General features: G+C 70.7%; 103 protein-coding genes, 1 tRNA gene and 3 pseudogenes (2 of these 107 cut by a window edge). 59 read left to right on the forward strand and 48 right to left on the reverse strand.

Annotated features, from left to right (window positions below; genetic code table 11):
• The 3 genes in view from NYF13_RS06445 to NYF13_RS06455 are tightly spaced (each overlapping or abutting the next) and all read right to left on the reverse strand, a layout consistent with a single transcriptional unit that may run on beyond the window.
• Positions 1 to 1283, reverse strand: the 5' portion of a protein-coding gene (locus tag NYF13_RS06445) for a hypothetical protein (RefSeq protein ID WP_315654828.1). The gene continues 658 nt to the left of window position 1, outside the view; only the first 1283 of its 1941 coding nucleotides appear in the window; it begins with the start codon at positions 1281 to 1283; its stop codon lies off the left edge, out of view.
• Positions 1280 to 2281, reverse strand: coding sequence for a PD-(D/E)XK motif protein (locus NYF13_RS06450; RefSeq protein ID WP_315654829.1), 1002 nt, complete (start codon positions 2279 to 2281; stop codon positions 1280 to 1282). The genes NYF13_RS06445 and NYF13_RS06450 overlap by 4 nt, the downstream gene beginning before the upstream one ends.
• Positions 2281 to 4851 carry a Z1 domain-containing protein gene (locus NYF13_RS06455; RefSeq protein WP_315654830.1) on the reverse strand — a complete coding sequence of 857 codons (2571 nt, stop codon included), beginning with the start codon at positions 4849 to 4851 and terminating at the stop codon, positions 2281 to 2283. The genes NYF13_RS06450 and NYF13_RS06455 overlap by 1 nt, the downstream gene beginning before the upstream one ends.
• 282 nt (positions 4852 to 5133) lie before the next feature.
• Between NYF13_RS06455 and NYF13_RS06460 the strand changes: the two genes are divergently transcribed.
• The gene (locus tag NYF13_RS06460; RefSeq protein WP_315654831.1) at positions 5134 to 6243 is read left to right on the forward strand and encodes a DNA cytosine methyltransferase; all 1110 of its coding nucleotides are present in this window, start codon (positions 5134 to 5136) and stop codon (positions 6241 to 6243) included.
• A 3-nt stretch (positions 6244 to 6246) separates the two neighbouring features.
• Here NYF13_RS06460 and NYF13_RS06465 read toward each other — a convergent pair whose 3' ends face one another.
• The 8 genes from NYF13_RS06465 to pdhA form a co-directional block, all read right to left on the reverse strand.
• A complete protein-coding gene (locus NYF13_RS06465) occupies positions 6247 to 6669 on the reverse strand; it encodes a very short patch repair endonuclease (RefSeq protein WP_315654832.1) in 423 nt (140 codons plus the stop codon).
• Between the two features lie 39 nt (positions 6670 to 6708).
• Complete coding sequence (locus NYF13_RS06470) at positions 6709 to 7179, reverse strand: FxsA family protein (protein WP_315654834.1); 471 nt, start codon at positions 7177 to 7179, stop codon at positions 6709 to 6711.
• A gap of 339 nt (positions 7180 to 7518) precedes the next feature.
• Entirely contained in the window at positions 7519 to 8019 is a 501-nt protein-coding gene (locus NYF13_RS06475) for a DNA topology modulation protein FlaR (RefSeq protein WP_315654836.1), read from the reverse strand.
• A 200-nt stretch (positions 8020 to 8219) separates the two neighbouring features.
• Positions 8220 to 10148, reverse strand: a complete 1929-nt coding sequence (locus tag NYF13_RS06480; protein WP_315657232.1) for an ABC transporter ATP-binding protein — start codon at positions 10146 to 10148, stop codon at positions 8220 to 8222.
• Between the two features lie 29 nt (positions 10149 to 10177).
• Positions 10178 to 10744, reverse strand: coding sequence for a TetR/AcrR family transcriptional regulator (locus NYF13_RS06485; protein WP_315657234.1), 567 nt, complete (start codon positions 10742 to 10744; stop codon positions 10178 to 10180).
• Positions 10745 to 10921: 177 nt separating this feature from the next.
• Positions 10922 to 12265, reverse strand: a complete 1344-nt coding sequence (locus tag NYF13_RS06490; protein WP_315654837.1) for a dihydrolipoamide acetyltransferase family protein — start codon at positions 12263 to 12265, stop codon at positions 10922 to 10924.
• A 16-nt stretch (positions 12266 to 12281) separates the two neighbouring features.
• Positions 12282 to 13274: an alpha-ketoacid dehydrogenase subunit beta gene (locus NYF13_RS06495; RefSeq protein WP_315654839.1), complete on the reverse strand. Its 993-nt coding sequence runs from the start codon at positions 13272 to 13274 to the stop codon at positions 12282 to 12284.
• Entirely contained in the window at positions 13274 to 14536 is a 1263-nt protein-coding gene (gene pdhA, locus NYF13_RS06500; RefSeq protein WP_315654841.1) for a pyruvate dehydrogenase (acetyl-transferring) E1 component subunit alpha, read from the reverse strand. The genes NYF13_RS06495 and pdhA overlap by 1 nt, the downstream gene beginning before the upstream one ends.
• A gap of 359 nt (positions 14537 to 14895) precedes the next feature.
• Between pdhA and NYF13_RS06505 the strand changes: the two genes are divergently transcribed.
• From NYF13_RS06505 to NYF13_RS06525, 5 genes are all read left to right on the forward strand, one after another.
• Positions 14896 to 16314, forward strand: coding sequence for a M20/M25/M40 family metallo-hydrolase (locus NYF13_RS06505; protein ID WP_315654843.1), 1419 nt, complete (start codon positions 14896 to 14898; stop codon positions 16312 to 16314).
• Positions 16315 to 16542: 228 nt separating this feature from the next.
• A complete protein-coding gene (locus tag NYF13_RS06510; RefSeq protein ID WP_396287247.1) occupies positions 16543 to 17463 on the forward strand; it encodes an ABC transporter substrate-binding protein in 921 nt (306 codons plus the stop codon).
• A 29-nt stretch (positions 17464 to 17492) separates the two neighbouring features.
• A complete protein-coding gene (locus NYF13_RS06515; protein ID WP_315654846.1) occupies positions 17493 to 18428 on the forward strand; it encodes an amino acid ABC transporter permease in 936 nt (311 codons plus the stop codon).
• Positions 18425 to 19201, forward strand: coding sequence for an amino acid ABC transporter ATP-binding protein (locus NYF13_RS06520; protein ID WP_315654848.1), 777 nt, complete (start codon positions 18425 to 18427; stop codon positions 19199 to 19201). Before NYF13_RS06515 ends, NYF13_RS06520 begins: the two co-directional genes overlap by 4 nt.
• Positions 19202 to 19409: 208 nt before the next feature.
• Complete coding sequence (locus NYF13_RS06525; RefSeq protein ID WP_315654851.1) at positions 19410 to 21713, forward strand: oxidoreductase; 2304 nt, start codon at positions 19410 to 19412, stop codon at positions 21711 to 21713.
• Between the two features lie 81 nt (positions 21714 to 21794).
• Here NYF13_RS06525 and NYF13_RS06530 read toward each other — a convergent pair whose 3' ends face one another.
• On the reverse strand, positions 21795 to 22370 hold the full coding sequence (locus tag NYF13_RS06530) for a hypothetical protein (RefSeq protein WP_315654853.1): 576 nt from the start codon (positions 22368 to 22370) through the stop codon (positions 21795 to 21797).
• A gap of 177 nt (positions 22371 to 22547) precedes the next feature.
• Between NYF13_RS06530 and NYF13_RS06535 the strand changes: the two genes are divergently transcribed.
• From NYF13_RS06535 to NYF13_RS06545, 3 genes are read left to right on the forward strand one after another with little or no spacing between them, the layout of a single operon-like run.
• Positions 22548 to 24362, forward strand: coding sequence for an NHL domain-containing thioredoxin family protein (locus NYF13_RS06535; RefSeq protein WP_315657236.1), 1815 nt, complete (start codon positions 22548 to 22550; stop codon positions 24360 to 24362).
• Position 24363: 1 nt separating this feature from the next.
• Positions 24364 to 24696 (forward strand): co-chaperone GroES, encoded by a 333-nt coding sequence (locus NYF13_RS06540; RefSeq protein WP_315654854.1) that lies wholly within the window; start codon positions 24364 to 24366, stop codon positions 24694 to 24696.
• A 23-nt stretch (positions 24697 to 24719) separates the two neighbouring features.
• Positions 24720 to 26567, forward strand: coding sequence for a VanW family protein (locus NYF13_RS06545; protein WP_315654856.1), 1848 nt, complete (start codon positions 24720 to 24722; stop codon positions 26565 to 26567).
• A 76-nt stretch (positions 26568 to 26643) separates the two neighbouring features.
• Here the strand turns inward: NYF13_RS06545 and NYF13_RS06550 are convergent, their stop codons facing one another.
• From NYF13_RS06550 to mug, 4 genes are all read right to left on the reverse strand, one after another.
• A complete protein-coding gene (locus NYF13_RS06550) occupies positions 26644 to 26919 on the reverse strand; it encodes a GlsB/YeaQ/YmgE family stress response membrane protein (protein ID WP_315654858.1) in 276 nt (91 codons plus the stop codon).
• Between the two features lie 216 nt (positions 26920 to 27135).
• Positions 27136 to 28980, reverse strand: a complete 1845-nt coding sequence (locus tag NYF13_RS06555; RefSeq protein ID WP_315654859.1) for an acyl-CoA dehydrogenase — start codon at positions 28978 to 28980, stop codon at positions 27136 to 27138.
• 158 nt (positions 28981 to 29138) lie between these two features.
• On the reverse strand, positions 29139 to 29933 hold the full coding sequence (locus tag NYF13_RS06560; protein ID WP_315654861.1) for a response regulator transcription factor: 795 nt from the start codon (positions 29931 to 29933) through the stop codon (positions 29139 to 29141).
• A gap of 266 nt (positions 29934 to 30199) precedes the next feature.
• On the reverse strand, positions 30200 to 30778 hold the full coding sequence (gene mug / locus NYF13_RS06565) for a G/U mismatch-specific DNA glycosylase (protein WP_315654863.1): 579 nt from the start codon (positions 30776 to 30778) through the stop codon (positions 30200 to 30202).
• A gap of 207 nt (positions 30779 to 30985) precedes the next feature.
• Here mug and NYF13_RS06570 point away from each other — a divergent pair, with 207 nt between their 5' ends.
• Complete coding sequence (locus NYF13_RS06570) at positions 30986 to 31162, forward strand: hypothetical protein (RefSeq protein WP_315654864.1); 177 nt, start codon at positions 30986 to 30988, stop codon at positions 31160 to 31162.
• On the opposite strand, the gene NYF13_RS06575 is transcribed toward NYF13_RS06570, so the two are convergent.
• Positions 31103 to 31744 carry a VanZ family protein gene (locus tag NYF13_RS06575; RefSeq protein ID WP_315654865.1) on the reverse strand — a complete coding sequence of 214 codons (642 nt, stop codon included), beginning with the start codon at positions 31742 to 31744 and terminating at the stop codon, positions 31103 to 31105. The two genes, NYF13_RS06570 and NYF13_RS06575, sit on opposite strands and share 60 nt — an antisense overlap.
• A gap of 256 nt (positions 31745 to 32000) precedes the next feature.
• Between NYF13_RS06575 and NYF13_RS06580 the strand changes: the two genes are divergently transcribed.
• Together NYF13_RS06580 and NYF13_RS06585 are read left to right on the forward strand one after the other, a co-directional pair.
• A complete protein-coding gene (locus NYF13_RS06580) occupies positions 32001 to 33689 on the forward strand; it encodes a bifunctional metallophosphatase/5'-nucleotidase (protein ID WP_315654866.1) in 1689 nt (562 codons plus the stop codon).
• Positions 33690 to 33775: 86 nt separating this feature from the next.
• Positions 33776 to 34102, forward strand: coding sequence for an MmcQ/YjbR family DNA-binding protein (locus NYF13_RS06585; protein ID WP_315654867.1), 327 nt, complete (start codon positions 33776 to 33778; stop codon positions 34100 to 34102).
• On the opposite strand, the gene NYF13_RS06590 is transcribed toward NYF13_RS06585, so the two are convergent.
• The gene (locus NYF13_RS06590) at positions 34095 to 34622 is read right to left on the reverse strand and encodes a GNAT family N-acetyltransferase (RefSeq protein ID WP_315654868.1); all 528 of its coding nucleotides are present in this window, start codon (positions 34620 to 34622) and stop codon (positions 34095 to 34097) included. The two genes, NYF13_RS06585 and NYF13_RS06590, sit on opposite strands and share 8 nt — an antisense overlap.
• A gap of 188 nt (positions 34623 to 34810) precedes the next feature.
• Here NYF13_RS06590 and NYF13_RS06595 point away from each other — a divergent pair, with 188 nt between their 5' ends.
• Positions 34811 to 35461 (forward strand): hypothetical protein, encoded by a 651-nt coding sequence (locus NYF13_RS06595; protein WP_315654870.1) that lies wholly within the window; start codon positions 34811 to 34813, stop codon positions 35459 to 35461.
• 92 nt (positions 35462 to 35553) lie between these two features.
• On the opposite strand, the gene NYF13_RS06600 is transcribed toward NYF13_RS06595, so the two are convergent.
• Positions 35554 to 35624 (reverse strand) — tRNA-Gly (locus tag NYF13_RS06600).
• A gap of 107 nt (positions 35625 to 35731) precedes the next feature.
• Between NYF13_RS06600 and NYF13_RS06605 the strand changes: the two genes are divergently transcribed.
• From NYF13_RS06605 to NYF13_RS06615, 3 genes and pseudogenes are all read left to right on the forward strand, one after another.
• Positions 35732 to 36946, forward strand: coding sequence for an oxygenase MpaB family protein (locus NYF13_RS06605; RefSeq protein WP_315654872.1), 1215 nt, complete (start codon positions 35732 to 35734; stop codon positions 36944 to 36946).
• 23 nt (positions 36947 to 36969) lie between these two features.
• A complete protein-coding gene (gene dcd / locus NYF13_RS06610) occupies positions 36970 to 37551 on the forward strand; it encodes a dCTP deaminase (protein ID WP_315654874.1) in 582 nt (193 codons plus the stop codon).
• A gap of 47 nt (positions 37552 to 37598) precedes the next feature.
• A pseudogene (locus tag NYF13_RS06615) lies at positions 37599 to 38478 on the forward strand (IS5 family transposase); the annotation flags it as partial.
• Between the two features lie 12 nt (positions 38479 to 38490).
• On the opposite strand, the gene NYF13_RS06620 reads toward NYF13_RS06615, so the two are convergent.
• The gene (locus tag NYF13_RS06620; RefSeq protein WP_315654875.1) at positions 38491 to 39681 is read right to left on the reverse strand and encodes an FAD-dependent monooxygenase; all 1191 of its coding nucleotides are present in this window, start codon (positions 39679 to 39681) and stop codon (positions 38491 to 38493) included.
• A 73-nt stretch (positions 39682 to 39754) separates the two neighbouring features.
• Here NYF13_RS06620 and NYF13_RS06625 point away from each other — a divergent pair, with 73 nt between their 5' ends.
• The 3 genes from NYF13_RS06625 (at position 39755) to NYF13_RS06635 (ending at position 42616) form a co-directional block, all read left to right on the forward strand.
• Positions 39755 to 40219, forward strand: coding sequence for a MarR family transcriptional regulator (locus NYF13_RS06625; RefSeq protein ID WP_315654876.1), 465 nt, complete (start codon positions 39755 to 39757; stop codon positions 40217 to 40219).
• A gap of 186 nt (positions 40220 to 40405) precedes the next feature.
• Entirely contained in the window at positions 40406 to 41830 is a 1425-nt protein-coding gene (locus NYF13_RS06630; RefSeq protein ID WP_315654878.1) for a sugar porter family MFS transporter, read from the forward strand.
• Positions 41831 to 41986: 156 nt separating this feature from the next.
• Positions 41987 to 42616: a CAP domain-containing protein gene (locus NYF13_RS06635; RefSeq protein WP_396286667.1), complete on the forward strand. Its 630-nt coding sequence runs from the start codon at positions 41987 to 41989 to the stop codon at positions 42614 to 42616.
• Here NYF13_RS06635 and NYF13_RS06640 read toward each other — a convergent pair.
• The 4 genes from NYF13_RS06640 to NYF13_RS06655 form a co-directional block, all read right to left on the reverse strand.
• Positions 42610 to 43614 (reverse strand): cation diffusion facilitator family transporter, encoded by a 1005-nt coding sequence (locus NYF13_RS06640; RefSeq protein ID WP_315654881.1) that lies wholly within the window; start codon positions 43612 to 43614, stop codon positions 42610 to 42612. The two genes, NYF13_RS06635 and NYF13_RS06640, sit on opposite strands and share 7 nt — an antisense overlap.
• 55 nt (positions 43615 to 43669) lie before the next feature.
• Positions 43670 to 44299 carry a DUF742 domain-containing protein gene (locus NYF13_RS06645; RefSeq protein WP_315654883.1) on the reverse strand — a complete coding sequence of 210 codons (630 nt, stop codon included), beginning with the start codon at positions 44297 to 44299 and terminating at the stop codon, positions 43670 to 43672.
• A 318-nt stretch (positions 44300 to 44617) separates the two neighbouring features.
• Positions 44618 to 45556, reverse strand: coding sequence for a hypothetical protein (locus tag NYF13_RS06650; protein ID WP_315654885.1), 939 nt, complete (start codon positions 45554 to 45556; stop codon positions 44618 to 44620).
• A gap of 130 nt (positions 45557 to 45686) precedes the next feature.
• Positions 45687 to 47981 carry a (Fe-S)-binding protein gene (locus NYF13_RS06655; protein WP_315654887.1) on the reverse strand — a complete coding sequence of 765 codons (2295 nt, stop codon included), beginning with the start codon at positions 47979 to 47981 and terminating at the stop codon, positions 45687 to 45689.
• Between the two features lie 165 nt (positions 47982 to 48146).
• Between NYF13_RS06655 and NYF13_RS06660 the strand changes: the two genes are divergently transcribed.
• The 3 genes and pseudogenes from NYF13_RS06660 to NYF13_RS06670 all read left to right on the forward strand — a co-directional run bounded on the left by NYF13_RS06660 (position 48147) and on the right by NYF13_RS06670 (position 49514).
• Positions 48147 to 48473, forward strand: a complete 327-nt coding sequence (locus NYF13_RS06660) for a multidrug efflux SMR transporter (RefSeq protein ID WP_315654888.1) — start codon at positions 48147 to 48149, stop codon at positions 48471 to 48473.
• Positions 48470 to 49030 carry a TetR family transcriptional regulator gene (locus NYF13_RS06665; protein ID WP_315654890.1) on the forward strand — a complete coding sequence of 187 codons (561 nt, stop codon included), beginning with the start codon at positions 48470 to 48472 and terminating at the stop codon, positions 49028 to 49030. Before NYF13_RS06660 ends, NYF13_RS06665 begins: the two co-directional genes overlap by 4 nt.
• A gap of 43 nt (positions 49031 to 49073) precedes the next feature.
• A pseudogene (locus tag NYF13_RS06670) lies at positions 49074 to 49514 on the forward strand (GNAT family N-acetyltransferase).
• Positions 49515 to 49641: 127 nt separating this feature from the next.
• On the opposite strand, the gene NYF13_RS06675 reads toward NYF13_RS06670, so the two are convergent.
• A complete protein-coding gene (locus tag NYF13_RS06675; RefSeq protein ID WP_315654892.1) occupies positions 49642 to 50181 on the reverse strand; it encodes a YbhB/YbcL family Raf kinase inhibitor-like protein in 540 nt (179 codons plus the stop codon).
• A 158-nt stretch (positions 50182 to 50339) separates the two neighbouring features.
• On the opposite strand from NYF13_RS06675, the gene NYF13_RS06680 reads away from it, so the two are divergent.
• The 5 genes from NYF13_RS06680 (at position 50340) to NYF13_RS06700 (ending at position 55583) form a co-directional block, all read left to right on the forward strand.
• On the forward strand, positions 50340 to 51107 hold the full coding sequence (locus NYF13_RS06680) for a DUF4097 family beta strand repeat-containing protein (RefSeq protein WP_315654895.1): 768 nt from the start codon (positions 50340 to 50342) through the stop codon (positions 51105 to 51107).
• A gap of 257 nt (positions 51108 to 51364) precedes the next feature.
• A complete protein-coding gene (dnaK, locus tag NYF13_RS06685) occupies positions 51365 to 53221 on the forward strand; it encodes a molecular chaperone DnaK (RefSeq protein ID WP_315654897.1) in 1857 nt (618 codons plus the stop codon).
• Positions 53218 to 53925 (forward strand): nucleotide exchange factor GrpE, encoded by a 708-nt coding sequence (grpE, locus tag NYF13_RS06690; RefSeq protein WP_315654899.1) that lies wholly within the window; start codon positions 53218 to 53220, stop codon positions 53923 to 53925. Before dnaK ends, grpE begins: the two co-directional genes overlap by 4 nt.
• 33 nt (positions 53926 to 53958) lie before the next feature.
• Positions 53959 to 55143 carry a molecular chaperone DnaJ gene (gene dnaJ / locus NYF13_RS06695; RefSeq protein ID WP_315654900.1) on the forward strand — a complete coding sequence of 395 codons (1185 nt, stop codon included), beginning with the start codon at positions 53959 to 53961 and terminating at the stop codon, positions 55141 to 55143.
• A 5-nt stretch (positions 55144 to 55148) separates the two neighbouring features.
• Positions 55149 to 55583 (forward strand): heat shock protein transcriptional repressor HspR, encoded by a 435-nt coding sequence (locus NYF13_RS06700; protein WP_315654901.1) that lies wholly within the window; start codon positions 55149 to 55151, stop codon positions 55581 to 55583.
• A 36-nt stretch (positions 55584 to 55619) separates the two neighbouring features.
• Here NYF13_RS06700 and NYF13_RS06705 read toward each other — a convergent pair whose 3' ends face one another.
• Both NYF13_RS06705 and NYF13_RS06710 read right to left on the reverse strand, forming a co-directional pair.
• The gene (locus tag NYF13_RS06705; protein ID WP_315654902.1) at positions 55620 to 56312 is read right to left on the reverse strand and encodes a dienelactone hydrolase family protein; all 693 of its coding nucleotides are present in this window, start codon (positions 56310 to 56312) and stop codon (positions 55620 to 55622) included.
• Positions 56313 to 56403: 91 nt separating this feature from the next.
• Positions 56404 to 57579: a globin domain-containing protein gene (locus NYF13_RS06710; protein ID WP_315654903.1), complete on the reverse strand. Its 1176-nt coding sequence runs from the start codon at positions 57577 to 57579 to the stop codon at positions 56404 to 56406.
• 373 nt (positions 57580 to 57952) lie between these two features.
• Here NYF13_RS06710 and NYF13_RS06715 point away from each other — a divergent pair, with 373 nt between their 5' ends.
• From NYF13_RS06715 to NYF13_RS06735, 5 genes and pseudogenes are all read left to right on the forward strand, one after another.
• Entirely contained in the window at positions 57953 to 58441 is a 489-nt protein-coding gene (locus NYF13_RS06715; protein WP_315654904.1) for a MarR family winged helix-turn-helix transcriptional regulator, read from the forward strand.
• A gap of 37 nt (positions 58442 to 58478) precedes the next feature.
• Positions 58479 to 60527 carry an MFS transporter gene (locus tag NYF13_RS06720; RefSeq protein WP_315654906.1) on the forward strand — a complete coding sequence of 683 codons (2049 nt, stop codon included), beginning with the start codon at positions 58479 to 58481 and terminating at the stop codon, positions 60525 to 60527.
• 232 nt (positions 60528 to 60759) lie between these two features.
• Positions 60760 to 61947 carry an MFS transporter gene (locus tag NYF13_RS06725; protein ID WP_315654909.1) on the forward strand — a complete coding sequence of 396 codons (1188 nt, stop codon included), beginning with the start codon at positions 60760 to 60762 and terminating at the stop codon, positions 61945 to 61947.
• A 93-nt stretch (positions 61948 to 62040) separates the two neighbouring features.
• Positions 62041 to 64638 carry an ATP-dependent chaperone ClpB gene (clpB, locus tag NYF13_RS06730; protein WP_315654910.1) on the forward strand — a complete coding sequence of 866 codons (2598 nt, stop codon included), beginning with the start codon at positions 62041 to 62043 and terminating at the stop codon, positions 64636 to 64638.
• A gap of 160 nt (positions 64639 to 64798) precedes the next feature.
• A pseudogene (locus tag NYF13_RS06735) lies at positions 64799 to 65443 on the forward strand (hypothetical protein); the annotation flags it as partial.
• 359 nt (positions 65444 to 65802) lie between these two features.
• Here NYF13_RS06735 and NYF13_RS06740 read toward each other — a convergent pair.
• Complete coding sequence (locus NYF13_RS06740; RefSeq protein WP_315654912.1) at positions 65803 to 66717, reverse strand: hypothetical protein; 915 nt, start codon at positions 66715 to 66717, stop codon at positions 65803 to 65805.
• Positions 66718 to 66786: 69 nt separating this feature from the next.
• Here NYF13_RS06740 and NYF13_RS06745 point away from each other — a divergent pair, with 69 nt between their 5' ends.
• The 12 genes from NYF13_RS06745 (at position 66787) to NYF13_RS06800 (ending at position 76518) form a co-directional block, all read left to right on the forward strand.
• Positions 66787 to 67554 carry an SDR family oxidoreductase gene (locus NYF13_RS06745; protein ID WP_315654915.1) on the forward strand — a complete coding sequence of 256 codons (768 nt, stop codon included), beginning with the start codon at positions 66787 to 66789 and terminating at the stop codon, positions 67552 to 67554.
• A gap of 75 nt (positions 67555 to 67629) precedes the next feature.
• The gene (locus NYF13_RS06750) at positions 67630 to 68388 is read left to right on the forward strand and encodes an ABC transporter ATP-binding protein (RefSeq protein WP_315654917.1); all 759 of its coding nucleotides are present in this window, start codon (positions 67630 to 67632) and stop codon (positions 68386 to 68388) included.
• A complete protein-coding gene (locus NYF13_RS06755) occupies positions 68388 to 70916 on the forward strand; it encodes an FtsX-like permease family protein (RefSeq protein WP_315654918.1) in 2529 nt (842 codons plus the stop codon). Before NYF13_RS06750 ends, NYF13_RS06755 begins: the two co-directional genes overlap by 1 nt.
• Before the next feature lie 37 nt (positions 70917 to 70953).
• Positions 70954 to 71517, forward strand: coding sequence for an orotate phosphoribosyltransferase (gene pyrE / locus NYF13_RS06760; protein WP_315654920.1), 564 nt, complete (start codon positions 70954 to 70956; stop codon positions 71515 to 71517).
• A 102-nt stretch (positions 71518 to 71619) separates the two neighbouring features.
• On the forward strand, positions 71620 to 72186 hold the full coding sequence (locus tag NYF13_RS06765) for an RNA polymerase sigma factor (RefSeq protein WP_315654922.1): 567 nt from the start codon (positions 71620 to 71622) through the stop codon (positions 72184 to 72186).
• On the forward strand, positions 72177 to 72749 hold the full coding sequence (locus tag NYF13_RS06770) for an Asp23/Gls24 family envelope stress response protein (RefSeq protein ID WP_315654924.1): 573 nt from the start codon (positions 72177 to 72179) through the stop codon (positions 72747 to 72749). The genes NYF13_RS06765 and NYF13_RS06770 overlap by 10 nt, the downstream gene beginning before the upstream one ends.
• Entirely contained in the window at positions 72746 to 73129 is a 384-nt protein-coding gene (locus NYF13_RS06775) for an Asp23/Gls24 family envelope stress response protein (RefSeq protein ID WP_315654926.1), read from the forward strand. The genes NYF13_RS06770 and NYF13_RS06775 overlap by 4 nt, the downstream gene beginning before the upstream one ends.
• Positions 73126 to 73428 carry a hypothetical protein gene (locus tag NYF13_RS06780; RefSeq protein WP_315654927.1) on the forward strand — a complete coding sequence of 101 codons (303 nt, stop codon included), beginning with the start codon at positions 73126 to 73128 and terminating at the stop codon, positions 73426 to 73428. The genes NYF13_RS06775 and NYF13_RS06780 overlap by 4 nt, the downstream gene beginning before the upstream one ends.
• A 116-nt stretch (positions 73429 to 73544) precedes the next feature.
• Positions 73545 to 74042, forward strand: a complete 498-nt coding sequence (locus NYF13_RS06785) for an Asp23/Gls24 family envelope stress response protein (protein WP_315654929.1) — start codon at positions 73545 to 73547, stop codon at positions 74040 to 74042.
• 324 nt (positions 74043 to 74366) lie between these two features.
• The gene (locus NYF13_RS06790) at positions 74367 to 74753 is read left to right on the forward strand and encodes a DUF2784 domain-containing protein (RefSeq protein WP_315657239.1); all 387 of its coding nucleotides are present in this window, start codon (positions 74367 to 74369) and stop codon (positions 74751 to 74753) included.
• Between the two features lie 16 nt (positions 74754 to 74769).
• Entirely contained in the window at positions 74770 to 75429 is a 660-nt protein-coding gene (locus NYF13_RS06795; protein ID WP_315654931.1) for an RNA methyltransferase, read from the forward strand.
• Between the two features lie 66 nt (positions 75430 to 75495).
• A complete protein-coding gene (locus tag NYF13_RS06800) occupies positions 75496 to 76518 on the forward strand; it encodes a glycoside hydrolase family 76 protein (protein WP_315654933.1) in 1023 nt (340 codons plus the stop codon).
• Between the two features lie 12 nt (positions 76519 to 76530).
• Here NYF13_RS06800 and NYF13_RS06805 read toward each other — a convergent pair whose 3' ends face one another.
• Both NYF13_RS06805 and NYF13_RS06810 read right to left on the reverse strand, forming a co-directional pair.
• Positions 76531 to 77397 carry a substrate-binding domain-containing protein gene (locus NYF13_RS06805; protein ID WP_315654935.1) on the reverse strand — a complete coding sequence of 289 codons (867 nt, stop codon included), beginning with the start codon at positions 77395 to 77397 and terminating at the stop codon, positions 76531 to 76533.
• 108 nt (positions 77398 to 77505) lie between these two features.
• Entirely contained in the window at positions 77506 to 78534 is a 1029-nt protein-coding gene (locus NYF13_RS06810; protein ID WP_315654938.1) for a LacI family DNA-binding transcriptional regulator, read from the reverse strand.
• Between the two features lie 118 nt (positions 78535 to 78652).
• Between NYF13_RS06810 and NYF13_RS06815 the strand changes: the two genes are divergently transcribed.
• The 7 genes from NYF13_RS06815 to NYF13_RS06845 all read left to right on the forward strand — a co-directional run bounded on the left by NYF13_RS06815 (position 78653) and on the right by NYF13_RS06845 (position 84331).
• A complete protein-coding gene (locus NYF13_RS06815) occupies positions 78653 to 79672 on the forward strand; it encodes a substrate-binding domain-containing protein (RefSeq protein ID WP_315654939.1) in 1020 nt (339 codons plus the stop codon).
• A complete protein-coding gene (locus NYF13_RS06820) occupies positions 79669 to 80664 on the forward strand; it encodes an ABC transporter permease (RefSeq protein ID WP_315654941.1) in 996 nt (331 codons plus the stop codon). The genes NYF13_RS06815 and NYF13_RS06820 overlap by 4 nt, the downstream gene beginning before the upstream one ends.
• A complete protein-coding gene (locus tag NYF13_RS06825; protein WP_315654942.1) occupies positions 80661 to 81479 on the forward strand; it encodes an ATP-binding cassette domain-containing protein in 819 nt (272 codons plus the stop codon). The genes NYF13_RS06820 and NYF13_RS06825 overlap by 4 nt, the downstream gene beginning before the upstream one ends.
• 7 nt (positions 81480 to 81486) lie before the next feature.
• Positions 81487 to 82335: a PfkB family carbohydrate kinase gene (locus tag NYF13_RS06830; protein ID WP_315657241.1), complete on the forward strand. Its 849-nt coding sequence runs from the start codon at positions 81487 to 81489 to the stop codon at positions 82333 to 82335.
• The gene (locus NYF13_RS06835; RefSeq protein ID WP_315654944.1) at positions 82332 to 82967 is read left to right on the forward strand and encodes a nucleoside/nucleotide kinase family protein; all 636 of its coding nucleotides are present in this window, start codon (positions 82332 to 82334) and stop codon (positions 82965 to 82967) included. Before NYF13_RS06830 ends, NYF13_RS06835 begins: the two co-directional genes overlap by 4 nt.
• Entirely contained in the window at positions 82964 to 83707 is a 744-nt protein-coding gene (locus tag NYF13_RS06840) for an SDR family oxidoreductase (RefSeq protein ID WP_315654946.1), read from the forward strand. Before NYF13_RS06835 ends, NYF13_RS06840 begins: the two co-directional genes overlap by 4 nt.
• 210 nt (positions 83708 to 83917) lie before the next feature.
• Positions 83918 to 84331 (forward strand): VOC family protein, encoded by a 414-nt coding sequence (locus NYF13_RS06845; RefSeq protein ID WP_315654948.1) that lies wholly within the window; start codon positions 83918 to 83920, stop codon positions 84329 to 84331.
• Here the strand turns inward: NYF13_RS06845 and NYF13_RS06850 are convergent.
• The 4 genes from NYF13_RS06850 to NYF13_RS06865 all read right to left on the reverse strand — a co-directional run bounded on the left by NYF13_RS06850 (position 84328) and on the right by NYF13_RS06865 (position 89181).
• A complete protein-coding gene (locus tag NYF13_RS06850; protein ID WP_315654949.1) occupies positions 84328 to 85002 on the reverse strand; it encodes a DedA family protein in 675 nt (224 codons plus the stop codon). The two genes, NYF13_RS06845 and NYF13_RS06850, sit on opposite strands and share 4 nt — an antisense overlap.
• A gap of 218 nt (positions 85003 to 85220) precedes the next feature.
• Positions 85221 to 86045 (reverse strand): YceI family protein, encoded by an 825-nt coding sequence (locus NYF13_RS06855; RefSeq protein WP_315654952.1) that lies wholly within the window; start codon positions 86043 to 86045, stop codon positions 85221 to 85223.
• Positions 86042 to 88657: an MFS transporter gene (locus tag NYF13_RS06860; protein ID WP_315654953.1), complete on the reverse strand. Its 2616-nt coding sequence runs from the start codon at positions 88655 to 88657 to the stop codon at positions 86042 to 86044. The genes NYF13_RS06855 and NYF13_RS06860 overlap by 4 nt, the downstream gene beginning before the upstream one ends.
• Positions 88654 to 89181: a MarR family transcriptional regulator gene (locus NYF13_RS06865; RefSeq protein ID WP_315654954.1), complete on the reverse strand. Its 528-nt coding sequence runs from the start codon at positions 89179 to 89181 to the stop codon at positions 88654 to 88656. The genes NYF13_RS06860 and NYF13_RS06865 overlap by 4 nt, the downstream gene beginning before the upstream one ends.
• A gap of 229 nt (positions 89182 to 89410) precedes the next feature.
• Here NYF13_RS06865 and NYF13_RS06870 point away from each other — a divergent pair, with 229 nt between their 5' ends.
• Positions 89411 to 89836 carry a PPOX class F420-dependent oxidoreductase gene (locus tag NYF13_RS06870; RefSeq protein WP_315654958.1) on the forward strand — a complete coding sequence of 142 codons (426 nt, stop codon included), beginning with the start codon at positions 89411 to 89413 and terminating at the stop codon, positions 89834 to 89836.
• 157 nt (positions 89837 to 89993) lie between these two features.
• Here the strand turns inward: NYF13_RS06870 and NYF13_RS06875 are convergent, their stop codons facing one another.
• On the reverse strand, positions 89994 to 90524 hold the full coding sequence (locus tag NYF13_RS06875; protein ID WP_315654960.1) for a TetR/AcrR family transcriptional regulator: 531 nt from the start codon (positions 90522 to 90524) through the stop codon (positions 89994 to 89996).
• A gap of 88 nt (positions 90525 to 90612) precedes the next feature.
• Between NYF13_RS06875 and NYF13_RS06880 the strand changes: the two genes are divergently transcribed.
• Positions 90613 to 92151 (forward strand): MFS transporter, encoded by a 1539-nt coding sequence (locus tag NYF13_RS06880; protein ID WP_315654962.1) that lies wholly within the window; start codon positions 90613 to 90615, stop codon positions 92149 to 92151.
• Positions 92152 to 93527: 1376 nt separating this feature from the next.
• Positions 93528 to 94922, forward strand: a complete 1395-nt coding sequence (locus tag NYF13_RS06885) for an FAD-linked oxidase C-terminal domain-containing protein (protein WP_315654965.1) — start codon at positions 93528 to 93530, stop codon at positions 94920 to 94922.
• Between the two features lie 61 nt (positions 94923 to 94983).
• Here the strand turns inward: NYF13_RS06885 and NYF13_RS06890 are convergent, their stop codons facing one another.
• From NYF13_RS06890 to NYF13_RS06905, 4 genes are all read right to left on the reverse strand, one after another.
• Positions 94984 to 95697 carry a VTT domain-containing protein gene (locus NYF13_RS06890; RefSeq protein WP_315654967.1) on the reverse strand — a complete coding sequence of 238 codons (714 nt, stop codon included), beginning with the start codon at positions 95695 to 95697 and terminating at the stop codon, positions 94984 to 94986.
• A gap of 237 nt (positions 95698 to 95934) precedes the next feature.
• Positions 95935 to 96555, reverse strand: a complete 621-nt coding sequence (locus NYF13_RS06895) for a hypothetical protein (protein ID WP_315654970.1) — start codon at positions 96553 to 96555, stop codon at positions 95935 to 95937.
• A 466-nt stretch (positions 96556 to 97021) separates the two neighbouring features.
• Positions 97022 to 98215, reverse strand: a complete 1194-nt coding sequence (nagA, locus tag NYF13_RS06900) for an N-acetylglucosamine-6-phosphate deacetylase (protein ID WP_315654972.1) — start codon at positions 98213 to 98215, stop codon at positions 97022 to 97024.
• 58 nt (positions 98216 to 98273) lie between these two features.
• Positions 98274 to 98849, reverse strand: coding sequence for a SigE family RNA polymerase sigma factor (locus tag NYF13_RS06905; RefSeq protein WP_315654975.1), 576 nt, complete (start codon positions 98847 to 98849; stop codon positions 98274 to 98276).
• A gap of 234 nt (positions 98850 to 99083) precedes the next feature.
• On the opposite strand from NYF13_RS06905, the gene NYF13_RS06910 reads away from it, so the two are divergent.
• On the forward strand, positions 99084 to 99365 hold the full coding sequence (locus tag NYF13_RS06910) for a YciI family protein (protein WP_315657242.1): 282 nt from the start codon (positions 99084 to 99086) through the stop codon (positions 99363 to 99365).
• A gap of 11 nt (positions 99366 to 99376) precedes the next feature.
• Here NYF13_RS06910 and NYF13_RS06915 read toward each other — a convergent pair whose 3' ends face one another.
• The 6 genes from NYF13_RS06915 to NYF13_RS06940 form a co-directional block, all read right to left on the reverse strand.
• Positions 99377 to 100384, reverse strand: a complete 1008-nt coding sequence (locus NYF13_RS06915; protein ID WP_315654978.1) for a PDR/VanB family oxidoreductase — start codon at positions 100382 to 100384, stop codon at positions 99377 to 99379.
• On the reverse strand, positions 100381 to 101286 hold the full coding sequence (locus tag NYF13_RS06920) for a metal-dependent hydrolase (RefSeq protein ID WP_315654979.1): 906 nt from the start codon (positions 101284 to 101286) through the stop codon (positions 100381 to 100383). The genes NYF13_RS06915 and NYF13_RS06920 overlap by 4 nt, the downstream gene beginning before the upstream one ends.
• Positions 101283 to 102755: an NAD(P)/FAD-dependent oxidoreductase gene (locus NYF13_RS06925; protein ID WP_315654981.1), complete on the reverse strand. Its 1473-nt coding sequence runs from the start codon at positions 102753 to 102755 to the stop codon at positions 101283 to 101285. Before NYF13_RS06925 ends, NYF13_RS06920 begins: the two co-directional genes overlap by 4 nt.
• Positions 102756 to 102837: 82 nt before the next feature.
• Positions 102838 to 103311, reverse strand: coding sequence for a pyridoxamine 5'-phosphate oxidase family protein (locus NYF13_RS06930; RefSeq protein ID WP_315654983.1), 474 nt, complete (start codon positions 103309 to 103311; stop codon positions 102838 to 102840).
• Between the two features lie 9 nt (positions 103312 to 103320).
• Entirely contained in the window at positions 103321 to 104217 is an 897-nt protein-coding gene (locus tag NYF13_RS06935; protein ID WP_315654985.1) for an SDR family oxidoreductase, read from the reverse strand.
• Between the two features lie 109 nt (positions 104218 to 104326).
• The gene (locus NYF13_RS06940; RefSeq protein WP_315654986.1) at positions 104327 to 105244 is read right to left on the reverse strand and encodes an aldo/keto reductase; all 918 of its coding nucleotides are present in this window, start codon (positions 105242 to 105244) and stop codon (positions 104327 to 104329) included.
• Between the two features lie 83 nt (positions 105245 to 105327).
• Here NYF13_RS06940 and NYF13_RS06945 point away from each other — a divergent pair, with 83 nt between their 5' ends.
• Both NYF13_RS06945 and fbaA read left to right on the forward strand, forming a co-directional pair.
• Positions 105328 to 106149: an LLM class F420-dependent oxidoreductase gene (locus tag NYF13_RS06945; RefSeq protein WP_315654988.1), complete on the forward strand. Its 822-nt coding sequence runs from the start codon at positions 105328 to 105330 to the stop codon at positions 106147 to 106149.
• Positions 106150 to 106251: 102 nt separating this feature from the next.
• The gene (gene fbaA, locus NYF13_RS06950; protein WP_315654990.1) at positions 106252 to 107283 is read left to right on the forward strand and encodes a class II fructose-bisphosphate aldolase; all 1032 of its coding nucleotides are present in this window, start codon (positions 106252 to 106254) and stop codon (positions 107281 to 107283) included.
• An 88-nt stretch (positions 107284 to 107371) separates the two neighbouring features.
• On the opposite strand, the gene NYF13_RS06955 is transcribed toward fbaA, so the two are convergent.
• Complete coding sequence (locus NYF13_RS06955) at positions 107372 to 108550, reverse strand: hypothetical protein (protein WP_396286689.1); 1179 nt, start codon at positions 108548 to 108550, stop codon at positions 107372 to 107374.
• 171 nt (positions 108551 to 108721) lie between these two features.
• On the opposite strand from NYF13_RS06955, the gene NYF13_RS06960 reads away from it, so the two are divergent.
• On the forward strand, positions 108722 to 109132 hold the full coding sequence (locus NYF13_RS06960; RefSeq protein WP_315654994.1) for a DUF3151 domain-containing protein: 411 nt from the start codon (positions 108722 to 108724) through the stop codon (positions 109130 to 109132).
• A gap of 96 nt (positions 109133 to 109228) precedes the next feature.
• Here the strand turns inward: NYF13_RS06960 and NYF13_RS06965 are convergent, their stop codons facing one another.
• Both NYF13_RS06965 and NYF13_RS06970 read right to left on the reverse strand, forming a co-directional pair.
• Positions 109229 to 110410, reverse strand: a complete 1182-nt coding sequence (locus NYF13_RS06965) for a GGDEF domain-containing protein (RefSeq protein WP_315654997.1) — start codon at positions 110408 to 110410, stop codon at positions 109229 to 109231.
• Positions 110411 to 110723: 313 nt separating this feature from the next.
• A complete protein-coding gene (locus NYF13_RS06970; RefSeq protein ID WP_315654998.1) occupies positions 110724 to 111983 on the reverse strand; it encodes an MFS transporter in 1260 nt (419 codons plus the stop codon).
• Positions 111984 to 112300: 317 nt separating this feature from the next.
• Here NYF13_RS06970 and NYF13_RS06975 point away from each other — a divergent pair, with 317 nt between their 5' ends.
• Positions 112301 to 112912, forward strand: partial view of an FAD/NAD(P)-binding protein gene (locus tag NYF13_RS06975; RefSeq protein ID WP_315655000.1) — the 5' portion only. 1287 nt of this gene lie beyond the right edge of the window; 612 of the gene's 1899 nt are visible here — the first part of the coding sequence; it begins with the start codon at positions 112301 to 112303; its stop codon lies off the right edge, out of view.

The following is a 112912-nucleotide window of genomic DNA, read 5'->3' on the forward strand; positions in this document are numbered from 1 at the left end:
ACGAAGGTTTTGTCCCTTCCGTCCAGAGATTGCCAATGCCAGGCGTCGTGTGTCGGTGGTTCGGACGCAGCGAAGGTGCTGTCGAGCTGCGCGTCCGCCCGAAACACGCCCGCGTAGGAAACGTACTCGGCTGACGGCTTTGGCCCGGAATAATAGGTGACCACCAGCTCGGCAGTTCGCATCAGGCACACGTGGTGCACGGTGGTTCCGATTCCTGCGGCCGAGCCCGCCGAGGTTTCGGCGAACGGCGGTATGAAGCGTTTCTCGAAACCCAGCAGACCCAGCGTGGCCTTGGGCTTCATGCACTTGAGCTCTCTACCGTCGTGCTCCGAGCGCATCGCCTCGTGAGCGGCGACGAACATGTCCAACGGACTCGTCTCCCGTGGATCCGGAACCGGAACGGTGATTCCGTCGCACTCGACCGAGAAGCGCATCGGTGGCGAATCTCCGTCGGAACTGCCCAGCATCTTCGGCCAGAGGTTCCAAGCGATCGTTTCCGCAAGATAGCTCCCGGCCTCCTCGGCCGTACGTTCGCCGAGATCGGGGTCGATGACGACCACCGTCGTGCCGGTTTCCTCCTGGGCGAAGGCGCGAAGCCCCAGCCGCTCGGCGACGGCTTCCGCTCCGGCGCCGACCAGCGGTTCGACGACGTCGTCCCAAGACATTGTGCCCCACCAATGGCGGCCGGTGAAGCGTTGTCCCGACAGCCCTTCACCCACTGCGTAGCTCTTCCAAAGGGCGCAGCCCATCAGACGGGTCTCGAAGCCGCCGTCCACTCGACACCGCGTGTGGACGAGCACGGTGCCTGGCCGGCTGAGGAGGTAGAAAATCCCTTTGCCGAAACCGTAGGTACCGCCGCCGAGTTCGGTATCCCTCGGCTCCCCGATGTTCCTGATGAACGAGACGAAGTCGTGATTCTCGACCACCGCGTTGTCCGCACGGGTGGGGCCGCCCAGACCGGTCGTCCCGCGGTCCGAAATCGACAGGATCCTGAGGGAGGACGCCGAAACCGACTGCCGCAGCGGCAGGTTTCCGTGTCCGGGGATGCGGCGGCTGAGCAATTCCCGCCACGCTGGTGCGTGAGCCGGGCTCACAGCCCGCAGATCGAGATGGTAGTCGACGGTGGTATCACCGCGCCTTGCATCCCAGCTGTTCTGTGCCGATTCGCGCACGAGGATGGTCAGCAGGTCCAGCGCCGGGCGGCCCAGTTGGTTACGGATCCCTTCCGCAGCGCTCGCCCCTTCGGGCGGGAACTTCTGTGAATGCCAGGCTGGTTCGGTCACTTGTTCTCCTGGGTGATTCGGACTATCCGATCACGGATGCCGTGCGTCTCGGTGGTCTGCGGCCGCTGCCGATCGAGATCGATCGTGTAGTCGAGGTCGGTGACACCCGGCGGCGCCGACGAGGGTTCGACGCGAGGGAAACCGGCATCCACCTCGTACCAACGTTCTTCACGGATCACAAAGTGCTTGTCGCGGTACAGATCGGCGTCGACCGGTCGGTAGCCCGCTTCCGCGAGTTTGAACAACAGCCCGGTTTCGTCGTCGCCGGCTTTGCGCGCGGCCTCCACGAGGTCACCGATCGTCCTCCCGCGTTCGACGACCGGCTCCAACCGGATCCACACCAGGTCGAGATCCCCGTGTGGAGGAGGTTGGAGCTGTTCCACACCGTGGATGCGGACCTTGCGGTCCTTCGGCGCGGTCGAGGTCTTCACCTCGATGCCTCGGGCGCCGACGGTGAAATCGTGGCGATGTCCAGATGGGCCGGTCCAGAAGTCGATCGCGGTGCTCTCGCCCTCCAACAGGTGGTTCAGCACCACCAATTCACCGAAGAGACCGGCCAGCCCATCGGCGCTCAGCGGAGCAGGCGAGGGCTGAAACAGCGCACGCCAGCGGTTCAGGACGTTGTAGAGCGCTTTGAGAGGGCGTTCCGATGCTTCTGCGACGGCGGCCAGCACGTCGGCGACCAGGCCGGTGAACACCTCGTCGAGGTCCCTGCGGACGCAGCCCAGATCTGCGTAACGTTCGTAGACTTCACCGTTCTCCAAGGGACGTTCGCGGAGGGTAAGCGCGGCACCGTCATAGTTGCGACGGATGCCCTGATCCGCGCTCAACGGTACGAGCAAATGGCGAAGCCCCTCGTGATCCATCGCTGCGAGTACCGGTCCGAGCGGCGTCGTCACCGGCAGTTCCGAAGTGCGCACGTGCCGCGGTCCGGAGGTCGGCTCCTCCTCCAGCATCGTCCAGTGGTCATCCACCACTTTCCGCAGCGTGGCGGCCATCAGTCGTCCACCGTGTGCAGGGCGCTCAGGTCCTCGTCCTCGATGTGCACATTGGCCAGGTTCGTGCTGACGGAATTCCACTCGACTGCCGAATCGTCGGAAGTGGGCTCCGGCAGGACGAGACCGACGCCGATCACGTCTTCGGCCGCGTTCAGCGGTCGACGGTGGTCGGCTCGCCGGTCGAGAGGCGTCGAATCCTTGTCGATCGCATAGAGCGCCAGCAACGCGGTGCCCGGGCTCTGATGGGCTCGCAATTCCTTGATCATCTTCTCGGTGAGCTCGCCCTTGACGGAGGAGACGTCGAGGTCGATGGCCGCATCCCGTCGGCTCATCAGGGTCTTGATGTCGACCCGGCCGGCATCCTCGGCATCGAGCGCCGATCGGGTGACCATGCGGACGGTGAACTCGTTAGCGAAAGAGAACAGTTTCGGTGCTTCGTCTCCAGCGGAACCGCCGATGATCGCCACGTTCCAGCTACGCAGGGCTCCGGACCTGGCGATCCGCCGGGCGATGTACTCGGTCAGCAGCTTGGAGTCGCATTCCTGTGACCTCTCGTCGAAGGAGTAGTCACGTAGGAATTCGGTGACAATGTCGTGGGGGACGTTGCGGATCAGCTTGTTGCCGTCCTTGACCGACTTGTCCGTCCGGCCCTCCAGGGCTGCCTTGTCGATCAAGGTGCGGGCCGCCGCTTGGTTGCCGGTAAGCCATTCCCGGTCGGTGCGGAAGTAACGGGTCTGGACTCGCTGGCCCCCGTACGCAGAGGCTGAGGGCACAGCATTGGTCATTTTGGCGGCCGCGGTGACGCGAAGGGCCGGGTGCGTGCGCAGCCGGACGGCGAACGTCATCGGTGTCTTGTCTTCCACCATGTAGACGTCGATATCCCGGCGCATCTCGGTCTCGACCGTTGCGATGTGGCGGAACCAGTCGCGGAGCTCGTTGGTCATCCAGATCCGCGGCAGGTCGGCGTAGCCATTGCGAAAGCCGAACCATCGACCCATCTGCAGCAGTGTGTCGTAGGCGGACACTGAACGGACGAAGAAACTCACAGCCAAACCCTCGAGGGTCAGCCCTCGGGACAAGGTGTTCCCGCCGACCGCGATCGCGACCACCGGACCGTTCTCGTAGTCCAAGCGGTCCTTGCTGCCGGAGTTGTCCATGACGATGCGGCAGTCGTGCAGAACGCCCGGCAGCAGAGACTCCAATTCGTCGAACGTCACCTTTTTTTCATGGAAATCCTCGGCGCGCACTCGTGCGCTTTCGTGCTCCCAGATTTTGCGCAACTCGGCCGAGAGTTCGCCGTCTCCCGAACGCACCAGCGTTTCGGTGGCATCGCGGAACTTCTCCAACGGTTGTTCGAAGCTGTTGTGCACGGACGTGTTGACGCTGGTGTGCACCAGCATGGTCGAGTGGGGGTTGCCTTTGTTCCGCACTCGACGTGCGGCCGTGCAGACCCAGAAGTAGAGGATTGCGGTGCGCAAGCTTCCGGTGATCTCGGGTCGGAACCCGTCCATCTCCGCTCGTGAGCCGGGCCGGACCAGCTCGACCTCGGACCGAGGTACCTCCCTGATCATGTCGTACCCGTCGAACACGTCCTCTGGGTCTTCGCCGTCGATCACGTCCCGACCGAACAGCACCTCGGTCCCGAAGTGACCTTGGGGCTTGGGGAGATTGACGATGAAGTGCTTCGGGTACAGATCCTTGGCCGAGGGGTCGATCAGGAGGTTGGCAAAGGGCGTCGCGGTGTAGCCCACGTAGGCCGATTTCGGCAAGCGGCCGAGAATCTCGCAGATGAGTGGGTTGATCGTGGCGGTTGCGACAGTAGCCTGGTCGGCCTCGTCGTCGATTATCAGGGCAGGACAGTCCGCCAGGTATTCCGCCGCCGTCTCGAGCCAGGCCGAGAACTTTTCCAAGACCCGAGGGTTCTTCTTGATCACGCACAGAATATGCTGCTTGTTGTTCTTTGCCAGGTAGGCTGCCGCATTGGCAGGTGGTGTGAAATCCTTGTCCGGATCGGTCAGCTGGAGCCACCGCGACGGGTTGGGCTTGACCAGTTGCTGCACGAGGCGGCGCTGGGTCTGGCGGCGAAGACCGTTGTGGATGCCGGCGAGCACGATGAACAGCTTGTAGCCGCGATCTGCGGCTTTCGCCGTCACAGCGGTGAAGTTGGTGGTCTTGCCGGATTGGACGTAGCCGACGACCAGCCCCTTCGTCGAGAATGCCCGTGTCTGCGGGTGACTCAGCAGGGAGACGACCTTGGTCGAAGCGCCGTCGAGGTCATCAAGGCTCTTGTCCGACCAGCCGGACTTCTTCAGGGTTTCTTCGAGCGCGGGCCAGCACTTGTCCTTCGCCCGGGGCCCGGTGTACCAGGTGAACCGGTTGTCGAGAACGACGGTGCGCGGTTCCTCCCGCTCTTTGACCTTGCGCACCTCCTGCTCATGCCGTTCGGCGATCTGCTGAAGCAGGTCCTCCGACGCTCCGAACAGCTCCAGGTTCTTCATCGCGGTCTCCGGAGTGCCGGAGTCCACCCAGTCGAGGAACGCCGCGTACTGCTGGTCGAACTTGCCGGTCACCGGTCCTCCATCTGTGTCTCCGAATGCCGACGGGGATAACCGGCGCCGACATGAACCACGTTAGAGCTCGTCGAACGCTCCCGTCGGCAAATGGTGACACGACCCTTGAACGGGTGCTGTCGTGCCGGCGTCTGAGCGTTCCGTGATCGTTCCGTCGCGCAGACGGCCGAGTTTGTTACTCCGTGTGGTTACAAACCTGTCACATCGACATGACCAGGGAGTGAAGGACTTGGCCGGCGTGTCGGGTTGGGCAAAGTCACCGGCCTTATAGACTCCCGAGCCATGACCGACGGACAGCCGCCCTCGCCTTCGCCTGCGCAGGTTGCGATGGTGGACCTCTTCGCTGGTCCGGGCGGACTCGACGTCGCCGCTCACTGGCTCAAGTTGCCCGTTGCCGGGATCGAGTGGGATGCGGACGCGTGTGCCACCCGCAGGGCTGCGAACGTGCACACGAAACAGGGTGACGTCCGCCATTCGAAGCCGCTTGATTTTCCCGAGGCCCGCATCTTGACGGGTGGGCCTCCCTGCCAGACCTACACGGTCGCGGGAAAGGGCAACGGGCGACGAGTGCTCGACCAGGTCGTCTCGTTCATCGATGACACGGTCGAGAGAGTCAAGCGCAAGATCCCCATGCCGGACTTGTCGGTCCTCGAGGACGACCGCACCGGTCTGGTCCTTGAGCCTTTGCGTTGGGCCGTCGACGCCGCCGAGCGTGGCGCCCATTACGAAGCCATCGTCCTCGAACAGGTTCCTGCGGTGTTGCCTGTGTGGAAAGAGTTCGCCCGCGTACTCGAGCAGTACGACTACGACGTCAAATGCGGAATTCTCCACACCGAGGATTTCGGTGTTCCGCAGACTCGACGCCGGGCGATTTTGATTGCTCGGCACGGGGAGACAGCGAAACTTCCCGAGCCCACCCACCGTCGTTACCGGAAGGGTGAGGCCCGCGGGGATGGCGATCCGCGCTTGAGGCCTTGGAAGACGATGGGCGAAGCGCTCGGTTGGTCGGAGGAATTTACCGTGGTGTCGAACTACGGCACCGGAGGCGACCCGAAGGCTCGGGGCGAGCGTTACTCGAACGAACCGGCTTTCACGGTCACGGGCAAGGTTTCACGTAACCGGCTCGTCGGCCGGCCGATGGGCGCGCCCGTGCGTTTCAGCGATGACGAGGCAGGCAGGCTACAGACCTTCCCGCCGGACTACCCCTGGTCCGGACGGGGTGTGGCCCAGCAGATCGGGAACGCGATCCCACCTCGCTTGGCCGCGCACGTCCTTGCGGCGGCTCTGGGCAAGAAGCTCGATGTGAAAGTTCTGGACCAGTGCGTCAAGCGACGCTGGAACGACACACGGAACGGTGTCGACGGACTGTTGCTGGACGTCGAGGAGGGTTAAGCCTCAGCGTCGCTTTTCGATTGCCTCGATGATCCGGGCCGCGGCTTCGTCCACGGTCTCGTGCTCCCAGACTCGCAGGGGAAGCCAGCCTGCGGCGGCCAGGCGGGCGTCGGTGTCGCCGTCTCGCCGGCGATTGGTTTCGATCTTCGTCCGCCAGAAGTCGGCGTTGTTCTTAGGCCATGTGCCGTGGTCGGGGCATCCGTGCCAGAAGCAGCCGTCCACGAAGACGGCGACGCGCGTTGGGCCGAACACCAAGTCGGCTTCGCGGCGTACACCCTTCAACGGACGGCGGTGTACGCGATAACGGAAGCCGGCCGCATGCAGGGCCTTGCGCAGGGCAATCTCGATCCCGGTGTCACGGGACTTCTGCCTGCTCATGCGTCCGCGCACCGCGGATGTGGTTTCTAAGTGCTCCACGGGGGTCATTGTGACAAACGCGATCGTTGTTCGCTTTCCCGAACTGACTTAGCCCTCGATGATCCGACCCTCGATCACCGGGTGTGGCTTCTCCGAGGGGTGCGGGTCGGGGTCGACGATCTCGCTGTCGACGACCATTACCGGGCCGCGGGCGCGGTTGGCGTGGCGGACGGCGCGCTTTTCCGCGCGGCGCAGCCACAGCTTGCGGGCCACGGCGCGGGAGGGGGGCAGCATCAGGAGCAGGCCCACCACGTCGCTGACGAAGCCCGGGATCATGATCAACACGCCGCCCAGGGCGATGAGCATGCCGTCGGTCAGTTCCTTCTCCGGGTTGCGGCCGGATTGGGCCGTGGAGATGAACGCGCGCATCGCCTTGCCGCCCTCGCGGCGGGCCAGCCAGGAGCCGACGAAGGCGCCGGCCAGCAGCAACGCGATCGTGCCGAGCACCCCGACGGCCGAGCCCACCGCCCAGATCGCGGCGAACTCGGCGATGACGTAGAGCAGGAACACGACAGCCATACCCGGTGAACGAACGAGGTGACCGTTTTGCTCCCGGCCTCGGTTCGGAGTGGCCGCTGGGGGTGGCGGAGGGGCGGGGTGACGTGGGGAACGGGGGTGGCTCGTGGGTCGGATCACACCGGGATGCTTCGGCTGATCGGGCCAGGTCGCGGCCAGGGTGTCTTGGTGCTCGCGGCGAGGCCAGCCAGGTCGGAGTGGCTCTGTCGCGAAGCGGGCTGGGGCAGGGTGGTGGTCGCGGTCAGGTGGACCCGTCCGTGCTCGTGGTGAACCTGCCGGGCGTGACGTCCGAGGGCAGGCCGCCGTGGAGCCGACCTCGGCCGCAGCGGCTCCCCGATCAGCTCAAACCGTCCGCAGGAACGCCTCCACCTCGCGACGCGAACCCAGCAACACCTGCTGCGCGCCCGGGGACTCCGTCGCGATGCGGGCGAGCAGCTGTGAACGATGCGAGGCGCGCCAGCCCCAGATCCACCGGATCAACTCGAGGTCCACCTTCGACCGGCACCCCGGCGCCTGGGTGTCCTGGCCGCGTTCGCGCCAGGTGCGAGTCAGCACCCGGCGCAGACTCGTCCACCGGGACACGTCCAAGAACACCACGGTGTCGGCCAGTGGCAACCGGAGGTCCAGGGTTCTGCTGTAGTTGCCGTCGATCACCCAGCCGGGCGACCGGACCGCCGTGGCCACGGCCGCGCGGAAGTCCGGCAGCGGTGCTTCCACCCAGTCCGGGCGCCAGTACAGGTGGTCCAGGTGGGTGACCGGGACGTCCAGACGCACCGCCAGGCGGCGCGCGAGGGTGGATTTGCCGCTGCCCGAACAGCCGAAGATCAGGACTCGCCGCCTCACGGGGCCAGCGTAGCGGCCGAGCACGCCTCGACCGGTCGGCAGGCGACAGGCCCCACCACTTGAGTCGTCGGCGCACCTCTCAGCCCGGTAGGAAACTCTGCCCCACCACCGTTTGTGCCGCCGAGAACCGCCACCACCGACGGTTGCCGCGATCCACGCCGCAGCCGTGGCGAGCGGTGGCAAACGGGCCCGGGACGACGCTAACCGGCCAGATACGCCCGGGCCTGCAGGGTGAACAGCTCGGCGTAACCCCCGCCCGCGGTCATCAGCTCCTCGTGCGTCCCGTACTCCGCCACCTTCCCGTGGTCCAGCAGGAGGATCCGCTCGGCTTGGCGGACCGTGCTGAACCGGTGCGAGATGTACAGCGTGGTGCGGCCCTCGGCGAGGGTGCGCAGGCGCGCGAACAGCTCGTGCTCGGCCTGGGCGTCCAGGGCCGAGGTCGGCTCGTCGAGGATCAGGATGGGGGCTTCGCGCTGGAAGGCCCTGGCCAGCGCGATCTTCTGCCATTCGCCGCCCGAGAGCGACACGCCCTGGTCGAACCAGCGGCCGAGCGGGCTGTCGTAGCCGGACGGCAGCCGTTCGATGCGCTCGTCGGCGCCGGCGCGGCGGGCGGAGTCTTCGATGTGCGGGCGGTCCTCGAGCCGGTCGAGGTCGCCGAGGCCGATGTTCTCCGCCGCGGTGCCCTGGTAGGTCACGTAGTCCTGGAACATCGCGCTGATCCGGGTGCGCAGCTCGTCCGGGTCGTACTCGCGGATGTCGACGCCGTCGAGCCGGATGCGGCCGCCGGTCGGGTCGTAGAGCCGGCACAGCAGCTTGAACAGGGTGGACTTGCCCGCCCCGTTGCGGCCCACCACGGCGACCGTCTCACCCGGCGTGATCTCGAAGCTCACGCCGTCCAGCGCGGGCTCCTCGGCGCCCGGGTAGCTGAAGCTCACCGATTCGAACCGGATGTGTCCCTCCACAGTGGACGGCATCGGCCGCGGTGACGGCGGGGCCACGATCTCCGGCTCGGTGTCCAGGAACCGGTAGAGCGTGTCCAGGTACAGGTTGTTCTCGTACATCCCGGAGAACGCCGTGAACAGGCCCGAAACCGAGGTCTGCACCGAGGTCGCGGCCGCGGTGTACAGCGCCAGGTCGCCCAGCGTCAGCCGCCCGCCGACGGCCTCCAGTGCGATGTACAGCGCGATCGCCGATCCCACCAGGGTGCTCAGCAGCCCCCAGGACGTCGAGCTCACGTTGCGCCGGATGGTCAGCTTCCGCTGGCGCGCGTACGACACCTGCCCGAGCCGCCGGAACCGGTCCACGAAGTACGGCCCCAGCCCGAAGAGCTTGGTCTCCTTGGCGTAGGTGTCCGTGGTGACCAGCGAGGACAGGTAGTCCATCCGGCGCTTGATCGGCGACATCAGGAAGGTCAGCCAGAACGCGCGTGAGCCGTACTTCGACTGCGAGATGAACGCCGGGATCGGCGCGAGCAGGGCGACCAGCGCCAGCAGCGGGCTGATCGAGACGAGCAGCGCGATCATGCTGCCGAACGTGATCGCCGTGCGCCCCAGGCCCAGGGCCGAGTTCATCATCGACAACGGCCGCGTCGGCGCCTCCTGCGTGGCCTGGCGCAGCATGTCGTAGGAGGCCGAGCCCTCGAAGTAGGCCAGGTGCAGCTCGCTGGAGTGCGCCATCACGCGGTGGCGGATGGTCAGCGCCATCCGTTCCTGCAGCAGCGTCTGCGCGATGGTGGTGAACGAGCTGCTGAGCGCGGTCGCGGCCAGTACGCCGAACTGGACCAGCGTGATCCACACGACTTCGCTGGTGCTGCCGCGGTGCTGGATCGCCGCGACGACCGCGTCCAGCAGCAGCTTCGCGACGTACGCGGTGGCCGTCGGCAGCAGCCCGGAGACCAGCGTGACCAGCGCCAGCACGAGGGTCAGCGGCCGGCTGGCCTGCCAGGTCAGCCGGGTCACCTTCGGCAGTCCGCGCACGGTCCCGGCCACCGAGGTCTTCATCCGGCTCAGCCGGGACCGCAGGTCGCGCGGCTGCTCCGGCGGCTTCGGCTCCGGAATGTCGACCGGGCCGGTCAGGCCGCTGTCCGGGACGGTCGACGGCGGACGCCGGCGGCCCCGCCGGCCGAGCATCTGCTCGAACCCCCCACCCCCGCCTGGGATCACGCGGACACCGCGCCGTGGAGGAAGACGTCGATCACTTCGGCCGAGGACGGTCCGCCCGGCACCGGCCGGGCCATCGAGAACAGCAGGGACAGGAACAGGGCGGCGGCCTTCTCGATCGGCAGCCGCAGGTTGGCCGCGTCGGGCCGGAGCAGGCCGACGATCGCCGTCCGCATCGCCTCCATGGATTCACGCCGGCTGTCCCCGCTCTTGGCCGCCCGGCCGCGCAGGTGCTCGGGCCGCACGCGCTCCCGGTGGACGGCCGTCATCACCGCGCCGATCCGGTGCAGGTGCGCGACCAGCGCCTCGACCGCCTCCTGCAGCCGCTGCTCCAGCGGCAGGTCCCCGGGGATCTCGCCGATGATCTCCAGCGACTCGCCGGGGTCGAGCGCGGCGACCACGCACGCCTCGATCAGCTCGTCCTTGTCCTTGAACGCCCGGAAGATCGTGCCCTCGCCGATCCCCGCCGCCCGCGCGATCTGGCTGGTCGTCACGGCGGCCCCGTGTTCGACGACCAGCGGCAGCACCGCGCGCACGATCATGCTGCGCCGGTCCTCGGGCGCCATGCCCGGCGCCCGGCGCCTCGTCTCCGTGGGTGACATGCCCGCCAATGTACGGAGTGAGCGCTCACTCCGTCAACGTGAGCACTGCGCCGGGGCGATCCGACGGCGGTGCGGGGCTGTCCCCCCGCAGAAGGGAAGAGGGGCCTTCCGCCGGCGGAAGGCCCCTCTTCGAGCATTCGGTCAGTAGGTGATGGCCACTGCCGGGTCGGCGAGCAGCGCGCCTACGTCGGCCAGGAACTCCGAGCCCTGCTGGCCGTCGATCACGCGGTGGTCGAAGCTCAGCGAAAGCTGCATCACCTTGCGGACCACGATCTGCCCGTCGACCACCCACGGGGTGTCGCGGATGGCGCCGACCGCGAGGATCGCCGACTCGCCCGGGTTGATGATGGGCGTGCCGGTGTCGACGCCGAAGACGCCGACGTTGGTGATCGTGATGGTGCCGTTCGCCATCGCCGCGGGGGTGGTCTTGCCCTCGCGCGCGACGTCGGTCAGCTCCGTCAGCGCGATCGCGAGCTCCTTGAGCGACATCGAATCGGCGTCGCGGATCTTCGGCACCACGAGACCGCGCGGGGTCGCCGCCGCGATGCCGAGGTGCACGTAGTCCTTGCAGACGATCTCCTGCGCCGCCTCGTCCCACACCGCGTTGACGTCCGGCGTGCGCTTCGCCGCCAAGCACACGGCCTTGGCCGCGAACGCCAGCGGGGTCAGCTTGGTGCCGGCGAACTCACGGGACTTCTTGAGCTTTTCGCGCAGCTCCATCATCGGCGTGACGTCCACGGTCAGGAACTCGGTGACGTGCGGGGCGGTGAAGGCGCTCTGCACCATCGCGTTCGCCGTGGCCTTGCGGACGCCCTTGATCGGCACGCGCCGTTCACGCGTACCGGGATCGTAACCGATGTCCACAGTGGACGGCTGGGGGGCGGCGGCCGGGGCCGAGCCGTTGGCCGCGCGCTCCACGTCCTCGCGGCTGATCACGCCGCCGCCGGCCGTGCCGGAGAGGGCGTGCAGGTCGACGCCCAGGTCCTTGGCCAGCCGGCGGACCGGCGGCTTGGCCAGCGGGACGTAACCGCCGCGTGGCTGCTGCGGAGCCACGGGCGCCGGCGCGACCGGAGCGGGCGCGGGCGGAGCGGCGACGGCCGCGGGTGCGGCCGGTGCCTCCGGTGCCGATCCCTTGCGGGTCCGCCGCTTCGTGACCACGGCCTTGGAGCCGTAGCCGACCAGCGGCTTCATCTCCTCCTCGGCCGGGGCCTCCGCGGCGGCGGGCGCGGCGGTGCCACCGGGGTCCACGTCCACGGTCAGGATCGGCGTGCCGACCTCGACCGTCTGCCCCGGCTCCACGTGCAACTCGGTGACCACCCCGGCCCACGGGATGGGCAGTTCGACGGCCGCCTTGGCGGTCTCGATCTCCACCACGATCTGGTTGACCGTGACCGGGTCGCCCGGCTTGACGTGCCAGGCGAGGATGTCGGCCTCGGTCAGCCCCTCCGCCGTGTCGGACAGGGGGAACTGCTTGTACTCGGGCATGACGGTGAACTCCCCCTTACCAGGCCAGCGAACGGTCGACGGTGTGCAGCACCCGGTCCAGGTCGGGGAGGTAGTGCTCCTCGAGCTTGGCCGGCGGGTACGGCGTGTCGAACCCGGCCACGCGCAGCACGGGGGCCTCCAGCGAGTAGAAGCACTCCTGCTGGACGCGGGCGGCGATCTCCGAGGTCAGCGACGACTCCGACGGCGCCTCGCTGATCGCGATCAGCCGCCCGGTCTTGCGCACCGACTCGAACACCGGCCCGAGGTCGAGCGGCGAGAGCGTGCGCAGGTCGATGACCTCCAGCGACTTGCCTTCGTCGGCGGCGGCCGCGGCGGCGTCGAGCGCCACCTTCACCGACGGGCCGTACGCCACGACCGTGGCCGTGGTCCCCTCGCGCACCACCTGCGAGCGGAAGACGCGGCCCGGCGACGTGCCGGTGTCCACCTCCATCTTCAGCGCGCCCGAGTGGTACAGCTTCTTCGGCTCGAAGAACAGCACCGGGTCGTCGGACTTGATGGCTTCCTGGATGCCCCAGTACGCGTCCACCGCGTTGGAGATCGAGACCACCTTCAGCCCGGCGAGGTGGGCGAACAGCGACTCCGGCGACTCGGAGTGGTGCTCCACCGCGCCGATCCCACCGCCGAACGGCACCCGGATGACCACGGGCATCTTGATCTTGCCCTGGGTGCGGTAGTGCAGCTTGGCCAGCTGCGAGGAAATCTGGTCGAACCCGGGGAAGATGAACCCCTCGAACTGGATCTCGCACACCGGCCGGAACCCGCGCACGGCCAGGCCGACCGCGGTGCCGATGATGCCGGACTCGGCCAGCGGCGTGTCCAGCACGCGCTGCTCGCCGAAGTCCTTCTGCAGCCCGTCGGTGATCCGGAAGACGCCGCCGAGCTTGCCGACGTCCTCACCCATCATCAGGACCTTCGGGTCCTCTTCCATGGCCCGGCGCAGACCGAGGTTGAGCGCCTTGCCGATGGTCAGCTTCTGGAGGTCGGTCATCAGTGCTCACCCCGGTTGTGGACGCTCGAGCCCGCAAGCGACTCTTCGGAAGCGAAACCGTCCAAGTAGGACAGGAACTCTTCCCGCTGCGCGTCCAGCACCGGCGACGGCTCGGCGTAGACGTTCTCGAAGATCCGCTCGGGTGGCGGCTCCGGCATGTTGAAGGTGTACTCGCGCAGCTCGGCCGCGAACCGGTCGGCCTCGGCCTGGACCTGGTCGAAGAACTCGTGGTCGGCGCCACCGCCCCGGGCCAGGTAGGCCCGGACGCGCTCGATCGGGTCCTTCAGCTTCCACTCCTCCAGCTCGTCGGAGAGCCGGTAGCGGGAGGGGTCGTCGGTGGTGGTGTGGGCGTCCATCCGGTAGGTGAAGGCCTCGATCAGCACCGGTCCGTTGCCGTGCCGGCACTCCTCCAGCGCCCACCGGGTCACCGCGAGGCAGGCGAGCACGTCGTTGCCGTCCACGCGGATGCCGGGGAAGCCGTAACCGCGGGCGCGCTGGTACAGCGGCAGGCGCGACTGGCGCTCGGTCGGCTCGGAGATGGCCCACTGGTTGTTCTGGCAGAAGAACACCAGCGGCGCGTCGTAGACCGCGGCCCAGACGAAGCCCTCGTGCACGTCGCCCTGCGAAGTCGCTCCGTCACCGAAGTAGCAGATGGTGGCTTCGTCGGTTTCGGAGGGATTGCCGTCACCGTCGGTGTTTCCCACCCGGCCCTCGAACTTCTGGCCCATCGCGTACCCGGCCGCGTTCAGCACCTGGTTGCCGATGACGATCGTGTAGGGGTGGAAGCCGTGGGCCTTGTAGTCCCAGCCGCTGTGGTCCGTGCACCGGAAGATGCCCAGCAGCTCGCGCAGGTCGACGCCGCGGGCGTAGGCGACACCGTGCTCGCGGTAGCTCGGGAAGGCCATGTCGGTGGGCTTCAGCGCCCGGCCGGAGCCGATCTGCGCGGCCTCCTGGCCCAGCAGCGGCACCCAGATGCCCAGCTGGCCCTGGCGCTGCATCGCGTTGGCCTCACGGTCGGCGCGGCGCACCAGCACCATGTCGCGGTAGAGGTTCCGGAGTGCCTCTTCGTCGACGTCGGTGACGTACTTGTCGAACTGCGGCGACGGGATCCGCTGGCCCTCGGGGGTGAGCAGCTGAGTCAGCTCAGCGCCACCTTCACTGGTTGCCCGCAGACCGGCGATGACCTGCTCGGGTGAGGGCTGGGCCGCTACGGCGGCCGGCCCGTCTCCGGGTTCCGGGTGCGTCCACTGTTCGGACGGCATGCGCTGTTCTCCTCGGTGTCGGTGCCTCTGGCGGCCGCTTGTGGCGGCCACAGCGACTGCACCGGCGGGACCGGCGCCTCGGGTCCGAGGCACCAGGCCACCGTCGGCGTTGACGGTTCTCGGCGACATCCTGACACGAAGATTGGGCCGGTGGTGAGGCGCGGTTGCTGATTTGTTGCTGAGAAACCGGGCCTGAACAGCGAAAACGCTCGGACGCCCGAGAGTTGGATCGACGAAGGTCGGGTGTCCCGACCGGCGTCCACCAGGTCGCATCCCGCCTCCACCGGGTGCGTCCGGGTGTCGCGCCTCACCGGCTCAGCCCCCTCCGTGACCTCCGTCACCGTGGCAGGATGACTGGCGTGGAACAGAAATCCGTACGTGAAACCGTGGTCTCGACGTGGATCAGCGACGTCCTGCCGAGCCTGTCCGGTCTGGTCGCGATCCCCGCGCTGTCCCCGGCGTTCGACGCGGACTGGGTGAGCTCGGGTCACCTGGCCGCCGCCGTCGACCACGTCAAGACGTGGATCGAGGGCCGGGACCTGCCGGGCGCGAAGATCGAGGTGGTCCAGCTCGAGGGCCGCACCCCGCTGCTCTGCGTGGACGTGCCCGCCACCGCGGGTGCCGGTGACCGGGGCACCGTGCTGATGTACGGCCACCTCGACAAGCAGCCCCCGGTCGGCGGCTGGTCCGAGGGCCTCGACCCGTGGACCCCGGTGGTCCGCGAGGGCCGGCTCTACGGCCGGGGCTCGGTCGACGACGGCTACTCCGGGTACGCCGCGGTTTCGGCGCTGGAGGCCGTGCACGCGGCGGGCGGCGAGCACGCGCGCGCCGTGCTGCTGCTGGAGACGGCCGAGGAGTCCGGCAGCCCGGACCTCGAGGCGTACGTGGCGCACCTGTCCGAGCGGCTCGGCGAGGTCTCGCTGGTCGTCTGCCTCGACGCGGGCGGCATGGACTACGAGCGGCTCTGGCTCACCACCAGCCTGCGCGGCATGGTGCACCTGAGCGTGAACGTGCAACTGCTGGCCACCGCGCAGCACTCCGGGCTGGCCAGCGGCGTGGTCGCCAGCTCGTTCCGCGTGCTGCGGCAGCTGCTGGAGCGGCTGGAGGACGCCGAGACCGGTGAGATCAAGCCGGCCGAGCTGAACGTCGAGGTCCCGGCCAGCCGGCTCGCCGAGGCCCAGGCCGTCGCCGAGGTCGCCCCGGAAGCCCTGCGCCGGGCGTTTCCGCTGGTCAGCGGCGGTAAGACGGTCAGCGAGGACGCGCTGGAGCTGCTGCTGAACAATTACTGGCGGCCCACGCTGTCGGTCATCGGCGCGGACGGCTTCCCGCTGCCCGCCGACGCCGGCAACGTGCTGCGCGAAAGCACCACGCTCACGCTGTCCTTCCGGCTCCCGCCGACGGTTTCGGCGGTAGTGGCCCTGGAGGCCATCCGCAAGGCGCTGACCACGGACGTCCCGTACGGCGCGAAGGTGACCATCTCCGACGCCAAGGCCGAGGACGGCTGGAACGCCCCCGAGGAGGCGCCCTGGCTGACCGGGGCGCTGCGCCGCGTGAGCGACGAGGTCTTCGGCCGCCCCCACCGGGCCGCCGGCATGGGCGGGTCCATCCCGTTCATGGGCCTGCTCGGCGAGAAGTACCCGCAGGCCCAGTTCCTGGTCACCGGCGCCTGCAGTGCCGACTCGAACATCCACGTGCCCGACGAGTGGCTGAACCTGGACTACGCGCACCAGGTCAGCGAGGCCGTGGCGCACATCCTGGACGCGCACGCGCGAGGCTGAACTCCTCGCCGGGAGGACGGCGCTCGCCGTCCTCCCGGGGCCGCACCCTCGCCGCTCACCGCGCGCGGCCGCCCGGCATCGGCCGGACCGAACGTCCACACGGGCTCCTCCAGTGCGAAACGGGCCCGTAACGTACGGGTGCTGTGCATACCTGCTTGCGAGTGGCAATATGCGTGCTCTCGACAGCTGAGAACTACGAGGAGTGACGAAGTGGCCCGAGGACACCAGATGAAGGCGCTCGCCCTTCTCCCGGCTTTCGCACTGGTCGGCCTGACCATGGCCTGCGGCGCGGGCGGAAGCGGCGCGGGCGACGTCGGGGGCGACTCCCCCACGGCGGCCCCGGGCGGCGCGGCGGCCATCCCCGCCGTGGCCAAGGACGACAAGCTGGCGGCGATGGTCCCGGCCGCGATCTCGGCCGACGGCAAGATCCTGGTCGGCCAGGACCAGAGCTACCCGCCGAACGAGTTCCAGGACGAGAGCGGCAAGGTCACCGGCTTCGACGTCGACCTGGGTACCGCGATCGGGCAGAAGCTCGGCCTCAAGACCGACTTCCAGAACGCCGCCTTCGACGGCATCATCCCCGGTATCCAGTCCGCGAAGTACGAGATGGCGATTTCTTCGTTCAGCATCAACGCCGAGCGGCTCCAGACCGTCGACATGATCAGCTACTACCGTGCGGGCACCTCGATGGCCGTGCTCAAGGGCAACCCCGACAAGCTGAGCGTCGATGGCCTCTGCGGCAAGAAGATGGGGGTGCAGAAGGGCACCACGCAGGTCGACGACCTGCAGAAGCGCTCCGACACCTGCACCGCCGCGGGCAAGCCGGCCATCGAGGTCACCCAGCTCCAGGCCCAGACCGACGTCAACCTGGCGCTCACGGCCAAGCGGGTGCAGGGCGAACTGGCCGACTCCCCGATCGTCGACTACGCGGTCAAGCAGACCAACGGGCAGCTCGAGGTCGTCGGCGCACCGTACGACACCGCGCCCTACGGCATCGTGCTGAAGAAGGACAGCGGTGACTACGGCAAGGCGGTGCAGGGCGCGGTCCAGGCCCTGATCACCGACGGCACGTACAAGAAGATCCTGGAGAAGTGGGGTCTTTCGAGTGCCGGCGCGGTCGCCACGTCCGAGATCAACCCGGCCTCCTGAGGTCGTACGGAGATAGGACCCAGTTCCCCGTGTCCAGTTCTTCCGACGCGCCTCCCACCGGGGCCCCCGTCGACACCGAACCCATCAAGGCCGTCCCGGTGCGCCACTACGGGCGCTGGGCGGCCGGGGTGGTCATCCTCTTCCTCGCGTTCGTCATCGTCCGCAGCATCGTCACCAACGACAACTTCGACTGGCCGGTCGTCTGGGACTACCTGGTCAACCCCCGGGTGCTGCGCGGCCTGCAGAACACCCTGATCCTGACGGTGATCTCCATGGTCATCGGCGTGGTCGGCGGCGTGCTGCTGGCCGTCATGCGGCTTTCGCCGAACCCGCTGATGAAGGGGGCGGCGGGCGTCTACATCTGGCTGTTCCGCGGCACCCCGCTGATCACCCAGCTGGTGTTCTGGAACTTCCTGGCCTTCGCCTACCCCCGGCTCGGCTTGGGCGTCCCGTTCGGCCCGGAGTTCGTCTCGTGGGACACGAACACGCTGATCAACCAGTTCACCGCGTCGCTGCTGGGCCTCGGGCTCAACGAAGCGGCGTACATGGCCGAGATCGTGCGCGGCGGGATCCAGTCGATCGACAGCGGTCAGCTGGAAGCGGCGTCCGCGCTGGGCATGAAGCGCACCACGACGTTGCGCCGGATCATCCTGCCGCAGGCCATGCGCGTGATCGTGCCGCCGACCGGCAACGAGACGATCGCGATGCTGAAGACCACGTCGCTGGTGGTGGCGATCGGGTACTACGAGCTGATGGTCGCGGTCCAGACCATTTACGCGCAGAACTTCAAGACCATCCCGCTGCTGCTCACGGCGGTGATCTGGTACCTGTTCATGACGTCGATCCTGACGGTGATCCAGGTCCAGATCGAGAAGCGCTTCGCCCGGGGCAGTTCTCGTGAGGTCGTCCGCCGCCCGAGCTGGCGCAACCGGATGTTCAGCAGGGGTGGAGGCAACGTCACATGAGCACTCCGGTCGTTTCCGCGCAGAAGATCTGCAAGAGCTTCGGCAGCCTCGAGGTGCTCAAGGGCATCAACCTCGAGGTGCACGAGCGCGAGGTGCTGTGCCTGATCGGCCCGTCCGGCTCGGGCAAGTCCACGTTGCTGCGCTGCATCAACCACCTGGAGAAGATCGACGCCGGCCGGCTGTACGTCGACGGCGTCCTGGTGGGGTACCGCCAGCGCGGTGACAAGCTGCACGAGCTGCGGGAGAAGGAAGTCGCGTTGCAGCGCAAGGACATCGGCATGGTGTTCCAGCGCTTCAACCTGTTCCCGCACATGACGGCGCTGGAGAACGTCATGGAGGCGCCGATCCAGGTCCGGCGCGAGCCGAAGGCCCAGGTCCGCGAACGGGCGATGGAGCTGCTGGATCGCGTCGGCCTCGGCGACAAGGCGGCGAACTACCCGGCGCAGCTCTCCGGCGGGCAGCAGCAGCGCGTGGCGATCGCGCGGGCGCTGGCCATGCAGCCCAAGCTGATGCTGTTCGACGAGCCCACGTCGGCCCTGGACCCGGAGCTGGTCGGCGACGTGCTGGGCGTCATGCGCCAGCTGGCCCAGGACGGCATGACGATGGTCGTGGTGACGCACGAAATGCAGTTCGCCCGCGAAGTGGCCGACAAGGTCCTCTTCATGGACGGTGGCGTCGTGGTCGAGGAGGGATCGCCGGCCCAGGTGATCGGCGACCCCCGGCACGAGCGCACGAAGGAATTCCTGGCCCGGGTGCTGAGCCCGAACGCCTGAACCGGTGGTGGCCGTCCCGCTCCCGGGGCGGCCACAACGGTTTTCCGCCTCCGCGGCCCGCCTTCCATCGGCTGAACCGCTGGTGGCCGCGGTCGAGGCCGCCCGGTCACCGGAACTTTCGTGCTTCCCCGACCGGGCTACTCCATTAGGCCGCTTGCGCCTGCGCGCTGCATCCGATTCGCTGGAGGCCGAGACCCGGGGGAGTCACGTGCCGACCGACACGACGTTGCCGCCGCTCGACCCGTTCGCCGGGGTGCCGGACAAGCGGTACGAGGTCAAGGCGGCCGACCTGCTCAGACCCGGCTCCGCCGGGATCATGCGGTGGCGCCGGCAGGCCACCAACGCGCCCATCGTGCAGGTCGAGGACGCCTACATCACCGGGACGCTCGACCTGCGGGCCGCCGACCTCGAGTACCTGTTCCGGTTCGAGCGGTGCCGGTTCGAGCACCCGCCGGACGTGCGGGAGGCGACCTTGCTCGGGCTGGTCTTCCGCAAGTGCTGGCTGCCCGGGCTCAAGGCGCGCAACTTCCGCAGCCGCAACGACCTGCGGCTGGTCCGCAGCGTGGTGGAGGTCGGGCCGGAGGAGCGGGAGATCGAGGAGACCACGGTCCAGCGGGGGGACGACCGGGAGCGCGGGGTGCCCAACGCCGCGGTCAACCTCACCGACGCCGTCATCGACGGGTCCGTCGTCCTCACCCGCACCACCATCAGCCACCGCCACGGCAAGGCCGTGCAGGGCGACCGGCTCGTGATCACCGGCGCGCTGCTCGCGTACCGCATGGTCGCGAACGGCGAGGTCCGGCTGCCCGGACTGCGCACCGGCGGCAACGTGAACTTCTCCGGCGCCGCGTTCGACAACCCGGACGGCTTCGCGCTCAACGGCAACGGCCTCCACATCGGCGGCAGCCTGCTCTGCGAGGTGGACAACTACGGTCCCGCCAGCGAGCGCAAACGCTTCTCCGCCAACGGGATCATCTACCTCCCCAGCGCCACTGTGGACAGTGACATCGTGCTGCGCGAAGCCAAGCTCACCGTCGACCAGAACGGCCCCGTGGTCGTGGACGCGTGGAAGTCCAACGACCCCTACCTCGACCCGCGGCCCGCGCTCGTCGCCGACCGGCTCAAGGTCGACGGCAACCTCGAACTGTCCGACGGGCTCCAGGCGTTCGGCACGCTCCGCATGGTCAACGCGCGGATCGGCGGCTCCCTGCGGCTCGCGGGCGCCGAGATCACGATGGTCCGCGGCCGCCAGGCACCGTTCTACGACCGCGCCCTGCACCTCGACGGCTCCACCATCGGCGGTGACGTCGAAGCCACCAGCCTGCGGGTGCCCGTCGGCCAGCTGCGCCTGGCCGACGTCACCGTGGGCGGCAACCTGCTCGCGTGGAACTCCATGTTCCTGCACCCCGGCCGCGACGCGTTCTCCGCGCGCCGCACCAAGATCTCCGGGAACCTGCAGCTCACCGACGCCACCGTGCAGGGCACGCTGCGGCTGCAGGGCGTGGAGGTGGGCGGCAGCCTGAACCTGTGCGGCACCAAGACCACCGACCCCGGGCGCCGCACCTCCAGCAGCTTCTCGCTCGACGTCCGCACCGCGCGGATCGGCCGCGACCTCGTGCTCACCGAGGACAAGGACCGCCCGTTCCTCGCCGAGGGCGGCGTCAACCTCGACGGCGCGCAGATCGCCCGGCGCCTGGAGCTGCGGGGCTCGCGCCTGGGATCCCTCACCCCGCACGGAATCGCGCTCGACGCCAGCGACGTCACGGCCGACGAATTCCTGCTGACGCCCGCCGAGCCGCCCGCGGGCCGCGTCATCCTGCGCCGCGCGCACTGCGGCACCCTCGGTGACAACGAGGACTTCTGGGCCGCCACCGAGGGCATCGAGCTGGACGACTTCCGGTACGACGCGCTGAAGGTCGGCATCGCACTCGACGACGACCGCTCCCTCGACCACCGGATCGTCCTGCTGCGCCAGGCCATGCGCGGCTATCGGCCCGGCCCGTACGACCAGCTCGCCGCTACCCTGCGCGCGGCCGGCAACGAGGAGCACGCGTCGACGGTGGGGCTGCGCAAGCAGCAGTTCCGCTACGAGGCGCTGGCCCGGGGGTTCACGATCTTCGGCCCGGGCGTGCGCCTGTGGAGCTGGCTGCAACGGTCGATGGTCGGCTACGGCTACCGCCCGGTGCGCGCCCTGGGCTGGCTGCTGATGCTGCTGGTGGTCGGCAGCCTGTGGTTCGGCCTCGGCCGCGACGACTGCGTCACCCACACCGACCGGTACGCGGTCAGCGACGGCCGGCGCTGCGCGGTCAACCAGCAGGACACGGGACTGCAGTGGAACCCGGTGATCTACACGGCCGACCTGCTCGTGCCGATCGTGGACTTCGGCAACAAGTCCCGCTGGTACATGCACGGCGCGGACAACTGGGTGGCCGCCGGCATCACCGCCTCCGGCTGGACCCTGGCCACCACCGTCGCGGCCGGCGTCAGCCGGATGCTGCGCCGCACCAGCTGACCCGCGCCGGTCGGCCCAGCCCAGCCCAGCCGACCCAGCCGACCCGATGAACCCCACCCAGCCGACCGCGGGAACCCCACCTCAGTCCATGAACCGGGACCAGAACCCCACCACCCGCGCCCCCTCCGCCGGTGGCTCCCCCAGCGGCTCCCCGCCGAACTCGTGGCGGAGGTATCCGCGCAGGTCCCAGCCATACGGCACGATGTCGGTCTGGTACACCGACAGCACCGGATACCCCGATTCACCCGGGGTGGCCGGCAGGTAACGGTGGCCGCACACCGGCACCAGTTGCGGCACCGGGGCGAGGTGGCGGCGCGCGGCGGCCAGCGCGTTCGACAGGACACGCGGGCGCGGCCCCCAATCGGGTAGCCACAGAGCGTTGTGCTCGACGTCGTAGAGGACGCCGTCGACGGGCCAGTCCAGGCGTTGGCGGAGCTGGTCCGGGTTGCCGCAGCGCCAGTCGGGCCAGCGGTCGCCGACGGGGATCCCGGCGCGCAGGAACACGCGGTGGTCGGCGGCGAAGTGGAAGCCGAACTGCTGCTCGACGTCGTTCAGCTCGGCGTCCGTGAGGCCGGGGCGCAGGGGTTCGCCGAGGTTCTCCTGGAGGGTTCGGGCCTCCTCCACGGTGAGCGCGCCGGCCGGTTGGACTGTCGACATGCCGAGAAGCGTACGTAGCCGAAGCTGGGCGCCGCGCGTCCTTTTCCGGTTCGTGAACACTCCCTCGGCGGGGTGAGCTTCTTCTCTCCGACCTCGGATATGGGAACACAGCGTGAGCGGATGTAGTTCACTCGTCCTGTGACTACCTCACCGTTGCCCGCAGCGCCGCAGGCGCGGGTGCGCGCGCCCGAACTGGCCGGCGACGTCTGGCTCAACACCGGGGGCCACCGGCTCACCCTCGCCGAGCTGCGCGGACGCATCGTGCTGCTCGACTTCTGGACCAGCGGCTGCGTCAACTGCCTGCACGTGCTCGACGAGCTCCGGCCCCTCGAGGAGGAGTTCTCCGACGTGCTCGTCACCGTGGGTGTGCACTCGCCGAAGTTCCTGCACGAGGGTGAGCGCGCGTCGATCGAGGCGGCGGTCCGGCGCTACGAGGTGCACCACCCGGTGGTCAACGATCCGCACCTGGAACTGTGGTCGCAGTACGCCGTGCGGGCGTGGCCGACGCTCGTGGTGGTCGACCCCGAGGGCTACGTCGTGCACGTCGCCGCGGGCGAAGGGCACGGTGAGGCGCTGCGCCGCGTCGTCGCCGACCTCGTGGTCAAGCACGCGGCCAAGGGCACGCTCCGCCGCGGTGGCAGCCCGTACGTGCCGGTCGAGGAGCAGGACGGCGAGTTGCGGTTCCCGAGCAAGGCCGTCGCCACCGCCGAGGGGCGGGTGCTGGTCGCCGACACCGGACACCATTCGATCGTCGAATTCGCCTCCGACGGCGAGACCGTGATCCGGCGCTTCGGCAGCGGTGCGCGCGGCGCGCAGGACGGTCCGTTCGACCTGGCCAGCTTCACCGAGCCGTCCGGTATCGCGCTGCTGCCCAACGACGTCGCCCAGCGCGTCGGGTACCACGCGGTGGTCGCCGACACCGCCGGTCACCGGCTTCGCGGGCTCGACCTCAACACCGGCGAAGTCAGCACCGTCGCGGGCACGGGGCGGCAGTGGCGCGACGGCTCCGACACCGGCAAGGCCGTGGACGTCGACCTCACCAGCCCGTGGGACGTCGCCTGGTGGGCCCCGGCCGGCGGGGTGGTGGTCGCCATGGCGGGCAACCACACGTTGAGCGTCTTCGACCCGGTTTCCGGCAACATCCGGCGCTTCGCGGGCACCACCGTCGAAGGTCTGCGAGACGGTGACGTGCACGAAGCGTTCTTCGCACAGACCTCCGGCCTCGCGCCCGACGGCGACAAGCTCTGGCTCGCCGACGCCGAAACCTCCGCGCTGCGCTGGATCGAGCCGGACGGCGAGTCCTTCACCGTGCACACCGCCGTCGGGGTCGACCTGTTCTCCTTCGGCCACTCCGACGGCCCCGCGGCCGAGGCGCTGCTTCAACACCCACTGGGCCTCGCCGTGCTACCCGGAGACCGCGTCGCCATCGCCGACACCTACAACGGCGCCGTACGCCGCTACGACCCCTTCACGCGCGAAGTCACGACGCTCGCCACCGGGCTCGCGGAGCCGCAAGGCCTGCTTCTGCACGACGGTGTGCTGCTGGTCGTCGAGTCGGCGGGCAACCGGGTCGCGCCGGTCGGCGTCGAGTCGACGACCGTCGCGGGGACCGCGCACGCCGTGCGCCGCTCGCCGACCGTGCTGGCGCCCGGCCACGTCGAGTTCTCCGTGGTCTTCACCCCGCCGCCGGGCGAAAAGCTGGACGAGCGGCACGGGCCGTCGACGCGGCTGGAGATCAGCGCGTCGCCACCGGAGCTGCTCGCCGACGGCGCCGGTGTCGGCACGGACCTGGTGCGCCGGATCCGCTTCGCCGAGGGTGCCACCGAAGGTGTGCTCCAGGTCGTCGCGCAGGCGGCGAGCTGCGACGACGGCGGCGAGCACCCCGCGTGCCGCATCACCCGGCAGGACTGGGGGGTGCCGGTGCGCTTCGAGGTCGGCGGTGAGCAGGCGCTCAGCCTGGTCATGGCGGGTGAGCCGAAGTCCGGCCGGTAGCATGGGCCAGGTGTCCGACGCCCCCCAGCTCGAGATCCAGATGCTGCACGACCGGGTGCTCGTGCGGCTCTCCCCGGAGGAGGGCGAACGGCGCAGCAGCGGCGGCATCGTCATCCCGTCCACCGCTCAGGTGGCGCGCAGACTCGCCTGGGGTGATGTACTGGGCGTGGGCAACAGCGTACGGAACGTCAAACCGGGCGACCGGGTGCTCTTCAACCCCGAGGACCAGCTCGAGGTCGAGATCAAGGGTGAAGGGCACCTGGTGATGCGCGAGCGGGACATCCACGCCGTCGCCACCGAGCGGACCGAGCACGGCACGGGGCTGTACCTGTAGTTCCCGGCTGGGGAAGGGCAGGCGTGCGCGAAGACCACACCTCGAACGACCTCTTCGTCGACGACCTGCTGCGCGGCTTCGGCGACGAGCCGGCCGCCGGGGGCGACCTGGCCACGGAAATCTTCGCCGTCGTCGACGCGCCCCCGCCGCCCGAAACACCGGCCCGGCGGGTGCGGCGCAAGATCGGCCGCACGTTCATGGTCGCCGGCGGTCTGATGGGCCTGTTCGTGCTGCTGTACGCCGTGGACCTGATCGTCAGCGCGGGTGACGTGCCGCGCGGTGTGGTCGTGGCCGGCGTGGACGTCGGCGGCCTCTCGCACACCGACGCCGAAGCCAAGCTGCGCACCCGGCTCCAGCCCCGCCTGACCCAGCCCGTGCTGGTGCACGGCGGGGACATCACGGCCACGCTGGTGCCCGCGCAGTCCGGCCTCGGCCTGGACTGGCCGGCCACGCTCGCGCAGGCCGGGCACCAGCCGTTGAGCCCGATCACGCGGATCGAGTCGTTCTTCCGCACGCGCGAGGTCGGCGTGGTCACGCGCTCGGACCGGCCGCAGGTCGACCAGGCGGTACGGGCCCTGGCCGATCAGCGGCTCAACCACCCGCTGGTGGAAGGCAACATCGGCTTCCAGCCGACGTCGGACACGGGGGTCACGCCCTACCCCGTCGAGCCGCGGCAGGGCCAGTCGCTGGTGGACGTGCCCGCGGCCGTGCAGGCGGTGATCGCGGACTGGCTCGCGCCGGGCGGAGTGCCGCTGCGGATGGACGTCACGCCGCCGAAGTCCACCTCGGCCGGGGTGCACGCGCTGCTGGAGCAGGTGGTGACGCCCGCGGTGGCGCAGCCGGTGGTGGTGCACGGCCAGGGCGAGGACGCCACGCTGACACCGGCCGCGATCGCGTCTTCGTTCCAGTTCGCCCCGCGGGACGGCGGCCGCCTGGAGCTGCGGATCGACCAGGCCAAACTGCAGAAGGCCCTGCAGCCGGACCTCGCCCCCACGGAGACCGACGGGCGCGACGCGCAGATCGTGTTCACCTCGGGCGTACCGTCGGTGGAGCCGTCCGAGGACGCGCGGAAGATCAACTGGGCCACCACCTTCAAGCCGATCACGCAGGTGCTGGCCAAGCCGGACGGACGTGACCTGAGCGTGGTCTACGACGCGACCAAGCCGAGCGTGTCGACCGAAGCGGTGTCGGCGCTGGGCATCAAGGAAGTGGTCGGCGAGTTCACCACGAGCGGTTTCAGCGGGCCGGCGGCCACGAACATCCAGACGCTCGCCGAGCGCGTTTCGGGCGCCATCGTGAAGCCGGGCGAGACGTTCAGCCTCGGCGCGCGCTCGGGCGTCCGGTCGGCGGCGAACGGCTACGTCAGCGCTCCCGTCGACGAGGACGGCACCGGCCCTTCGGTGGTGGGCGGCGGGGTCTCGCAGTTCGCGTCCACTTTGTACAACGCGGCGTACCTGGCCGGCCTCGGCGACGGCGGGCACGCCGCGCACGACCACTACCTCGACCGCTACCCGGCGGGCCGGGACGCGGCGGCCGTGGACGAAGCGGGCAACCCGGTGGAGCTGCAGATCACCGACACCGCCCCCACCGGCTTCGCCATCCAGGCCCATGCCGATGGGGGCTCGGTGACGGTGCGGATCTGGGGTACGAAGCAGTACCGCGTCGAGGGCCGCACCGGTGACCGGTCCAGCCCGGTCGAGCCGACCGTCCAATTCGGACCGGACCCGGACGGCACCTGCCGGCCCTCGGCGGGCGCCGAGGGGTTCGCCGTCTCGGACACCCGCGTGCTCTACGATCCGGCCACCGGCAACGAGGTGCGCGAGGAGACCCGCACCACGACCTACGCCCCGCGGCCGATCGTCCTCTGCTGAGCTGTCCACGGCGGACGAAAAAACCGGCCCGCTGCCGGAGGGGCAGCGGGCCGGTTTCGGAAGAGAAAAACCTGAGTTACCGGTTCACGCTGCGCCGGCCGTACAGGTTCGCCACCAGGGTGACACCGATCGCGGCCACGACCACCTGCGTGAGGATTTCGAGCCAGTCGATCCCCTTGGTGTCGGCGTAGCCGAGCCCACGGGCGATCCAGGTGCCGATGAAGGCGGCCACGATACCGACGATGATGGTCAGCCAGATGGGGATGGCTTGCTTGCCGGGCGCGACCAACCGGCCGAGCAGGCCGAGGATCAAGCCGATTACGATGGCGCTGATGATCCCTGCGATGGTCATCGAAACTCCTCTACCGGAAAAGATGGAGCCCGCGGCCGCGGACGCACTCGTTGTTCCCCGCACCAGGGTGGGCGAAACCTCTTGTCACGGGCATTACACCCACTCGGCACCACCGGTGTGCCGGTCACCGCACCTCAGATCACCCGAAAGCGGGACGAATCGTCGGAAGAGCCCCCAGTGCAGCGGCACCGGGGGCTCTTCCGTCGGTTCGGTGGATCAGAAGGCGGCTTCGTCCACGTCCATCAGCGCGTGGTCGGCGGCCTCGACGATCGCGCGGCGCGCGGTCAGCTCCGGCAGCACGGACTTGGCGAAGAACGAGGACACGGCGATCTTGCCCTCGTAGAACGGCACGTCCTTGGCCGGGGCACCGGCGTCGAGCTTGGCGATGGCCACCTCGGCGCCCTTGAGCAGCTGCCAGCCGATCAGCAGGTCGCCCACCGACATCAGCAGCCGCACGGTGTGCTGGCCGACCAGGTTGATGCTCTGCGGGTTCTCCTGCGAAGCGGTCAGGTAGCCGATCAACGAGCCGAGCATGCCCTGCGTGTCTTCGAGGGCCTGCTTCAGCAGCGCGCGCTCGTTCTTGAGCCGGCCGTTGCCCGCCTCGGACTCGAGGAACTTCGAGATCTCGCCGGCCACGTGCGCGAGCGACTGGCCCTTGTCGCGGACGATCTTGCGGAAGAAGAAGTCCAGCGACTGGATGGCCGTGGTGCCCTCGTAGAGCGAGTCGATCTTCGCGTCGCGGATGTACTGCTCGATCGGGTAGTCCTGCAGGAAGCCGGACCCGCCGAGGGTCTGCAGCGACTGCACGAGCTGCTCGGTCGCGCGCTCGGAGCCGACGCCCTTGACGATCGGCAGCAGCAGGTCGTTCACGCCGTGCGCCAGCTTCAGCGAAGCCTCGTCGCCTTCGCCGGTCCACAGCTGGTCCTGGAACGAAGCCGTGTACAGGTACACCGCGCGCAGACCTTCCGCGTACGCCTTCTGAAGCATCAGCGAGCGGCGGACGTCCGGGTGGTGCGTGATCGTGACGCGCGGCGCGACCTTGTTGAGCATGTTCGGCAGGTCGGCGCCCTGCACGCGCTCCTTGGCGTAGTCGCGCGCGTTCAGGTAACCGGTGGAAAGGGTGGCGATCGCCTTGGTGCCGACCATCATCCGGGCGTATTCGATCACCTGGAACATCTGCGCGATGCCGTTGTGCACCTCGCCCAGCAGCCAGCCCTTGGCCGGGGTGCCGTGCTGGCCGAAGGTCAGCTCGCAGGTGGTGGACGCCTTGATGCCCATCTTGTGCTCGACTCCGGTGACGTAGGCGCCGTTGCGCTCGCCCAGCTCGCCGGTCTTCGAGTCGAAGTGGAACTTCGGCACCAGGAACAGCGAGAGGCCCTTCGTGCCGGGCTTGGTCTCGATGCCGGGGCCCTCGGGGCGCGCCAGCACCAGGTGCATGATGTTTTCGCTCATGTCGTGCTCGGCGGAGGTGATGAACCGCTTCACCCCGTCGATGTGCCAGGAGCCGTCCTCCTGCTTGACCGCCTTGGTGCGGCCCGCGCCGACGTCGGAGCCGGCGTCCGGCTCGGTCAGCACCATCGTCGCGCCCCACTGGCGGTCGATCATGATCTGCGCCCAGTGCCGCTGCTCTTCGGTGCCGTTCTTGTTCACGATCATCGCGAAGTTCGGGCCCGCCATGTACATGAACAGCGGGGCGTTGGCGCCGAGGATCAGCTCGGCCGCGGCCCACTGCACCGTCGGGGGCAGGCCGAAGCCGCCGAGGTCGTCGGTCAGCCCGAGACGCCACCACTCGCCGTCCATCAGCTGCTGGTAGCTCTTCTTGAACGACTCGGGGATCTTCACGCTGAACGTCTCGGGGTCGTACACCGGCGGGTTCCGGTCCGCGTCGGCGTAGGACTCGGACAGCGGGCCGGTGGCGAGCTTGTTCAGCTCGGCCAGCACTCCGCGCGCGGTCTCCTCGTCCGACTCGGCGAGCACGCCCTGGCCGAGGCGCTCCTGTACACCGAGCACCTCGAAGAGGTTGAACTCCAGGTCTCGGACGTTGCTCTTGTAGTGGCCCATGTCGTCACTCCGTTTTGGGTTCGGCTTTCCGGCCGGGCGCAGGTTCCCTTACTCGCCGGTAACTTCAGGATATTACCTACGAGTAACCGGAGCAAGTGAATCGGCCCTTTCCCGGGTGGAATTCCGCCGAAAAACCGACACCGACCTGGACGGAGTGGTCAGAGGGTGCTGCGCGCCACGGCCGGTTGGGGGACCACGGGATGGTGCCCGTCGTCCGCGCGCGGGATGAGGATGCCGCTGCGGAACGCGATGGTCACCGCGTGTGTCCGATCCCGTGCGGACAGTTTGCGCAGGATGCTCTTCACGTGCGTGCGGACCGTTTCCACGGACAGGAACAGCAGCTTGGCGATCGCCGAGTTCTCCAGTCCCTCGGCCACGAGTTGCAGCACCTGGTACTCGCGGCGCGACAGGGGCATGGCGCCCCTCGGCGGCTGCGGTGCGAGCTGGTCCTCGGCCGGCGCGGCCCTGGGCGAGGGCTGGCGTTTCGGTCTGGCGGTGAGCGCGGCCAGCGCCGGGTCGATGTACCGGCGGTCGGAGTGCGCGCGCCGGATGGCCTCCGCGAGCCGCCGCGGGTCCACCGCCCGGGGCACGATCGCGTGCGCTCCCGCGGCGATGGCGGTGGACAGGTACTGCTGCGTCCGGTTGACGTCGCGCACGAGCATCACCAGCAGCAGGGCCGGATCGCCCGTGGCGAGCAGCTTGGTCAGGTGGCAGTTGGGGTCCAGCGCCGAGTCGATGATCGTGACGTCGGGCCGCGCCTGCTCGCACAGCTGGAGCGCCGCGTGGTGGCTCGCCGCCTGCCCGGCCCAGTGCAGTCCGGGGCTGCGGTGCACCATCGCGGCCAGCCCCTCGCGGAAGATCGGGATGGGGTCGACCACGGCGACCCCGAGGCTGCGGGTCGCACCGGGCAGTCCCGGTGTCACGGGCGTTCGTTGGGGCTCGATGCCGCGCATCTCGGGCCTCCGGTAATCCAGGTCGTTCCCGGGTGGCCGGACGCGGGGGCGGCGCCCCCTGGACGTGCCGTCCGGCACCACCCGATCCCCCCTGCGGGACCGGACGGGAAAGACATCTTGTCTCTGATGCGAGTACCCGGGAAGCACCTCGTGACGCGGTTTCCCCCTCATGGCCGTATCGGCCGGTCGCAGCAAACCCTCGGTAGAAAAGCGGCAGTGATCTGCGGTGATCCGCCGCCGCCCGGCCGAGGAGGTTGCTCCGGTTGCTACTGAGGGTGTAGCCCGTTCGATGGGCGCTCGGTGACAAGCTGTGTGCGGAGCGCGGCGAATTCCTCGGCCAGCCCGGCCGGTGTCCAGTGGGCGTTGAGGCCGCTCGGATTGGGCAGGGCCCAGACTCTCGTCGGGCCGATCCGGCGCTCCTGGCGGCCGACGCGGGCCTTCGGGTCATTGAAGGCCAGGCGGTACGCGCCGATGCCCAGCACGGCCAGCCAGCGCGGCTCGGCGCGCTCGACCTTGGCGATCAGCGCCTGCCCGCCGGCGCGCAGCTCGTCGTCGCTCAGCTCGTCGGCCCGCGCGGTGGCCCGTTCGGCGACGTTGGTGACGCCGAGCTTCAGCGCGAGCAGCTCGTGCTGCTCGCTGGGGTCGAACTGCCGCGGGGTGAAGCCGCCGCGGTGCAGGGCGGGCCAGAACCGGTTGCCGGGCCGGGCGAAGTGCAGGCCGAGCACGGCGGAGTACAGGCCGGGGTTGATCCCGCAGAACAGCACGTCGAGACCGGGGGCCAGCACGTCCGGGACGGTCGTGCCGGCTGCGGCGGCCAGTTGCTCCGGGGTTGGTCGGGTGCCCATCCGCCCAGTCTCCCGGTCCTCCCCTCCCGGCTGGCGGCCGCCACGGGATTTCGGCCCGGCTGAACCGGTGGTCGAAGCCCTGACCTCGGCCGATGTCCGCGGTGACCGTCGGCCGGGACGGCTTCTCCGCACACGGGGTAGCGGAGCCGCCACCCGGCTGGGTAGCCTGTGTGATCTCTCGCACAACGACGTCGGAGAGGCGGCCGCATGCCGGTTTTGCTCGTCCTCGGCCTGGTGGCCCTGGTCATCGCCATCGCGGCGCTGATCGTGGTCCTGGAGGACCGGCGCGCCGCCAAGCGGGCGGCGCTGCAGCGCCAGGCCCGGCTAGCGCGCCTGGGCGAAGTCGACCCGCTCGCGCCGGGCCGTCTGCGCGTGGACCGTTGAAGGAACGCCGCGCAGGGAGAGCAGCACCGCGGCGAAGAGCCAGCCGACCCCGGCCCCGAAGGTGTTGGTCATGAGGTCGTCGACGTCGAAGATCCGGTAGGCGAACGGCGCGGTGCCGAAGTTGGCGGTGAGCTGCGTGATCTCGATGGCGAGGGACGCGGCGGCCCCGATGGCCAGCGTCCCGGCCAGCCCGCGGCGCCACAGCATCCGCGCGAACACCCCGAGCGGCACGAACAGCAGCACGTTGAGCGCGACCTGCTGGAAGGTCTGCGTGGTGAACCAGTGCGCCGCCGGGAGGCCGTGCTTGAGCAGCTCGGTGTGGATGTCGCCGATCCACTGGAACGGCCGCAGCTGCACGGTCTGCTCCAGTCGCCGGCTGTGCGCCCCGGGCAACGGCAGGAACACCACGGCGAGCGTCATGCTCGCGTAGAGGACGACCGCGGCCGTGGTCACCAGCCCGCGAACCCGCGGCCGCCCGTACCGCGCGAACTGCAGCACGAGCTGGGGGACGAGGATCGTCGACCACACCGCGAGGAACCCGATCAGTCCGTACTGCAGGGCGGTGACCTGTGCGTTCGTCATGAGAAGAACGCTATGGAGCTGGGCGGGCGCGTACTTCGGTCGAAGAGCCGGTCGGGCCGCCCGGGGGTCGGCCATCTGGCCGAGGCGGGCCCGAGCCGATCGGCCGGGGCCCGGCTCGCCGTCGACGGGAGCACCAACGCCGGGTGACATTTCCCTATCGCCCGGCTTCTTCCTCTGGTGACCGACCTCCCCTTTGGGCAGACTGCGACGCCGGGCGCCCGTTTCAGGGGACATCGGGCGCGAAACCGGAGGAAACATGAGGCTCTTCACCCGGATCGCGGCCACCGCCGCGGCCGCACTGGCCACGGTGGCCGTCACGAGCGCACCCGCGTCGGCGGCCCAGACCACGGACGTCCGCATCATCACGTTCAACGACCTGCACGGCAACCTCGATCCGCCGGCCGGCTCGAGCGGGCGCGTCACGTTGTCGAACGGGTCCACTGTGGACGCGGGCGGAGCCGCCTACCTGGCGACGCACGTGAAGCAGTTGCAGTCGCAGGTCCGCAACTCGATGGTGCTCTCCGCGGGCGACAACGTCGGCGCGTCGCCGGTGATCTCCGCCCTGTTCCACGACGAACCGACCATCGACTTCCTCAACCTGCTCGGGGTCAAGGCGTCCGTGGTGGGCAACCACGAGTTCGACGAGGGCTACCAGGAGCTGCTGCGCATGCAGTTCGGCGGCTGCAACAAGACCGACGGCTGCCAGTTCCGCAAGTCCTACGACGGCGCGCGGTTCCCGCTGCTGGGCTCCAACGTGTACTTCACCAACGGCCTGCCCGCGCTGCTGCCGTTCACCGTCCAGTTCTCCGGCGGCGTGCCGATCGGCATCATCGGCGCCACGCTGAAGGACCTGCCCACCGTCGTCACGCCGGAGGCGATCAAGGGCCTGAAGTTCGGTGACGAGGTGCAGTCCATCAACCGCACCGCGAACCTGCTGGACGCGCTCGGCGTCAAGGCCCAGGTCGTGCTCCTGCACCAGGGCGACAGCACCGAGGTCAACTCCGGGCCCGACGACTGCAAGCTGCAACCGGGCGGCCCCGCCGCGACCATCGCGAAGAACGTCAGCCCCGAGGTCGACGCCATCTTCACCGGGCACAGCCACCAGCAGTACAACTGCGTGATCAACGATCCGGCGGGCCGGCCGCGCACGGTCACCCAGGGTGCCTCGTTCGGCCGGTTGCTGTCCGTGCTGGACCTGAAGATCGACCTGCGCACCCGCGACGTCGTGCGGTCGCAGAGCAAGGCGCACAACGAGATCGTCACCCGGGACGTCACCCCGGACCCGGCCGTGGCCAAGCTGGTCGACGAGGCCAGGACCAAGGCCGCCCCGATCGCCAACCAGCCGGTCGGCACCATCACCGCGGATCTCAAGGCGGCCGGCGCGCCCTCGGGCGAGTCGACGCTCGGTGACGTCATCGCCGACGCGCAGCTGGAGGGCACCAAGTCCACCAACGCGCAGATCGCCATCACCAACCCCGGCGGCATCCGCGCCGACCTGAACTACGCCTCCTCGCCGAACGGCGAGGGCGACGGCGTGGTCACCTACGGCGAGGCGTTCACCGTGCAGCCGTTCGCGAACATCATGCAGACCATCACGCTCACCGGCGCGAACCTGAAGAACGTGCTGGAGCAGCAGTGGGGCCAGTCCGGTGGGACCAAGATCCTGCAGATCTCGAGCACGCTGCACTACACCTACTCGGCGTCGGCGCCGGTCGGCTCGCGCATCTCGAAGCTCAGCGTGAACGGCACGCCGGTGGACCCGGCCGCGACGTTCCGCGTGTCGGTGAACAACTTCCTCGCCGCGGGCGGCGACGGGTTCACCGAGTTCACCAAGGGCACCGACCTGGCGGGCGGCCCGGTCGACCTGGACGCGCTGATCGCCTACCTCGGCGCGCACCCGGGCGTGGCGCCGCCGCCGGCGGACCGGATCACGGTCACGCCGTAGCTTTCCCGGCCCGGGAGCCCCGCCGCGTTCCGGCGGGGCTCCCGTTTTGCCAAGACGGCCGCGGGCCCGTGCGCGACGATGGGGTCATGGTGACCTGGGAAGACGTGGTGGCGCTCGGGACGGAACTGCCGGAGACCGAGGAATCCACCTGGTACCGCACCCCGGCGTTGAAGGTGGCGGGCAAGGGTTTCACCCGCCTGCGAACCGACGCGGAGGGCGGGCTCGTGCTGTTCTGCGGCCTGGACGAGAAGGCCGCCCTGCTCGACGGGGGTGATCCGGCGTTCTTCACCACCCCGCACTACGACGGGTACGGCATCATCCTGGTCGATCTCGACCGGGTGGACGGACAGCACCTGCGTGAGCTGCTGACCGAGTCCTGGCGGCTGAAGGCCCCGCGGCGGCTGGTCAGGTGAGCTCGCCTTCGAGCAGGCTCATCAGGTACATGTCGTGGTACCGGCCGTCCTGGCCGCGGAAGCACTCGCGGTGCCGGCCGTCCTCGACGAAGCCCAGCTTGCGGTAGACGTGGCGGGCGGCCTCGTTCTCCGCGACCACCCACAGCGCGATCAGGTGCAGCCGCATCACCGTGAAGCCGTACCGGCACATCAGCCGCAACGCCTCGGTGCCGTAGCCCCCGCCCTGGTGCTCCCGGTCGCCGATGTAGATGTCGACCTCGGCGCGCCCCTGCTCGGGCTCGGCGTCGCGCAGGTCGACGACGCCGAGCAGCCGGCCGTCGGCGATCCTCTCGATGCCGAGCACCACTTGTGCGTAGGTGTTGACCTTGCGGTCCTCACAGAGTTTGCGGATCTGGTCGAGCGAATGCGGGTGGCTGTTGTTCATCCACCGGCCCAGCTCCCAGTCGTTGACCCAGCGGTACAGCGGTTCGGCGTCCGACGGTTCGAGCGCGCGCAGCCGCACCAGCTCTCCGATGAGCATCGGATTCCCCTCACTCCCGCTCGACCAGCAGGATGTCCTGAACGTCGGGTCTCATCCTGCCCGAGCTCCGGCTCGGGGACGCGGTGTTTTCGGCGCCGGTGGTGCGTCGTTCGGTGAGGCGGTGCGCGTGGCCGGGGTGGTGGTCTGGTGGGATGTGCGCACACACCGGAACTACGCGGGGAGTGAGCATGTCGACCGAATGGCCGCTGCGGCAGGATCCGGAATCCCCGGTGATCTTCGCGCACGCGCTGATCGAGTCCCCGGACCAGCTGGCCTTCGTCGTCCTCGACGATGACGACGACTGGTTCATCAGCGACGGCGCCGAGTTCGACGAGGACATGGCCGTCAACCGCGAGCAGTTCGGCGCGGTCCGCCTGCGTGAGGCGGTCGAACGCCTGCCGCAGCTCACGGCCCTGGCCGAACTGCCCCCGGGCATGGCCGCGGACTGGGACCCGGACCGCTCGACCTGGCTGCTCAGCTCCGTCGCGGACTCCGACGACGTGTCCGAGGACATCGCGGTCCGCGAGACGCGCGTCGCCGCCTGGTCGCACCCCGGTTCGCCACTCGAAGAGGTGCAGCTCAGCACCGGCCTGGCGGAGATCGGCACGGGCCCGGACGCACCGGCCCGCGCGGTCCGCCAGGTGGTCCGCGAGACCGACGGAACCTGGCTGTTCGTGGGCTTCGAGGTCCCGGAGGCGGAGGACTTCGAGGTCGAGGGAATGGAACTGGAGCACGTCGTGCGCCTCTACCCGGACGTGGTGACGGTCCTCCAGGCCGCGCCGGGCCAGGTCTTCGACCGCGAGGCCCCAGGAGCGCACTGGGAACTGGTCGAGGGCTGAGCGAAGCTGCGCGGGAAAAGCACAGTGGGTGCCTACCGAAATTCGGTGGGCACCCACTGAAATGCTGAAGAATTACTGCTGAAAAAGAAAAGAGCGGATGACGGGAATCGAACCCGCGTATTCAGCTTGGGAAGCTGATGTTCTACCATTGAACTACATCCGCAGTGCCCGACCAGCATACACAGGGCCTCGGCGGGGCTGTCCAGTGGGTTGACGGCGCCTGGGGGAAGTGACAACACTTGTTGTCGACTCCTGCGAGAGGTGACGGGCGTGGACGATCCGGTGTTGTTTCGACAGGGTGGGTTTCGGCTGGCGGCTCGGAGGCGGGGCACCGGGGCCAACGGGGACGAAGGCCAGGTCAGGCGGTTGCGGGAGTTCGCGCAGCGGGAGGACCAGGCGGCCGACCGGCTCGTGGCCTGGGTCCGGGAAGGCCGGGAGGGACGCGGGCACCGGGCGAAGCAGGCCCAGCTGGAGCTGGCCCTCGCTCAAGGGATCGACGCCGTTGCCGATCCGGCGCCGCCGCTCGAAGACTTCTTCCGGCAGGTCGAGGCCGTTCCCTACTGGGTCGACTCCGAGCGCCTCCAGCGCGGGGCCAAGGCCATCACCCGCGCCGGCCTGCTCGGGCTCTTCCCCCTCGGGGACATGTCGCTCATGGGTGGTTACCTCGCCTCGCGGGCGACGAAAGCGCTGGTCGGGACCGGGGAGATCGAGTACCACGCCACGCGGCGGCTGGTGGAGACCGCGACCTGGTGGATCGACGTCACCACGCCCGGCGCCATGGCCCGGCACCGGATCGGCTACACCGCCGCGGTGCGGATCCGGCTGGTGCACGCCCACGTCCGCCGGGCCATGAACGAGCGGGACGACTGGGACTACGCCGCCTGGGACCGGCCCGTCAACCAGGTGCAGACCGCCGGCACGCTCCTGCTCTTCTCGCTGGTCTACGTGTTCGGCACGCAACTGCTGGGCCTGCGCTACTCCGCCCGCGAGCGCGCCGACATCCTGCACCTCTGGCGCTACATCGGCTGGCTGATGGGCGTCGACGAGGAGCTGCTGCCCGCCGACGAGGACGACGCGTGGCGGTTGCTCTGGCTGCTCGCCGCCACCGAGTTCATCCCCGACGACGACTCGAAACGGCTGGCCAGGGCCCTCGTCGAGAGTCACGCGTCGATCGGGGCCGGACGCGGGGCCGCCGGGAAGGTGCTGGGGCAGGTCAACGCCGGGGTGCACTCCGCGATCAGCCGGCTCGTGCTCGGGAAGGACAACGCCGACTTCCTGGAGCTGCCGAACGACGTGGTCGCGCAGACGGCCGTGCTCGCCGCGGCCGGGCTGAACTTCGCCGCCGAGACGGTCCGGTTGTGCGTGCCCGGCGCGACCGCGCTGCAGGAACGGCTCGGGCAGGCCGGGCGCCGCCTCTACCGGCGGCGGCTGAACGAGGCGTTCAAGCCGGACACCTCGTACAAGCAGCACATGCGCGCCGCCTGAACCGGCCCGGATAGGCTTCGCCCGTGCTGCTCAGTGACCGTGACCTCCGCAAACAGCTCGAAGCCGAACGGCTCGGCATCGACCCGTTCGACCCCGCCATGGTCCAGCCGTCCAGCATCGACGTCCGGCTGGACCGGTTCTTCCGGGTGTTCGACAACAGCAAGTACACCCACATCGACCCGCAGTTGCAGCAGGACGAGCTGACCTCGCTGGTCGAAAAGGAGGGGGACGAGCCGTTCGTGCTGCACCCCGGCGAGTTCGTGCTCGGCTCGACCTTCGAGCTGGTCACGCTGGCCGACGACCTCGCGGGACGGCTCGAGGGCAAGTCCTCGCTCGGGCGCCTCGGCCTGCTCACGCACTCGACCGCCGGCTTCATCGACCCCGGCTTCTCCGGTCACATCACGCTCGAGCTGTCGAACGTGGCGAACCTGCCGATCACGCTCTGGCCGGGCATGAAGATCGGCCAGCTGTGCATCTTCCGGCTCTCCAGCGCCGCGGAATTCCCGTACGGCTCGACCGAGGCCGGCTCCCGCTACCAGGGGCAGCGCGGGCCGACGCCGAGCCGCGCGTACAAGAACTTCCACCGCGTCGACACCTGGCGCTAGGGCGTGTCCTTAAAGCTGGTGTGCGTGATCTGCTGTGATCTTCGGTTGTGGTGCGCAGGCATGAGCTGACTGATGAGCAGTGGCAGGTGATCGAGCCGCTGTTGCCGGTGTCGGGGGTGAGGGGTCGCCCGCGGGTGGATGACCGGTGGGTGATCAACGGGATGCTGTGCAAGGCCAAGACCGGGGTGGCGTGGCGGGATCTGCCGGAACGGTATGGGCCGTGGAAGACGGTCTGCACCCGGTTCTGGCGTTGGTCTCGCTCGGGCACCCTGTCCGCTCTGGTGGCGCAGGTGCGGGTGATCGCCGAGGCGATCAACGACCTCGACCGCGAGGTCTCGGTGGATTCCAGCATCGTGCGGGCGCATCAGCACCCCGCCGGCGGGGGCCGGACGACGGCATCCCCCACAGGGGGAAGCCGGCGTCGGCTGCGAGCACAGCGAGCCAGATGATCATGCCATCGGCCGCTCCCGGGGCGGAGCCACCACCACGATCAACCTGGCCTGCGATGGTCATGGGCGGCCTCTGCCGGTGGTTTTGACCGGCGGCAACGTCAACGACTGCACGATGTTCACCCAGGTCATGGCGGGTATCGAGTTCCGTCGGCCGGGGCCAGGCCGTCCAGCGATCCGGCCGCGCCGGGTGCTGGCGGACAAGGGCTACTCCAGCCGCGCCATCCGCTCCTACCTGTGCCGACGGCACATCCCGGCGACGATTCCCGAACGCCGGGACCAGCAAGCCAATCGGGTACGCCGTGGCCGGGCCGGTGGCCGCCCACCGGCCTTCGACCGGGGCGCCTACCGGCGGCGCACCATCGTGGAACGGTGCTTCAACCGCCTTAAACAATTCCGCGCCATCGCCACCCGCTCCGACAAGACAGCCATCTCCTACCGAGGTCTCATCGACCTGGCCACCCTGCTCCTCGGACTTCGAGGACACGCCCTAGGCCGAAACCGGCGCCGCCCAGTCGATCCGGTGGCTCCACATGAACTCGTTGGGGTCCTCGGCGGACGGCTTGCTCAGGGTCCGCGCCAGGAAGAAGTCGCGCAGCAGGCGGCCGACCGGCCCGGGCGCGCCCTTGGCGTCACTGTTGCGCTTGCCCTGGGCGACCACCGCCTCCACACGGGTGCGGCGCAACGATTCGAACGTCGCCAGCGCGGTCTCCGGCACGTCGCGAAGGCAGCGCGCCAGGGTGACGGCGTCCTCGATCGCCATCGACGCGCCCTGGCCCGCGGCCGGTGACGTCGCGTGCGCGGCGTCGCCGATGATGCCGATGCGGCCACGGTGCCAGACCGGGACCGACGGGAAATCGTAAGTGGCCCAGGGCCGGTAGATCTCTTCGGTCGCCTCGATGATCCGGGCGGCCGGGAACCGGTCGCGCGCGAACAGGCGCAGCAGCGCCGCCCGCCAGACCGGTCCGCGCAGCGCGGCCAGCTCGGCGCGGTCGGGCTCGGTGGCGCGCGGCACGTTCGCGAACCACCACACTGATCGGTCCGGGTGCACCACGTGGGCGAAGAACGCCTTCCGGCCGAACGCCATGTGCATCACCCCCGGCTCGTCGCCGAGGTCGAGACCGGTGACTCGGCCGCCGGTGTTCAGCAACGGCACGTAGCGCGGCTCCGGCGCGGTCGGATCGATGATCCGGCGGACCCGCGAGCGCAGTCCATCGGCACCGATCAGCAGGTCGCCGGACGTCGCGGTCCCGTCCTCGAACTGGGCGGTGACCTGCGAGGAAGTCTGGGTGGCGGCAGTGAGCCGCTTGTCGTACGAGGTCGGGACGCCGCGCCGGTCCGCTTCTTCGCGCAGGGCCCGGTACAGGTCGGCCCGCCCGATGGTCTGGCTCGTGGTGCCGTCCGGCAGCGGCTCGCCCAGCGGGAACTCCGCCAGCCGATGGCCGTTGCCGAGCCCGATCGTCATGCGCGGGGTGTCGAAGCCCGCGGCCTTGACCAGCGGTTTCAGTCCGAACGGGCGCAACGCGTCGAGCCCGTTCACGGCGAGGGTGAGGAATGCCCCGACACCACCCACGCCCCGGCCGGACGCCTCGTAGAGCACCGGTTCGTGCCCCACCTCCTGCAGCGCGATCGCCGTGATCGTGCCCGCGATGCCCCCGCCGGCGATCAGTACCCGTGCCATTTTTGCTCCCCTGGTAAGTATCTCTGAAACTAATTCGTTCTATCGAACTAAATACTCAGGGTAAGCTGGCCGGGTGTCAAGGGAGCGCGAGACCCTGGTGGACGAGCTGCTGATGCAGTCCCGGGTGTGGTCCACGGAGACGGTGGTCTTCCACGCGGCGATCGCCGAGCGCCGGGGGCTGTCGGCGGTGGAGAACAAGGTGCTGGACTACCTGGCGCGCTTCGGCCCGCTCACCCCGAAGGACCTGGTGAAGTACTCCGGGCTGGCTCCCGCGTCGATCACCGCGTTGATCGACCGGCTCGAACGCAAGGGCGCGGTGCGGCGCGGTCCGCACCCGGACGACCGGCGGCGGGTGCTGGTCCAGCTCGACGGGCCGGGTAACGACGCCTCGCTGTGGGACCACCTCGTCGGCCAGGTCAGGGCGCGGGCCGAGCGCTACACGGACCAGGAACTCCGCACGGTGATCGGGTTCCTGCGCGAAGCGGCCGAGATCACCCACGAGTCGACCGCGCGTCTCGGAGATCAGGGGGCGGACTGACCTGGGCCGGGTGGGACGGGGCCGATCCGGACCCGCCGGTGTCCGGGCCGGCGCGCTCCGGTTGCGGATCACCCGGCGCCGGTGATGATCAGGGGGTGCGTCCGGTCACTGCGGCGGCTGATCCGGCCCGGAACGGGGCAGAGATCACTTCGGTCGGGCAGGTAGGTCCCAGTGAGAGGTGGAGTCATGGCCGAGGTCGTCCCCAGCGAGCGGGCTGGTCAGCAGCACCTCGCCCACGTGGTGTTCATCGCGGGCGCGGCGGCGGTCGGCGGGTTCCTGTTCGGGTACGACAGCTCCAACATCAACGGGGCCGTGCTCGGCATCCAGAAGCACTTCGAGGTCGGCGCCGCCGCCACGGGACTGACCGTCTCCAGCGCCCTGATCGGTTCGGCCGTCGGGGCCTGGTTCGGCGGGCTGCTGTCCGACCGGATCGGGCGCATCCGGACGATGCAGCTGGCCGCGGTGCTGTTCTTCATCAGCGCGCTCGGGGCGATGTTCCCGTTCGGGATCTGGGACCTGGCGCTCTGGCGGGTGATCGGCGGCGCCGCGATCGGCGTCGCCTCGGTGATCGGGCCGTCCTACATCGCGGAGGTCGCGCCGCCCGCCTACCGCGGCCGGCTGGCCAGCCTCCAGCAGCTCGCGATCGTGCTCGGCATCGGGGTGTCCGCGCTGGTCAACTGGGTGATCAAGGCGTTCGCGCCGGTCCGGCCCGACGGCTCCCACGACCTCAACGGCGAGCTCGGCGGCCTCGAGGCCTGGCAGTGGATGCTGGGCGCCGCCGCCGTGCCCGCGGTCATCTACTTCGTGCTCGCCTCGGTCATCCCCGAATCACCGCACTACCTGCTCTCGATCGGCAAGCTCGACCGCGCGCGCGAGGTGCTGGCCGAGGTCGAGGGCGCCGACGAGGTCGAGACGAAGCTGGCCGACATCCGCCGCGGCCTGCGCACCGAGAAGCAGTCGAAGGTGCGGGACCTGCTGGGCGGGCGGTTCGGCCTGCTGCCGGTGGTCTGGGTCGGCATCGCGCTCGCCGTGTTCCAGCAGTTCGTCGGCATCAACGTGATCTTCTACTACTCCGACACGCTGTGGCACTCGGTCGGCCAGAACACCGACTCGCTGCTGATCTCCATGGTCAGCCCGGTGATCAACATCCTCGGCACGTTCATCGCCATCGCCTTCATCGACCGGGTGGGCCGCAAGCCGCTGCTGCTGGTCGGCTCGGTCGGCATGGCGATCGGGCTCGGGGTCGCGGCGATCGCGTTCGGGCACGCGCAGCGGGTGAACGGCGACCTGACCCTGCCCGGCGCGTGGGGACCGGTCGCGCTGGTGTTCGCGAACGTCTTCGTGCTCTCGTTCGCGCTGTCCTGGGGGGTCATCCTCTGGGTGCTGCTCGGCGAGATGTTCCCGCTGCGCATCCGCAGCGCCGCGCTGGCCGTCGGCACCGCGGCCAACTGGGTGGCGAACTGGCTGGTCACGGTCAGCTTCCCGAGCATGTCGGACTGGAACCTGAGCGCCACCTACTGGATCTACGCGGCGTTCGCGCTGCTGTCGATCCCGTTCACGCTGAAGTTCATCCGGGAGACCAAGGGAACCTCGATCGAGGGCGTCGTCTGATCACTGGGGCCGGCCACGCACTGGGCCTTTCGGTGGTAACGGTCGTGATCCGTTCGTGATAATTTGCCGCTCGTGTCCCCCATTGGTGTAAGGGTTCGGGTAGCTTTGGTGTCACTGAGTGTTCTTCTGGGCGGGTTTACCGCCGCAGGAGGGACGATGTGGCTCCACGGTTCGCCCACCGTGACGACTCTCGGTAGCGCGACTCCCGGACCGGCCGGGCCGGGTGGAGGCCGTGCGGAGACCGGCGGCCCGCTGGCGAAATCGCCCGTCACGCCGAGCAGTTCACCGGCGCCGAGTTCTTCCGCGGCCCCGTCCACGTCCGACAGCCCGACGCCGACGCCCTCCTCGGAAGCTCCGCCCACCTCGTCCTCGCCGCCGCCCAGCTCACCGAAGCCGAGCCCGAAGGCCGAGGTGGACACCTCGCTGGCCGGTCAGATCGTCAGCCTGGTCAACGACCAGCGCGCGGACGCGGGCTGCGATCCCGTCACCGAGGAGCCGCACCTCGACACGGCGGCGCAGAAGCACAGCGACGACATGTCGGACCGCGACTACTTCTCGCACGACACCCCCGAGGGCACGCAGTTCGACAAGCGCATCCGCGCCGCCGGCTACAGCAAGCCGGGGGCGGAGAACATCGCGAAGGGCGCGACCAGCGCTTCGCAGGTGATGGACATGTGGATGCACTCCAGCGGCCACCGCGCGAACATCCTCAACTGCTCGCTGACGAAGCTCGGCGTCGGCGTGGCCAAGGCCGGCTGGTACTGGACCCAGGACTTCGGCTACTGATAGTCCTCGACCGGGTCGGCCCGCAGATCGCCGTAGCGGGCCAGCACGGTCGCGCGCAGGTTCGGGTCGGTGCGCGGCACCGGCTCGATGAACACCTCGGTGACGTCGTGGAACTCCTCGGCCAGCTCGGCCGCCATCCGCACGCACGCCCGCTCCACGTCGGCCGCGCCCAGCGAGTCGTCGAAGTCGACGCGGGCGCACACCAGCACCTGGTCGGTGCCCATGAGCATGGTCTGCAGGTCCACCAGCGCCTCGATCTCCGGCGCGGCCGCGAGGTGGTCGCGCACCCCGCGCACGATCCTGGGGTCGGCCTGGCGTCCGATGAGCAGTCCCCGGTTCGTGCGGCCCAGCAGGTACGCGACCCCGGCCAGCAGCAGCCCGATCAGGATCGACGCGCCACCGTCCCAGACCGAGGAGCCGGTGAGCTGGTGCAGGCCGATGCCCGCGAACGCCAGCAGCAGGCCGACCAGCGCGGCGGAATCCTCGAACAGCACGGTCTTCGGCGTCGGGTCGTCGATCATCCGCAGGTAGCCGAAGAACGAGCGGTTCTCGCTCTTCGACTCCTGGCGGACCTGCTTGATCGCCTGCAGCCACGAGGTGCCCTCCAGCAGGAAGGCCACGCCCAGCACGATGTAGCCGACCAGCGGGCTCTCCTGCTCGCTGTTCTCGCCGAACACGGTGGTGAAGCCCTCGTAGAGCGCGAACATCGCCCCGGACGCGAAGATCGAGACGGCGGCGAGCAGCGACCAGAAGTACCGCTCCTTGCCGTAGCCGAAGGGGTGCACCCGGTCGGCCGGGCGTTCGGACCGTTTCAGGGCGGTCAGCAGCAGGACCTCGGTGATGGTGTCGGCGACCGAGTGCACGGCCTCCGAGAGCATCGCGCCGGAGCCGGTGATGATGCCCGCGATCAGCTTCAGGATCGCGATGGCCAGGTTGACCCCACCGGCCAGCACGACGGTGAGGGTGCTCTCGCCGCCTTTTTGCTCTTCCTCGGTCACCCGCTGAACAGTAGCCGGGGTCCTCGGTCGCGGCGGCGCCGGAGACCCGGGTGGCTCAGAGGCGGTGCAGGCCGGAGAGCACCCGCTCCATCAACGCCAGCGCCGGCCGCCCGTCACCGGTGTCGTCGTTCTCGTGGATCCGCACCAGCCCCAGCTCGGCCATGTCGTCGAGCAGGATCCGCGCGACGCCCAGCGGCACGCTCAGCGTCGAGGCCACCTCGGCGACCGAGCGCGGGGAGTGGCACATCGTCCGGACCGAGTGGAATTCGCCGCTCATCTGCGGGTTGTTCCACTCCGCCCGCCCCACGCAGGTGGACACGAGCGCCTCGATCGCCAGGTGACGGCGCGACTGGGTCCGTCCCCGGGTGAGCACGTACGGCCGGACGAGGGTCCGCGGGTGCGGTGGCGGCGTCTCGGGCCCGTCGTCCCACTGGCCGCCGGTCGAGGTGAAGTCGGGCTGGGATGCTCCGGGGATTTCGGGTTCTTCGGGGTGGTTGTGGCGGCGGACGTTTTCTTCGCCCAGGGTGCCGGAGTACGCGGCATCGGTCCGCTCGGCCGGGTGGACCGCGGGCGCCGGTTCGCTGGAGCTGACCGGGCTCTCGCCGGCCAGCCGCTCGGCGAGCTTCGGGCCGGGGAACCGGGCGCCGACCGCCATCGGCGCGGGCGACGGGAGCGGGTCCGGCACCGGGGAAACCGGTTCGACGGCGACGGGATCCGCGGTTCGGCCGGTCAGCCGCTGCGTCTGTTTCGCGGAAGGGAACCGGGCGCCGGAACGGCCGGTCGGTCGCGCTTCCCGGTGCCCGCTCATCCTGTCCGCCCCTTTTTCTCAGTGGCTCTTCACCGACCCCGCGGGCGGCGGTGGTCGCGAGGAAAAGCCAGGATACGCCCGTTGTCCAGTCCTTCGGTGTGAATGTGACACCGGGTGGTCCAGGTGCGGTGAATGGGTTCCCGAGGACCGCGGAAACGATTTTCGGAGGAATTCTGGTACGTTCGTACGCTTCTATCAAATGGTTGACAGAATGTTTCGCCGAGTGGCGCACCCCAGTAACAAAAGTGTGCCCAGCACGAACGCGCTCTGCTCCGCGATCGCGGCGAATCCGGCGCCCGCGGCGGTGGAAAGGCCCAGCCAGCAGTACGTGACGGCGGCGCCCGCGGCGAGCGGGAAAGCGGGCGGGCGGGCCTTCAGCCCGTACCCGATGGCCAGCGCGGCCAGCGCGAGCATCACCCCGGTCTGCGTCCACGGCGATCCGCCGAGGGTCATTCTCACTAGGTGGAACGCGGTGCTCAGCCCGAGCCCGACGGCGAAGCCCAGCCACGGGTGGGCCGAGGGCGGAGCCGGCCGGGCCGGCAGCCGCAGCGCCACCAGGACCAGTGCCACCACCACGACCAGCGTGCCGGCCAGCTGCGCGGGCGCGGCCAGGAAGTGCGCGGCGTCCATCCCGCGTGACACCGCGAAAGCCGCCACGGCGCCCACCACCAGCAGTGCGCTCCACGCCCACGTACCGGGTTTGCGCAGCCAGGGCGTACGGCCGAAGAAGGCTTCCACGATCGCGATCGGCGTCGCGATGCTCCAGACCACGTGCAGGGTCAGCACGTACACCGTCCAGGTCGCGCCCAGGCCGAGCACCGGGATGTGGGCCGGGCCGATCAGGTCGAGGCCGAGGTAGTGCGGGTTGAACAGCGTCTGGGTCAGCAGGCCCTCTTCGGTGACGCCGAAGGCGAGCGCCAGCACCAGGATCGTCGGCCAGCCGCGGCCGCGGCGGCGCGCGACCTCGCGGATCAGCAGCGCCCCCGAGCCGTACAGCGCGACGAACGTGGCGTACATGCCGAGCTGCTGGGCGAGCGCGGGCGGGCCGGTCAGGTACTGGTCGCCGAGCAGGAACTCGGCGACGAACGGGGCGAGCAGGGCCAGTGCGGCGAGGGCGGTCTTGCGTAGCGGCATCCGTCGATGGTGGCGCCGCGCCGGGCCTCGGCCCTGGTCCGTCGATCACGACCGGGCCATGACAAATGTCCGGGCCGGAACCCGCGAACGGCCCCCTCGCGGGACACGAGGGGGCCGTTCGCGGCGGCTGCTATTTGTCTTCCTCCGGCAACGGGGTCCCGGTCGGCTCCTCGTCGGTGGGCACGTCCGGCTCGGCGGTCAGGTCGGCGTCGGACTCGCCCTCCAGCGAGGGGGCGCCCGCGGCCACCAACGCCGGCTCCGTCTTGCGCTTCACGGCGGTGAGCAGCAGCTGGGCCACGTCGACCACCTCGACCTTCTCGCTCGCCAGCCCGTCGGCCTGGCGCGAGGTGACCCCGTCGGTCAGCATCACCCGGCAGAACGGGCAGCCGGTCGCGATCTTCGACGGCGCGGTGCCGAGCGCCTCGTCCACGCGCTCGACGTTGATCCGCTTGCCGATCTTCTCCTCCATCCACATCCGCGCGCCGCCGGCGCCGCAGCACATGGACCGGTCGCCGTGGCGCGGCATCTCGCGCAGCTTGGCCCCGGAGGCCCCGACCAGCTCACGCGGAGCGTCGTAGACCTTGTTGTGCCGGCCCAGGTAACACGGGTCGTGGTAGGTGACGTCCTCGGCCACGGGCGCCACCGGCGTCAGGTACTTCTCGCGCACCAGGCGGTTCAGCAACTGCGTGTGGTGCACGACGTCGAACTGGCCGCCCAGCTCCGGGTACTCGTTGGCGAGGGTGTTGAAGCAGTGCGCACAGGTGACCACCACCTTGCGCGCCTTGCGTTCGCGGCCCTCGAACACCGAGTTCAGCACCTCGACGTTCTGCTGGGCGAGCATCTGGAACAGGAACTCGTTGCCCGCGCGGCGCGCCGGGTCACCGGTGCACGACTCCTCCGAGCCGAGCACGGTGTACTTGACGCCCGCGATGTGCAGCAGCTCGGCCACGGCGCGGGTGGTCTTCTTGGCCCGGTCCTCGAACGCGCCGGCGCAGCCGACCCAGAACAGGTACTCCGCGTCGCCGAGGTCACCCTCGAACACCGGCACTGCGAAATCGAGTTCCTCCGTCCACTGCAGACGGTCCTTGGCGTTCTGCCCCCACGGATTGCCCTTGTTCTCCAGGTTCTTGAACATGCCGTTCAGCTCCGTGGGGAACGAGGACTCGATCATCACCTGGTAGCGGCGCATGTCGACGATGTGGTCCACGTGCTCGATGTCCACCGGGCACTGCTCGACGCAGGCGCCGCACGAGGTGCACGACCACAGGACGTCCGGGTCGATCACGCCGCCGTCGCTGCCGATCAGGGCCTTCTCGGACTCGGCGATCGCTAGCACGTCGATGCCCGCGTACATGTTGTCGCCGTTCAGCCCGACCTCGTCGCCGGCCATGTCGCGCTTGCCGCCCGCGAGCAGGTACGGCGCCTTGGCGTAGGCGTGGTCGCGAAGCTGCGTGATCAGCAGCTTCGGTGAAAGCGGCTTGCCGGTGTTCCACGCCGGGCACTGCGACTGGCAGCGGCCGCACTCGGTGCAGGTCGAGAAGTCGAGCCAGCCCTTCCAGCTGAAGTCCTCGACCTTGCCGACGCCGAAGGTGTCTTCGTCCGGGTCGGCCTCTTCGAGGTCGAGCACCTTGCCGCCGGACATCATCGGCTTGACCGCGCCGAGCGCGACCCCGCCGTCGGCCTCGCGCTTGAAGTAGATGTTGAAGAACGCGCTGAACCGGTGCCAGGCGACGCCCATGGTCATCGTTCGGGCGACCACGATCAGCCACACGGTGGCGCTCATCAGCTTGACGAAGGCGAACACCGAAACCAGCGCCGCGCTCGAGGGCAGCAACTCGCTCAGCGGGTTCGACACGAACGCGGCCCAGGTCGGTGTCTCGTGGACGTGCATCGCGGCCTTGCCGGCGCGCACGCCGATGATCCCGATGCCCTCGATGATCACCACGGCCTCGACGAAGTAGGCCCACTTGAAGTTCGAGCCCGCGAAGCGCGACTGGCGGTCGGCGCGGCGGGGGTGGTTGAGCTGCCGGATGACCGCCAGCGCGACGCCGCCCACGACGGTGCCGACGCCGAGCAGCTCCATCAGCAGGCTCCACGGCGCCCAGTCCTCCAGCACCGGCCAGCCCCAGGTCGGGACGAACACCTCGCCGTAGGCCTCGAACAGCGCGAGGGACCCGATCAGGAAGCCCCACATCACCATCCAGTGCCACGGCGCGACCTGGCGGACCTTGGCCATCCGGGTGTGGACGGCGAACTCCTTGACCATGGTCGTCAGCCGGGGCAGGAACGGGCCGTTGCGGGTCCGGTCGGGCTGGCCGAGCCCGATCACGCGCACGAACCGGGCCACGGTCGCGAAGAACATTCCCCAGGCGACGATGCCGAGGAGGACGGAGATCCCCCCGAGCGTCAGCTGTACAGCGCCCATCGTCGGGTGCCTTTCGTCCGGTGTGGTGGTGCCGGCGCCGAAGCCCCGGTGCCGAGCAGGGTAACGCTTCTTACTGATGGGTAACCGGTTGGAGAGCCCTAAGTCCCACCGATGTGGTGCACGCCTCGCTCGCTAGTGGGACCATCGTTCAGGTACTTTCGGGCCATGGGTGCTTACTTGTACCTCGCTCTGGCCATCGCCGCAGAAGTGACGGCGACCGTCTCGCTGCGGCTTTCCGAGGGGTTCAGCCGCCTCGGCCCGTCGGTGCTGGTGGTGATCGGTTACGGCGTGGCCTTCTACGGGCTTTCGCAGGTGCTGAAGCTCGGGCTGCCGATCGGGGTGGCGTACGCGATCTGGGCCGCGGCCGGCGTGGCGCTGGTGGCGATCATCGGGGTGCTGGTGTTCAAGGAGCCGTTCAACCTCGCGATCGCCGCCGGTCTGGTGCTGGTGATCGGCGGGGTGGTGCTGATCGAGGCGGGGAGCGGCGGGTGAAGATCCAGGTCGACGGGCGCAAGGCCCGCGGGGACAAACGGCGCGCGGAGATCATCGCCGCCGCGCTGCGGGTGATCGAGCGCGACGGCGTCGCCGGGGTCACCCACCGCACCGTGGCGGCCGAGGCGGGCGTGCCCACGACGTCGACCACCTACCACTTCACCTCGCTCGACGACCTGCTCGTGGCCACGCTGATCTCGTGCGCGCGGGACATGGCGACCGAGGTGTACTGGATGATCGACCGGGCGCGCTCGCGCGGCAGCCGCGGCGCCGAGGAGGTGGCCGGGCTGCTGGCGGAGGCGCTGGGCCCGCGGCGCGGCCGCACGATGGCGGAGTACGAGCTGTACCTGCTGGCCGCCCGCAAACCCGAGCTGCGCCCGGCCGCGCGCCGCTGGCTCGACGTGCTGACCTCGATGGTCCGCCACGACGACGAGGTCGCCTTCCGGGTGTTCCTGGCCGGTATCGACGGGTTGCTGATCCAGGGCCTGATCGACGACGAGCCGCCCTCGGCCGACGAACTGCGCCCGGTGGTGGACTACCTGCTCAAGCCGCGCTGAAACCGCGTGCGCCGCGCCGCGGTCCTCGATTAGCTTGCGGGGCGTGCGAAGCGTGGGCGAATACGAACTCGACGACGACCGGCAGCGGCTCGACCCGGACGTGCTGTGGCTCTTCCTGTCCACCGAGGCCTAATGGGGCCGCTGGCGCACGCGCGAGCAGGTCGTGGCCTCGATCGACGGCTCGTGGCGCGTGGTCGGGGTGTACGAGTCCGCCACCGGCCGCCAGGTCGGCTTCGCCCGCGCTGTGTCCGACGGGGTCACCACGGCGTACCTCGCCGACGTCTTCGTGATCGCCGACGCCCGCGGCCACGGCCTCGGGAAGGAACTGGTGCGCGAGATGATCGACAACGGTCCCGGCGCGGGCCTGCGCTGGATGCTGTTCACCGCCGACGCGCACGAGCTGTACCGGCAGTTCGGCTTCGCGGAGCACACCCGGGGGCGGTTCCTGGAGCGACCGGGGGCGAATCCGGAATCGTTGCGGTGACCGGGCCGGGCGAAACCTCGCCCGCCGCCACGGGTGCCTCGCGTCGGTACAGCGGTTCGCCGGGTCGACGGCCTGGATTTCACCGGGCGGGAAATCCAGGCTGCCGACCTTCGCCACGGCCGGCGGGTCAGCCCTGGTTCTCGTAGATCGGGGTCAGGACCGCGCGGCCCAGGGTGTGGCCGAACATGGTGAAGCCCAGGAACGCCGGGGTCGAGTCGCCGTCGATGTCCAGCTTGTCGACATCGAGGGCGTGCACCGCGAAGTAGTAGCGGTGCGGGCCGTGCCCGGGCGGCGGGGCGGCGCCGAGGTACTGCTTGACCCCGCCGTCGCCCTTGAGCGTGACCGCGCCCTCGGGCAGGCCCGAGCCGTCCGCGTCGCCCGCGTTCGCCGCCAGCTCCGAGACGGTGGCCGGGATGTCGAACACCGCCCAGTGCCAGAACCCGCTGGCCGTGGGGGCATCGGGGTCGTACACCGTCACCGCGTAGCTCTTGGTCCCCTCGGGGGCGCCTTCCCAAGCCAGCTGGGGCGAGCGGTCCTCGCCGCCGGCGCCGAAGATGCCGGACCGCTGCGGGGTCGCCAGCGTTTCCCCGTCGGCGATGTCGGTGCTGCGCAGCGTGAACGAGGGCGCGTCGGGCAGGAAGTCGTAGGGATTGGGCGACTGAGGCATGAATCCTCCTGAGCACGGAAGGTCCGAACGGAGCCAGGCTAGGACCCGCGCCCGGGGGTCGCCTCCTCAGGGACGTATCGGGGGGTTTACCGGATGTCGAGCCCCCCGGCCCGCTCCTAAGGTCGTCCGGGACGGATGGTTACCGAGGGGAAGAGCCGATGGCGCGGCCGTTGCTGGCACTGGGTGGCACAGTTCTGATCGGGTTGGGGGTGGCCCTCGCGTTCGGCTGGGGGCCGGGCTCCTCGGTGACGCGGGACGCGACGGTGGCGCAGCCGATCCGCGGGGTGAAGCTGGCGGCCGACTCGGGCGACGTCCGGATCCGCGTCGGCACCGGGGCCGTGACCGTGCACCAGAAGCTGCACTACAACTTCCGCTCCGCGCCGGACGACGCCTTCCACGTCGAGGGCGACCAGCTGGTGCTCGGCGGCTGCGGCCGCACCTGCACGGCCGACTTCGAGGTCGTCGTCCCGGCCGGTGTGCCGGTCACGGGCACGACCGGCTCGGGGGACCTGGACGTCACCGGGGTGGGCAGCGTCGACGCGTCCTCCAGCTCCGGCGACGCGACCGTGGCCGACGTGACCGGCCTGGTGAAGCTCCACCTCGACAGCGGGTCCATCGACCTGCGCGACGTCGGCGGCGTCCAGGCGCACAGCGAGTCCGGTCACGTCTCGGCCGGCGGGGTGCGGGGGCCGGTCGAGGTCTCCACGGACAGCGGCAGCGTGGAGCTGCGGCTCGCCCAGCCCGGCGACGTCAAGGTGCAGGCCGGTTCCGGCAGCGTCGAGGTGCGCGTGCCCAGCGGCTCGTACCGCGTGATCGGTGACAGCGGCAGCGGCAGCCGGTCGATCGACATCCCGCAGGGCCCCGCCGGGGCGAAGACGCTCGACCTGAGCACCGACAGCGGGTCCGTCTCGGTCCAAACCGGCTGAAGGCACCCGGCCAACGCGGTGAAAGACCTGGTGAGCGGTATCACACCCGGCCGAGGGACGGTTTGCGGCTGATCCCGGGAACAAGAGCCCATACCTGCTCGTTACCCTGATACGAAGGTTGAGTGCGATCGACTCAAGTCTGCTTGACGAGACGCACTCGGCCCGGATAGAACTTGCCACGGCCCCGCTCAAGGCGGAGCCGGAACGTGCAGGTCACCGAACCCAGCAGCAGAGCTGTCAACACAGGAGGAAGCACCATGGCGCGAGCGGTCGGCATCGACCTCGGCACGACCAACTCGGTCGTCGCCGTCCTTGAGGGCGGCGAGCCGACGGTCATCGCCAACTCGGAAGGCTCCCGTACCACCCCGTCCATCGTCGCCTTCGCCAAGAACGGCGAAGTGCTGACCGGACAGCCGGCGAAGAACCAGGCCGTGACGAACGTCGACCGCACCATCCGGTCCGTGAAGCGGCACATCGGCACCGACTGGAAGACCGAGATCGACGGCAAGGGGTACACGCCCCAGGAGATCAGCGCGCGCGTGCTGATGAAGCTCAAGCGCGACGCCGAGTCGTACCTGGGCGAGGAGATCACCGACGCGGTGATCACCGTCCCGGCGTACTTCGAGGACTCCCAGCGGCAGGCCACCAAGGAGGCCGGGCAGATCGCCGGGCTGAACGTGCTCCGCATCGTCAACGAGCCGACCGCCGCCGCCCTGGCGTACGGCCTGGACAAGGGCGAGAAGGAGCAGACCATCCTGGTCTTCGACCTCGGTGGCGGCACGTTCGACGTCTCGCTGCTGGAGATCGGCGAAGGCGTGGTCGAGGTCCGCGCGACCTCCGGCGACAACCACCTCGGTGGTGACGACTGGGACGAGCGCATCGTCAAGTGGCTGGTCGACAAGTTCAAGGCCACCAACGGCATCGACCTGACCCGCGACAAGATGGCGCTGCAGCGCATCCGCGAGGCGGCGGAGAAGGCGAAGATCGAGCTGTCCAGCTCCAACTCCGCCAGCATCAACCTGCCTTACATCACCGTGGACGGCGACAAGAACCCGCTGTTCCTCGACGAGACGCTCTCGCGCGCCGAGTTCCAGAAGATCACCTCGGACCTGCTCGAGCGCACCCGCAACCCGTTCAACAACGTCATCCGGGACGCGGGCACCTCGGTCGGCGACATCGACCACGTCGTGCTCGTGGGTGGTTCCACCCGGATGCCGGCCGTGGCCGAGCTGGTCAAGGAGCTGACCGGCGGGCGCGAGCCGAACAAGGGCGTGAACCCGGACGAGGTCGTCGCAGTCGGCGCGGCGCTGCAGGCCGGCGTGCTCAAGGGCGAGGTCAAGGACGTCCTGCTGCTCGACGTGACCCCGCTTTCGCTGGGCATCGAGACCAAGGGCGGGGTGTTCACCAAGCTGATCGAGCGCAACACCACGATCCCGACCAAGCGCTCGGAGACCTTCTCCACCGCGGACGACAACCAGCCCTCGGTGCAGATCCAGGTGTTCCAGGGTGAGCGGGAGATCGCCGCGCACAACAAGAAGCTCGGCATGTTCGAGCTGACCGGTCTGCCGCCCGCCCCGCGTGGCGTGCCGCAGATCGAGGTCACCTTCGACATCGACGCCAACGGCATCGTGCACGTGACCGCGAAGGACCTGGGCACGAACAAGGAGCAGTCGATGACGATCACCGGCGGCTCCGCGCTGCCGAAGGACGACATCGACCGGATGGTCAAGGACGCCGAGGCGCACGCCGAGGAGGACAAGACCCGCCGCGAAGAGGCCGAGACCCGCAACCAGGCCGAGACGCTGGTCTACCAGACCGAGAAGTTCCTCAAGGACAACGACGACAAGCTGCCCGAGGACCTCAAGGGCAAGGTCAAGTCCGCGATCGACGAGTCGAACGAGGCGCTCAAGGGCACCGACTCGGCCAAGATCCGCGAGTCCATCGAGAAGCTGAACACGGCTTCGCAGGAGCTGGGCACCGCGCTGTACGCCAACGCGAACGCCGAAGGCGCCCCGGGTGCCGACGCGGGTGCCGCCGGCGCGGCCGGGGCCGGCCAGGCCAAGGCCGACGACGTGGTCGACGCCGAGATCGTGGAAGAGGACGAGAAGAAGTGACCCCGCGACACGAGGACACCGAGGGCCGGGGCCCGGAGGAACCGGTGGTCGTGCGGGACCGGCGGCGGGTCGACCCGCAGGCCGGCGAGGCCCGCCCGCCGTCCCCGGAAAGCGATGGGCCGGCCGAGGAGGAGCTCGCGGGCAAGCACGCGGGCCCCTCGCTCGGCGACTCGATCATCGGCGAGGCCGTCTCGGTCTCCTCCGACGTCGAGAAGCAGCTGGCCGAACGCACCACCGACCTGCAGCGTTTGCAGGCGGAGTACGCGAACTACCGCAAGCGGGTGGACCGCGATCGCGAAGCCGTGGTGCTGCGGGCCAAGGCGTCGGTGGTCGACGAGCTGCTGCCGCTGCTCGACGACCTCGAGCGCGCGGAGCAGCACGGCGACCTCACCGGTGCGTTCAAGTCGGTCGGCGACAAGCTGGTCAGCGGCCTCCAACGGGCCGGCCTGGAGTCGTTCGGCGCGGAGGGCGAGCCCTTCGACCCGAGCGTGCACGAGGCCGTGCAGCACGACACCTCACCGGAGGTGACGGGCCCGACGGTCACCGTGGTCATGCGCCGCGGCTACCGCTTCGGTGACCGGGTGCTGCGCGCCGCGCTGGTCGGGGTCACCGACCACGAGCCGGGCGCGGGCGCGCCGGTGGACCCGCCGGTCGGTGGCGAGCTGCCGCTCGACGGATCGATCGATGAGCCGGACCAGCAGTAACTGTCGTTCCACAGTGGAAGGAGGAGGCACCCGGTGAGTGCTCGGGAATGGATCGGTAAGGACTTCTACCGGGAGCTGGGTGTCTCCTCCGACGCCACGGCCGACGAGATCAAGAAGGCCTACCGCAAGCTGGCCAAGGAGAACCACCCGGACGCCAACGCGGGCAACACGGAGGCGGAGAACAAGTTCAAGGCCGTCTCCGAGGCCTACGGGGTGTTGTCCGACCCGGCCAAGCGCAAGGAGTACGACGAGGCCAGGAGCCTCTTCGGGGCCGGCGGCGCGGGCGGGTTCGGCGGTTTCCCCGGCGGCGGCGGTGGGGCCGGCGGCTTCGACATGGGCGACATCTTCAGCCAGGCCGGCGGTGCGCAGCAGGGTGGCTTCGGCGGGCTCGGCGACATACTGGGCGGCATCTTCGGCCGGGGCCGGGGTGGCCCGGCCGGTGCGGCGGCGAACCGGCCGCAGCGCGGGGCCGACGTCGAGACCGACGTGCGGATCGACTTCACCGAGGCGGTCAAGGGCGCGACCCTGCCGTTGCGGCTGTCGAGCCCGGCTACCTGCTCGACCTGCGGCGGCAACGGGGCCAAGCCCGGTACCTCGCCGCGCACCTGCCCGACCTGCAGCGGGTCCGGTCTGGTCAGCCGCAGCCAGGGCGCGTTCGCGTTCTCCGAGCCGTGCCGGGACTGCCGCGGCCGCGGCCAGTTGATCGACGACCCGTGCCCGGAGTGCGGCGGCGAGGGCATCAGCACCCGCACCCGCACGCTGACCGTGCGCATCCCGCCGGGCGTCGACGACGACCAGCGGATCCGGCTGGCCGCCCAGGGCGAGCCGGGCCGGGGCGGCGCGCAGAACGGCGACCTGTACGTGCGGGTCCACGTGGCGCCGCACGCGCTGTTCGGCCGCAAGGACCTGAACCTCACGCTGACCGTGCCGGTGGACTTCACCGAACTGGCGCTGGGCACCACCGTCACGGTGCCGACGCTGGACGGCAAGGTGTCGCTCAAGGTGCCCGCGGGTACCTCGAGTGGCCGAGTGTTGCGCGTGCGGGGAAAGGGCATTCAGAAGCGGGACGGCTCGCAGGGTGACCTGCTGGTGACGCTGCAGGCGGCGGTCCCGGCGAAGCTGGACGACCAGGCGCGCTCGGCGCTGGAGGCCTACGCCGAGTCGATCAAGGGCCACGACCCGCGGCCCGAGATCACCGAGCTGCTCGAAGGCAGGTGAGGGTGATGTTCGGCGGACCACCGGGAATCCCGCACGGCGCGGACGAGGACACTCCGGTGTTCGTGATTTCGGTGGCGGCGCAGCTTTCCGGGCTGCACGCCCAGACCCTGCGCTCCTACGACCGTCAGGGCCTGGTCTCGCCGGGCCGCACCTCGGGCGGCGGCCGCCGGTACTCCATGCGGGACATCGCCCTGCTGCGCGAGGTGCAGCGCCTCTCGCAGGAGGCCGGGGTGAACCTGGCCGGGGTCAAGCGCATCATCGAGCTGGAGAACCAGGTCGACGCCCTGCGCGCCCGCGTGCACGAGCTGACCGAGGAGATCGCCGCGGCCTACGCCGCCGCCGAGCAGGCGACCGCCGCGGTGCACGCCTCCTACCGCAAGGACCTCGTGCCGATGCGGCAGCAGACCTCGCTGGTGGTCTGGAAGCCCAAGCGCTCGTGAGCGGCGACGCCGGTTCCCGCCGTCGCCGCTGACGGGCTACTTCAGGTGCTCGGCGAAGAACCCGGTCACGCGCTTCCAGGCGTCGGAGTCCGAAGGCTCGTGGTAGCCGAAGTTGGCGATGCGCAGCAGGCTCTGGAGCGGGGCCGGGCCGATCCGGTTGGCGAAGCCGTGGCCGGCGTCCGGGTATTCCTTGACGTCGTGCGGGATCCCGCGCGACTCCAGTTCCAGCTCGAGTTTCGTGGCCGCGCCGCGCAGGGTCGGGTCGTGGCGGCCGAAGCTGGCGACCACCGGGCAGGCACCGTCCAAAGCGGACAGGTCGCGGGGCAGCTGGCCGTAGTAGGGCGCGGAGGCGTCGAACTCGCGTGACGCGGCGACGAGCGCGAATCCGCCGCCCATGCAGTAGCCGGCGACACCGACTTTGCCGCTCGCGTCCGGGCGCCCGGCCACGAGCGAACGGGCCGCTTCGATGTCGTCGTAGGCGCGGCCCGAGCGGGCGAACAGCTCGCCGAACACCCGCTTCACGCAGCGGAAGAAGCCTCCGCGCGAGTACAGGTCGGGGCTCAGCGCCAGGTATCCCTCGGCGGCGAACCGGTCGGTGATGTTCCGCGCGTCCTGCGTCAGCCCGATCGCGTCGTGGATGATGACCACGCCCGGGAAGGGGCCGGGGCCCTCGGGGGTGGCCAGGTAGCCCTTGATACCGCCGTCCGCGGCGGGGATCCGGATCTCCATGCCCTGACCCTAGCCCCGGCCCGGGGATTCCGCGGACTTCGAGGATTCCGGGGAGCTGCCGGTCCGAAGTTCTCTGTCCGATATGGACAAATCAGTCGATGGTGAACGGGTCGTACTGGATCTGGCCCAGCACGCTGCCGGCCACGAGCATCCGGGACACCGTCGCGCGGATCATCGAAGGTGAGCCGGCGACCAGGATGTCGTGGTCGGGCCAGGCGCCGTACCGCGTGACCGCTTCCGCGAGCGTGCCCTGCTCGCAGCCCGGCAGGTGGTCGCCGCGCTCGACCACGGGCGTCACGGTGAGCCACGGGTTGGTCGAGGACAGCGCCCGCAGCTCTTCGAGGTCGTACAGGTCGTCGCGGGACGGGCCGCCGTAGAACAGGCGGGTCTTCGGGTTCTCGCCCCACAGGGCCAGGTGGTCGAGGATCGAGCGCAACGGGGCGACGCCGGTGCCGCCGGCCACCATCAGCACCCCGCGCGAGCGTTCGCGGTCGACGTTCATCCGCCCGAGCGGCGGGCCGAGGCGCCAGACGTCCCCGGGCTGCGTGTGGCTCACGATCGCGCGGGAGACCCAGCCGCCGTCCACGGCCCGCACGTGGAACTCGATCCCGCCGTCTTCCCGCGGCGCGTTCGCCGGCGAGAGGTAGCGCCACAACCGCGGCCGCTGCGGTACCTCCACGCTCATGTACTGCCCCGGCAGGTACGGCACGGGCTGGGCCGGTACCAGCCGAACCAGGGCCAGGTCCCAGGTCAGCCGCCGGTGCTCGACCACGGTGGCCGACCAGGACGCCGGGTTCGCGTCGGCCGCGGCGGCCTCCTGCATGGCGCGCGCGACGATGGTGAACGCTTCCGCCCACGCGCGCTCGACCGCCGGGGTCCAGTCGGCGCCGAGGTGGTTCTTCAACGCCGCGAGCAGGGCCGTGCCGACGGCTTCGTAGTGCCGCGGGATGACGCCGAACTTGCGGTGGTCGCGACCGAGCTGGCGCAGGAACGGCACCAGGTCGTCGGGCCGGTCCACCATCTGCACGATGTGCACCAGGGCGCGCACCAGCCGCCCGCGCTGCACCTCCATGTTGATCGGGAAGAAGTCGCGGGTGACCGGGGCGAGGGTGAACAGCATCCCGTAGAAGAACTGGGAGATCTCCGGGATGAACGGCTCGGACTTGGCCCAGGTGTCCCGGATCAGCCGCACCATCGCGGTGACCGCGGCCGGTGCCTCGCGGGGCGCGGCCGAGCGGGGGATCGGGCTGATCGAATCGGCGGTCATGAGCGGTCGTTCGCTGGTCGGGAGTGGTGCACGGGGTCGGCCGGGGGCGTCACGGGCGGGCGGCGGCCGGAACCGGCCGCCGCGGCTCGCGCCGTCTCGTCCCGAGGCTCCCGCGGGAATTCACCACTGCTCCACCTCGTTCTCCCCGACGTGCTGCTCGAAGCTGTCGCGACGTCGGCCTGACGTCGTTCGTCCGCAGACTAGCCGCCTTGGGCCTTCTTGCCCGCAACGTTGCTCCGGTCGGGTTACCGGCCCGCGGGCCGACGTGGGCCAGCTCACCGGATAGATAGTTGCCCTACGCAACCTTCCGAAGATAAACTTGTACTGCACAACCAATTGGGTGGCCGACCGGCGCCCGGCCCGGGAGGATCCGATGAGCTCTGCCGAAGACGTCAGGGTCGAGTTGATGCGGGAGCTGCGGGCTTCGGCCCAGCTCCAGCACCTGTGGATCATGCAGGCGTGGCAGGAGGAACCCGGTCTGCACCCGGCCGCCGGAATGCTGCTGTCCGACCTCGTGAAGCACGGTGAGGCGCGGCCGTCCGAGCTGGCCAAGCGCCGGCTGGTCGACCTCTCCGTGATCAGCCGCCAGATCGCCCAGTTGCAGGCCGCGGGCCTGATCGAGCGCCGCCCGGCCCCGCAGGACGGGCGCGCGTCGCTGATCAGCGTGTCCGAGAAGGGCCGCGGAGAGCTGGAGCGCTGGCGCGAGCAGTACCTGGCCTTCTTCGAGAGGGCCCTGCTGGGATGGGACGAGGAACGGATCGCCGACCTGACGACCCGGCTCGCCGAAATGAACGGCGATCTGCGCACGGTGCTGGGCTCCCCGGTCTGCGCGGCGGATCAAGCCGGAACGTCGGGAAAGTGAGAGAAGAGCGTTGAGTACCACGGTTACCGGTGAGCCGATGACGCACCGGCAGATCATGAAGGCCTTCTCCGGCCTGCTGCTGGCCCTGCTGGTGGCGATGCTGTCCTCGACCATCGTGTCGAACGCGCTGCCGACCATCATCGCCGATCTGCACGGCTCGCAGAGCCAGTACACCTGGGTGGTCACGGCCACCCTGCTGACCTCCACCGCGACCACCCCGATCTGGGGCAAGCTCTCGGACCTGTTCAGCAAGAAGCTGCTCTACCAGCTGGCGATCGTGATCTTCACGCTCGGCTCGGCGCTGGGCGGCATCTCCGGCTCGATGCCCGAGCTGATCGCCTACCGCGCGCTCCAGGGTGTCGGCCTCGGCGGCCTCCAGGCGCTGATCCAGGTGGTCATCGCCGCGATGATCGCGCCGCGCGACCGGGGCAAGTACTCCGGCTACACCGGCGCGGTGTTCGCCGTGGCCACCGTCTCCGGGCCGTTGATCGGCGGCCTGATCGTGGACTCGCCGCTGGGCTGGCGCTGGTGCTTCTGGGTCTGCGTGCCGATCGCGGTGATCGCGTTCGTGGTGCTCGGCCGCACGCTGAAGCTGCCGGTGCTCAAGCGCAAGGTGCGGATCGACTGGCTGGGCGCGACCCTGCTGGTCGGCGGCGTCGCCCTGCTGCTGATCTGGGTCTCGCTGGCCGGGACCAGCTTCGGCTGGGCCTCGTGGTCGAGCGTGGCCTACGTCGGCGGCGCGGTGGTCGCGTTGGCGCTGGCGGTGTTCGTCGAATCCCGGGCCGCGGAGCCGGTGATCCCGCTGCGCCTGTTCCGCAACCGCACCTTCACGCTGTCGGTGCTGGCCTCGCTGGCCGTGGGCACGGCGATGTTCGGCGGCTCGGTCTTCCTCGGGCAGTACTACCAGATCTCGCGCGGGTTCTCCCCCACGCACGCCGGGCTGATGACCCTGCCGCTGGTGCTCGGCCTCGCGCTCGCCTCGACCGGCGCCGGCCAGGTCATCTCGCGCACCGGCCGCACCAAGCCGTTCATGATCGCCGGCGGCGCCTCGCTGCTGGCCGGGCTGTTCCTGCTCAGCACGGTGGACCACACCACCGACCTGACGCTGATGGGCGCCTACCTGGCGCTGGTGGGCCTCGGGCTCGGGTTCCTGATGCAGAACCTGGTGCTGGTGGTGCAGAACACCGTGGCGATGAAGGACATGGGCGCGTCCTCCTCGGTGGTCACCTTCTTCCGCTCGCTCGGCGGCGCGGCGGGGGTCTCGGCGCTGGGCGCGGTGCTCGCCGCGCACGTCGCCACGAACATCACGAACTCGCTCACCCGCCTCGGCCTCCCGGCCGGCGGCGCGGTGCACGGCGGCGGCGGGACCCTCGACATCGGTTCGCTGCCGGTCGCGCTGCAGCCGGTGGTGCGCGCCGCCTTCGGTGACGCCACGGGCACGGTGTTCCGGTTCGCGGGCCTCATCGCGGTGGTCACGTTCCTGGCGGTGATCTTCCTGAAGGAGGTCCCGCTGCGCCGGACCCTGGACGCGGACGCCGCGCCCGCCGTGGTCGAGATCGAGGCCACGGGCCCGGCGACGGCGCTGCGCGGACGGGTGCTCGACGCCGACGGCCGCCCGGTCCCGGGCGTGGTGCTCACGCTGACCGACGCTTCGGGCCGCCAGGTCGACGTGGGCCGCACCGGCCGCACTGGCGAGTACTCGCTGAACGGGTCCGAAGGCAAGCACGTGCTGCTGGCCACGGCCGGCTCGCTGCGCCCCAGCGTGTCGACGGTGCACCTGGCCGAGCGCCCGGTCTGGCACGACCTGCTGCTGGACGGCGCGGGCGGTTGCGCCGGCCGCGTCCGCACCGCCGGTCGTCACGCGGCGGTCCCCGGCGCGATCCTGACGGTCACCGACAGCGCGGGCGCGGTCGTCGCCTCGTCCTTCACCGGTCTGCCGGCCGGCTCGTACACACTGACCGTTTCGGCCTACGACCACCAGCCGCACCGCGAACCCCTGTCCGTGACCACCGGCACCTCGCTGCGCCACGACGTGGTGCTCGAACCGGAGGGCGAGTTCGCCCGCCACACCGGCACGCTGGGCTGAAGCCCCGCTTCCGCGAAGAGCCCCGGCGTTGGCGCGCCGGGGCTCTTCGCGCAGTGCCTCGATCACCGCCGGCGCACCCCGGCTCGCCGAACCCCGCCGGTGGAGTCGATCCGCCCCGGGATCAGGACCACCGGGTCGTTCCACTCGTTCTACTGCCTGTGGCATTCGGACCCCGGCGGAGTCTCCGTCCGGACCTGACCTCCCGGCCGCGCCCGGCGGTAACGTCGATCGGGTGACGCGGAGCCGGGTGGCCCTGCTGTGGGCGCTGGGGGTCGACAATTTCGGCTCGGGCCTGTTCCTGCCGCTCGCCCTGGTCTACGTCACGCGGGTGGTGGGGCTGCCGCTGCCCGTCGCGGGAACCGCGGTGACCCTCGGGACGACGGCCGGGCTGGTGGTGCCGCCGCTGGCCGGGCGGCTGGTGGACCGGACCGGGCCCCGGGCGGTGGTGGTCGGCGCGCAACTGCTGCAGGCGGCCGGGGCGGGCGCCTACGTGCTGGCGGACGGGGTCTTCGCGGTCGTCGTGGCGGCGGTGCTGCTGGGGGCCGGGCAGCAGTTGTTCTACAGCAGTCTGTTCGCCCTCATCGCGGACGTCGCGGGTGACGGGCCGAAGGACCGCCCGTTCGCCGAGGTCGGCATGGTGCGGTCCGGCGGGTTCGGGCTCGGCGGGCTCACCTCCTCGGTCCTGCTGACCTGGTACGGCGAAGCGGGTTACAGCGTGGCGCTCGCCGTGGACATCGGCACCTTCCTGGCCTCCGCCGGACTGGTCGCCTCGGTGGTCCGGCCCGCGGTCCGGCGGTCCCGGCGCGCGGCGGGCCGCGCCGGGGTGCTGCGCAACCGGCCCTACCTCGCGCTCATCCTGTTCAGCGGGCTGTTCGGCCTCTCGCTGGACTTCTTCCTGGTCGGGACGCCGGTGTTCGTGCTCGACCTGCTGCACGGCCCGGCCTGGCTGCCCGGCACCATCCTCGCCCTGCTCACCGTGGTCACCAGCGTCGGCGGCACGCTGGCGCTGCGGCTCACCCGCCGGCTCAACCGGATCGAGGCCATGCGCGGCGGCTCCGCGCTGTTCGCCGCCTGGTGCCTGGTCAGCCTCGGCGTGCTGCTGGTCCCGCCGGACTGGCAACCGGCCTACCTGCTGGCCGCCACGCTGGTCTACGCGGCGGGCGACCTGGTCTTCGGCCCGCGTTCCGGCGCGCTCGCCGAGGCCGCGGCGCCCCCGGAGGCGAGGGGGCGCTACCTCGCGGCGTTCCAGTACGCGTTCACCGTCGCTCAGGTGCTGGCCCCGGCGGTGGTCGCCTTGTTCTCCGTGGCCGCTTGGCTACCCTGGGTGCTGATCGGGGTCTGCGCTTGCCTCGCCGTGGCCGGGCTCGGCCGGCTGGAGCCGAGGTTGCCCGCGGAAGCCGTGACACCGATTCAGAGTTGAGCGGAACAGACTCAAGTTTTCTGACGTTGTACCTGTCGACTGGCCTTGGTCAGGGCTGTCACCTGGACTTTCCACAGACACATGAGGTGAGGGATGGACGCTTTCAACCCGACCACGAAGACCCAGCAGGCGATCTCCTCGGCGGCGCAGGCGGCCACCATGGCCGGCAACCCGCACGTTTCGGCCGCTCATCTGCTGGGCGCCCTGCTGGCGCAGGGTGAGGGGCTGACCGCTCCGCTGCTGACCGCGGTCGGGGCCGACCCCGGGGTGGTGCACAAGGAGCTCGAACCGATCATCAGCGGGCTGCCGTCGGCGACCGGTGCGACGGTGTCGAGCCCGCAGTTCGACGCGCCCGCGGTCAAATCGCTGACGCAGGCGCAGAAGCTCGCCACCGAGCTGGGTGACGAGTACGTGTCGACCGAGCACCTGCTCGTCGGTCTCGCCACCGACGGTGGCCCGGTCGCCGAGCTGCTCAAGCGCCACGGCGCGACGCCGGACGCGCTGCGCGAGGCGTTCGCCAAGGTGCGCGGCTCCGCGCGGATCACCAGCGCGGACCCGGAGAGCACGTTCAAGGCGCTGGAGAAGTACGGCGTCGACCTGACCGAGCGCGCCCGGGCGGGCGAGCTGGACCCGGTGATCGGCCGGGACACCGAGATCCGCCGCGTGGTGCAGGTGCTCTCGCGCCGGACCAAGAACAACCCGGTGCTGATCGGCGAGCCGGGGGTCGGCAAGACGGCGATCGTCGAGGGGCTGGCCCAGCGAATCGTCGCCGGTGACGTGCCGGAGTCGTTGCGCGGCAAGCGCGTGGTGTCGCTCGACCTCGGCTCGATGGTGGCCGGCGCGAAGTTCCGCGGCGAGTTCGAGGAGCGGTTGAAGGCCGTGCTCAAGGAGATCACCGACTCCGCGGGCCAGGTCGTCACCTTCATCGACGAGCTGCACACCATCGTCGGCGCGGGCGCGACCGGCGAAGGCGCGATGGACGCGGGCAACATGATCAAGCCGATGCTGGCCCGCGGCGAGCTGCGCATGGTCGGCGCGACCACGCTCGACGAGTACCGCCAGCACATCGAGAAGGACGCCGCGCTGGAGCGGCGCTTCCAGCAGGTGCTGGTCGGCGAGCCGTCGCCGGAGGACACCATCGCGATCCTGCGCGGGCTCAAGGAGCGCTACGAGGTGCACCACGGGGTCCGGATCACCGACGCCGCGCTGGTCGCCGCCGCCACCCTGTCCGACCGCTACATCACCGCCCGGTTCCTGCCGGACAAGGCGATCGACCTGGTCGACGAGGCCGCGTCCAAGCTGCGCATGGAGATCGACTCGCGGCCGGTGGAGATCGACGAGGTCGAGCGGGCCGTGCGCCGGATGGAGATCGAGGAGATGGCACTGTCCAAGGAGGACGATGCCCCCTCCAAGGAGCGGCTGGGTGCGCTGCGGGCCGAGCTGGCCGAGAAGCGCGAGACGCTGACGGCCCTGACTGCGCGTTGGCAGAACGAGAAGGGCTCGATCGAGCGCGTCCGTGAGCTGAAGGAGCAGTTGGAGCAGTTGCGCGGTGAATCGGAGCGCGCGGAGCGCGACGGTGACCTCGGCAAGGCGGCTGAACTCCGCTACGGCCGGATCCCCGCGCTGGAGAAGGAGTTCCAGGCCGCGACCGAGGCCAGCGAGGCGAGCGCGCAGAACGTGATGCTGAAGGAGGAGGTCAGCGCCGACGACGTGGCCGACGTGGTCAGTGCGTGGACCGGCATCCCGGCCGGGCGCCTGCTCGAAGGCGAGACGGGCAAGCTGCTCCGGATGGAGGAGGAGCTGACCCGCCGCGTGATCGGGCAGGAGCGGGCGGTGCAGGTGGTGGCGGACGCCGTGCGCCGCACCCGCGCCGGTGTCGCCGACCCGGACCGCCCGACCGGCTCGTTCCTGTTCCTCGGCCCGACCGGCGTCGGCAAGACCGAGCTGGCCAAGGCGCTGGCGGAGTTCCTGTTCGACGACGAGCGCGCGATGCAGCGCATCGACATGAGCGAGTACTCCGAGAAGCACTCGGTGGCCCGCCTGGTCGGCGCCCCGCCGGGGTACGTCGGTTACGACCAGGGCGGCCAGCTGACCGAGGCCGTGCGACGCCGTCCTTACACGGTGGTGCTGCTCGACGAGGTGGAGAAGGCGCACCCGGACGTGTTCGACGTGCTCCTGCAGGTGCTCGACGACGGCCGGCTGACCGACGGCCAGGGCCGGACGGTGGACTTCCGCAACACCATCCTGATCCTGACCTCGAACCTCGGCTCGCAGGCCATCGCCGACCCGGCGCTGGACGAGCGCCAGCGCAGCGACGCCGTGCTGGAGACCGTGCAGCGGCACTTCAAGCCGGAGTTCCTGAACCGGCTGGACGACATCGTGGTGTTCCACGCGCTCGGCACCGAGCAGTTGACGTCCATTGTGGACATCCAGGTGGCCCGGCTGGCGGCGCGGCTGGCCCAGCGCCGGCTGCACCTCGAGGTCACCGACGGCGCCCGCGAATGGCTGGCGCTCAACGGGTTCGACCCGATCTACGGGGCCCGGCCGCTGCGGCGGCTGGTGCAGTCGGCGATCGGCGACCAGCTGGCGCGCAAGCTGCTGGCCGGCGAGGTCCGCGACGGCGACACCGTGCGGGTCGACCTCGCGGAGCTCGAGACGGGCGGCACGCTCTCGGTCGAGCGCGTCGACTGACCCACCCGGCGCGAACGGCCCTCCCGGCTTCGGGAGGGCCGTTCTTCACATCGGTTAAGCGATTTGTCGATGAAACCGGGGCCGGGAAACCTCGAAAGGGGCGCGCCGACACGGTGCGGTCACCGGGGTAGGAGGGGTCGGGGGCGATACCCTGGCCGACGTGGGTATCTCGGCGTGGATCTGGTTCGTCATCGCCGCCGTCGCGCTGGTGGCGGGGCTCGGGCTGCTCGCGGCCGACCGGGCCAAGGAGGGCTCGCGCAACCGGGAGCGGATGCGCTGGGCCCAGTTGCGCGGCTGGCAGTTCGTGGAGCGCGACGATCGGCTGCCGCGGCAGTGGGCGGGCGGCGCGATCGGCTACTTCGGCGCGGACGCGGCGGTGAACGTCGTCGCGGGCTCCACCTTCACCTCCGACGGCCGCCGCCCGGTGTTCATCTTCGACATCGAGTCCGAGGGCCAGGTGCCCGCGGTCGTCGTGGCTGTGCGCTGCAACAAGACGCACCGCGTGCCGGTGGAGATGTGGCTGTCCAGCGTGCCGTTCCAGCGCGAGGACATGCCCGAGATGCTCGGCCCGATCGGCCAGCGTTACGCCTTCGCCGACGACGCCGACGGCGCCCGCCAGGTGATCACGCAGGAACTCGTCGACGCGGCCGACCAGCTCGGCGGCGACGTCGGCGTGGCCTGGCTGGAGAACGAGTGGGTGCTGGCCAGCGTGACCCCCAACGCGGGCCCGTCGCGCCTGGAGCGCCTGCTGCGCGACCTCGGCGAGATCGCCGACATCGTCGACCCGTTCGACGAGGACTACGAGCCCATGGGCAGCGGCACCTACGACCCGGCCGCGACCGGCAGCGCGTACGAACCCACCGCCCGCGCGGGCCACGACCCGGCCGCGCCCGACTCGCCCGCCTACGCCCCGGCCACCGCTGGTGCCCCGACCCGGACCTGGCCCTCGGCCGACTCCCGCGCGTCGCAGACCACCGACGTCCACCCGGCGGCCGTCCAAGCCCAGGGCAGCACCGACGCCCCCTCCCCGGCCGACACCCGCAGCACCATCTCGATCGACCCGCGCGCGGCCGCCCCGGCCGATCCCCGCCCGTCGACCGGCCACAGCCCGTCCGCTCCGTCGCCCGAAGACGAGGGCTGAACGCGGCCTATCGAGGGGTGCGCCTACTGAGGCGTGATAGCCAACGGCGGCGGCCCGTCCAACGACAGGGTGCCGCGGAATGAGCTGGACGCGGCGTCGGCGGACTGCGCGGCTGGGCCCGGGACCGGGCCGAGGTCGGCTGAGGCGGGGTGGGCCGGACCGAGGTCGCCGGTCACCCGGTGTTCGGAGACCAGGTGGTCGGCCCCGGGGTGGTCCAGGCGGCCGACGAACTGGCCGAGACCGTGCTCGTCCGAGTCCACCACCACCGAACCCAGCGGCCCGGTGTGTTCGGCGTCCCCGGCCGGACGGTGCGCCCCCGTGCCGCCGCGCAGGTCGCCGGTGAAGTGGCCCGCGTCGAAGGGTCGGGCGCGGCCGAAGTCGGTGTGGCTCGGATTCCGGTTGAGCGCGTCGGCTCCGTAAGGCCGCCGGACACCGTGTTCGGCCGAGCCGTCGACGCCGGTCGCGCGGGTGTCCGGAGGGCCGGCACCCCCGAATGCGCCCGAGCCGGACCGCGTGACGTGCTGATCGCTCCCGGTGTGCAGGCGGGCCGGGGAGCCGAGCCGGACGTCGCGGTACTGGCTCCGCGAGACCGCCGTCGCACCGTTGGCCGACTTCACCGCTGTGAGTGAACCGGAACCGGCTCGATCCTGGGTCCCGGCGAGCGTGGGGCGGAGGCCGGGCAGCGCGGGGAACCCGCCCGCGCCGAGCGGCCGGACGTCGTGGTGGGACCGGCCGAGTACGCCGGGCGCGGTGTCGGCCGTGGTGCGCCGACCGTGGTCGAAAGTGCCGCTTTCCCCGTGGCGTAGCGGCAAACCCTCGATCGGCGTGGTCACCTCGGCGAGCGCGGAGGCGGGAGCGGCGAGCAGCAGCGCGAGTGGTGCCGCACTGGCAGCTACCTTGGGCAGGTAGCCGGGCTTCCGCTGGGTGTGCTTGCCCATGCGCCGGACCCTACGTCCCGCCCAGCGCGAATGCACATTCGTCCCCCCGCCCGGGGTAGGTTCACCCCCATGACCGCCACCGCCGTGATCACCGGCGCCACCGCCGGGATCGGCGCGCAGTTCGCGCGCCGGCTAGCCGCCGAGAAGCTCGATTTGGTGCTCGTCGCCCGTGACGAAGCCCGCCTCACCGCGTTCGCGGCGGAGCTGGCCGAACGCCACGGGGTGAGCGTCGAGGCCGTGTCCGCGGATCTGTCCGAAGTAGACGGGCGTGCCGTGGTCGAGGAGCTGCTCGCCGCCCGTGAGGTCGACCTGCTGGTGAACAACGCGGGCTTCGGACTGAACGGCCAGTTCTGGGAGATCCCGCCCGACGACCTGCAGCGCCAGCTCGACGTGAACGTCACCGCCGTGCTCCGCCTCACCCGCGCGGTGCTGCCCGGCATGGTCGAGCGCGGCCGCGGCGACATCGTGAACGTCTCCAGCGTCGCCGGCTTCTTCAGCGGCCGCGGCTCCACCTACACCGCCAGCAAGAACTGGGTCACCTCGTTCACCGAGGGCATCGCGACTTCGCTGCCGCCGGGGCTGCGCATGATGGCCCTCTGCCCCGGCTTCACCTCGACCGAGTTCCACGAGCGCGCCGGCCTGGAGAAGGAGGGCCCGAAGGCGCTCTGGCTCGGCGTCGAGCAGGTGGTGGACGAGGCGCTGGCCGACCTGCGCCGCGGCAAGGTGATCTCCGTGCCGAGCCTGCAGTACAAGGTGCTGGTCGCGGTCGGCGGGCTGGTGCCGCGCGGGGTGCTGCGCCGGATCAGCGGCCGCATCGGCAACCGCGGCCGCACCTGAGGTAGGGCTGTCCCCACCCCGTCCCGGCGAGCTGGCACCAGGGTGCGCGCCCGCGGTCCGGCCTAGCGTTTTCCCATGACGACTGGGTGGAACGAGGCGGTCCGGCTCGAAGCGGTCCGCAAGGAGTACGGGCGCGTCACCGCGCTCGACGGGGTGAGCCTGGCTTTCCCGCGCGGTGGGTTCACGGCCGTGATGGGGCCGTCGGGCTCGGGCAAGAGCACCTTCCTGCACTGCGCCGCGGGCCTCGACCGGCCCACCTCGGGCTCGGTCCACCTCGACGGCGAGGACCTGGCCACGCTGTCGGAGACCGCGCGGACCAAGCTGCGGCGCGATCGCGTCGGGTTCGTCTTCCAGGCGTTCAACCTCCTGCCCGCGCTCACCGTCGAGCAGAACGTGGTGCTGCCGCTGCAACTCGCGCGCCGGCGCGTGGACAAGCGGCTGGTGGCGGGGATGCTGGCGCACGTCGGGCTGGCCGACCGCCGCAAGCACCGGCCCGGTCAGCTCTCCGGCGGCCAGCAGCAGCGCGTCGCCATCGCGCGGGCGCTGGTGACGCGCCCGGCCGTGCTCTTCGCCGACGAGCCGACCGGTGCGCTCGACACCCGCACCGCGGCCGACGTGCTGGGCCTGCTCCGTCAGTCCGTGAGCGACGGCTTGACCGTGGTGATGGTGACGCACGATCCGGTCGCCGCCGCGCACGCCGACCGCGTCGTCTTCCTCGCCGACGGGCAGGTGGCCGACGAGCTGGCTCGCCCGAGCGCCGAGGCGGTCGCCGAGCGGATGACGCACCTGGGCGCGTGGGCCGGCCGGCGTCGGGCCGTCGTGGGCGGCGCCTGATGTTCCGCCTCGCCGTGCGCTCCCTCCGCCTCCGCAAGGGCGGTTTCGTCGCCACCTTCGTGGCCGCGTTCTTCGGCGCCGTGATGATCTCGGCCTGCGGCGCCCTGATGGAGACGGGCATCCGCGCCGACGCTCCGCCGCAACGGCTCACGGCCGCGCCGATCGTGGTCGCCGGTGCCCAGGAGTTCCGGCTTCCCCAGCAAGATCCGGGCGGGAGCGGGAAGCACAAGACCGAGAGCGCGACCCTGACCGAGCGCGTCCGGCTGGACGCGCGCCTGGCGGACCGGCTCCGCGCCACGCCGGGTGTGTCCACTGTGGTCAGTGAAGTCAGCTTCCCGGTGGTGCTGCCGGACACGAGCGCGCTGGGCCACGCCTGGGATTCCGCCGGGCTGACGCCGTACGCCCTCACCGCCGGGCACGCGCCCGCCGTGGGCGAAGTGGTGATCGACGCCGGGCTGGCCCGGGAAAGGGGCTTGGCGCCGGGTGGCTCGTTCGCCTTCGCGGCCCACGGTGCCGCGGCGGCCTACCGCGTCGCCGGGATCGCCGAAGCCCCGCACGCCACCAGCCGGCCCGCGGTCTTCTTCGCGGCCCCTGACGCCGAGCGCCTGGCCGGGCACCCCGGCCAGGTCGACGACTTCGGCGTGTTCACCGACCAGGACCCCGCGGCCGTCGCGGGGCGGATCGCCGGGATCGGCGACGCGGTGGTGCTGACCGGTGACGACCGTGGCCGCGCCGAATTCCCGGAAGCCGCGTCCGGTGGCGAAAACCTGGTGGTGCTCTCCGCCGTGACCGGTGGACTGTCCACTTTGGTCGCGGTTTTCGTGGTCGCGAGCACGCTGCTGCTCTCGACCCAGCAGCGGCAACGGGAACTGGCCCTGCTGCGCGCCATCGGCACCACCCCGCGCCAGTTGCGCCGGATGGTGCTGGGCGAGGCGCTGGTCGTCGGCCTGCTCGCCGCCGGGGCCGCCGCCGGGCTCGGCCCGCTGCTCGGCCGCTGGCTGTTCGACCGGCTGACCGGCGCCGGCGCGGTGGCCGGGGTGGTCGAGTTCCACCTCGGCTGGCTCCCGCGCGTGGTCGCCGCGGGCGCGACGCTGCTGGCCGTGCTGGTCGCGGCGTTCGTCGCGGGCCGCCGGGCCGGTCGGGTCCGCCCGGCCGAGGCCCTGGCCGAATCGGCCGTGTCGCGCGGGTGGCTGACCCCGGTGCGGCTGGTCGTCGCCGTGCTGGGCTTCGGCGGGGGGACGGCGCTGGGCATCGTCACGCTGGCCGTGATGACCGGTCCGGTCGCGGCGAGCACGGCCGGGCCCGCGGTGATGCTGTGGGCGGTCGGCGTCGCGGCGATCGGCCCCGGCGTGACCAAGCTGGTGGCCGCGCTGCTGCACCTGCCGGTGCGCGCGTTCGGCGGGGTGGTCGGGCGGATCGCGCTGGTCAACACCCGGGCCGGGGCGCTGCGGGTCTCGGGCGCGGTCACGCCGATCGTGCTGGCCGTCGGCATCGCCACGGCGAACATCTACCTCCAGACCACCCAGCAGGCCGTCTCCCGGCAGGCGTTCACCGAAGACCTGCGCGCGGACGCCGTGGTCGCCGCGCCGGCCGGGGTGACTCCCGAACTGACGCGCCGGATCCAGCAGGCCCCGGGCGTCGGCGGTGCCTCGGAGTACGTGACCAGCACCGTGTTCGTCACCGAGCCGTTCGACGACAGCCAGGACGGGGACGGCAGCGACGCGATCGGGGTCACCGGCGCGACGGCCGCGCGGGTGCTGTCGGTCGAGGTCACCGCGGGCCGGCTCGACGCGCTCGTCGGCGAGGCCGTCGCGCTGCCGGACACCCTCGCCGCGGAGCTGCACCGGACCGTCGGCGACCGGGTCACCCTGCGGCTCGGCGACGGGAGCCCGGCGGACGTCCGCGTGGTCGCGCTGGTCAAGCAGCGCCCCGGGGCCGAGCGGCTGGTGCTCCCGGCCGGGCTGCTCGCCGCGCACACCACCGCCGGCCTGCCGGCGCGGCTGCTGGTGCGCGCGGCCCCGGGCGTCGGCGCGGCTGCGCTCATCGCGAGCCTGAAGACCGCGACCGCGGGTCTGCCGGTTTCGGTCGGTGACCGGGATTCACTCGTCGCCGCGCACGCGAAGGGCGACGAGGTCGGCGCGTGGGTCAACTACCTGATGATCGGGATGATCATCGCCTACACGGTGATCTCGGTGGTGAACACGCTCGTGATGGCCACCGCGCGGCGTCGGCGCGAGTTCGGCCTGCAACGCCTCGGCGGCTTCACCCGCCCGCAGGTGCTGCGGATGGCCGGGGTCGAAGGCGGGCTGGTCGCGACGATCGGGGTGCTGCTCGGCACCGTCGTCTCGGCCGGTGCGATCGTGCCGTTCTGCCTGGTGGCCAGCGGCTCCGTGCTGCCGAGCGGCCCGGTGTCGATCTACCTGTCCGTGGTCGGGATCGCCGTGGCGCTCGCGCTGGGCGCCTCGCTGGGGCCGGCCTGGGCGGCCACCCGGGCCCGGCCGATCGACGCGGTCGCGGCCGGGGAGTGAGCCGCCGGCCGCCGGGCCGTGTGTAAGACTCTGGGCCGTGGCGTACCCCGGGTTGGATCAGACCGCGAAACTCGAATTGGCCAGGCTGGTCACCGAACTGGCCGTGGTGCACGGCAAGGTGACCCTCTCCTCCGGCAAGGAAGCCGACTACTACATCGACCTCCGCCGCGCGACCCTGCAGCACGCGGCCGCGCCGTTGATCGGCCGGCTGCTGCGGCAGCTCACCACCGACTGGGACTACGTCGCCGCCGGCGGGCTCACCCTCGGCGCCGACCCGGTCGCGCTGGCGATGCTGCACTCCGCCGCGGCGGACGGCGTGGTGCTCGACGCGTTCGTGGTGCGCAAGGCGGTCAAGGAGCACGGGATGCAGCGCCGGATCGAGGGCGTGGAGGTCCGCGGCCAGCGGGTGCTGGCGGTCGAGGACACCTCCACCACCGGCGGCAGCGTGCTCACCGCGGTCGAGGCGCTGCGCGAGGCCGGGGCGATCGTGGCCGGCGTCGCGACCGTGGTCGACCGGGACACCGGCGCGCGCGAGGCCATCGAGAAGGCCGGCCTCGAATACCGGTACATCCTGGGCAAGGACGACCTCGGTCTCCGCTGATCCGGGCCCGCCCGGCGCGGATTCGCCGCGGTGACCACCATCACCGACAATGCGTGCGTGACGTTCACCCGCCCCGCGGTGTCCTCTTGGGCAGGAGGTGCCGTGACCACGACCAGCGCGGAGCCCGGAACGCCGCTCGACGACACGACCCTGGTGGGTCGTGCTCGCGACGGTGACGTCCGGGCCTACGAACAGCTGGTGCTGCGCTACCAGGGACCGATGTTCCGGCTCGCCGTGAAGATGCTCAACCACCGCGGTGACGCCGAGGACGTCGTGCAGGAGGTGTTCCTGGGCGCGTGGCGCAAGCTGGAGCAGCTCAGTGACAACAGCGCGTTCGTCGGCTGGCTCTACCGGAGCACGACCAACCGCTGCCTCAACGTGATCCGGGCCCGCCGCCCGCAGGCCGACGTCGATCTCGACCTGGCCGAGTCCCCGCGGACGGACACCCAGCCGGAGCACGCGGCGCAGGTCAGCGAACAGCTGGCCGCGTTGAACGAGGCGCTGCAGCAGCTCACCCCGCAGCAGCGGGCGTGCTGGTTGCTGCGCGAGGTCCACGGTCGGTCCTACGACGAGATCGGCGAGATCGTCGGCGCCAACGGGACGGCGGTGCGTGGTCGCATCGCGCGGGCCCGCGCGCAGCTGGCGGAGGTGATGAAGCCGTGGCGGTGAACCAGAGTTACGAACTACCGTGCGGCCGGGACCTGGACGTGGTCTGGGACCGGCTCGACGAGGTCAGATCCGGGCACGCGGACGAACACGAACTGACCTGCCCGAACTGCCGCACCGCCCGGGAGAGCCTCCTGGCCCTGCGCGAGGCGACGCGGGAGCTGGTCGACGAACCCGAACCGGCCCCACCGGACCTGGTGGGGCGCATCATGTCGGCGGTCCGCGCGGAGGTGCGGCGCGGGCAGGTGCTGAGCCTGCCCACGCCCGAGCCCGGCGGGATCGAGGTGAGCGAGCAGGCCGTGGCCGTGATCCTGCGGTACGCCGCGGACTCGGCCGGCGGGGTCCGGGCCCGGCGGTGCCGGGTGCGCCGGGAGGGGGTGGACGCCGACGGCGCGAGCATCGTCGAGGTCGAGCTCACCCTGGCCGTGGGGCTGGGGAACACCGACGGCGGCGAAACCCTGGCCCGGGTGCGTGAACGGGTGGCGGCCGCGGCCGCGGCGCGGGTGGGACTCTCGCTGGCGAAACTGGACCTGCTGGTGGAAGACGTGTACGAGGACGGAGCATGACTGTCGAGGCCGAGTACGTGATCGCCGACCCGGTGGTGGCGAGCGTCGCGGCGCGCGCCGCGCTCACCACCCCCGGGGTGGTGCGGCTCGAACCGGGCCTGGTCGGGCTCGTCACGGCGTGGACGCGGGCCGCCCGCCAGCGCTGGAAGGGGCTCGACCCGGCGCCGGCCGACGGCGTGCGCGTGCGCACCGCGGACGGGCGGCTGACCGTGCAGGTCGACGTCGTGACCTCGGGGGCGGACCAGGTCGCCGCCACCGGCCGCGCGGTGCAGCGCTCGGTGAAGCGGGTGGTGGCCGAGCAGACCGGGCTGGTGGTCGACGAGGTGCTGGTGTCCGTGCTGGACATCGAGACCGCGTACGCGGAGGCGGAGGGCCGGTGACGACCTCGACCCCCCGCGAGACGACCGACCGGATCGTCGCCGCGCTGGAGAGGGTGGACGGGCTGCGGCCGGCGACCCTGATCGTCCCGGAGCACCCGTGGGTGCCCGGTGACTGGTCCGGTCTGGCCGTCGACCTCGATCCGGACACCGTGCAGATCCACCTGATCGCGACGCGGCTGCCGCTCACGCCGCTGCTGGAGGCGGCTGCGGCCGAGGTGCGCGCCGTGCTGGCCGGCACCGCCTGGGACACGGCGAAACTGCGGCTGGTGGTCACCGACATCGACGGCGCGGCCTTCTGATTCCCACCGGTCCCCGTCACACGATCGGGTCGTGACGATCTCCGCGACGTTGTGTCCACCGGGCGGACGGGGCAAGAGACCGTCTGAACGACATGGCAACCGAGGGAGGACCCCTGATGACGACCGTCGAGAAGACCCCGAAGCCGGCCCAGCAGCCCACCGCCGGGAAGCCCGCGCCGAAGCCGGCCGAGGTGGCCACCCGGCCGGACACCAGCCCGCTCGTCACCGAGCACGGCACCACCACGGTCGCCGACACCGTGGTGCAGAAGATCGCCGGTCTGGCCGCGCGTGAGGTCTCCGGGGTGCACGCGCTCGGCGGCGGGGCCGCGCGGGCGTTCGGCGCGCTGCGCGACCGCATTCCCGGCGCGTCCGCGAGCGTCGGACAGGGCGTGAGCGTCGAGGTCGGCTCGAAGCAGGCCGCGGTGGACCTGGAGATCGTCGTCGAGTACGGCGTGCCCGTCGCCGACCTGGCCCGGTCGGTGCGGCGCAACGTCATCCGCTCGATCGAGCGGATGACCGGGCTGGAGGTGGTCGAGGTGAACATCAACGTCGGCGACGTGCACATCCCGAGCACCGACGACGAGACCGCTTCGGGCGGGGATCGCGTCCAGTAGCGGCGTAGCGTGGCGGGTATGGACAAGCCTGCGGAACCGGAGCGGCCCGAGGAGCGCCCGCCGTTCATTCCGTACCCGCCACGGAAGCCGTCGCCGGAAGCGCCGGATCAGTACCCGAATGAGACACCGACGGAGTATCCGGGCAAGCGTCCACCGGAGTTCCCACCCGGAGTGACCCCTCCGTTACCCCCCGGGTGAACCGGTTGCTCCTGTGGGTTGAACATCACAGGCGGCCGTCGGCTTTCGCGCGCCCGAACCACTTCGGCGGAGTAACGTCGCAGGTCGGCGGGTTTCGGGAAGGGGGGCGTGGCGGTGAACGAGACGGTGGCTCACGTCCTGGCCGACCTGACGGTCGCGGTGCACGTCCTGGCCCTGCTGTTCATCGGCCTGGGTGGGTTTCTCGCCTGGCGCTGGCCCAAGATCGTTTTCGTGCACGTGTTCTTCGCGATCTGGGGGGTGCTGGTCAACGTGACCCCGCTGCCCTGCCCGCTCACCGCGGCGGAGAACTTCTTCCGCGGCCAGGAGGGTCTCGGCGACCTGCCGGGCGGCTTCAACGCGTACTACCTCTACGACACGGTGATCCCGCGCGCGCTGCTGCCGATGGTCGTGGTCGTGGCGCTGGCCCTGCTGATCTTCTCCTACGTCGGGGCTTACCACCGCTGGCGGCACCGCCACGAGGACCCCGCGGCGCACCGCGTCCGCCTGGGCTGAGCGAGAATCGTCGTCGATGACGACGCAACCGCAGGAGATCGGGCCCACCGAGTGGACGGGCCGGGAAGAGGTCGGGGTCGGGCCCTGGCCGGGCCCCTGGCCCGACGACCCGCGCTACGACCCCGAGCTGCTGGCCGAGGGCGATCGCCGCAACGTGGTCGACGCGTACCGCTACTGGCGCCGCGAGGCGATCGTGTCCGATGTGGACGCCCGGCGGCACCCGTTCCACGTGGCGATCGAGAACTTCCAGCACGACCACAACATCGGCACCGTGGTCCGCACCGCGAACGCCTTCGCCGCCGCCGAGGTGCACATCGTCGGCCGTCGCCGCTGGAACCGCCGGGGCGCGATGGTCACCGACCGCTACCAGAAGCTGCGCCACCACGAGGACGTGAGCGGGCTGCTGGCGTTCTGCGCGGGGTCGGGGCTGCCGCTCGTGGCCGTGGACAACACCCCGGGCGCGCAGCCGGTCGAGACGGCCGAGCTGCCGCGCGAGTGCCTGCTGCTGTTCGGCCAGGAGGGCCCCGGGCTCTCGGCGGAAGCCCAGTCCGCCGCCGCTCTGGTGGTGTCGATCGCCCAGTTCGGCACCACGCGCTCGATCAACGCCGGGGTCGCGGCCGGCATCGTGATGCACGCCTGGGTACGCCGGCACGCGGACCTGTCCCGGTCCTGGTAAATCCACAAAGGACGGTCACGGCGACCGAGAGGTGCGCGAAGCCGCCGGCCGGGGCAGAATCGGTGGATGACCGTCGACTGGGCCGACCGCGCCGCCACCGCCGAGCGGGCCGTGTGCGCCCGGCACCTGCGCCGGGTCTGGGGCCGGCCCGGGACCGTGCTGGGCCGCAGCGGCTGGCCGCCGAACCTCGGGCAGCGGCTGCACTGGCACTGGAACTACTGGTGGCAGGCGCACCTGCTGGACAGCCTGGTCGACGCCCAGCTGCGCACGCCCTCGATCGAGCGCGGGAAGCTGATCGGCCGGTTCGTCGGGTCCGTGCGCGCCCGCAACTTCGGCCACTGGCTCAACGACTACTACGACGACATCGCCTGGCTCGGCCTCGCCCTGCAACGGGTCCGAACGCTGGGTCTGTCCGATGTGGACGAAGCACTGACCGCGATCGACGGGCGGCTGCACGAGGGCTGGACCGCCGACGCCGGTGGCGGCATCTGGTGGCGGCGCGGGGACCAGGTCAAGAACGCGCCCGCGAACGGCCCTGCCGCCATCTTCCACTCCCGCCAGGGCGACGCCGCCCGGGCCCGCGAGATGACGGACTGGATGAGCGACGTTCTCCTCGACCCGGACAGCGGCCTGATCTGGGACGGGATCATGGCCGACACCGGCGAGGTGGTGAAGGCGGTGTACACCTACAGCCAGGGCGTGTACATCGGCGCCTGCCTGGAGCTGTCCGAGCCGGAAGACGCCGCGCGCACCGTCCGCGCCGTCGCCGGGCACCTGGCCCCCGGCGGGATCCTGCGCGGGATGAACGGCGGTGACGGCGGTCTGTTCGCCCCGATCCTGGCCCGCTACCTGGCCCTCGCCGCGACTCGCCTGCCCGGACCGGAGGCGGCCGTGGCCCGGGCCCTGGTGCTGGATTCGGCCGAGGCTTGCTGGTCGGGCGCGGTGGACGCGCCGGAAGGCCCGCTGTTCAGCTCCGAGTGGTCGAAGCCCGCACCCGCGCTGCCGCTGGCCGAGGCGGCGCCGGAGCGGGATCTCTCCGTCCAAACCGGATCGTGGATGCTCCTGGAGGCGGCCGCCACCCTGGCTTGACCGGCGGGGTCCTCAGCAGCCGCAGGAGGCGCCGTGCCGGAAGCGCGGCGCCAGCCGGACCGCCTCGGGGCGCCGGGCCGGGTCGGTCACGCGGGAGAGCAGCAGTTCGACCGCCTTGCGCCCGATCTCGGCGATCGGCTGCGCCATCGTGGTCACGGTGGGCGAGACCGCGCGTGCCCACTCCATGTCGCCGTAACCGACCACGGCCAGCTCCGAGCCGATCCGGATGCCGCGGCGGTGGGCCTCCCACTGGACGCCGATCAGCATCGACTCGCCGCCGACCACCAGCGCGGAGGGTGAGGGCCAGCCGTCCAGCAGCCGGGCCGCCGCGCGGGCCGCGCCACCGGCCGAGGACATGCCGGAGGCCACGAGCTCGGAGTTGAACCGCAGGCCCGCGCGGCCGAGGCCGAGCCGGTAGCCGAGCGCGCGCTCCTCGCTGACCGTCGAGCCCTCTTCGCCGGTGATCATCGCGATGCGGCGGTGCCGCCTCCCGGCCAGGTGCTGCACCAGCGCCGAGACGGCCTGGATGTTCTCGGAGCCGACCTGGTCCACGTCGTTGCGCCCGGCGATCCGGTCGACCACCACCGTGGGCACACCCGAGCGCACCAGCCCGTTGACCACCGCTTCGTCCCCGGGCGCCGGGACCAGCAGCACCCCGTCGAGCCGGTCGACCCCGAGCGCGCGGACCACGGCGGCTTCTTCGCCGGCCGTGTCACCGGTGTCGGCGAGCACGAGGTCGCAGCCCACCCGCGCCGCGCCCGCCCGCATGGCCCGCAGCAGTTCGCCCGCGTACGGGCTCGCGTGCAGGCCCATGGCCACCCCGAACCGGCGCGTCACCGGTGGGGTCCAGAGGGGCATCTCCGGCGCCAGAGCGGTCATTTCCCGTGCTCTCGTAGTAGTTACCTACCCAACGGTAACCTCTGACCGGGGCTCATCGGGACGTCAGAACGGCCGACTGCTCCAGGTTCACCAGTCCGAGTGAACGGCTCAGGGGACCGGCCGGCACCCGCACGACCCGCGGTGCCGCAGGGTCGGCGACAGCCGGACGGTTTCCGCGGCCCGGGCCGGGTCGGCCAGGCGGGCCAGGAGCAGCCGCACGGCCTGACGGCCGATGTCCTCGATCGGCTGCGCCATGGTGGTCAGCGGCGGCTCGACCAGATCGGCCCACTCCACCTCGTCGTAGACCACCACCGGCAGGTCCCGGCCGATCCGCAGACCGCGTCGCCGGGCCTCGTGCAGGACGCCGACCATCATGCTGTCGTTGGCCACCACCAGCGCGGTCGGCGGCTCGGGCAGCGCGAGCAGGGTGCTCACCGCCAGCGCCCCGCCCTCGCGGGAGGAGTTCCCGCACGCCACCAGGTCCGGCGACCAGCTCAGCCCCGAGCGGCCCAGCCCCAGCCGGTAGCCGAGCACCCGCTCCTCGGAGGTGGTCAGGCCCGGGACGCCGCTGACCATGCCGATCCGCCGGTGGCCGAGCGAGGCGAGGTGGGCGGTCAGCGCCGAGGTGGCCTGGATGTTCTCGGCCCCGACCTGGTCGACGTCGCCGCGGGTGGCGAGCCGGTCGATCAGCACCGTGGGCACGTCGAGCGAGACCAGCTCGCCGATCACCGAACCGTCGCCGGGGGCCGGGGTGATCAGCAGCCCGTCGACGCGACGGGAGCGAAGAGCCCGGACCACGTCGCGTTCGGTGGCGACGGTGTCGTGCGTGTCCGCCAGGATCACCGTGTAACCGCTGGCCGAAGCCTCCCGCTCGATCGCCTGCATCAGCGCCGCGAAGTAGGGGTTCGCCACCAGCGAGATCGCCATGCCGATCGACCGCGTGCCGCCCGTGACGAGCGAGCGCGCGATCGCGTCGCCGGTGTACCCGGTGGCTTCGATCGCCCGGAGCACGGCGGCCTTGGTGTCTTCGGCGACGGCCCGCGTCCCGTTGACCACGTGCGAGACCGTCGTGATGGAAACTCCGGCCAGCTCCGCGATGTCTCGCTGGGTCGGCCGGGAGGAGCGGGGTTGTGGCATGTCAGTCCTTCACCGAGGTTCACTCGCAAGCGTTTGCGCAAACGCTTGCGGCGCGGTGTGAGTCTGTCTACTTTGCCGATCATCGGCAACCTCGCACCTCGATTCGGAGGGCAGCTCCATGAGACAGCGCAGTCTCACCGCACTGGCACTGGTGGCCGCGGTCGCGCTCGGCACGGCCGGGTGCACCGTCGAGCGCCACTGGGGTGGCAGCACGACCACGGCCGGCCGCAGCCAGGCCAAGGTCGGCCTGGTCACCAAGACCGACACCAACCCCTACTTCGTGGAGCTCCGCAACGCGGCGGCCGCCGCGGCCCGGGCCAACGGGGCCGGCTTCAGCGCGCTGGCCGGCCAGTTCGACGGGGACAACGACGGCCAGGTCCGCGCGATCGAGAACCTCACCCAGCAGGGCGTGAACACCATCCTGATCACCCCGAGCTCGTCCACCGGCGTGCTCAAGGCGATCAAGGACGCGCGCGACGCCGGGATCCTGGTGATCGCGCTGGACACCGCGACCGAACCGGCCGACGCCGTCGACGCCACCTTCGCGACCGACAACTTCGCGGCGGGCCGTCAGGAGGGCTCCTACGTCAAGGCCGCGCTCGGCGGCACCGAACCGAAGCTGCTGATGGTCGACGGCACCGCGGGCAGCTCCGTGGACACCCAGCGCCACGGCGGGTTCCTCCAGGGCATCGGGCTCACCGACTCGGCCCCGCAGATCAAGGGCCACACCGCGGCCAACGGCGACCAGAGCCTCGCCCAGCAGGGCATGGAGAACCTGCTGCAGCGCACCACGGACATCAACGCGGTCTACTCGATGAACGAGCCGATGGGCCGCGGCGCGTACGCGGCGCTCAAGGCCCGCGGGCTGGCCGGGCCGGTCGTGATGGGCTCGATCGACGGCGGCTGCGAGGGCGTGCAGAACGTCAAGGACGGGCTGTACGGCGCCACGGTGATGCAGTTCCCGAAGAAGATGGCCGAGCAGGGCGTGCTGGCCGCGGTCCAGTACGCGAAGACCGGCAAGAAGCCGACCGGCTTCGTCAACACCGGGTCGACGGTGATCACCGACAAGCCGATGCCCGGCGTGCCGAGCCAGAACACCGGGTGGGGCCTGCAGAACTGCTGGGGAGGCACGAAATGACCACCGCGACGGCGACCGGGAACCGTGAGCGCGAATCGCTCGGCGAGTTCCTCCTGCGCGCCCCGGCCGTGGGCCCGGCCCTGGCGTTGATCGTGGCCATCGTGGTCTTCTCGCTGGCCACGGACACCTTCTTCGACCTCGACAACCTGTCCACAGTGGTCCAGCAGTCGCTGGTGGTCGGCACGCTGGCGCTCGGCCAGACGCTGATCATCCTGATCGCCGGCATCGACCTGTCCAACGCCTCGTCCATGGTCGTGGCCACGCTGGTGATGGCGAAGCTGGCCGCGGCGGGCTCGAACGGCTGGTTCGCGCTGGTCGTCGGGGTGATCCTGACCGTGGTGGTCGGGCTGTTCATCGGCACGCTGGCCACCCGGATCAAACTGCCCGCCTTCATCATCACGCTCGGCACGTTCACCGGGCTGACCGCCGTGGCCAAGCTGATCGCGGGCGGCCAGGCCGTGCCGGTCACCGACGGGCTGCTGCAGTGGCTCGGCACCAAGCGCTACCTCTTCGGCGGCATCCCGATCACCTACGGCATGACGCTCGCGCTGATCATGTTCCTGGCCGTCTGGTACGCGCTCACGAAAACCGCCTGGGGCAAGCACGTCTACGCCGTGGGCAACGCACCGGAATCCGCGCGGCTGTCCGGGATCAAGGTCGGCCGCACGGTCATCTCCGTGTACGTGGTCGCGGGGGTGTGCTTCGGCATCGCCGCGTGGCAGGCGCTCGGCCGCACGCCGAACGCCGACCCGAACCAGTTCCAGCTCGGCAACCTCGACTCCATCACCGCGGTGGTGCTGGGCGGCACCAGCCTGTTCGGCGGGCGCGGCTCGGTGCTCGGCACGCTGTTCGGCGCGCTGGTCGTGGCGGTGCTGCGGTCCGGGCTGACGCAGATGGGCGTGGACGGCAACTACCAGGACCTCGCGACCGGCGCCCTGCTGATCGTCGCCGTGGTCGTGGACCGGATCGCACGGAGGGGCCAGCAGTCATGACTTCAGCCAAGGAGACCACGCTCTCGGCCCGCGGCCTGGTCAAGCGCTACGGCCGGGTGACCGCGATCGACGGCGCCGACTTCGACCTGTACCCGGGCGAGGTGCTGGCCGTGGTCGGCGACAACGGGGCCGGCAAGTCCAGCCTGATCAAGGCCCTGTCCGGGGCGGTGGTCCCGGACGCCGGCGAGATCAAGGTGGACGGCGCGACCGTGCACTTCAAGACCCCGCTGGACGCCCGGCACTACGGCATCGAGACGGTGTACCAGGACCTGGCCGTCGCGCCGGCGCTGGACATCGCGTCGAACATGTTCCTGGGCCGGGAGAAGCGCCGCGGCGGGCCGTTCGGCGCGGTGTTCCGCAAGCTCGACACCGCCGAGATGCGCGGCGAGGCGCAGCGGATCCTGGACGAGCTGGGCATCGGGGTCAAGTCGATCACGCAGGCCGTGGAGACGCTTTCCGGCGGGCAGCGCCAGGGCGTCGCGGTGGCGCGGGCCGCGGCGTTCGGCACCAAGGCCGTGATCATGGACGAGCCGACGGCCGCGCTGGGGGTCGCGGAGTCGGCCAAGGTGCTGGAGCTGATCGGGCGGATCCGCGACCGCGGACTCCCGGTGGTGCTGATCAGCCACAACATGCCGCACGTGTTCGACATCGCCGACCGCATCCACGTGCACCGGCTGGGCCGGCGGGTCGCGCTGGTCTCGCCGAAGACGCACTCGATGAACCAGGTCGTCGGCCTGCTCACCGGGGCGCTGCGGCTGGACGAGCGGGGCGAGGTGGTCGAGGTCGAGGCCGCGACGCACGCCGGGCTGACCTGAGGTGCGGGTGCTGCTGGCGGGCCTGTGCACCGTCGACCTCGTGCAGCGGGTCGCCGATTTCCCGGCGCCGGGCGAGAAGCTGCAGTCCCTCGCGGTGGACGTCGCGGCCGGTGGGCCCGCGACGAACGCCGCGGTGACCGTGGCCGCGCTCGGCGCCGAGGCGACGTTGACGACGGTCCTCGGTGCGCACCCGCTGGCCGCCCTCGCCCGCGCGGACCTCGCCACGTGCGGGGTCCGCGTCCTCGATCTCGCGCCCGGACGAGCGGAACCGCCGCCCGTGAGCGCGGTCGCCGTCCGCGACCGCGACGGGGAGCGGACGGTCGTCTCGCGCAACGCGGCCGAGCAGGCCGGGTTCCCCGTCCCTGAGCCCGACCTGGACGGCGTCGGGGCGGTGCTCCTCGACGGCCACCACCCGGCGTTGGCGCTGAAGGTCGCGCGCGCCGCGAAGGAGGGCGGCGTGCCGGTGGTCCTCGACGCGGGAAGCTGGAAACCGGTGCTGGACGAGCTGCTGCCGCTGGTCGACGTCGCCGCGTGCTCCGCGCCCTTCCGCGTGCCCGGACCGAGCCTGGCCGAGCGCGGGGTGCCCGTGGTGGTCACCACGGCGGGCCCGGATCCGGTGCGCTGGCGCGCTGGGGAAGACTCGGGTGCGGTGGCCGTACCCGAGGTCGCCGCGCGGGACACACTGGGCGCCGGCGACGTCTGGCACGGCGCGCTCGCGCTCGCGGTGGCGGGCGGGGAGGACGACGTGGCCGGCTGGGTCCGGTACGCGAACGAGGTGGCCGCCGAGCGCGTCCGCCACGGGGGACCGCGGTCGTGGACGGCCGCGCTCGGTGAGTTGGGAAAGGGAGTGCGATGACGGCGTTCGAAGACCTCCTGGCACGGGCCGAAGGGCTGGCCAAGCCGCGGCAGCGCAGTGTGCTGGGCATCGTCGGCGCGCCCGCGTCCGGCAAGACCACGCTGGCCTGGGCGCTCGCGAACGCGCTGGGCTCGCGCGCGGCGGTGGTGGGCATGGACGGTTTCCACCTCGCGCAGGTGGAGCTGCGGCGGCTCGGCCGCACCGACCGCAAGGGTGCGCCGGACACCTTCGACGCCGCCGGGTACGTGCACTTGATCCGCCGGCTCGCGGACGGCAACGAGACCGTGTACGCGCCGGAGTTCCGCCGGGAGATCGAGGAGCCGATCGCGGGCGCGGTCCCGGTCGCGCCGGAGGTCCAGCTCGTCATCACCGAGGGCAACTACCTGCTGCTGCCGGACGACCCCTGGAGCGGTGTGCGCCCGCACCTCACCGAGGCGTGGTACCTGGCGCCGGACGAGCCGGAGCGGATCGAGCGGCTGGTTTCGCGCCACCGCCGTTACGGCCGGTCACTGGTCGAGGCGCAGCAGCGCGCGCACGGCTCCGACCAGCGCAACGCGGACCTGATCTCGAACACCCGGGACCGCGCCGACCTCGTGCTGGAGAACCTGCCCCTGGTGAACTTCGCGCTGTGAGCGTCCTGATCGTCACCGGCGGCAGCCGGGGGATCGGCGCGTCGGTGTGTGAGCTGGCCGCCGGGCGTGGTCACGACGTGGTGGTCAACTACTCCAGTGACGCCGAGGCGGCCGGGGAAGTGGCTGCCCGCGTGCGTTCGCTGGGGCGGCGGTCGATGGCCGTGCGCGCCGACGTGGCCGACGAGCCGGACGTGCGCCGGCTGTTCGACGCCGCCGCCGAGTTGGGACCGCTGGCCGGGGTGGTCAACAACGCCGCGATCACGGGCAACACCCCGGGACGGCTGGACGAGCAGTCCGCGGCCACCGTGCGGCGGGTGCTGGAGGTCAACGTCGGCGGGGTGTTCCTGTGCTGCCGCGAGGCGGTGCGGCGGCTGTCGACGAAGCACGGCGGCCCTGGCGGCGCCATCGTGAACATCTCCTCGACCGCGGCCCGCACCGGCTCGGCCGGGGAGTGGGTGCACTACGCGGCGTCGAAAGCGGCGGTGGACACGCTCACCTTCGGCCTGGCGCAGGAGGTCGCCGCGGAGGGCGTGCGGGTGAACGCCGTCGCGCCGGGGCTGGTCGCCACCGGGCTGCACGCGGCGGCGGGCGTGCCGGACCGGTTGCGTCGGCTGGCTCCCACCGTCCCCATGGGCCGCCCCGGCGAGCCGGGTGAGATCGCGGAAGCGGTGCTGTGGCTGCTCTCGCCGGCGGCTTCGTTCACCACGGGCGCGGTGCTGGAGGTCGGCGGCGGACGCTGACCCCCGTCCCGGATCGTGGGAGGCCCGGAGACGAGGAGATCACGATTCGTGGGGGAAGTCGGCGAATCCTCCCATCGTCGTGCGGCGGCTGTGTCACGCTGGCGGAGCCGGCGGTTCACGGGGTGGGTGACGCCCGGCGGCGGGTGGAACCGTCGGTGGAATCGCACCGAGGTGCGTTGTGGGGGGTCGGAAAGGACGGCCGGTCAAGTCATGCCCAAGCTCACGTCGGTGCACCATCTGGCGCTCACCGTGACCGATGTGGACCGCAGCGTCCCCTGGTACGCGCGCGTGCTCGACCTCGAGGAGACCCACCGCCGCGAGGATCCGGACACGGGTATCCACAAGGTGGTGCTGAGATCGGCGGGTGACGGGTTCTCCATCGTCCTGGTCCAGCACCCGGACACCGGCCGCCGCGGGTTCGACGAGCGCCGCACCGGCCTCGACCACGTCGCGTTCTCGGTCTCGTCCAAGGCCGAGCTGGGTGACTGGGAGGAGCGGCTGGACGAGTTCGGCGTGTCCTACACCCCGCCCACCGAGTCGCGCACGTTCGAGGGCTCGTCGGTGATCGTGTTCCGCGATCCGGACGGCATCCAGCTGGAGATCTGGTCGGAGCCGGAGCTCTAGGCGGGCGCGTTGGTGTCGTCGGTCTCGTCGACCGGACGGCGCATCTCCTGCCGGTAGCGGTACACGCCGTACCCGGTGCCGAGCACGAAGAACGCGACACTCGCCCACAGCGCGACGGTCTTGACCCACGGCAACGCGTCGAGCAGTCCGGCGCCGTAGTAGCCGAGCAGCACGAGCGTCGGTACCCAGAGCAGCCCGCCGGTGGCCGTGGCGAGCATGAACCGCCGCGGGTCCATCCGCGCCGCCCCGGCGATCAGCGGGGCCAGCGTCCGGATCCACGGGATCCACCGTGCGGCCACGATCGCGAAGAACCCCCTGCGGTCCAGGAACGCCTGGGCCCGGTCGAGGTTGTGCCGGTTCAGCACCTTCCCGCCCCGCCGCGCGATCAGCCGGGTGCCGGTGCCGCGCCCGATGTAGTAGCCCACCTGGTTCCCCAGCACCGCCACCACGAGCGCCGCTGCGGACAGCAGCCAGGCATTGGCGTCCGAACCGTGCTGCGCGAGCACCACCCCCGCCGCGAACAGCAACGAGTCGCCGGGCAGGAACAGCCCGACGATCAACGCGCACTCCGCGAACACGAAGCCCAGCACGATGACCCACACGAGCACCGGGCCGGCGGTGTCCAGCCAGCTCACGCCCACTCCCGCGGCCTCGACACTCACGACCTTCACGCTTCGAGCCTACGTGGCCGGCCCGCGGGGTGACGCCGAACCATCGGGTGCAGCCTCTCGGTCACTTCGGATGTTCCTGCTGTGAACGGGTCGTTCACGGCGATGGTGCATTCAGGGATCGCATCGGCTCCGTTCGCCCGCGACGCCAGCCGGTCCGACGAAGAAGCCGCCGGTGACAGTTCCTGTCACCGGCGGCCGTTTCGTCGGAAGGGGGCAGATCAGAACTGGGGCAGCGACTCCCCCTGCACCGCCTCGATGTCCAGCTCCACCTTCACCGTGGTCCCGATCGCGGCCACCCCGGCGCGCACCATCGCGCTGTAGTTGATGGCGAAATCGTTGCGGTGCAACTGCGTCTCCGCGTGGAAGGCCGCACGCACCCCACCCCACGGGTCGGGACCGTGACCGTTGTACCGCAGCGCCAGTTCGACCGGACGGCGTTCGCCGTGCAGGGTCAGGTGGCCCGCCAGCGTCCAGGTGTCGGTGCCCCGCTGGGAGAGCCCGGTGCTCTCGAACCCGATCACCGGGTGCACGTCGACGTCCAGGAACTCCGCCGAGCGCAGGTGGTCGTCGCGCATCTTGATGCCCGATTCGATGCTGCCGGCCTTGATCTCGGCGTGCACCTTCGACCGCTCGGCCGGGCGGGCGATGTCGATCCGCCCGCCCACGTCCGGGAACCGCACCTTGATGCTGGCGATGCCCATGTGCCGCGCGGTCGCGACCACCGACGAGTGAACCGGGTCGATGGTCCACGGGCCCGCCGGCGGGAGTTCCACGGCGTCGGCCACCGGTGCGAGGGAGATGTCGCCCAGCAGTCCGGCTCCGTCCGAGCCGACCTGCACCGTGCGCGCCATCGGGTTGTAGCCCGGTGCGGTGATCACGGCGGTGTAGACGCCCGGGGGCAGCGGCTCGGTGGCCACCGCCCCCTTCGCGTCCGTGACCTGCCGCGCCACCTGGCGGCCGTTGAGGTCGGTCACCGTCAGCACGGCGTTCTCGACCGGCCAGCCGCCGTTCGCGCGGAGCTGCGCGCGCAGGCCGCCGCTCACGGCCGCTCGACCAGCTCGTCGAAGGCCTGGTCGTAGCTCAGGCGGACGTCGTGCTCGGCCTCGCCGTCGCTGAGCGAAACCTGGCTGGTGGCGGGCGGGTACCCGCTGGCCACCACCGTGTAGGACCCGGTGGGCAGGTCGCTCACCACGTACCGGCCCTCACCGTCCGTGCGCGCCACGGCCGCGACGTTGCCGTTCGCGTCCAGCACCGTGATCCTCGCGTCCGGCACGATCCGCTCGCCCTCGGTGCGCGCGGTGCCCTGGAGCAGCACGGCCCCGGCCAGCTCGACGTCGTGGCGCAGCACGCCGCTGTCCGGCACGGTCAGCGTGACCGCGACGGGGCGGTAGTGCGGGCCGCTGGCGACCAGCGTGTACTGCCCGGCGCCGACCCCGTTGAAGGTGTAGACGCCGTCGTCGGCGGTGATGAACGCGCCGTTGACCTCGCCCCGCGAGTCGGTGAGCGTCACCGTCGCGTTGACCAGCGGGTTGCCCAGCCCGACCGACCGGACCACGCCGGTCAGCTCACCCGAGCCGGTCAGCGTCACGTCCAGCTTGGCCGGTCCGCCGCCGACCACCACGCTGGAGGCCTGCGGCTGGTGGCCGGGGGCCGCCACGATCAACACGTACGTGCCGGGGCCCTGCGTCGGCACGGAGTAGCTGCCGTCGCCGTTGCCCGTGGCCCGCGCCACCTGACGGCCCTGCTGGTCGATCAGGGTGAGCGCGGCGCCGCTGACGTGGCTGCCGTCCTGCCGCCGCACGTGGCCGGTCACCGGCAGTCCGCCGTGGCCGGTCGGGAGGCCGACGCCCGCGCCCGCCACCGAGTCGGTGATCGGCATGGGCAGGGAGCCGGAGATCGCTTCGGGGTCGCCGTGGCCGTTCCCGTTCAACGAGTGCCTTCCGCCCACCCCGGCCAGCGCCGGCTCGCGCGGGGCCTCTTCGAACAGGGAACCCGGCTTGGCCACCGGCTCGACGATCTCGGTGGGCGCGTCGTCCTCCGCTTCGAGCAGGGCTTCGCCGCCCTCGATGGTCGAGGCCGCGGACATGCCGGCCAGCGGGATCTCCTTGAGGAACAGCAGGACGATCGTGGCCAGCAGGGCCACCGCGCCGGCGACGTAGAACACCGTGGTGATCGAGTCGGTGAAGCCGACCAGGATCGGCGTTTTGAGGGCCGGCGGCAGCTTCTCGATGATGCTGGTGTTGCTCTGCAGGTCGGCCAGCTGCCCCCCGGAGCCGGCCGGCAGGCTGCCGCCGAACGCCTTGGTGATGTTGCCCGGCAGCACGTTGAACAGGATGGTCAGGAACACCGCGACACCCGCGGTGCCACCGATCTGGCGGAAGAACGTGGCCGAGGCGGTGGACGCGCCCATGTCGCTGCGCGGACCGGCGTTCTGCACCGCGATGACCAGCGTCTGCATGCACTGGCCGAGGCCGAGGCCGATGATCGCCGCGGCGACCAGCGGGTGCCACACCGCCGAGTCGTACTTGACCTGCGCGAAGAAGAACGCGCCGACCGCGATCAGCAGGGTGCCGATGACCGGGAACATCTTGTAGCGCCCGGTCTTGGAGGTGATCCGGCCGGACACGATCGAGCTGAGCATCAGCCCGGCCATCAGCGGCAGCATCAGCAGCCCCGACTCGGTCGGGGTGTAGCCCTGCACAACCTGCATGTACTGCGGGATCATGGTGATCGCGCCGAACATCGCGACACCGACGATGACGCCGCCGATGATCGCCACGGTGAACGTCGAGTTCTTGAACAGCCGCAGCGGGATCAGCGCGGCGTCCTTCATCATCCGCTCGATCAGGATGAACGCGACCACGCCCACCGCGCCGATGGCGTAGCAGAGGATCGCCTTCGTGTCGCCCCAGCCCCACTTCTGGCCCTGCTCGGCCACGATCAGGAACGGGACCACGGCGATGATCAGGCTCAGCGCGCCCCACCAGTCGATCTTGTGCTTCTGCGGGGTGTGCGGGACGTTCAGCACCTTGGCGACCACGAACAGCGCGAGGATGCCGATCGGCACGTTGATCAGGAAGACCCAGCGCCAGCCGTCCAAGCCCGCGAGCTTGTCGAAGCCGGCGAAGAAGCCGCCGAGCACCGGTCCGAGCACAGTGGACAGACCGAAGACCGCCAGGATGTAACCCTGGTACCGCGCGCGTTCCCGCGGCGGCACCACGTCACCGATGATCGTCATGGCCAGCGACATCAGACCGCCGGCGCCGAGGCCCTGCACCGCGCGGAACGCGGCCAGCTCGTACATCGAGGTCGAGAACGAAGAAGCCAGCGAGCCGGCCACGAAGATGGTGATCGCGGTCAGGTAGAACGGCTTGCGCCCGTAGATGTCGGACAGCTTGCCGTAGATCGGCGTGACGATGGTGGAGGTGATCAGGTACGCGGTGGTGGCCCAGGCCTGCAGCTCGAAGCCGTGCAGGTCGTTGGCGATCTTGACGATCGAGGTGCCCACGATCGTCTGGTCGAGCGAGGCGAGGAACATGCCGCACATCAGGCCGCTCAGGATCGTGATGATCTGGCGGTGGGTCAGCCCCAGGGCTCCCGGTGCCCCGGGCGCTCCCCCCTGGGTCCGGGGTTGTTTCTCGACAGTGGACGTCATAGCGGTGCGGCCCCCTTGGCCTGCGACACCTCGGGGGTGTCGGACAGAGTTGGAAAGTTGTTCTCGATACCGGTGTTCAGCCGCTCGAACAGGGTGTTCAGCGTTTCGCGGTCCTCCTGGCTCCAGTCGCCGAGCACGTCGGCCAGCCACTGGTTGCGCTGCTTGCGGTTCTCGTCGAACACCCGCAGGCCCTCGGCGGTGGGCGCGAGCAGGCAGGCCCGGCCGTCCTCGGGGTCGGCCTGGCGCTCCACCAGGCCGTGCTGCACGAGCGAGCTCGACTGCCGGCTGATCGTGGAGATCTCCGAGTGCAGGAATTCGGCGAGCTTGCTGGTGCGCTGCGGACCCTCGTGGATGAGGCAGAAGAGGATCGCGTACGCGGCCCGCTCGATCCCGTCCGGACCCTGCTTGGACACCTGGGACTTGGCCTTGGTGATCAGGCGCATGAACCGGACCAGCTCGTTGCTGAGCTGGTCGGCCAGTTCCAGTTCGGCCTTGGGCCTGGTGGTGGAGCCGTTCGGGGTCATGGCTGGGTCTTTCTCGCGGTGAAACGAACCGTTGTTTGGCGGCTGCAACTAGTTGCCTAGAGCAAGGGTGTTCTCAATTCATCGTTTGTGCAAGCGGGAACCGGCTGGTTGTGTCGGACAACACCTTAGTTGTTGCATGCAAGCAGATTTACTTGTGGTGGTTGGTCCGGTTCGTCCGGTGGCCGGTCACCGGCGGGAACAAGCCGGTGACCCACGGGTTGATACGGGTATGACCGACGACACAGCGCTGTACGACCTCATCGGCTCCCGGCGGAACGGGGTGCTGGCCACCTTGAAGCGTGACGGCCGCCCGCAGCTGTCCACCGTCACGCACCACTTTGACGCCGACGCGCGCACCCTGCTCGTCTCCATCACCGAGACGCGCGCGAAGACCAAGAACATGCGGCGCGATCCCCGGGTCAGCTACCACGTGGCCAGTGAAGACGGCTGGTCGTACGCAGTGGCGGAGGGCACTGCGGAACTCACGCCGGTCGCCGCCGCTGCGGACGACGCGACGGTGGAGGCCCTGATCGAGCTCTACCGCAAGATCGGCGGCGAGCACCCGGACTGGTCCGAGTACCGCGCCGCGATGGTCGCCGACCAGCGTCTGGTGCTGACGCTGCGCATCGAACGGGTCTACGGGGTCGCGCGGTGAGCGGCCGGGCCGGGTTGGCGGGTGTCTTCCGATCGCTCTCCGCCCGGCCTGCTCCCGGTCGATTCGGTGTCGCCCGCCTGCTTCCGCCCGGCCCGTCTGCCCTTGGCCTGCTTCGCGGGGCCGGCCTTTGCCCGGTACCTGGCCCCGCGGGCCCGTCTCACGGCTGTTCCAGCCGCCCGGCGATGTCGTCGATCTGGTCGAGCAGGCCGCCGCTGTTCTCCTCGCCGAGCGCAGCGCGCATGTAGAGGCCCTCGCCGACCAGCATCACCAGTTCGGCGGCCAGCCGGTCCTCGGCGTTCTCCAGCAGCAGTTCGCGGACGTCGTTCATGCAGCGCTGGGAGACCTCGGCCACGGTGGGGTCGTTGAGCACCAGCCGGAGGGTCGCCATCGTCGTGCGGTGCAGCGGCCGGTTGCGGGTCACGTCGGTGATCGCCGTGCGCAGGTAGTAGCGGACCACGCCCTCCGGGGCGGCGCGGGCCAGCTCGATGTCCTCGGCGTTGAGCCGGACCAGCCGTTCGAGCAAGCCGTCACGCAGGGCGTCCTTGGAACCGAAGTGGTACAGCAGGCCCCCTTTGGACACCCCGGCCCGCGCGGCCACCGCCTCGAGGGTGATCTCGAGCGGCCCCCGCTCGATCAGGATGACCTCGTACGAGTCGAGGACGCGCTCACGGGCGGACGGTTTCGGCACAGCTTGACTGTACCGTCCGGACGGTTTACCTTCTACACCAGGAGCAAAACTGTACCGTCCAGACGGTGCAAGAAAGGAAGAGTGCGCCATGGAGAGGCGCGGGCAGTGGTGGGCACTGGCGGTACTGGTGCTGCCGGTTTTGCTGATCAGCGTGGACGCAACGGTGCTGGGGTTCGCCCTGCCGTACCTGAGCGAGGACCTCGGCCCGAGTGGGGCCGAGCAGCTCTGGATCGTCGATGTCTATTCGTTCGTGCTGGCCGGGCTGCTGGTCTTCATGGGCACCCTGGGCGACCGCATCGGCCGGCGAAAGCTGCTGCTGGCGGGCGCGGTGGCGTTCGGCCTGGCTTCGGTGCTGGCGGCGTTCTCGACGACGCCGATGATGCTGATCCTGGCCCGCGCGCTGCTGGGCGTCGGCGGGGCGACCCTGATGCCGTCCACCCTGTCGCTGATCCGCAGCATCTTCACCGAGGACCGCCGTCGCCGCACCGCGGTGGGGGTGTGGAGCGCGGCGTTCTCCGGCGGCATGGCCGTGGGCCCGGTGGTCGGCGGCTGGCTGCTGGAGCACTTCTGGTGGGGCTCGGTCTTCCTGATCAACGTGCCGGTGATGCTGGTGCTGCTGGTCGCCGGTCCGCTGCTGCTGCCCGAGCACCGCGACCCGAAGCCGGGCCGGTTCGACCTGCTGTCCGCACTGCTCTCACTGGGCGCGATGCTGCCGGTGGTGTACGGGATCAAGGTCGCGGCCACCGAGGGCTTCACCTGGCTCGCGGCGCTGGCGATCGTGGTCGGCCTGGGGCTCGGGGCGGTGTTCGTCCGCCGTCAGCGTCGGCTCGAGCAGCCCATGCTGGACCTGGCGCTGTTCTCGAACCGGATGTTCACCGCCTCGGTGGTGACCAACCTGCTCGGGGTGTTCGCGCTGGTGGGGCTGTTGTTCCTGGTTCCGCAGTACCTGCAGCTGGTGCTGGGCCTGTCCCCGGTGACGGCGGCGCTGTGGATGCTGCCCGCCACCTTCGCGGGCATCGCCGGAGCGCTCCTCGCGGTCCGGCTGGCCCGCCACGTCCGCGTGCCGGTGCTGGTCGGCGTCGGCCTGCTGCTCGGCGCGGCCGGTTTCCTGATGCTCACGGCCATCGGCACCACAGCGGGCCTGGCCGCGGTGGTCATCGCCTTCGTGCTGGTCGGGGGCGGAGTGGCGTTGTCCGAGACCCTCACCAACGACCTGGTGATCTCCGCCGCCCCGGTCGACCGCGCCGGCGCGGCCTCCGCCATCTCGGAAACCGGCTACGAGCTGGGCGGCGCCCTGGGCACCGCCCTCCTCGGCAGCCTGGCCACGGCCGTCTACCAGTCCGGCCTGTCCGGCTCCCTGAGCGCAACCCCGCACGACCCCGCCCTGGATACCGCGATCACCACCGCCCACGACACCCTGGGCGGCGCCGTAGCCGCAGCGGGCTCCCTGCCCGCCCCGGCCGCCGAGGCCCTGGTGACGTCCGCCCGCGAGGCTTTCGTTTCCGGCCTGCACACCACCGCCTGGGCCGGCGCCGCAATCCTGATCTACACCGCGGCCCAGGCCTACTTCCTGCTCACCCGCGGCCGCCGCCGCACCGACCGCAAGGAGACACCACTACCCGCATAACCACCCACCTACCCCGGCGCCGCCCCACCACCCGCCGCCTCCGCCGCCCGACTCGCCTCCGCCCGGTTCGCTCCCTCCGCTCCGCTCGCCGCGACTCAGCTCCGCCCGGTTCGCCCCCGCCTGCCTCGACTCAGCTTCGCCCGGTTCGCCCCCGCCTTCGCCTGCCCGCCTCGGTTCCGCCCGGTTCGACCCCCGCCTCCGCCCGCCCCAACTCAGTTCCACCCGGTCCGACCCTCCGGCGCCGCCCGCCGCGACTCAACCCGCCCGGTCCGACCCTCCAGCTCCGCTCGCCCCGACTCAGCTCCGCCCACCCCGACTCAGCTTCGCCCGGTTCGACCCCCCGGCCTCCGCCCGCCCCGACTCAGCCCCGCCCGGTCCGACCTACCTGCACGCCGCTCGTTGCGACCCGGTTTCGCCCGGTTTCACCTCCCGGCGCCGCCCGCCGCGACTTGGTTCGGCTTGGGTCCGCCCATCGGCGTTCTTCGCCGCAACCCGGTTTCGCTCGGCTCCGCCCGTCGGTGCCGCTTGCCGTGACCCGGTTTCGCTCAGTCGACCTACTAGCGCCGCTCGCTGCGACCCGGTGTCGTTCGGTTGTGCCTAACCGGCGTCGCTCGCTGCGACTCAGCTTCGCCCGGTCCGACCTACCAGCGCGCCGATCGCGGCGATCCAGTTTCGACCCCCCGGCGTTGCTTGCCGCGACTCGGCTTCGTTCGGTTCGATCTGCCAGCGCTGCTCGCTGCGACCCAGTTGCGCCTACCGGCGCTTTCGCCGCAACCCGGTTTGCTCGGTTTCCCCTTCGGTGCTGCTTACCGCGGCGTGGTGTCGTTTGATTCCACCCTCCGGCGCCGCTTGCTGTGGCCCGGTTTCGCTCGGTTCCATCCGGCCGGGCACCGGGTCACCCGGCGCCCGGCCGGTCGTTCGACTACCGGCGCAGCTACCCGGCCCGCATCAGGCTGCCGAACTGTTCGGCGCCACCCGGGGCCTGGTCCGGCCGCCCGGCGTTGACCTGGCGGCCGGTGCAGTGGCCCGGTGCCGGTTCAGCGGCCTGGCCTCGGCCTAACTGCGGCCGAAGTCGCCAGGTGTACGTCTGGCCGCTCGGCCCCGCTCTGCTCTCTGAAGCAGCCCAGTGCTGGTCCGGTCGCCGGGGCAGTCAAGTCGTCGAGGCGGGCCAGTGCCAGGTGGCGGCCAGCCTTGTCGCAGCGTTCCGCATCGACGGTCGGTGTTTCTGCGCTCGTAGTGATGCCAGTCCGCAGCCGACGCGGGCCGAGTCGTGTTGGTGGTCGGTGCGGCGACAGAGCGTGGCCGCGCACGGCCATCCTGCTTAATTGGAAGAAAAATTCCGCACTGTGGAGATCTCATCACTTACCATGGTCCGCATGAGCAATGAGGCCCTGGTCCAGCGACTCCGTGACGAGCTCGGTAACGGCGCCGTGCTCACCGATGCCGACGTCACCGCCGGGTACGCGCGGGACATGATGCCGCTGGCGCCCGTCGGGAATCCGTTGGCCGTTGTGCTGCCCGTGGACACCGCGGGGGTGCAGGCTGCGGTCAAGGCGTGCGCCGACGCGGAGGTTCCCATCGTGCCGCGGGGGGCCGGGAGCGGGCTGTCCGGCGCGGCCAACGCGATCGACGGTTGCGTGGTGCTCGTGCTGACCAAGCTCAACGAGATCGTCGAGATCGACGCGGGCAATCGGCTCGCCGTGGTGCAGCCGGGGGTGATCAACCTGGACTTCCGCAACGCCGTGGAGAAGCACGGCCTGTTCTACCCGCCGGACCCGTCGAGCTACGACTGGTGCACCATCGGCGGCAACCTCTCCACCAACGCCGGTGGGCTGTGCTGCGTCAAGTACGGCGTCACCACCGACTCCGTGCTCGGGCTGGAAGTGGTGCTGGCCGACGGTTCGCTGCTCAAGACCGGCCGCCGCACGGTGAAGGGCGTCGCGGGGTACGACCTGGCGAAGCTGTTCGTCGGCAGCGAAGGCACGCTCGGCGTGATCACCCAGGCGACCGTCGCGCTCAAGCCGTTGCCGCAGGCGCCGTCGACGTTCGTGGCCGGGTTCAGCAGCACCGAGGCGGCGGGTGAGGCCGTCGCGCGGGTGGTCCGCGAGGGGCTGGTGCCCTCGCTGCTGGAGATCATGGACGCGGTGTCGATCAAGGCGTCGGAGACCTACCTGAAGACCGACCTCGGCGCCGGTTCCGACTGCCGGGCCCTGCTGCTCGCCCAGTCCGACGCCGGTGGTGAGGCCGGCCGCCGCGAACTCGCCACGCTGGAGCAGATCTGCACCGACTGCGGCGCCGACCTCGCGTACGCCACCGAAGACCTCGAAGAAGGCAAGATGCTACTTCAGGCGCGAAGGGTGGTGCTCACCGCGCTGGAGACGTACGGGATCTGGCTGACCGACGACGTTTGCGTGCCGCGCACCCGCATCGCGGACCTGATCCACGGTTGTGAGCAGGTCAGCGCGAAGGTGGGTCTGAAGATCGCCGTCGTCGGACACGCGGGGGACGGCAACATGCACCCCACGATCGTCTACGCGCCCGAGTCCCCGGAAGAGTTCGCGCGCGCCCAGCAGGCGTTCGACGAGATCCTGGAGATCGGCCTCGCGCTGGGCGGCACCGTCACCGGCGAGCACGGCGTCGGCAAGATCAAGCGCGACTGGCTCGTGCGCGAGATCGGCCCGGTCGGCCTGCGGGTGCACCGGCAGATCAAGCAGGCGCTGGACCCGGGGAACCTGTTCAACCCGGGCTCGATGTTCTCGATGCAGGACTGAAACGGCGAACGACGCCGGTCTCCGCGGAGGGAGGCCGGCGCCGTTTCGACGAATTCGGCGGTCAGTCGCGCACGCGCGGGATGCGCTGCGTGACCTCGGCCGGCGACTCGGCCATCGCCGCCCCGTGCGCCTTCTTCTCCCGGCGGCTCTTCAGGTACTCCAGACCGATCGGGACCACCGACACGAGCACGATCACCACGAAGATGGCATCGACGTTGTCGCGGATGAAGCCGATGTTGCCCAGTAGCGAGCCCAGCACGGTGATGCCCGCTGCCCACAGGATGCCGCCCAGCACCGTGTAGGTGAAGTAGCGCTTCGGGTCCATCCGGCCGATGCCGGCGATCCAGGTGATGAACGTCCGCACGAACGGCACGAACCGGGCCAGCACCACGGCCTTGGGCCCGTGCTTGTCGAGGAACGCGTGCGTCTTGTCGACGTACTCGCGCTTGAAGAACTTCGAATCGGGCCGGTTGAACAGCTTCGGCCCGGCGAAGTAGCCGAGGTAGTACCCGCCGACGTTGCCGAGCAGCGCCGCGACCGTCACCAGGACGCAGACCAGCCACAACGGCGCCTTCAGCGTGTCGTTGGCGATGAACAGGCCCGCGGTGAACAGCAGCGAATCACCCGGCAGGACCGGGAAGATGCTGCTCTCGATGAAGATGATCAGGCAGAGCACGGCGATGACCGGTGTGGTGAGCCCGGTCAGCAGGTGCTGCGGGTCCAGCCACGACGGCAGGAGGGACATGGTCGTCACTGTGCTCTGGGCGAGAATCACACCGAAAACGGTACAGGGTGACGCTGTGTGCCTTCACCGGGCAAGGAACCGCAGGTCACGCGAGGCGGGAACGAACCAGCCGCAAGATGCCCCGGACCGGTGGAAACGGGCGTTCCGGACGCTTGTGCGACGGCCGGCCTCACAACGGTGGGGCCGGAGTGGCTAGTGCGACGAAGGTCGGCCGCGCGCCCTTGCACCCGGGCCGGGGATCTGGGATGGGGGTGCGACTGCTGGGGATCAGATCAGCGTGAGGAGCCCGATCACCGAGCCCGCGGCCAGGCCGAGGAGCAGGGCGAGCAGCAAGACCCAGTGGACGGGCAGCGGGGCGCTGCCCGGGGTTTGGTGGATCGTCGCGGCGGCGGGTGAAGGCTGCGGGGTGCTTGCGGGGTGTCCGGGGCCTGGGTGACTGCCGGGGTGGGGGGCGAAGCCGCTGCCGCCGCCGTAGCCGCTGGGGGCGCCGGAACCGGCGAAGCCGCCTGAGCTGCTGGAACCGCCGGGGCCGCTGAGGCTGCCGGAGTCGCCGAAACCTCCAGAGCCGCCAGAGCCACTGAAGCCGCCGGGGCCGCTGAAGTTGCCCGAGCCGCCGAAGCTGCCCGGGCTGCTGGAGCCGCCTGGGCCGCTGAAACTGCCAGAACCGCTGGGGCTGCCAGAACCGCCGAAGCTGCCGGTGCCGGTGTTGCCGGGGGAATAGTTGCCCGCACCTTCGACGGCGGGGTAGCTGCTGGAGGACGGGCCGGTTCCGGTGGCCTGGTCCAAGGCGGCCCGTTCGCGTTCCAGGGAGTCCGCGCCGGCCCCGGAGAGCAAGCCGTAGCGGGGTGGAAGTTCCGCGGTCGGGCCGGTGGTGCCGACCGTGCCCACCGAGCCGCTCGGTCCGGGTGCGTCGGTGGAGCCGGAGCCGCCCGCGTCCGATGAACTGCCGGTGTCAGCCGAACTGCCGGTGCCGGGCGAACTGCTGGTGCCAGTTGAACCGCCGGTGCCGGGCGAACCGCCAGTGCCAGTTGGACTGCCGGTGCCAGTTGAACTGCCGGTGCCGGGCGAACCGGCTGCGTTGTCTGAGCCGCCAGCGCCAGTGGAGTTGGCTGAGCCGCTGGTGCCAGCAGGGCCGCCGGGGCCGCTTGAACCGCCGGTGCCGCTCGTACCGGCCGGGTCGCCGGTGGGGTCAGCATCGCCGTCCGGTGCTCCGGGCGCGGATTCCTCACGGGGCAGACCAGGCGAGGTGTACGGGGCGAAGACGGCTTGGGCGCGCAGGGCGTCGGCCAGGAGTCGCTCCGGGTCCTTCGGCTCGGTCATGCCGTTCGTCTTCCCCCGTGTCGTGGCTGGATCGTTACGTGCTCAAGGTAGCCCGGCCGACCTCGGCGACCCATTCGCCCCGGCGGAGGACTTTCACCGGGTGCAGTTCGTCGTCCAGGACGACCACGTCCGCGGTCAGGCCGGGGCGCAGCGAGCCGGTCCGGTCCGCGACGCCCAGCAGTTCCGCGGGACGGCCGGAGGTGGCCCGGACCGCGTCCAGGACACCGAGTTTCGCACCCTTCACCAGGTTGCGGAAAGCGGTGTCCATCGTCAAGGTGCTGCCGGCCAGTGAACCGTTTTCGGCCAGGGTGGCGACGCCGTCGTGGACGTCGACCTCCAGGCGGCCCAGGGTGTAGCGGCCGTCGGCGGCGTCGGTGGCCGACATGGCGTCGGTGATCAGCACCGTGCGGCCGCGGCCGGCGTGCGACGCGGCCAGGCGCACCACGGTCGGGTGCAGGTGCACCAGGTCGCAGATCAGCTCGACCGTCACGCGCTCGTCGTCCAGCAGCACGCCGACCGGGCCCGGCTCGCGGTGGTGCAGCGGGCGCATGCCGTTGAACAGGTGCGTGGCCACCGTGGCGCCCGCGTCGATGGCCGGGATGAGCTGCTCGGCGACGCCGTCGGTGTGCCCGATCGCCGCGGTCACGCCCGATTCCGCGAGCTGTCGGACGGCCTTGACGCCGCCGTGCAGCTCCGGGGCCAGGGTGACCATCCGGATCGCGCCGCGGCCCGCGCGCAGCAGCTTGTCCACCGTGCCGGTGTCCGGTTCGAGCAGGGTGTCCGGATCGTGGGCGCCGCAGCGGGCGCGTGAGATGAACGGGCCCTCCAGGTGGATGCCGGCCAGCTCGCCGTCCTGCACCAGCTCGCGCAGGGCCGAGATCTGCTCGGTGAGCAGGTCGACCGGGTCGGAGACCAGGCTGGCCAGCGTGGTCGTGGTGCCGTGCCGCCGGTGCGCGCGCACCGCGGTCAGCATCTCGGCCGGGTCCAGTGTGGAGAACGAGCCGCCGCCACCACCGTGGCAGTGCGTGTCGATGAAACCGGGGACCACCAGGGCCCCGCCCACGTCGACGCGCTCCAGCTCGGGGCCGCCCGGGGGGGTGCCCGTGCCCACGGCGGCGATCCGCCCGTCGGCGACGGACAGCCAGCCGTCGTCGAGTACGCGGTCCGGGGCGGCGACCCGGCCGCCCGTGATGACGAAGTCTGCGGCGTGCTTCACGTCGTCCAGCATATATTGGTCTGGACCAGATGGGGGGATGCTACTCAGTGACGATATTGGTCCACCCGGGTCACTTCTGGGTCTGCATGGCCTTCTGCAGCGCCTCCAGGGCCCGGCTGGCGGTCGACTTGACCGTGCCCTTGGAGATGCCGGCGGCCTCGGAGATCTCGGCCTCGCTCAGCCCGCCGTAGTACCGCAGCACCAGCACCTCACGCTGGCGCGGCGGGAGCTTCGAAAGCGCGCTGACCACGGCCTGGTGCTCGCTGGACAGCATCGCGAGGCTCTCCGCCGAACGCGCGTTCACCGCGTGCGGCGGCACGTACTCGCGCGCGGTCTTGCGCCGGCGCAGCACGCTGCGCGAACCGTTGACGACGGCGGTGCGCAGGTAGCCGACGGCCGCGGCCGCGTCGCGCAGCCGGCCCCAGTTGCGGTGCAGGCCGGTGAAGGCCTCCTGGACGACGTCCTCGGCCGTGGCCGGCTCGTCGACCAGCAGGATCGCCAGCCGGACCAGCCGCATCCGGTGCTGGCGGTACAGGTCTTCGAGGTTCAGTGGCGCCGCAGGCGGCTGCGGCGCTACCGGTCCGTCGATGGTCCGCAGGTGGCCGAGGGTTGCCTCGACGCTGCGTTCCGCGTTGCCCTCCAGCATGAACCCCTGCCTGTTCTCGACCCCGGTGAATCCGTGCCGGTGGTCCCGGGCGGGATCGGGCACGGTGTGCCGCGCCCGCGGCCTGGTCCCGTATTCACAGCGTTCTCACAGCCACTGGCGCACGCCTAGCGTATCGGGTCGGCCCTCGCCTGCCACCGATCGGATGCTCAGACCCACACGGTCGTGACGGGTAGCGTCGGCCCGGTCACCGTCGCGCTGCCCCGGGAGATCAACATGGCGTGGTACCTGGTCGAAATCCGTTACGTGCAGGAGAAGCTGGCCGAGGTCCGGCCTCGTCACCGTGAGTACCTGTCCGGGCACGCGGCCGAGGGCCGGGTCGCGGTCGCGGGCCCGCTCGGCGACGGCACCGGCGGCCTCACGCTCTGGCAGGCCGAAGACGAGGCCGCGCTCACCGAGCTGATCGACACCGACCCGTACCACCTCGAAGGGGTGGTCGCCGAGCGCACGGTGCGCGAGTTCAAGCCGGTGCTCGGGGCCTGGCTACCGCAGGACTAGCCCGGCCGGACTCACAGCTCCAGGACGGCGGGCCCGCGGTCGACGCAGATCCGCACCGGCCCACCGTCCGGGGTCGCCACCGCGCAGGTGCCGCAGAAGCCCTGGCGGCAGGAGTACGGCACGTCCGGTAGCAGCTCCCGGACCACGTCGAGGGTCGAGCGGTCCGCGGGCACGTCCAGCGTCACGCCGGTGCGGCGCAGCACCACCCGGTACGGCCGGCCGCCGACGATCGGCGGCGTCGAGAACCGTTCGAAGTACACCGCCGCGGCCCCGGTGAGCGCCAGGTCCACGCGTATGCCGGTGATCATCGGCACCGGCCCGCAGCAGTACACCGAGGCGCCATCCGGCACGCCTTCCAGCAGCTCCGCGCCCGAGGCGGGGATCCCGTACTCGGTGTCCGGCCGGATCCACACGCGGTCGGCGGGCAGCTCGGCCAGCTCGTCCAGGAACGGCATGGACGCGCGGTCGCGGCCCGTGTAGACCAGCCGCCAGCCGGCGCCGCCCGCGGCCGCGCGGCGCACCATCGGCAGGATCGGCGTGATGCCGATGCCGCCGGCCACGAACAGGTACTCCCGCGCGGCCACGAACGGGAACGCGTTGCGCGGGCCGCGGACCAGCACCTTCGCCCCCGGTCGGAGCGAGTGCACCTCGGCCGACGCCGCGCCGATCCGCCGCACCCCCACCCGGTAGTACGACGGGTCGCCGGGATCGCCGCACAGCGAGTACTGCCGCAGCCGGCCCGAGGGCAGCCGCAGGTCCAGGTGCGCGCCCGGCCGCCACGGGGGCAGCGGCCCGCCGTCCGGCCGGGCCAGCCGCAGGCTGACCACCCCTTCGGCCTCTTCGCGCACGGTCTCGACCAGCAGTTCCAGGTTCCGGTCGACCGCGCGCACGGGCGGGCGGCTGCGCCCGGAGCGGTCCGCGAGCCTGCGGTAGGCCGCGGTGACCCCGATCAACGTCGACATCAGCCGGTCCCGCCGCCCGCTGTCGTCGAGCCTGGCCGGGAAATCGGGCGCGCTCACCCGGGCGAGTCGGCCGCTCGGGCCGAGGGTGAGCTCGCGAGGTACGCGACGGCCTGATCGGTGTTCCCGGTCTCGGTGGGGTGGTAGGACTTGCGGAAGTACGGCCGGATCTCCCGCAGCAGCTCGCGCGGGCCCGGCAGCAAGCCCCGCTTCGCCGCGTCCAGGTACCCGCGCAACGACGCCTTGCCCGGCCGGGTGGGGTCGTTCGCCATCAGGAAGCGGGTGCCGCGCGCGAAGACCCAGAACAGCGCGGGCGTCACCACGGCCATGCTCCGCACCCTCCGCGAGTAGCGACCGTCCAGGTGGCAGAACAGGTCGTAGGCCACGGACCGGTGCTCGACCTCCTCGGCGCCGTGCCAGCGCAGCAGGTCGAGCATCGTCGGGTCCGAGCCCGCATCGTCGAGCGCCTTCGCGTCGAGCACCCACTGGCCGAGGAACGCGGTGTAGTGCTCGATCGCGGCGATCAGCCCGAGCCGCTCGATCAGCCATTCCACTTCGGACGCCCCGGACGGCCCGGACCGCCGGGTCCGGCCGCGCGGGTCCTGGTCGCCCAGCAGCTTGCGGAACAGCCACTCCATCTGCGCGATGTAGGGCCGGACGCGCAGTCCCGCGGCTTCGAGGTGCGCCGAGGCGCCGTCGTGGGCCTCGGCGTGCATGGCCTCCTGGCCGATGAAGCCGAGCACGTCCTCCTTGAGCCGCTCGTCGCGGATCAGCGGCACGGCCTGCTTGAACACCTCGACGAACCAGCGCTCGCCCTCGGGCAGGGCGATGTGCAGCACGTTGATGGTGTGCGTGGCCTGCGGCTCGCCGGGCACCCAGTGCATCGGCAGCGTGGTCCAGTCGAACTCGACGTCACGGGCGTGCAGCACGATCTGCTCGTGCCGGATCGGCTCCGCGCTCACGAAGACCGGCCGCTGAGCTCGTAGTCGCTGGGGTCGACGCGGCGGGTCTGGAGCCAGTACCGCCAGGTGGCGCCGGGCCAGATGGTCCGGTTCACGCCCTTGGCGTCGAGGTACCAGCTCTTGCAGCCGCCCTGGGTCCACACGCCCTTGATCAGCCGGTCCTGGATCTCGGCCTGGAACTTCTGCTGTACCGAGGGCCGGACGTCGAGCGCCGCGGCGCCGCGCGAATCCGCCAGCTTGATCGCGTCGACCACGTACCGCGACTGCGATTCGATCATGAACACCACGGAGTTGTGGCCCAGCGCGGTGTTCGGGCCGAGCAGGAAGAACAAGTTCGGGAAGCCGGCGACGGTGATGCCCTTGTGCGTCTGGATCCCGTCCGTGGCCCAGGACTTGGCCAGGCTGCGGCCCTCGGTGCCGGTGATGTCCAGGTACTCCAGCGCGTCCGTGACGTGGAAGCCGGTGCCGTAGATGATCGCGTCGACCTCGTGCTCGACCCCGGCGCCGTCGACCACGCTGTGCGCCTTGACCTCGCGCACCCCGTCGGTGTTGACCTCGACGTTCGCCCGGGCCAGCGCCGGGTAGTAGTCGTTGGACAGCAGGACGCGCTTGCAGCCCATGGTGTAGTCCGGCGTCACCTTGCGCCGCAGCGCGCGGTCCTTGATCGCCTTGGCCATGTGCCGCTTCGCGAGCTGCTCGCCGACCTTCATGACCACCGGGTGGCCGTTGAAGCCGATGCCCTGCGCCTCGCGGCCCCAGTAGACGAAGGCGCGGTACAGCCGCTGCGCGCCCGGGACCCGCTTGAAGAGCGTTTTCGCCCAGCCCGGCATCTCGTGGTCGGGCTTGGGCATGATCCACGGCGGGGTGCGCTGGAACAGCGTCAGCTCCGCTACCTGCGGGGCGATCCGCGGCACGAACTGGATGGCGCTGGCGCCGGTGCCGACCACGGCGACCCGCTGGCCGGCCAGGTCGAACTCGTGGTTCCACTGCGCGGAGTGCCAGCTCTGGCCCTCGAACGCCTCGATCCCGGGCAGCTTCGGGATCTGCGGGATGTGCAGGCCGCCGACCCCGGAGACCAGGAACTGGGCCGAGAACTCTTCACCGCCCCGGGTGGTCACGGTCCAGCGGCGCTCCTGATCGTCCCAGTGCGCGCCGGTGATCTCGACGCCGAACCGCGTCTTCTCCCGCAGCCGGTGCTTCTCGGCCACGCCCCTGAGGTACTCGAAGATCTCCGGCTGCGGCGAGAACGACCGGGACCAGTCCGGGTTCTGCTCGTAGGAGAACGAGTACATGTGCGACTGCACGTCGCAGGCGCACCCGGGGTAGGAGTTGTCCCGCCAGGTACCGCCGACCTCGTCCGCCTTCTCCAGGATCACGTAGTCCCGGATCCCGGCCTCTTCCAGCTGGATCGCCTGGCCGAGCCCGGAGAACCCGGTACCCACGACCACGACCTTGAACCGCTCGGTCATCTCCTCGGCCTCCGCAACGCTGGGGGATCTGCGAAATTGATGTTACCTCAGGTAACAGTTACCCGTAAGTACTAGCTACCGTCTAGTAGGAGCCGCCGAGCTTCGTGTGGTCCCAGCTGGCCACCCGGGTCGGCCGGAAGATCAGCCCGATCCGCTTCGGGGCCTGGCCCTCGATGAACGAACGCAGCTGCTCGGGCACCGGATCTCCCGGCTGGGCGCCGGCATAGCGCTGCATCAGGGTGATGCCCATCCGGGTGACCTCGGCGGTGTCCTCGACCAGTTCGACGTCGGCCTCCATGGAGACGCCGCGCAGCCTCTCGTAGGACTCGCCGTCCTCGACCAGCACGGTCGCTTCGGGTCGCCGCCGCAGGTTCTTCGCCTTCTGCGAAGTGGCGTAGGTCCAGGTCGCGACCCCGCTCTCGTGCGGGTAGTACCAGAGCGGGGCCAGGTGCGGCCGGCCGTTCGGCCCGATCGAGGCGACGTTGATGACCTTCTGCTCGTCGAAGTACCGGCGGACCTCGTCCTCGGTCATCCTGATCCGATCACGACGCGACACGGTCGGCGGCTAACGCTTGGTCGCGGCCCGGCCGCCGTGTCCGGTGACCGCCGATTCGAACGCCCCGCGCGCCTTGATGTCCTCCAGCGCGGCCCGGTCCGCGGCCGGCACCCGCGTGCGCGAGCCGAGCTCGATGATCGGCGGCAGGAACGCGCGCAGCAGCTTGAGCCCGCCGACCCAGCGCGGCACGTGGATGGTCCGGGCGCGCTTGAGCACTCCGGCCTCGAGATCGTCCAGGGCCACGCTCAGCGGGTAGGTCTTGCCGATCAGCCCGGGCATCGACGCGCGGAGCTTGCCGAACACCGGGTGACTGTCCGCGCTCTCGACCAGATCGGTGCGGATCCAGGTGGGGTGCGCGACGCCGACCTTCACGCCCAGGTGCGCGACCTCCGCGCGGAGGCTGTTGGAGAACGCCTCCACACCGGCCTTCGCGGCGGCGTAGTTGGCCATCCCGGGCGCGTGGGTGATCGCGGCGAGCGAGGAGATGGCGAGCAGGTAGCCCTTGCGCTCGATGACGTGCGGCAGCGTGACGCGGAAGGTCCGCCAGACGCCCAGCAGGTCGACTTCGATCACCTTCTCGAACGCGGCGGGGTCGACCGACCGGACGAAGCCGGCCGTGGCGATCCCGGCGTTGGCGATCACGATGTCGATGCCGCCGAAGTGCTCCACCACCCCGGCCGTCGCCTGCTCCAGGGCGTCCCAGCGGGTGACGTCGGCCTCCCAGGCCCGCGCGCTCGGCCCGATCTTCGCGGCCACCTTCGCCTGCTCCTCGGCCTCCAGGCCGACCAGCGCGACCTTGGCCCCACGGGCGGCCAGCCGTTCGGCCAGACCCGCCCCGATGCCCCGCGCCGCCCCGGTGATCAGCACGACCTTGCCGTTGACCCCGGTGTTCCTGAGCAGTGCCACGGTGCCCTCCTCGGCTTCGTTTCCGCCTGTGGAGGGCACCGTAGCTCACCTTACCCCGAGTAAGCTACTGAAAAGTAAGTTAATCGGCGGAGGTCACCCGGCCGGCTGGTCAGCTCGCGGAGGCCGCGCTCAGCGCCGCCAGCTCCTCGGCCGACAGCTCCAGCGAAACCGATGCGATCAGGTCTTCGAGCTGGTCGGGGTTGCGCGCGCTGGCGATCGGCGCGGCGACCGTCGGCTGCGCGCCCAGCCAGGCCAGCGACACCGAGGCCACGGAAGCCCGGTGGGCCGCGGCGACCTCGTCGAGCACGGCCAGCACCCGCTCACCGCGTTCGTCGAGGTACTTCAGGGCTCGCGGGGCGCGGGGCGAGTCGCCCGGCTCGTCCTTCGAGCGGTACTTGCCGGTGAGGAAGCCGACGGCGAGCCCGAAGTACGGCAGGGTCGACAGCCCTTCGCGCTGCACGAGCGGTGCCAGCTCCTTCTCGTAGTCACGCTCCACGAGGTTGTAGTGCGGTTGCAGCGCGACGTACCGGGCGAGGCCCTCTCGGTCCGAAGTGGACAATGCCTCGGCCAGGCGGTCGGGCTCGTAGTTGGACGCCGCGACGTAGCGCACCTTCCCGTCGTGGATCAGGGTGTCGAACGCGCCGAGGGTCTCCTCGAGCGGCACGCTCCGGTCGTCCTCGTGGGCGTAGTAGAGGTCGATGTGGTCGGTCTGGAGGCGGCGGAGGGAGTCCTCGGCCGCGGCGGCGATGTTCTTCGCGGACAGCCCGGGCCGGTGGGCCGATTTGGCCACCTTCGTGGCGATCACCAGTTCGTCGCGGCGGCCGCGCTTGGCCAGCCAGGTGCCGATGAACCGCTCGGATCCGCCGTTGTCGCCGTACATGTCGGCGGTGTCGAGGAAGTTTCCGCCGGCCGCGGTGTACGCGTCGAGCACCGTGTGCGAAGCCGCTTCATCCGCGGTGGTGTTGAAGACGTTGCAGCCGAGGTTGAGGCCGTACACGTCGAGGTCTGAGGTGCCGATCTTCGTCATGGCTTCGACGCTAACCCCGGTCGCGGGTGTCCGTCTGGTGAGACGCGGGACGAAATCCCCGGCGCTGGGCGTTCGACTGGTTCATGGCTATCGAACTGGGCAGGATCGGCATCTGGCGGGGCGCGACGCAGACGGACGGCGAGTTCGCCGCGGGGGTGGAGAAGCTCGGCTACAGCGCGTTGTGGCTGGGCGGCTCGCCCGGAGGCGACCTGAAGATCGTCGAGGAGCTGCTGGACGCGACCGAACGCCTCGTGGTCGCGACGGGCATCGTCAACATCTGGGCCGACGAGGCCGACAGCATCGCCCGGGCGTTCCGGCGCATCGACGGCAAGCACCCGGACCGCTTCCTGCTCGGCATCGGCGCGGGACACCCGGAGGCGACGCAGCGGTACACCAAGCCCTACGGCGCGCTGGTGGAGTACCTCGACGGGCTGGACGCGGGCGGCGTCCCGAAGTCCGCGCGGGCGCTGGCGGCGCTGGGCCCGAAGGTGGTCAAGCTGTCCGGCGACCGCACGGCCGGCGCGCACCCGTACCTGACCACGCCGGAGCACACGCGCTCGGCGCGGGAGATCCTCGGCGCCGGCCCGCTGCTGGCGCCGGAGCAGAAGGTCGTGCTGGACACCGATCCCGAGGCGGCCCGCGCGCTCGGCCGCGAGACCGTGAAGTTCTACCTCCAGCTCTCCAACTACACCGCCAACCTGCGGAAACTCGGTTTCACCGACGAGGACTTCGCCGACGGCGGCAGCGATCGGCTGGTCGACGCGCTGGCCCTGCACGGCGACGCGCCGACCATCGCGGCGGGCGTGCGGGCGCACCTCGACGCGGGCGCGGACCACGTCAACCTCCAGGTGCTGAACCAGGATCCGTGGCCCGCCTACCGGGCGCTGGCGGCCGAGCTGGGCTGAATCGGTCCACCTCCCGGCCGCGGTGTGAGGTAGGACCGGTCCGCGTGACCGGTCCACCTCGTACGATGCGGCTGTACAGCAAGCCGTCTCGAGGAGGAAACGATGCCCATCGCCACCCCCGAGGTCTACGCGGAGATGCTCGACCGGGCGAAGGCGAACGAGTACGCCTTCCCGGCCATCAACGTGACCTCGTCGGAAACCGTGAACGCCGCCATCCGCGGGTTCGCCGAGGCGGAGAGCGACGGGATCATCCAGTTCTCCACCGGCGGCGCCGAGTTCGCCTCCGGGCAGAAGGTCAAGGACATGGTCACCGGCGCCGCGGCGCTGGCGGAGTTCGCCCAGGTCGTGGCGGCGAAGTACGACGTGCACGTCGCGCTGCACACCGACCACTGCCCGAAGGACAAGCTGGACGGTTTCGTCCGCCCGCTGATCGAGATCTCGGCCGAGCGGGTCAAGCACGGCCAGAACCCGCTGTTCCAGTCGCACATGTGGGACGGCTCGGCGATCGACCTCGACGAAAACCTCGAGATCGCGCAGGAGCTGCTGGCCAAGACCGCCGCCGCGAAGATCATCCTCGAGGTCGAGATCGGCGTCGTGGGCGGCGAGGAGGACGGCGTCGCGCACGACATCAACGAGAAGCTCTACACCGCCGAGGGCGACTTCCTGAAGACGATCGACGCGCTCGGCTCCGGTGAGAACGGCCGCTACCTGCTGGCCGCGACCTTCGGCAACGTGCACGGCGTCTACAAGCCGGGCAACGTCAAGCTGCGCCCGGACGTGCTCAAGGGCGGTCAGGAGGCGGCGTCGAAGAAGCTCGGCCTCGACGCCGGCTCGAAGCCGTTCGAGCTGGTCTTCCACGGCGGCTCGGGCTCGCTGCCGGAGGAGATCCGCGAGGCGGTGTCGTACGGCGTGGTGAAGATGAACGTCGACACCGACACCCAGTACGCCTTCACCCGCCCGATCGCCGACCACTTCTTCAAGAACTACGACGGCATCCTGAAGATCGACGGCGAGGTCGGCAACAAGAAGGTCTACGACCCGCGCAGCTACCTCAAGGCCGCGGAGACCGGCATGGCGCAGCGCGTCGTCGAGGCCGTCGAGGCCCTGGGCGCGGCGGGCAAGAAGCTCGGCTGAGCCGGTTCGGCCGCCACGGTGACGGCCTCTCCCCCAGACGGTGGGAGAGGCCGTTCTGCGGCCACGGGCGCGACGGACCTCGTCCGCCTCACGGCGCAACTCGGCCGAGTCGACGTGCGGCAGCCGCTCCCGCCACCCAGAGCACGAATACGCCCGCCAGCGCGACCGAAGCCGTCCAGTATGCGATCGGCGGGGCGGACTCCGTGTGCGCGTCACCGAGCACCCACGGGCGGAACTGGGACTGCAGCCACAGCGCGCCGTAGCCGAAGGCCGTCACCAGCAGGGCGCCGATGCCCGCGGTGGCGGTGCGGTGGCCGGCGCCGATGCGGAAGGCCAGGTCCACCGCGAGGCCCACGGCGAGCAGGTAGAACGGGACGGTCGAGACCGGGAAGCCCAGGCCCAGCAGCAGCGGCCAGATCACCGAGCGGTAGGCGACGTACGCCGCCGCCACCACGAGCGCCGACCAGCGGCGGGCCAGGGTGGACCGGGCCGGCACCAGGACCAGGGCCGAGACCGCGATGCCCCAGAGCGGGTAGACCCAGTCCGGGATCGGCAGGGTGAAGTGCAGGATCGCGGTGCGGTCCACCGGGTGGCCGATCTGGTTCGCGGCGAACGACAGCAGTGAGGGCTCGGCCTCGGGGGTGCCGCGCTCCCAGGCGCGCAGGCCGAGGATGCCGTACTCCTGCTGGCCGTTGGGGAAGAACGTGTTCTCCAGGAAGAAGGCCCACAGGGCCAGCAGCACCCCGGTGCGGAAGCGCCCGGGCGGCGCCAGCCGGAACCACGCGAGCAGCACCCCGGCCTGCATGATGCCGGTGCCCAGGTACAGCATCAGGTGCGAAGGGCTCCACGCGGTGAGGTCGAGGCCGTTCACCCGGTGGTTGATCACATCCAGCGGCGCGGCGACCAGGAACACCGCGAGCCCGGTCTGCATCAGCCGCAGTGAAGTCCGGTCGCAGCCGAGGCCCGTGTAGCTGTGGATGGCCACCAGCACCACGATGATCACGGTGCCGACGGTGTTGATCAGGTGCGGCGGCGCGAGGTCGTCACGCAGCCACTTGAAGTGCCACGACAGGTCCCAGGACGAGCCGGCCAGCTTGAACGCGAACGCCGTCAGCCAAGTGCCGAAGCAGAACCGCAGCACCCACGCGGGGGTCGGCCGGCCGGGGGCACCCCGCTGCCAGTGGCGGGCGAAGAACAGCTTCGTCCGGCCGAGCGGGCCGCGCGGGACGACGACGTCGGCAACTGCGTTGGTCATGGCGGACATCATTCCCGCCCGGGACCCCCGGGTGGGCCGGAACGTGGGTCACGGCTCGAAGATCAGGGTTCCCCCCTACGGGTGGCGAATTCGCTTCCGGGGCCGGGCTCGGCCCGACGGGCCGGGGCGGGCCGGTGACGGGGTCCTCACCAGCCGGTGGCCCTGAGCCGGGAGAATGGCGGCATGACCCACAACCTGCTCGGCCCCGAGCCGACCCTGCTGCCCGAGCGCACCACCGCCCAGGCCGCGCTCGACGCGGGCACCGACCCCGCCGCCGTCGCCGCCGAACACCCCGACTTCAGCGCCGCGTGGGCGGCGCTGGCGGAGAAGGCGCTGGAGTCCGGCGAGACCGTCGCCGCCTACGCCTACGCCCGCACCGGCTACCACCGCGGCCTCGACCAGCTCCGCCGCGCGGGCTGGAAGGGCTTCGGCCCGGTGCCGTGGGCGCACGCCCCGAACCAGGGGTTCCTGCGGGCGCTGGCCGTGCTCGGCCTGGCCGCGGGCCGCATCGGCGAGACCGAGGAGTACGAGCGCTGCCGCACGTTCCTCGCCGAATCCGACCCGGCCGCGGCCGAGGCGACCGGCCTGAAATGAGTTCACGCCCTCGGATGCTCCGAGGGCGTGGGGAAAACTGGAGCTGAGGGAGCGGGCCCGGCCGCTGAGGGGGAGGAGGGCCGGGCCCGCGGGTCCTCAGGCGACCGAAGCCAGGGTCCGCTTCACGGCCGAGCCCACGACGCGGTTGCGGCCGGTGTCCTTCGCCACGTACACGGCGGCGTCGGCGGCGGACATCACTTCTTCGACGCTGGAGCCGTCCATCGGGAAGGCCGCGACGCCGATCGACGCGGTCCGCCGCTCGATCGCGACCGCTTGGCCTTCGTTGGTCCGGGTCGGGACGACCAGCTCGCTGATCCGCTGCCGGATCCGCTCAGCGGTCACGATCGCGTCCTCTTTGGACGTCGCGGGCAGCAGCGCCACGAACTCCTCGCCGCCGAAGCGGCCCACCAGGTCGTGCGCCCGGGTCTCCTGCTTGACCACCGCGGCCACGGCTTTGAGCACGTCGTCGCCCGCCAGGTGGCCGAAGTCGTCGTTGATGTGCTTGAAGTGGTCGAGGTCGATCATCAGCGCGCCGAAGCTGCTGTGCTCGCGCTCGGCGCGGGAGATCTCGCGCTGCGCACCGTCCTGCCAGGTGGTGGCGTTGAGCAGCTGCGTCTTCTGGTCGGTGGTGGCCAGCTCCTCGAGCCGCTTGATCAGCACCGACCGCTGCAGGATGTACAGCGGCAGGATGACCAGCAGCGAGAGCAGCGGCTCGTTGGTGAGCACCATGGTCAGCAGGCCGCCGACGCACAGGATCGACGCTTCGAGCAGGTTGTCGTCCATGGTGCCGAGGCACGAGGTGGGCGTCGCCTTGGCCGGGTCGGCCAGGTACAGCCCGAGACCGGTCAGCGCGGTGTTCACCAGGAAGTAGCCCAGCGCGGCGGCGGCGACGGCCGAGACGCCGTGGGCGCCGGCGAGGTGGCCGGCCAGCGCGGCGCCGAATCCGGAAAGGACCATCGTGGTGGCGTTGGCCGCGACGCGGTGGGCCTCACCCGGGCCGATGCCGTGCCAGCTGCGCAGCGCGAGGTAGGCGTAGAGCACGACGGCCAGCGCGGCCACGAGCTGCGGCGGCACCAGCAGCGCGGCCGGGAGCAGCCACACCGAGGTCACGTTGATGTGCGGGCCGTGGCTCAGCATCCGGCGCTGGCGCTCGATCCGCCGCGTCACCTCGGTCTGGACGATGGCCAGTCCGGTGATCAGCACGAACAGCCGGAGCTGAGCCAGGTCGACGGAGAACAGCAGCGTGCTCGCGGCCGTCAGGGCGACCGCGGCGGCCATGCTGGTCAGCGTGACGGCGATCCACTGCCGCGGTCGGGTCCACAGCGCCCACCCCCGGGCGCCAGTGACCAAACCTTGTCCAGACCATTCCCCCGATGTGACCATCTTTCCCCCATACTCTTGCGCTGCTGCCCGGTGACAACTTCAACACGGACAGTTTCAGACCGTTTGCCGCCTGTCCACAAGGGCCTTAGGTGTGTACATTTTTCCCGAATACGCCGGAGGAAAGGTGACCAGCTATGCGCAGCAAGGATCAGTGACCGCGTAGCAGCACCGCAAGGTCGCGCAGGTCAGAGCCCACGCGCGGAACATGTCACGCATGTTCGGCGCGTGTGGCTTCCCTCGCGGTCCCCTCGTCGTCGCGCCCGGACAGGGCCCGGTTCCACGCGATCGTTAGCGGAATCGTAATCAAGAGGCCCAGCCCGCCGAAGATCCCGACCGTCGTCTGTGCGGTCAGATGGTCGGCGAGCACTCCGCCGATCAGGGGAACCACGCCCATGGTCGTGGTCAGACCGGTGTTGGACAGGCCCATCGTCAGCGCCCGGGTGTCGTCCGGCACCGCGACGGTCAACGAGGCCGTCGCCTGCAGCAGCGCGATCGTGCCGAACCCGCCGGAGACCACGAACAGGATGATCGACGCCACCGGTCCCGGCTGCAGGAAGCACAGCAGCAACGGGACCGCGGCCAGCGCCGTCATCGGCCCGATCAGCTTCGGCCGCAGGTGGGCCGGGACCCAGCGCGTGTAGGCGAAGGTGAAGATCACGCTGCCCACCGGGTCGGCGGCGAGCAGCAGGCCGATCACCGACGGCCCGCCGCCCGAGGAAGCGACGTACGGCGCGGCGATGCCCTCGTAGACCGGCAGGAGCCCGGCCAGCCAGGTGAACAGCATCAGCGAGCGCAGCGCGGACGTCGCGAAGGCGACCTTGCCGCCGGCGCCGAGCGAGGAGAAGAACGGCTTGCGCTTCTGACCGCCGGCGGCGGCCGGGCGGGCCTTCACGCCGAAGCGCACGAACGTGGCCGACAGCACGAACGTCACGGCGTCCAGCACCAGGGCCAGCCGCGGATCGAGCGCCAGCAGCAGCGCGCCGCCGCCGGCGAAGCCGAGCAGCTGGGCCGACTGCACCGTCATGCTGCGGATGCCCATGCCGACCACGAACCGGTCGCCTTCGAGCACCTGCGGCAGCAGCGCGAGCTGCGACGCCTTGAACGGCGGGTTCAGCAGCGAGACGCAGCCGACCAGGAGGCACAGCGCCCAGAACGGCAGCCCCGGGAGGGCCACGAGCAGGATCAGCGCCGCGCGCACCAGGTCGACCGCGACCATCACCGAACGCCGGGAGAAGCGGTCCGCGATGCCGGTGAGGAAGATGCCGCCCAGCAGCGACGGGAAGAACGTGAGCGCGTAAGTGAGGCCGGTCAAGGTGGCCGAGCCGGTGTTGGCGTAGACGAGCACGGAGAGCGCGACACGGGCCAGCTGGTCCCCGGCGATCGACAGCAGTTCGCCGAACCACAGGGCGCGGAACTCGGCGACTCCGAAGACCTCGCGGAACGTGACCCGCTCCGGTGCTGACGTCATGCGTGTTCTCCCCGACTTCGTGTACAGACCGTGCCGCTGTGGTGATCAGCCGGTGACCTTAGGCCGCACCGGTCACGGCGTGGTCACCAGACGTGAGTTACCAAGGTCAGTGTCTCGTGACAGTGGGTGAATCTCTAGGTTCTTTCGCCTGTATCCAATGGGTCACAGACAATTCTCCGGGTGTGCAGACGATAGCGCTCCGCACCGGCTCCACCCCGACAATGCCGGGTATGTGGTTTGTGCCACAGGTCTGACCTGCGCGTCCGCTGGGTGGGAAGGCGGCGGGCGGGACCGCCGCCGGGCGTAGCTTCGACCGGGTGACCGATCTCGCGACGTTCACGCTCGCCATCGTGGGCGCCGGACCTCGTGGGGTCGGCGTCCTGGAGCGGCTGTCCGCCAATGCCCCCGAACTGCTCGGCGGACGGCGCCTCGTCGTCCACCTGATCGACCCGTTCCCGCCCGGCGCGGGCCGGGTCTGGCGCTACGAGCAGTCGCCGCTGCTGCGGATGAACTCGATGCCCGAGGACGTCACCGTGTTCACCGACGAGAGCGTGCGCATCGACGGACCGGTGCGCCCCGGGCCCTCGCTGATCGAGTGGGTGCGGCTGGTGCGCGACGGCCGGATCGGCTGGGACGTGCCCGAGGGTCTGCGGGAAGAGTTCGAATCGCTCGCGAGCACGGACTTCCCCACCCGGCGGCTGCAAAGCCTGTACCTGACCTGGTTCTACCGGAAGGTGCTGGCCGAGCTGCCACCCGGGATCGAGGTGGTCGAGCACCGCGCCCCGGCCGTGCGGGTCGAGGACGGGCCGCCGCAGCGCGTGTGGCTGGACGGGGCCGGCGAGCCGGTGCTCGCGGACGCCGTGGTGCTCACCGTCGGCCACCTCGACGCGCGGCCGGACCCGGCCGAGCGGGTGCTGCAGGACTTCGCC

It is taken from the genome of Amycolatopsis sp. PS_44_ISF1 (assembly GCF_032335455.1).
Taxonomy (GTDB): Bacteria; Actinomycetota; Actinomycetes; order Mycobacteriales; family Pseudonocardiaceae; genus Amycolatopsis.

What these genes read in the sequence shown, in the direction of transcription:
- NYF13_RS06450 (WP_315654829.1), bottom strand. Translation starts at nt 2,281, where the DNA reads ATGGCCGCCACGCTGCGGAAAGTGGTGGATGACCACTGGACGATGCTG.
- NYF13_RS06460 (WP_315654831.1), top strand. Translation starts at nt 5,134, where the DNA reads ATGACCGACGGACAGCCGCCCTCGCCTTCGCCTGCGCAGGTTGCGATG.
- NYF13_RS06465 (WP_315654832.1), bottom strand. Translation starts at nt 6,669, where the DNA reads ATGACCCCCGTGGAGCACTTAGAAACCACATCCGCGGTGCGCGGACGC.
- NYF13_RS06470 (WP_315654834.1), bottom strand. Translation starts at nt 7,179, where the DNA reads ATGGCTGTCGTGTTCCTGCTCTACGTCATCGCCGAGTTCGCCGCGATC.
- NYF13_RS06480 (WP_315657232.1), bottom strand. Translation starts at nt 10,148, where the DNA reads ATGCTCGGCCGGCGGGGCCGCCGGCGTCCGCCGTCGACCGTCCCGGAC.
- NYF13_RS06485 (WP_315657234.1), bottom strand. Translation starts at nt 10,744, where the DNA reads ATGGCGCCCGAGGACCGGCGCAGCATGATCGTGCGCGCGGTGCTGCCG.
- NYF13_RS06490 (WP_315654837.1), bottom strand. Translation starts at nt 12,265, where the DNA reads ATGCCCGAGTACAAGCAGTTCCCCCTGTCCGACACGGCGGAGGGGCTG.
- NYF13_RS06495 (WP_315654839.1), bottom strand. Translation starts at nt 13,274, where the DNA reads ATGACCGACCTCCAGAAGCTGACCATCGGCAAGGCGCTCAACCTCGGT.
- pdhA (WP_315654841.1), bottom strand. Translation starts at nt 14,536, where the DNA reads ATGCCGTCCGAACAGTGGACGCACCCGGAACCCGGAGACGGGCCGGCC.
- NYF13_RS06510 (WP_396287247.1), top strand. Translation starts at nt 16,543, where the DNA reads ATGAAGGCGCTCGCCCTTCTCCCGGCTTTCGCACTGGTCGGCCTGACC.
- NYF13_RS06520 (WP_315654848.1), top strand. Translation starts at nt 18,425, where the DNA reads ATGAGCACTCCGGTCGTTTCCGCGCAGAAGATCTGCAAGAGCTTCGGC.
- NYF13_RS06530 (WP_315654853.1), bottom strand. Translation starts at nt 22,370, where the DNA reads ATGTCGACAGTCCAACCGGCCGGCGCGCTCACCGTGGAGGAGGCCCGA.
- NYF13_RS06540 (WP_315654854.1), top strand. Translation starts at nt 24,364, where the DNA reads ATGGGCCAGGTGTCCGACGCCCCCCAGCTCGAGATCCAGATGCTGCAC.
- NYF13_RS06550 (WP_315654858.1), bottom strand. Translation starts at nt 26,919, where the DNA reads ATGACCATCGCAGGGATCATCAGCGCCATCGTAATCGGCTTGATCCTC.
- NYF13_RS06555 (WP_315654859.1), bottom strand. Translation starts at nt 28,980, where the DNA reads ATGGGCCACTACAAGAGCAACGTCCGAGACCTGGAGTTCAACCTCTTC.
- NYF13_RS06560 (WP_315654861.1), bottom strand. Translation starts at nt 29,933, where the DNA reads ATGCGCGGCATCGAGCCCCAACGAACGCCCGTGACACCGGGACTGCCC.
- mug (WP_315654863.1), bottom strand. Translation starts at nt 30,778, where the DNA reads ATGGGCACCCGACCAACCCCGGAGCAACTGGCCGCCGCAGCCGGCACG.
- NYF13_RS06570 (WP_315654864.1), top strand. Translation starts at nt 30,986, where the DNA reads ATGCCGGTTTTGCTCGTCCTCGGCCTGGTGGCCCTGGTCATCGCCATC.
- NYF13_RS06575 (WP_315654865.1), bottom strand. Translation starts at nt 31,744, where the DNA reads ATGACGAACGCACAGGTCACCGCCCTGCAGTACGGACTGATCGGGTTC.
- NYF13_RS06580 (WP_315654866.1), top strand. Translation starts at nt 32,001, where the DNA reads ATGAGGCTCTTCACCCGGATCGCGGCCACCGCCGCGGCCGCACTGGCC.
- NYF13_RS06585 (WP_315654867.1), top strand. Translation starts at nt 33,776, where the DNA reads ATGGTGACCTGGGAAGACGTGGTGGCGCTCGGGACGGAACTGCCGGAG.
- NYF13_RS06590 (WP_315654868.1), bottom strand. Translation starts at nt 34,622, where the DNA reads ATGCTCATCGGAGAGCTGGTGCGGCTGCGCGCGCTCGAACCGTCGGAC.
- NYF13_RS06595 (WP_315654870.1), top strand. Translation starts at nt 34,811, where the DNA reads ATGTCGACCGAATGGCCGCTGCGGCAGGATCCGGAATCCCCGGTGATC.
- NYF13_RS06620 (WP_315654875.1), bottom strand. Translation starts at nt 39,681, where the DNA reads ATGGCACGGGTACTGATCGCCGGCGGGGGCATCGCGGGCACGATCACG.
- NYF13_RS06630 (WP_315654878.1), top strand. Translation starts at nt 40,406, where the DNA reads ATGGCCGAGGTCGTCCCCAGCGAGCGGGCTGGTCAGCAGCACCTCGCC.
- NYF13_RS06635 (WP_396286667.1), top strand. Translation starts at nt 41,987, where the DNA reads ATGTGGCTCCACGGTTCGCCCACCGTGACGACTCTCGGTAGCGCGACT.
- NYF13_RS06650 (WP_315654885.1), bottom strand. Translation starts at nt 45,556, where the DNA reads ATGCCGCTACGCAAGACCGCCCTCGCCGCACTGGCCCTGCTCGCCCCG.
- NYF13_RS06655 (WP_315654887.1), bottom strand. Translation starts at nt 47,981, where the DNA reads ATGGGCGCTGTACAGCTGACGCTCGGGGGGATCTCCGTCCTCCTCGGC.
- NYF13_RS06660 (WP_315654888.1), top strand. Translation starts at nt 48,147, where the DNA reads ATGGGTGCTTACTTGTACCTCGCTCTGGCCATCGCCGCAGAAGTGACG.
- NYF13_RS06675 (WP_315654892.1), bottom strand. Translation starts at nt 50,181, where the DNA reads ATGCCTCAGTCGCCCAATCCCTACGACTTCCTGCCCGACGCGCCCTCG.
- NYF13_RS06680 (WP_315654895.1), top strand. Translation starts at nt 50,340, where the DNA reads ATGGCGCGGCCGTTGCTGGCACTGGGTGGCACAGTTCTGATCGGGTTG.
- dnaK (WP_315654897.1), top strand. Translation starts at nt 51,365, where the DNA reads ATGGCGCGAGCGGTCGGCATCGACCTCGGCACGACCAACTCGGTCGTC.
- NYF13_RS06700 (WP_315654901.1), top strand. Translation starts at nt 55,149, where the DNA reads ATGTTCGGCGGACCACCGGGAATCCCGCACGGCGCGGACGAGGACACT.
- NYF13_RS06705 (WP_315654902.1), bottom strand. Translation starts at nt 56,312, where the DNA reads ATGGAGATCCGGATCCCCGCCGCGGACGGCGGTATCAAGGGCTACCTG.
- NYF13_RS06710 (WP_315654903.1), bottom strand. Translation starts at nt 57,579, where the DNA reads ATGACCGCCGATTCGATCAGCCCGATCCCCCGCTCGGCCGCGCCCCGC.
- NYF13_RS06715 (WP_315654904.1), top strand. Translation starts at nt 57,953, where the DNA reads ATGAGCTCTGCCGAAGACGTCAGGGTCGAGTTGATGCGGGAGCTGCGG.
- NYF13_RS06720 (WP_315654906.1), top strand. Translation starts at nt 58,479, where the DNA reads ATGACGCACCGGCAGATCATGAAGGCCTTCTCCGGCCTGCTGCTGGCC.
- clpB (WP_315654910.1), top strand. Translation starts at nt 62,041, where the DNA reads ATGGACGCTTTCAACCCGACCACGAAGACCCAGCAGGCGATCTCCTCG.
- NYF13_RS06740 (WP_315654912.1), bottom strand. Translation starts at nt 66,717, where the DNA reads ATGGGCAAGCACACCCAGCGGAAGCCCGGCTACCTGCCCAAGGTAGCT.
- NYF13_RS06745 (WP_315654915.1), top strand. Translation starts at nt 66,787, where the DNA reads ATGACCGCCACCGCCGTGATCACCGGCGCCACCGCCGGGATCGGCGCG.
- NYF13_RS06750 (WP_315654917.1), top strand. Translation starts at nt 67,630, where the DNA reads ATGACGACTGGGTGGAACGAGGCGGTCCGGCTCGAAGCGGTCCGCAAG.
- NYF13_RS06755 (WP_315654918.1), top strand. Translation starts at nt 68,388, where the DNA reads ATGTTCCGCCTCGCCGTGCGCTCCCTCCGCCTCCGCAAGGGCGGTTTC.
- NYF13_RS06775 (WP_315654926.1), top strand. Translation starts at nt 72,746, where the DNA reads ATGACTGTCGAGGCCGAGTACGTGATCGCCGACCCGGTGGTGGCGAGC.
- NYF13_RS06785 (WP_315654929.1), top strand. Translation starts at nt 73,545, where the DNA reads ATGACGACCGTCGAGAAGACCCCGAAGCCGGCCCAGCAGCCCACCGCC.
- NYF13_RS06795 (WP_315654931.1), top strand. Translation starts at nt 74,770, where the DNA reads ATGACGACGCAACCGCAGGAGATCGGGCCCACCGAGTGGACGGGCCGG.
- NYF13_RS06800 (WP_315654933.1), top strand. Translation starts at nt 75,496, where the DNA reads ATGACCGTCGACTGGGCCGACCGCGCCGCCACCGCCGAGCGGGCCGTG.
- NYF13_RS06805 (WP_315654935.1), bottom strand. Translation starts at nt 77,397, where the DNA reads ATGACCGCTCTGGCGCCGGAGATGCCCCTCTGGACCCCACCGGTGACG.
- NYF13_RS06810 (WP_315654938.1), bottom strand. Translation starts at nt 78,534, where the DNA reads ATGCCACAACCCCGCTCCTCCCGGCCGACCCAGCGAGACATCGCGGAG.
- NYF13_RS06815 (WP_315654939.1), top strand. Translation starts at nt 78,653, where the DNA reads ATGAGACAGCGCAGTCTCACCGCACTGGCACTGGTGGCCGCGGTCGCG.
- NYF13_RS06820 (WP_315654941.1), top strand. Translation starts at nt 79,669, where the DNA reads ATGACCACCGCGACGGCGACCGGGAACCGTGAGCGCGAATCGCTCGGC.
- NYF13_RS06825 (WP_315654942.1), top strand. Translation starts at nt 80,661, where the DNA reads ATGACTTCAGCCAAGGAGACCACGCTCTCGGCCCGCGGCCTGGTCAAG.
- NYF13_RS06835 (WP_315654944.1), top strand. Translation starts at nt 82,332, where the DNA reads ATGACGGCGTTCGAAGACCTCCTGGCACGGGCCGAAGGGCTGGCCAAG.
- NYF13_RS06845 (WP_315654948.1), top strand. Translation starts at nt 83,918, where the DNA reads ATGCCCAAGCTCACGTCGGTGCACCATCTGGCGCTCACCGTGACCGAT.
- NYF13_RS06860 (WP_315654953.1), bottom strand. Translation starts at nt 88,657, where the DNA reads ATGACGTCCACTGTCGAGAAACAACCCCGGACCCAGGGGGGAGCGCCC.
- NYF13_RS06865 (WP_315654954.1), bottom strand. Translation starts at nt 89,181, where the DNA reads ATGACCCCGAACGGCTCCACCACCAGGCCCAAGGCCGAACTGGAACTG.
- NYF13_RS06870 (WP_315654958.1), top strand. Translation starts at nt 89,411, where the DNA reads ATGACCGACGACACAGCGCTGTACGACCTCATCGGCTCCCGGCGGAAC.
- NYF13_RS06880 (WP_315654962.1), top strand. Translation starts at nt 90,613, where the DNA reads ATGGAGAGGCGCGGGCAGTGGTGGGCACTGGCGGTACTGGTGCTGCCG.
- NYF13_RS06885 (WP_315654965.1), top strand. Translation starts at nt 93,528, where the DNA reads ATGAGCAATGAGGCCCTGGTCCAGCGACTCCGTGACGAGCTCGGTAAC.
- nagA (WP_315654972.1), bottom strand. Translation starts at nt 98,215, where the DNA reads ATGCTGGACGACGTGAAGCACGCCGCAGACTTCGTCATCACGGGCGGC.
- NYF13_RS06905 (WP_315654975.1), bottom strand. Translation starts at nt 98,849, where the DNA reads ATGCTGGAGGGCAACGCGGAACGCAGCGTCGAGGCAACCCTCGGCCAC.
- NYF13_RS06910 (WP_315657242.1), top strand. Translation starts at nt 99,084, where the DNA reads ATGGCGTGGTACCTGGTCGAAATCCGTTACGTGCAGGAGAAGCTGGCC.
- NYF13_RS06925 (WP_315654981.1), bottom strand. Translation starts at nt 102,755, where the DNA reads ATGACCGAGCGGTTCAAGGTCGTGGTCGTGGGTACCGGGTTCTCCGGG.
- NYF13_RS06940 (WP_315654986.1), bottom strand. Translation starts at nt 105,244, where the DNA reads ATGACGAAGATCGGCACCTCAGACCTCGACGTGTACGGCCTCAACCTC.
- NYF13_RS06945 (WP_315654988.1), top strand. Translation starts at nt 105,328, where the DNA reads ATGGCTATCGAACTGGGCAGGATCGGCATCTGGCGGGGCGCGACGCAG.
- fbaA (WP_315654990.1), top strand. Translation starts at nt 106,252, where the DNA reads ATGCCCATCGCCACCCCCGAGGTCTACGCGGAGATGCTCGACCGGGCG.
- NYF13_RS06955 (WP_396286689.1), bottom strand. Translation starts at nt 108,550, where the DNA reads ATGATGTCCGCCATGACCAACGCAGTTGCCGACGTCGTCGTCCCGCGC.
- NYF13_RS06960 (WP_315654994.1), top strand. Translation starts at nt 108,722, where the DNA reads ATGACCCACAACCTGCTCGGCCCCGAGCCGACCCTGCTGCCCGAGCGC.
- NYF13_RS06965 (WP_315654997.1), bottom strand. Translation starts at nt 110,410, where the DNA reads ATGGCCGCCGCGGTCGCCCTGACGGCCGCGAGCACGCTGCTGTTCTCC.
- NYF13_RS06970 (WP_315654998.1), bottom strand. Translation starts at nt 111,983, where the DNA reads ATGACGTCAGCACCGGAGCGGGTCACGTTCCGCGAGGTCTTCGGAGTC.